A 110,182-nucleotide genomic window follows, 5' to 3' on the forward strand; every position below is an offset into this window, starting at 1 on the left:
GTTTTCTCGTCCACTCTCCAAGAACCTCTGGCTTGGCCGAATTCCGAGCTGGTAAGCGGGGATGCTGTGGAAGCTGTCAAGGAGCTGAAGCGGACCCGGACCGGCACCCTGACCACATTGGGAAGCCTCAGTCTTTGCCGCTCTTTGTTGAGTGCCGGACTCGTGGACCGGTACAGGATCGTGGTTTTTCCGGTGATTACAGGCCGCACCGGCAGGGAACGGATTTATGACGGCTATCCTGATGTCTCGCTTGAAATGGTGAACAGCAGGACATTCGATGGTCAACTGCAGCTGCTGGAGTACATACCCACGCTGATCAGCGGTCCGCCTGTCCGGCAGCCCTGAAAAGAGGCTCCAGCGAATCCGAATAGCTGGACAGTATTTCGGCAAACGTGAGCAGCTGAAATCCTTCAGCGCGGCAGAGGAGTGGTTCGCGGGTAGTTCCGTTCGCGGTGAGCGTCGCGATTCCCCATGGATGCGTTGGCTCGCCGACCGAGATGCCAGCGGCGTCGAAAGTGTCACGGAGCACGTAACGCGTGACGGTTCGCCACGACTGCAGGAACGGTGACCGCAACTGCTCAACAAGTTCGTCGTCGTTGGCTTGGTAGGCCGTCCACAGATTCTCGGACAGCTCGTCCCACTCCTTGGCGTCGCGGACCATGAGGTGGGCGGCGCGGAGGCGGGCAATCGTTTCGTTCAACGTCATGGTCAGTCCCCAAACTTCCTGTCGTTTTGCAAACCTGCTTTGATCTTCCGCCACCCACCTGCGCGATTGTTGGCGGCAATCTGTCGCAGCATTGCGATCAGGGGTGCGGTGGGTACTTCGTCACCGATGTAAAAGCTGATCATTCGGCCGGTCTTGTTGTCGTGCCCGGCCGTGATAATCCCGGCAGCGTCAGGGACGATGGCGCCATCGTAGAGGAAGAGGTTGACGTGGTTCTTGGCCGCGAGCAACGCACAGACGTTTCCATCCAGGACAAAGTAGGGCTGAACCCGTCTCTTGATTGTCTCCACGATGTCCGGTTCGGCCTCGTGGATCACGTCCCTCAGTTCCAAACAAAGTGCTTGTTGCCAGTCCGGAAGGGCGTTTATGTAACTATCGACTCCGGGATGGCGCGCGTACTTCCCCATGACGTTATTAGGGCACCACGCCCCACGGCTTGTCCAGACCAGGGTCTTGAACAGACAAGCGTCTTGAAGGCGATGAGTAGGCTTGCTCACATGAGCGACGTCGAGCGGTTCCGGGTTCTGCTGGAGGAGGAGCGCGAGCGGAAGCTTGCCCTGCTGAAGGCGCTGCGTAGCGACATCACATCGGTCAGCCTTGCCCGCCAGGACTCGAACGTCGACGACGAGCATGATCCTGAAGGCACCACCATCGCCTTCGAGCTCTCACAGGCCTCCGCACTGCTTGGCCAGAGCCGTGTAGGCCTGGAGCAGATTGAGGCCGCATTGCAGCGGATTTGGGATGGAACGTACGGTGTATGCGCGATTTGCGGTGTCGCCATTCCGGAAGGGCGGCTCGAAGCCAGGCCGTGGACGCCCTATTGCGTCAGTCACGCCTCAGGTAAACAGTAAAACCCCCGGCAAAAAGTAAAACCCGGGCGGATATGAAACCCGCCCAGGCGCACTTCACGCCATGTCAGGGCTGATGGGCACGAAATCGATGCCCTGCTGGACCTTCTTTTTTGGTCCCCGGTCGAAGCCCTTGGCGTCGAGGTTGTTTCCTGCGCGGAACGCGGCCAAAGCGTCGTCGAAGATTTCGTTGAGCCGCTGGCCCGGGAAAACCTTCTGGGTGCCGTCGGCAAAGGTGATGGACACGGAGGCGCTGGCGGGAAAATGCCTGCTCATTCGGATGAAGCCTTGGGAATCCTGCCGTAGGGAGATCATTGCTTGTCCACGCTTTCAGTATCTGGGTTCCACCACAATTCACGGTGAAGCCTCACTCTCTCATTCCGAGGGACCTGCCGCCTCATTTACATTCCCGTGACCGGGGACCAGAATAGCGCCCATGTCCATTCTCAAGGTGCAATCCGAGTCCGAGGCCACAGGTCTGACCGCCGAAATCTACCAAGCCGATTTGCAGTCGATGGGCTACGTTCCGAGCCATACGAAGGCCATGAGCATAAACCCTGAGGCGTACAAGGCGTGGCAGTCGCTTGTTAAGGCAATCGTCTCATCGCTGGGTCTGCGACGATACGAACTTGTGACACTCGCGGCCGCCCAGGCCATTGGGTCCTCCCATTGCAGATTGGCCCATGGGAAGAAAACATTGGCCATCATTGATGAGGAGCAGCTGCTCGCTGTTGCCCGGGACTACAGGGATGCCGGGCTGCCCCCGGAGGAAGTCGCGATGATGGACTACGCGGTCAAGCTCAGCACCAATGCGGCTGCAATGAACGACGACGACACGCAGCACCTTCGCGATATGGGCTTCAGCGACAGGGAGATTGCCGACATCACCCTGGCTGCCACCGCCAGGAACTACTTCAGCCGCGCGCTTCTTGCCCTGGCCGTGGACCTCGATGTGCCTCCGGGGGTGACCGCGGAGCTTCAGGACGCCTTGTTGACGCCGCTGCCGGCTCAAGGTGACTGAACGGCTTCGGTGTTGGCACGGTCTGCGGGTGCCCCCTGCCTACGGCTGGCCAGCAGGAACGGCACCGAAATGAGCTCAATAACGCCGGCGATGGCCAGCGAGGCCGGGTAGCCGTAGAGGTCAGCGCCACGGCCAAGAAGCGGCTGCACAACCACTCCGCCGCTGGATCCCATGAGCGAATCGAAGCTCAGGACCGTGGCGCGCTGCTTCGAGGGGATCATGTCATTGACGTACGCCTGCCGGACGGGAGTTGCCGCCGATCCCACCACGGCCCAGAATGCCAGCAGCACCAGGGCCACCCAAAAGACACGGGTGAAGCCGAGGACCACCAGGATCACGAATCCTGTCAGACCACCAAGGATAAGCACCGAGGTTCGTTTATGGAACAAACGCCGGGCATGTGGAGCGAGCCAGCCGCCGAGGATTTGCGAGCCCGCCACGATCGCGGCGGCGAGGCCCGCAATGGAATAGGCCCTCGGGTCGCCATACAGGTCAAGAAGGAATGGCTGCAGGGCGTAAAAGACATAGATCCCGACGCCGGCACTAAAGGGAGCGGCCAGCATTACGTACCGGACGGGCGGGTTTTTCAGGCCGTTCTCGATCGAGGCAGAGAGTACTGCACGGGTGGCCCGAAGGGGGTGGGAGGACCGCTCAGGTGAGAACCCGACGTCGTGCATTAACCCAAACGCAACGGCGAACATGGCCACCAGAACGAAAACCCGAATGAGGAACGGGACACCAAGGTTGGTGGCTTGGGCAATCACCCCACCTGCCACCGAACCCAGCAGCATCGCCACACCCTGCACCATCTGGCCGCGGCCCAGAACAGTTTCAAGGCCACCCTCATAGCCGGAGAAGCGCAAGGCATCCACCAGCCACGCTTCCACGGCTCCGGAGAAGAACGTGAAGCCGAGGCCAAGGAGCACCGACACAACTGCCCACATCCAAAACGGTGCGGAAATCTGCCACAGCACGTAGTACAAGTAGGTGGACGCAGCCAGCGTGATCGTACCAAGGAGGAATGACGCGCGGCGGCCCCAGCCGTCCGCGATGACGCCTGTGGGAACCTCGAAAAGGACCATCCCCGCTGTGAAGAAGGCGTTGGCCGCGAAGGCTTCAAGGTTGCTCAAGCCTGCATCAAGCAGGAAAAGCGTGTTGATACCCCAGATAAAGGAAGCCGCCACCGTGTTGCCCAGCGTCAGCGTGAGATAGACACGTTGAATCTTTCTGGCGGCGTCGTTCATCGTGTCGCCGCCAGCGCTGGCAGGGGTGACCACAAGCCCATTCTCGTCCCCTTGCCCGGCCTCCGCCAGAGCTACGGGACCAGGGCCAGCGGGAAGAGTTTGCTGCGTCCCGGTTTTCTATATTTCATGTGCGGTTGGAATATCCTGGGACGCTGCCCACTCGCTGACGTCCCGGCGCTCGATGGCCGCCGCCATCATGTCCGGAAACAGGTCCGGCGTGCAGGCAAAAGCAGGCACACCAATGCCGGCCAGGGCTGCGGCATGGCTGGAGTCAAAGGAAGGATGACCACTGTCGCTCAGGGCCAACAGGGCGATCATGGTGGTTCCCGCCCCAACGATCGAAGCGGCACGGCGCAGCATCTCCTCAGCTATCCCACCTTCGTAGAGGTCACTGATCAGCACCAGGATGGTCTCGGTCGGCTTGGCGATCTGGTCCTGGCAATAGGCGAGGGCACGGTTGATGTCGGTACCACCCCCGAGTTGCACCCCAAACAGCACATCCACGGGATCATCCAGGTCCTCGGTCAGATCGACCACTTCGGTATCGAAGACCACCAAACGGGTGCTCACGGACCGCAGTGAACTCAGCACTGCAGCGAAGACGCTTGAGTACACCACGGATTCCGCCATGGATCCTGATTGGTCGATGCACAAGATGATCTCCCGCTGGATCTCCGTGCTGCGCCGGGCGTGGCCATGGAGTTGTTCGGGCACAACGGTCCTGTACTCGGGCTGGTAATGCTTAAGGTTGGCCGCAATGGTCCGGTTCCAGTCAATATCCCTGTGCCGTGGACGCCTGATCCGGGCGGACCGGTTCAGCGCCCCGGAGACAGCCTGGATGGTCTTGGCGCGCAAACGGTCCTCAAGATCCTTCGTCACCTGGCGAACCACAGACCTTGCTGTCTCGCGCGACTGCTCGGGGATGACCCTGCCCAGGCCCACCAGCGTGCTGACCAGGCCGATATCCGCTTGGACGGTGCGCAACATTTCGGGTTCAAGGAGCAATTGCCTCAGCCCCAGCCGGTCCATGGCGTCAGCCTGCATCACCTGGACCACGGAAGAGGGAAAGTATCCGCGGATATCTCCAAGCCACCGTGCCACGCGTGGACTCGACGCCCCGAGCCCACCGCGGCGAGCAGATCCCTCTCCATATAGCTCCTCAAGAGCCTGGTCGCGCCGTGCATCATCGGCCGAGAGCTGGACGCGCTCGCCGTCAGCTTTTGACATGCCGTCTGCCTCGTTGCCGCCCAGCACCAGACGCCAGCGGCCCAACCGGTCGCGTCCCCGGCCCTCCTCGGAGTTGGCGTCTGTCATGCGTTCTCCTCCCATCCGAGGATTCTGGCCATCGTTCTGACGGCCGGACCTGCAACAGCCAAGTCAACTCTTGTACCTGCTGTGGTGTCCCGCGCGGCCGCACGGCTCAGCTGCTCACCGATCTCGCGCCGCTCGGGGCGGCTGAAGGCCGAGAACGTCCTGCGCAGGAGCGGCAGCACGTCCTCGAAAACCTCATCCTGGACGCCATCCACCCACTCATCCACAATCTGAAGGAGGCGGCGATCATGGACCAGGAGTGTGGCATCGCCGGACAGAAGTCCATCCAGCCACGCAGCGGCCTCGGGAGCCGGGGCGGCGACAGACAAACGGCGGCTTAGCTTGGCCGCAACGTCGTCTGCGTCCACAAGGCCGGCGTCCAGCAGGAGCCGAAGAGCGCGGCCGGCCACGGAGCCGTGGATCCGGTCCGAGTGTGCTGCTGCAGCCAGCGCCGCATGCCAATCGTCCAATGGCAAGTCCGGTAGCAAGGACAGCCCGTCCTGGGCTGAATTGATCGCCTGGCGCATGAGGGTGGCAGCGTCGTCGTCCAAACCTGCGCATGCTGTGGGCAGACCCACGCAGGCGCGCACAACAGTGGCTTCCAGGATCTTTCGGACATCGCTCACGTCCACTCCGCGCACGTTTCCGTACCGGCATGTGCGGGCAAGAGGGGCTATGGTTTCCAGGAGTGGCGGAACGTCCTGCTGCAGCGCGGTTCGCTCGGCAAGGGCAGCCACGACGCCGGCAATACCGTCCGGGAGGTCCGCGAGCAGACAGTTTGCCAGCAGTTCGCTGAGGACAGGAAGGCTATCGGCGGCCTGGGCTTCTTCCGTCACAAACGCCGCCGCGGCGGAGGCAACTGTTGTGCCGTAGCGGCTGGCTTCCACCAAGGATAAGGCGAGCTCAGGCTTCCAGAGAAGGGTCCACGCTTCCTTGAACGTGCCTGTGGTCCGGCCACTGTCAGCGGGCACGCCCCAGTCAACTCCCAGCAGTGCCAGGCGATGGAGCAGTACGGACCGCGCCAGCTGGTTGGGTTTGCGCAGGTCCAGGACCATAACCTCTTCCATGGCGCTGGCCCTCATCCTCAAGGTGCGTTGGGTAGCGGCGAGGTCGGCCGCCAGTGGAAGCGTGGGCACGGAGTCGGGCACGCTGCCCAAATCCCGCCCAACAGTCAGTTCGCGATGAATCAAGGCCAACGGCAGGGGAGAGCCATCGCAAAGTACGGACTGGGCAGCGTCATCCAATTCGGGCAATCCGGGGCTTGGCCTCCCGCGGATGGCGGCGAGGGCATTTGCCATCCGGCTCGCTTCCACCACTGAAGCGGTCGAGGCGTCCAGGTTTTCCTTGCGCAAAGCCCGGGCAACCCGAACCAGCCACGTAGTAGACACATCAATGCCCGGATCCTGGGCCATCCAGTGCGCGAACAAATGCTGATACCAGCCCGGTGCCGTAACACCGGCACCGTATCCGCTGCGCAGGCTGAGCCGGTCCGAGGTCCATGGAACCCACGTGGCGGCCACCTTGGCCTTGGGCAAGCCAGCGAGTACTTTGTTATCCGCAGAAACGGAGGGAAAGCCAGCGGGCACCAGTGCTGGTGCATGGTAGGCACCGCAAACCACAGCGATACTCTCATGTCCTTCACGAGTGGCCGCCCTCAGGATGCGCCGCATTGCCGCTTCCCGGCGGTGGTTCTCCACGACGTCCGGATGATCGGGGGATCGGTCGTCCAGTGCCCGGATTTCGGCAATGGCATCGATCAAGGCCTCGAAGCGCTCCACGGGGCTTGAGCTCCGGTGCTCCACGGCGTCCTCCCACCAGCGTTCGGCATCGCTGTACCCGGCAGCTTCTGCCAGGATACCGATTGCGTCCGGGCGGTACGGCTGATCAGACGGGGTGGAAATCGATTCAGCGGCTTCGGCAGCTACCTTGATTCCGAACGTGTTTGCCGCTGGCAGATCGATGGCCTGCACGGGGGTCCCCGTGGACAGCGCCCAGCGGATGGCTACCCATTCAGGAGAGAAGCTGGCCATGGGATAAAAAGAAGCCAGACGCGGCTCGTCCACTGCGTAGATCAGGCCAGCAACGGGAGGAACCATCCCTGGATCGGTGATGAGCGCAATGACCTGATCGAGCTCAGGCGGGCCCTCAACGAGCACCAGATCGGGGCGCAGGGTAGCCAAAGCCTCGGCCACCGAGTGCGCCGAGCCGGGTCCGTGGTGCCGGATCCCCAGGATGTGAACGTCAGTCATCGCCTAGTTCGTCGACTCAAGGTCACGGCAAGCCCGGTAGAGGTCCTTCCACTCCGGTCGATTACGCACCACTGTCTCCAGGTACTCCTGCCAAATCACCCGGTCCTGCACGGGGTCCTTAATCACCGCACCCACCAAGCTCGCCGCGACGTCGTCGGCCCGGACGGTTCCGTCGCCGAAGTGGGCTGCGAGGGACAGCCCATTGGTCATCACGGAAATGGCCTCGGCTGTGGAAAGAGTGGCTGACGGGGATTTGATGGTGGTGCGCTGATCCTGGGTAACCCCCGCGCGCAGTTCCCGCATGATGGTGACCACCCTGCGGATTTCGGAGAGGGCCGCCAAGTCCGCCGGAAGCTCCAGCGCCTCGCCCAGGCTTCGCACACGTGTTGTCACGATCTCCACCTCCTGATCGATGGTGTCCGGAAGCGGCAAGACCACCGTATTGAATCGGCGGCGGAGTGCAGAGGAGAGTTCGTTGACGCCTTTGTCGCGGTTGTTCGCAGTAGCGATCACGTTGAATCCTTTGCGGGCCTGCACTTCCTCGTTGAGTTCCGGAATGGGCAGGGTTTTCTCGCTGAGGATCGTGATGAGGGAATCCTGGACATCGGAAGGGATGCGCGTTAATTCTTCCACCCGCACCAGGCTTCCGGCCTCCATTGCACGCATCACGGGTCCCGGAACCATGGCCGCCCGTGAGGGACCTTCGGCGAGCAGCCGTGCGTAGTTCCACCCGTACCGCAATGCTTCTTCAGGTGTTCCCGCCGTGCCCTGGACCACCAGCGTGGATGCGCCCGAAATAGCCGCGGCCAAGTGCTCGCCAAGCCATGTCTTCGCAGTTCCCGGCACACCCAACAGCAGCAGGGCCCGATCCGTAGCAAGGGAAGCTACAGCGATTTCCACCAAGCGCTCCTGGCCCAGGTATTTCGGCGTGATCACGGCGCCATTGGGTAGGGTGCCGCCCAGGATGTAGGTGGTGACCGCCCATGGAGAGAGCCTCCAACTGGGTGGCCGGGGCCGGTCGTCAACCGCCGCCAACACACTGAGTTCATCGGCGTAGGCATTTTCGGCGTGGGCACGGAGAACATCGGTTCCGTTTGGGGCAGCTGTCATTGGAAGGCCTCCGTGAGGGATTGTCGGAATGCTTGGTATTGAACAGCGTCGCGGAGCACCCGACGCCGGGCAGCGTCCTCGTCTGAACGCTCCAGAAGGCGTCTGCACTGTTCGGCGGCCTCCGGCGGCAGCGCGGTTGGCAGTACCTGCGCCAGCATGGCTGACAAGGGGCCACCGTTCTTCCCGGCAATCAGCCCGAGCAGCGCATCAGCCAACCCCAACCCCCACGGCTGGGGCAGATCCCGCAACAGCGGAACCAGGGTCAGGGGCTGGCCAATGCCATCGCGGATGTACCGTTCAAGCCACCGCTCACGCTCACCGGGGGACAGGCAACCCAGCAGCCGCACGTCGGTCCGGACGGTCAGGAGCGCGCGGATCCACTCAAGGTCTTTCCGGCTCACCGCAGCTGTGATCAGGCCCTCGAGGGCCCGGGGCTCGGGTTCCAGGACTTCCACAGTCGCGGCCGGGCTGCGGCCGGACACAGACGTCCACACCTCCAGCGGTGCACCCCTGATGATGGTGTCCAATCGCGCCAGTCTGTCGGGTTCACCACCGCGTTGGTTGGACGGGATCCCGTCGCGTAAAGCTTGCTCATCCGGATCCGGGGGAAGGTCGATATCGATCCGCTTGTTCAACAGCCCCTTCAAGTGCAGCAGGGGAAGCAGCCGGGCAGCCATGCGCCCGGCACGGAGACTGCCAGGGAGTCGGTCCAACAATCCGATTGCTACCTCGCGCACACTCTTCGCTTTGTCGTCCAAGGCGCGTTCCAACAGCTCTTCGTCGTCGCTGCCCAGGTTCGTGGCCAACAGGGACAGATGATGTGCGCGTTCCCGAGCGCTGAGGGCATCCCACTGTGTCGCCAGCCTCTCGCGTGCAGCCGCAGGGTCACTCTTTCGGAGACGTTCGAGTTCCGCCGCAGCGAGTTCGCTTCTGAGCTCTGAGGACGCATCGGCCGGCTGCGGAACCGATGTTTTTGAGAGACTTAGAAGCCAGCGGCCGCGGGTTCCGATGGCTGGCTCCAAGCGCCTGAAGACAGCTGCTTTAGTCTCGGCCAACGCGAACAGCGCCGGAAGCAGGCGGTGCGGGACCCGGCGTCGTGATTCTTCTGCCAACAGCAGCCAGTCCACTACCAGTTGGTTCCTCAACTCCAGTCCGACGGGCGGTTGGGTGAGGAGGAGTTCCAGCAGCCGGGCAGCTTCACCGGCGGCCTGCGGCTCTGGATCAAGCGGCGCCGGCAGCGGCCGAGTAGCGGCAGGCGCCTGGGCGGGCGTGCGGGACGCGCGGATGACGACATCCGCCATGGCAGCCTGGTCCAGCACCTCTTCCTCACGGGACAAGCCTTCAGGAGGGGGCACGCCCAGATCAACCGGCGGAGACGGCGCGGCATGCCGCCCTGTGCCTACCAGCGCAGCAGTTCGTAGCTCGTCCAACCACGTCATGGAGTCACCACCGCATCATCGACGACGACGGTCAGCGGCCGCACGCGGCCATCCTCGAGTTCGCCGAAAACATCTACCGGACAGCCGCCTGTGAGGGCCAGCAGCGAATCGAGGGGAGCATCCATCAAGGGAAGTGCATTGCCGTTCTCCTCCACAAGCCAACCGTAGTCTTCAGACAGGATGGTGACACGGGCCAACAGCACAGGCTGCCGGTCGCGCCACGGTGAGCGGGCAACAGCGGCTGACTGCTGCCCGAGGGCCTGGGCGATGGTGCAGCCAGGACCGAGGCTGGTGGCCAGTCCCTGGGATTCAACGGGACTGGTGAACATGGCACGCTGCGGCGCCGATCCGGGGTAGCGGGCAACCGTGACCCCCAACAGGGCGCCAGCGAGTTGAGGCGTCGCGAGCCCTTGGCCCTGCCCGGCAAAATCCAGGATGACCACCACCGTGCCATCGGGACCCCGGAGCCAGGTCCGCTGCTGTTGGAGCCGACCGTCGTCGCTTCGATGGGCTCCCAGTACCAGCCATGGGCCCGGCAATGCCTCGGTATCCTTGACCTCGGCTGATGCGGTGGCCCAACCGACGGCCGCTTTGACATCTGCAAATTCCTCGGCGGACAACGTGTCCCGTGCGGCCCAGGCTTTGGTCAGCGCCCACCAGCGGCCTGCATGGAGCAACAGATGGTCCGCCCAGTCGGTCCTGCCGTGGACCTCCGAAGCCATGGTCCGCACTTGTTCGGCAAGGCCTGGCAACTGGGAATCGACCAATCGGGCCGCCACACCGTCCCACCAGGGGTAGGGCTGGTTGCGGGCGGCGGCAAGCCCGGTCCGGATCAAGTCGGTCAGCCAGCGGGCGAAGTCTGCGATTCCCGCATCCATGAGTGCTTGGCGCTCAGCGAGCCGCTTGGCCTGCGCTTCGGGATCCGATGCCGCCCCTGACTGCCGACGATCCTTGGCGGTGGCACGTTCTGCGCGCTGCCCTGCCCATTCCTGCGCGAAGTCCGCCGTCTCGGTCGAAGCCTCGGCTGCCTCGCCCCGGGCCCAGAGAAGAAGCAGTGCAAGGGCGTGTTTGCAGGGAAATTTTCGGCTGGGACATGAGCATCGGTAGGCAGGGGCGACGATGTCCACGCTTACTTGATAGGGCGTTTTTCCGCTGCCTTGGCATTTGCCCCAAACCAGGACGTCGTTGCTCCCCGCGTCCGACCACGGGCCGGGATGTGCCAGTTTCCGCGCCGCTGCCAAAGACGATGCGTCGGGGGCGGCGTTGATGACTCTCTCTTCGCTCCAACGCCCCATGAGGGATATTCTGCCTGACACCTGCGACGCTTTGGGAGAGCGTCGTGGCGGCGGGGCGAACTTGCTGCCGGGAGCCTGGTTCCGCTCCCGGCAGCTGCATCTACCCTTACGCCTGGTGGATGACCAGATCGGCGTCTGTGGTGATCGACTTTTCCCGCTGCCCGGAATGCACTGTGGCGAAGAACTCACCGAGTTCGGCGGTCGCGGTCAGGGCCAGGACGTTGGCCACGTACTGGTCCGGGCGGACGATCACCACTACGCCGTTCCGGCTGAGGCCGCGCAGTTCGAAGATGTCCGCGTTGGGGTCGGTGCCGAAGACCTTCTCGAGGTAGGTCAGCTTGAACGGTCCAACGGTGGGTTTGAACGCCGAAGGGACGGCGTTGATGTCGACGTTGGTGTGGTCCTGCTGGTAGATCACTTTCACGTCGAACCAGGCGTCGCGGTCAGCGTCCGACGGCGTCGCGGCCAGCGGCGAGTCAGGCGAGGTCGCGATCCACTCGGCCAAGTCCGCTACCGGGCCTTCGGCGCCTGCCGGTGCGGCGTCGGCGAAGACGTAGATCCGCCAGCGCCCGTCGGCCTTGGCGTGGTGGCCCAGGTGCATGGGGTTGGTGTCGCAGACCCGTTGGACGGGCGCGGATTTGAAGCGCTTGCCGATCGGGAAACCCGTGGCGAGTTCCTGGTGCTGCGCTTCGGCGACGAGCATGGACGGGGCGTACTGGGTCATGAAGCCTGCTGGGAACTCGGCGGTGCTGGTGTAGAAAGTCTCCAATTCTGCCGGGTCTTCGAACTCTTCGGGCTTCTTGGCCATCAGGGTGGACCATTGCTTGTCGAAGTCGATCAGGTTCTTCGCCACCACCTGCCGCTCGGCGGAGTAGGTGTCCAGCAGGGACTCGGGGCTGCGGCCTTCCAGGACGTGTCCGAGTTTCCAGCCGATGTTGAAACCGTCCTGCATGGAAACGTTCATGCCCTGACCGGCCTTCGCGCTGTGCGTGTGGCAGGCATCGCCGGTGATGAACACCCGTGGGCTGCGTGTGCCGCGTTCCTCCGGCAGGACGTCGTCAAACCTGTCCGTGAGCCGGTGGCCTACCTCGTAAACGCTGTGCCAGGCGACGTTGCGGACATCCAGCGTGAAGGGGTGGAGGATGTCGTTGGCTTTGCCGATGATCTGCTCGATGGTCGTTTTCCGCACGGCACCGTGATCCTCGGGCTTAACCTCACCCAGGTCCACATACATGCGGAACAGGTGCCCGCCCTCGCGGGGGATCAGCAGGATACTGCCGCCGGCACCGGACTGGATGGCGCATTTGGTGCGGATGTCCGGGAAGTCCGTGACGGCCAGGACGTCCATGACACCCCAGGCATGGTTGGCCTGATCCCCTGCGAGGTGGCACCCGATGGACTCGCGGACCTTGCTGCGCGCGCCATCGGCGCCGACGACGTATTTGGCACGAATGACCCTCTCCTGGCCTTCGTTGGGTCCGGAGGTGTGGGCAAGGGTGACAGTGACCGGGTAGTCACCAACACCAGTGACCTGGAGACTGCGGAATTCGTAGCCATAGTCCGGCGTCATGCGCGTCGGTGAGTTGGCCATGAATTCCGCGAAGTAGTCCAGCACGCGTGCCTGGTTCACGATCAAGTGCGGGAATTCGCTGATGCCCGTGGGGTCATCCACCGCCCGGGCCGCGCGCACGATGCGCGTGTGGTCAGCGGGGTCCGGCTTCCAGAACGCCATTTCGGTGATGCGGTAGGCCTCCGCGGTGATGCGTTCGGCGAACCCGAAAGCCTGGAAAGTCTCAACGCTGCGGGCCTGGATGCCATCGGCCTGACCGATCGCCAGACGCCCGGGGCGACGCTCAATAATACGCGTCGTGATATCCGGGAACTGGGACAGCTGCGCCGCCGTCAGCATCCCCGCAGGGCCGGTGCCCACGATCAGAACGTCAACTTCGTCGGGAAGCTCGGCCGGGCGGTTGATTCCGACGCCGGCGGCCGGCTCGACTCGAGGGTCACCGGATACGTAACCGTGGTGGTGGAACTGCACGGGCTTTCCTCACTTCTTTGTGGGTCTAAATTTTGTGATGTTCTATAGTTGAACACCTTGTTCTATTATCGCTCACATTATCGTAATGCGGCTCACAGTGCGGATCAAGTCTTTGCCCAGCCCGCCGACGAGGTTTGGCCCAAGTTCACGGTGATTCCGGGCAGGACGTGTCAGGATCAGATATGCCTCGACTCATGCTCCTGGACACTGCATCCTTGTATTTCCGCGCCTTCTACGGTGTTCCGGACTCCATCCGCCGCGCCGATGGCACACCCGTCAACGCCGTCCGTGGCCTGATGGACATGATTGCCCGGCTCACCACGGAGTATGAAGCGACCCACGTGGTCGCTTGCTGGGACAATGACTGGCGCCCGAAATGGCGGGTTGAGCTGATCCCCAGCTACAAGGCCCACAGGGTGGCCGAAATCGTGCCGGTGGGCCCCGACGTCGAAATCGTTCCCGATCCTCTCGAAGTGCAGATCCCGCTGATCCGCCACGTGCTGGACCTTGCAGGCATTGCTGTGGTGGGCGTCGATGAGCATGAAGCTGACGATGTTGTGGGCACGTATGCCAGCCAGGCGCAGCTGCCCACTGATGTGGTCACGGGTGACCGGGACCTTTTCCAACTCGTAGATGATGATCGGGACGTCCGCGTCATCTACACCGCCCGTGGCATGAAGAATCTCGAAATGGTCACCGACGTCGTCGTCGTTGGAAAGTACCGCGTGCTGCCGCAACAGTACGCCGACTATGCCACGCTGCGCGGCGATTCATCCGACGGCCTGCCGGGCGTTGCCGGCATCGGCGAGAAAACGGCCGCGTCTCTGCTCGCGGAATACGGCTCCCTTGAAGGCCTCCTGGAGGCAGCAGAGGATGCCGACGGCGGACTGTCCAGTTCCGTACGCGCCAAACTTTCCGCAGCGGCCGGCTACCTCAAGGTGGCGCCCGCCGTCGTCAATGTGGTTCGCGACTTGAAGGTGCCCACCCTTGAGGAGGCAGGCGCCCAGCTGCGCCCCGTGACAGGCGAGGCGCGCGCTGAGCTTGAGCGCTTGGCTAGTGAGTGGAACCTGGGCGGTTCAGTCAAGCGATTGCTTGCGGCCTTGGACACCCAACCGCACCTTCACAGCTGATTGACAGCTTCAGAACAGCGTGGGCTTGGGTGATCGACTCATTGTAGTAACAAGACGGTGTTACAGATCGTCTGGAAGTTACCAGCCGTTCGGACGGCTCAGCAGCCGTTACGGCGGCGGCAGATTGAGGAGAGGCACCATGTCAAAGACCAAGAGAATCACGCTGGGCATTACAGCCGGAGCGTTGGCGCTAGGCGCGGGGCTGGGTGTTACCAGCGTTGCTTCAGCCACCACGACGCCGACGCCGACGCCGAGCGCAACGTCGTCAGCCGATGCCACCACGCCCCCGCAGGGCCACGGAAGGCCTGGAGGCCACGGCCCCGATCGTGGTCAGCTCGCAGCGGACCTTGCCGCCAAGTTGGGAGTGGACGAAACCAAGGTCACCGACGCATTGAAGGCCTTCAGAGAAGCGAATAAGCCCACCACTCCACCAACTCAAGGCACCGAAGGAACCAAGCCGGACCGGACAGCGCAGGAAGCAGCCTTGGCCAAGTCCCTGGCCGCAGCACTGGGCATCGATGAATCCAAGGTCACTGCCGCCTTGGAAGAAATCCGCACTGCCGCCCAGGAGGAGCGAGCCGCTGCCCTTAAGACCAGGCTGGACAAGGCCGTGGCGGACGGCAAGCTCACACAAGCCGAAGCTGACGCCGTCACCAAAGCGGTTGAGGCCGGAGTCATCGGAGGAGGCGGCCGCTAAGGCCCTGCAACCGCAGAGAAGAAACCACGACGCCGATACTTGGCAGCGAAGGATCCCCCGGACAGTTCCGGGGGATCCTTCGTGTGGCCGCCCTTGTCACCAGTGGCGACCCTATCCGGGCCTGAACCTGTCCACGACAGGACACTCAAAGGGTTCGCCAGCGAAGAGTCCCACGTCGTTCAAATACCTGACGACAATTGCATAGGAGGCTGCCAGTGAGGTCTCTGTGTAAGGGATGTCCAGTTCCCGGCAACATTCTTTAACGATTCCGGAGGCACGTTGCAGGTATGGCCTGGGCATGTCCGGGAAGAGGTGGTGTTCTATCTGCCGGTTCAGTCCGCCCATAAGTGCGTCAAGGAATCGTCCCCCGGAGATGTTCCGGGCGGTGAGGACCTGACGCTTAAGGAAGTCCGTCCTGCTGGACGCCGGCAGGATGGGCATGCCTTTGTGGTTGGGAGCGAATGCAGCGCCCATATAAAAGCCGAAGACGCCCAATTGAACGCCGAGGAAGGCGAAGGCCATGCCCAGCGGCAGAAAGGAGAACACCAATACCGGCACCACGAGCAGACGCAGCAATATCACAGGGATTTCCACCCAGCGGTGATCCGCCTTTCGCTGGCGTAGCAAGTACTTCAACGAATCAACGTGCAGGCTCGCACCGAGGAAGAACAACAGGGGGAACAGCAGCCATCCCTGCTTCCGCGTAACACGCACCATTACTCCGCGCCGCGACGCCGCAGCCTCGGGATGGAACGCGATGGCGCCCGTGTGGATATCAGGGTCCTTATCGATGACATTGGGGAAGTTGTGGTGGCGAGTATGCTTTTGGGCCCACATCGCATAACTGATTCCCACCAAGCCTGTGCCAATGAGGCGTGCGGACCATTCATTCATGCTCTTGGATTTGAACACCTGGCGGTGGGCAGCCTCGTGTGCGAGAAACGCGAATTGAGTGAGGACAACGCCCATGCCGGCCGCGATCAGGAGCTGGAACCATGTGTCCCGCAAGAGAAGAAAGCCACTCCATGTTCCGGCCCACGCGAGCATCAGAATCACGAAAACTGTGATGTAGAAACCCCGGCGCCGCTTCAGCAAGCCCGCACTTCGGACGGATTTCAGGAGGGCTGCATAAGAATTGACCATCCGGGCGGCGGCACCGCGTTCCGGAAAAAAGTCATCGGAAGAGCGTGATGATGCCATGATGCCTCGAACCAGTTCCGGTGGGAAAACACATCGCTTTCCCACTGTCCCCTCAGGATACGCCCGGGGTCTCTGGAAGGCCCTGGAAAATTCTTTTGAATGGTTGTCGATTTCGCCTCGCACTGTTCGACCCATGGATGAGAAGGTCGAAGGGCGACCTTCCACAACACAGGAGATTGAGTGCAATGGCCAAGTACATGCTGATCATGCGGGCAACCGACGAATCGTTCGCCAAGTTCGAGAACATCGACTTCAACGAAATCCTCGAAGCGATGGGCAAGTTCAACGACGAACTGATCCGCGCTGGAGTGCTGCTGGCTGCTGAAGGACTGGACGATGCAAAGGAAAGCGTCGTGGTCGACTTCACCGGTGACACCCCGGTGGTCACTGATGGCCCGTACGGTGAAACGAAGGAACTGTTTGCCGGTTACTACATCCTGGATGTTGCATCCAAGCAGGAAGCAATCGAGTGGGCCAAGCGTGCTCCGATGACCGAGGGCACCAAGACCGAGATCCGACGGGTGACCAGCATCGACGAATTCCCCCAAGACAACGAATGGATCCAGAAGGAGCGGGCTTGGCGCGAGCAGACCGGACAGCTCTAGACCGGGCGCCACTGCTTTGGGGAGCACCTGCAGTGAGCAGCACCTGACGTGAGCAGCACCTGACGTGAGCAGCAACGAGGCAAGGGCCGCCGTCGAAGCGGTGTGGCGCAGCGAATCCGCCCGCATCGTCGGCGCCCTTGCCCGCTATACAGGAGACTTTCCACTGGCAGAGGACCTGGCACAGGAAGCACTCGCAGAGGCCCTCGTGTCGTGGTCCGTCAATGGCGCACCTGCCGAGCCCGTGGGATGGCTCCTCACAGCGGGTCGTCGTCGTGCCATCGATGCTTTCCGGCGGCGGGCAGCCTTGGACGACAAATACGCGCTTCTGGCACGTGATCTCACAGAGGAAGAAGCCGGTGTGGATGCGCTGTTCAGCCCCCAGGCCATAGATGACGACGTCCTCGCCCTGATGTTCATTTCCTGCCACCCAGTGGTGTCCAAGGAGGCTCGGATTGCCATGACACTGCGCGTTGTGGGCGGCATGACCACGGATGAGATCGCGAAGGCATTCCTGGTCCCGGTGCCAACCATCCAGGCCCGCATCACCAGGGCCAAGAAGACTCTCGCCGCTGCCCGCATCCCGTTCGCAGTGCCCGAGGCCGATCAGGTTCCTGAGCGGCTTGGTTCGGTGCTGAATGTCCTCTACCTGATCTTCACCGAGGGGGCCTACGCTTCCGGAGGAGAAAACTGGATGCGCACCGAGCTGGCCAGTGAAGCACGACGACTTGCCCGGGTGCTGGTCCGCGTCGCGCCCGAACCCGAAGCATTCGGGCTGCTGGCACTGATGGAACTCACAGCCGCGCGATTCCCGGCGAGGCTCGACGCAGATGGCCAGCCGGTCCTGTTGGAAGACCAGGATCGACGTCGATGGGATCAGTCAGCAATCCGGCGCGGACGCGCAGCACTTTCGACGGCGGTGGGTTCCGGCCGTGGGCTCGGCGCCTACGGTCTCCAGGCTTCCATAGCCGAATGCCACGCTGTGGCGCACTCGGTGGAGGACACAGGCTGGGATCGAATCGTGGTTCTGTACGAGGCGCTCGGGCGACTCACGCCGTCGCCCATCATTGATCTGAACCGTGCCGTCGCCGTGTCCATGGCCTCTGGCCCTGCCGCCGGACTGGACCTCGTTGACGAATTGGGTGCCCGTGGTGAACTCAGGGGCTCGCATCTCTTGCCGGCGGTCAAGGGCGAGCTGCTGTCGCGGCTTGCCCGCCATGAAGAAGCGAGCGAGGCATTTCACCAGGCTCTTGAACTGTGCTCAAACGGCGCGGAACGTTTGGCCCTTGAGCGAAAAATCAAGGACTTGCAACCCAGACAACGCCAGTAAGCGCGCAAACGCGGGCCTCAGCTGTACTGGCCCTCAATCTGCACCGGGGCACTCTTATGTTCGGAGGGGTGTGTGGTGGTGGTTGCGTCGTGGTGTTTGGTGGGGGTCGATGTGTGGTGGTGGGGTGAACCAGGGCACGCCGGTGGTCATGTCGTTCCGCCATTGTTCTTTGTGGATGAGGTGGTGGTGGTGGCTGCAGAGCAGGGTGCCGTTGTCGGTGGAGGTGGTGCCGCCGTGTGACCAGTAGGTGATGTGGTGGGCTTCGCACCAGGGGGCGGGCATGGTGCAGTCGGGGAAGGCGCAGCCGCCGTCGCGGGCGGTGATGGCTTTGCGGATGTGGGGTGGGAAGATCCGGGTGGTGCGGCCGATGTCCAGGACGCGGGAGTCGCTGCCGAGCAGGACGGGGAGGATGTCCGCGTCGCAGGCGATTTTGCGGATGGTGTTGGGGTGCATTGGCCCGACAAAGGTCGCGGTACCGGAACTGAGCCGGGGGTGGTGCGGGTCAGGCCCGGTGGTGGGGGTGGTTACTTCGCTTGACTGGGACTGGGACTGGTGCGGGTCAGGCCCGGTGGTGGGGGTGGTTACTTCGCTTGACTGGGACTGGGACTGGTGCGGGTCAGGCCCGGTGGTGAGGGTGGTGTCTCCGCCGGGGGTGGTGGCTGTGTCGCGTGCGGTGGTGGGTGTGCGGGTGTGTTGTTGGTAGAGGTCGCGTTCGTTGATGGTGACGGTGACTTGGGGGCGGAGTCCGCCGTTGGCTGGCAGTTTCCCGGTGGTCATGGCGACTGCGCAGGCTCCGACGAGTCCGTCGAGGAGTTTCATGGCCCGGGAACGCCGGTCCAGGTCCACGCCTGCTGGTTTGTTCCCGCCGCCGCTCCCGTCAACGCTCTCGTTCCCGCCACCGTTCCCGCCACCGTTCCCGTCGCCTTCGCCGGTGGCTTCGCTTGTCCCGGCGGCTGTGTTGTCCCCGGTGCCAATGCCGTGTCCGGGGGTGAGTCGGGGGTTGGTGGCGGTGTTCATGGCGGTGGTGAGTGTTTCGTATTGTTCGGTGGTGGCGAAGATTTCCAGGTGGTGCAGTCCGTGGCGGGGTTTGCGGATGAAGGTGCCTTGGAGCTGGCGGAGGATTTCTTCGCTGGGTTCGGGTCCGTCCTGGTCGATGAGGTCGTTCCAGCGTTTGGTCATTTTCAGGACGAAGTCGGGGTCGGACCCGGCGGCGGTGCGGGTGAGGGCGTGTTCCATCCGGGTGAGGGTGTCGTCGTCGGTGAGGTGCCGTACTTTGTCCAGGGCTGCGCTGATGATGCTCGCCGAGCGGGTGGGTATCTGGGTGGTTTCGAGGGCTTGGGCGAGGATTTCACGGCGGGCCGGGATGTGTTGCCCGGCGATTCCGGTCCGGGGGAGGACCTCGGAGGCCAGGGCGAGCCGGCGCCGGGCTTCGACGATGCCGATCCGCAGGCGGGCGCGCAGGAACTGCGCGGCGTCCCGGTAGCCATCGTCCGCCACCGCAGCGGCGTCTGCCGCAGTGACAGCACTAGCGGATCCACCGGCAGCATCGGACCCAGCAACCGTGGCCGTCGCGGGGTTTGGACCTCCTGCTGCTGCCGGGACCGGGACCGCAGGGTCGGTGGTTGCGGGGTCCGTGGTTGCGGGGTCGGTCCAGCCTGTCTGCCATCCTGTGCCCGCCGCTGATGAGGGCCGTGCGTGCTGGGCTTGCGTGCGGGTCCGCTCCACGGCGTGAGCCGCGATGACCTGCAGGTACTCCACGGTGCGGGAGATCTCCTCCACCCGACCGGCGAACCGCGCGGCTTCGGCAAAGCCGAACGTCAGGGCACCTGCCACGGTGACGGAACGCAAAGATTCCAACGCCTGGGCGCTGTCAGCCAGCGCCCCCTCAAGTCCCAACGCACCGTCAAGCCCGTGGGAAACGCTAAGCCCCTTGGAACCATCAAGCACAGGGGAAAGGCGCAGCCCCGGGGAAACAGGAACGACGTCAGGGCCAACTTTAGGCTCGACGTCGGCAGGGTCAGAGAAGGGCCGTGGCTCAATGCCGCGAAGCAGCGCCATGGCCCTGGCGTTCTCCGAATCGGTGACTGCCGCCGTCGGGCTTTCACGGCCGGCTTGGCCGTGGGCAGACATGGTGTGGCTTCCGAGGGGAAGGTGTCGGGGGCGCGCTCCGGCGCCAGACAGTGCTGCCCGTCGCGCCAGAATGTCCCCAATGCTTCCCATGAATAAACAGTCTCACCAGGGGCTGACATTTTTAGGCTCCAGTGCCGCTGCCCTGGATGCCGCAAGCTTCCCAACCGTTTCCAGGGATCAACCATGTGTGCGGAATCGGCGATTGATGGCCCACGGATTGGCGTGCGGCCCGGTTTCAGATTGCCAGGAGATGTCAATAGACTGACCCGGCCCGGACATGTGCAGTTCAGCACCGATCCGGGCGTTTTCTGAAGCCGAATTGGGGACCCACATTTTGACCACTACAGCGCCAAAAATCACCGTTGTCGTACCTACTTACAATGAACGGGAGAATCTTCCGCTGCTGACGTCGCAGCTTGATTCACTGGGCATTCCGAATCTGCACGTGCTCATTGTCGATGACAGTTCCCCGGATGGGACAGGGGAGGTCGCAGACAGGTTGGCAAAGAAATCGAATGGCGCCGTTTCCGTGCTGCATCGGGACGAGAAGGATGGCTTGGGCCGAGCATATGTGGCTGGGATGACCCGGGCGATGGCACAAGATGCAGAAATTGTCATCCAAATGGACGCTGATTTATCCCATCCGGTGGCAGCAATCCCCACAATGATCGACAAGATTCTGAACGAGAATGCCGATGTTGTTATCGGCTCGCGTTATGTTGCCGGCGGCTCCACGGCGTCGGAATGGCCATGGCATCGAAAGGCCCTCTCCGCTTGGGCCAACTTCTATGTGAGTGTGATCCTCGGGTTGAAAGTGAAGGACTGCACGGCCGGGTTTAAGGCTTGGAGTACTTTAGCCCTCGGCCTTATTGACGTCTCAACGATCAAGAGTGATGGCTATTCCTTCCAAGTCGAGATGAACTACAGGGCCGCTCAGCGGGGCCTCGAGATCACCGAGGTACCCATTCATTTTGAAGAACGCGTGGAGGGGGCTTCCAAAATGAATCTCCGGGAGCAGCTTGAATCTGCGCTCACACCCTGGAAGCTTCGCCTGAAACGGGATAGTCCCGTGCTAGTTCCCAAGAGCTAGCCAGCCAGCCCCGCCCTACCGACCTCCGTACAGCGCCGCCTCAAGCAGCCGGTCAAAGCTGGCAGTTCCACTGCTCACCGGAGCAACGCTGATGACCGCGAGGAGTTTCTCGGAGCCGTCTTCCTTGGCACTTGCGACCCCTTTCACGTGCAGCCGCAAACCGGGAACACCGTTGATCAGCAGTGGGAGCTGCTCACCGCTCTTGATCAATTTCCGTAGCTGCTTTGTGGAGATCTTGTCGTCGGAGCTGCCTGTTAACTCCGTGAGGGTGTCGTTGATCCGTTTTGCCAAGCCGCGCAGCAGGCTCCTCTGGGCGGCGACCGTTGGAATGGTAAGGATCGCTGCGAACACGGCCGTGAATATCGAGGCTGGGCCAACGCTTCTCAGGGCAGGCATGAAGATCATCAGGATCAGCCACAGGATCACAGCAAGGATGGTGAAAGTGACGAATTTGATGATGGGTTTGTCGCCTGGTTTCCTCACCCAGCGCACGATTTCAACAGCGTCGGACGCGTTTTCCATGGTCAGGATCCCTTCACTTCGAGGAGTGCCTCGGCCAGAATTACTGCCTCGCGTGCTTCCCTAAGATCGTTCCGCAATCCCAGATCGGGGATCTTCGAGGCGCCACCGCCGGTACCAGCAAGCTCGTAGAGGGCTCTGCTCAGGTTTTCGCGGTCCTGTGACAACCTCCGGGACGTATCCAGTTTGGCTCTGCTGACTTCAAGCTCCAGGAGCGATCGGCCGATGGCGTCGCGTCGCCCCTGCATGATTGACAGTTTCTCCGTGAGCCGCAGGACCTGTGCCCTGTGCATAGACCCCATCTGAACGGCAGTTCGTTGGAGCTCATGGAGGGCCTCCGACGTCTGCGGCTCGCCGGAGTGCCGGGCCAGTTCCTCATTGACGCGGACCAGTCTCCGTTCCCAGCCCCGAAGGGCCCGTTGATACCGTCCCAAGAGCAGCGAGATCGCCGACAGCGCCTTGTCAAGGGCCCTCGCCCGGGTGCTCAGGCTTGTGGTTGCCGCGTCCAACCTTGCGAGGAATGCGGCGTAATTGTCCGGGGAAGGAGCCTTGTTGCGGGGATCCATGCGTCACCTGCGCCCGATGCTGCTGCAACCAGGTTTGGTGCGGCACAACGCTCCCCAAACGCCCATGTCAAGAGAATAGAGGGTCCCCGCCCGTTGGCATAGGGCCCGTAGTCGCAGCCTGCGGTCAGTACTGGCCCTTGATCACGAAGTACGACCCCCGGATTACCCCTGCCAGCTTGGACTTCTGACGGGCGAACTTGAAGCGCGATTCCAGTTCTGCTGGAACGTCCATGCCCTCAGTGAGCTTAAAACCGACCGCCCGCTTGCCGCCGTCCTCGATGCTGTACATGACGTTGATGGAAAGCCCGGACTCGTAGAACACGTAATCCATCCGCAAACCGTCCACTTCGAAGGCCGTCGCCTCCAAGGGGCGGGAATCGATGACGATGTCGCGCTCTTCCTTCAGGATCCGGCTCACCCGATCCACGACTTCCGGCACCTCACTGGCGGGACTCACGGTGAAGTCATGGTCGTATTTGTTCTTGTAATAACGGGCCTCGTTGGCGCGCAACCCTGCGAGGGCCTCGGCAACCGGAGAGGACTCCAGACCCTCGGTAGAAACATTCTTGAAGTCAACGATGTACGGCAATTGCTCTCCTCGTCAGATGTCTTGGGACCAACCCTAACGTTCCACACCGACACCGCGGTGTTGAGGCGAGGAATTGGGTGAGGAAAACGCACGACGGCGGGAGGTCGCCGTCGTGCGTTAAGCGAAGCAGGTATCAGGAGGGACTCCCTCCTGATACCTGCTTCGCCTAGCGTGGAGCAATGGATAATCGAGCGGAGGTCCGCGAATTCCTGATCTCACGGCGTGCCCATGTTGCCCCTGAGCAGGTTGGACTGCCCACTGGGACCAATCGCCGGGTGAAAGGCTTGCGGCGTAGTGAAGTGGCTACGCTTGCCGGGTTGAGCGTGGAGTATTACACGCGCCTTGAGCGTGGCGCGATCAGCGGAGCTTCCCCGCAGGTTCTTGAGAGCATCGCCAGGGCGTTGTGCCTGTATGACGCCGAGCGGGCCCACTTATTCGACCTCGCCCATGCGGCCAGTCCCGTGGCCCGCCCGCCACGGCGGCGCAACTCCAAGTCCTACGTTCCGCATCAGAGCCTGCAATGGGCGCTGGATGCTGTGACCGCCGGTCCGGCGTTCGTTCGTAACGGCCGGATGGATCTGCTGGCGGTTAATCCCTTGGCGCGGGCGTTCTACAAGGACTGTTACGACATGCCTGGCGAACCGCCGAACATCGCGCGCTTCACGTTCTTGGATGAACGCGCCCACGTTTTTTATCCGGATTGGGATGCGTTCGCCGAGGTGACTGTGTCCATCCTGCGGACCGAAGCCGGTCGCGACCCGCACAACAAAGAACTTCATGACCTCATCGGTGAGTTGGGTACCCGCAGCGATGAATTCCGGAAACGCTGGGGCGCGCACAACGTACGCCACCATGGGACTGGTTTCAAGACGTTCAATCACCCGGTTGTGGGCGAGCTGACGCTCGCTTATGAAGGGTTGGAAATGGCTGCTGAGCCTGGCCTGACCCTGACGATCTACAGTGCGGAACCGGGGTCGCCTTCGGCGGAGCGCCTGCAGTTGCTCGCTTCGTGGGCTGCCAGCGAGTATGGCACCGCAGCTCAGGCTGAGCCCGAGAGGGCTGCCTCGGACGGCTGAGGTGACCGTTCTTTCCGCAACAGGATGGTGAGCGGGAGAAAATACAGTGCCGCTATGCACGTACCCACCAGCACCGGGCCCGTGGCACCGAGCGCGGACTCGAGTGCAAAGCCTGCGATCCACGAGCCCACTGCGGTGCCGAGGTTGAACGAGGATGTGCTGAGGGCGGAGGCGAGCGTGGGTGCGTGGCGGGCATACCCGACTGCTTTGCCTATGAGGATGGGGTTGGTTGCCATGCCGAACAGGCCCAGCAAGAAGATGAGGATCACCGTCAGCACGGGGTTGCCTGAGAGCAGGCAGAGAGCCCCGAGCACTGGAAACGTCATTGCTGCCGAGACGAACAGCGCCACAAATGGGCGGTGCGCGCCAAAATGGCCCCCGAGGTTGGAACCGATGAACGCTCCGACGCCATAGACCACGAGAACCAGCGGAACTGCTGCTGCTCCCATGCCCGTGTTCTGTGTCAGGAGCGGAGAGATGAAACTGTAGGCCGCAAGGGATGATCCACACACTATTGCGCAGCCTGCAAGAACAAGCCAAACCCTGGCGTCACGCATGCTCGCGATCTCGGCCCGAACTGAGGGGATGGGGCCAGAGGAAGGGTCGACGCCGACCAAACGGTAAACAACCAACGCCGCCACGAGTGCCAGGATTGTGAGGATCCAGAAAGGGCCTCGCCAACCGATCGACTGGCCGGCAAACGCTCCCAACGGAACACCGATCACGTTGGCGAGCATGCCACCACCCAGGACTACCCCCAACGCGCGGGAGGCGGAAGCGGCACCAGCCGCCTTCGCACCCACGACGGCGGCGACGGCCCAGAAGGCTCCGGTGGCCAGGGCCGTAAGGAACCGGGCCCCGAGTATCACTGCGAAGTCGGTGGTAAGGGCAACGATGACGTGTCCAACGGCGAAAACCACCAACGCGAGGCCAAGCGTGACGCGTCGCGGCATCTTGAGGGTGAGGATCGACATGGTGGGCGTTCCAACGATCATGCCAACCGCGAAGACGGTAATCATCAACCCGGCATTTCCTACCGTGATACCCAGGTCCTGGGCGATCTCTGGAAGGATCCCGGCCACCACGAATTCTGTGGTGCCCATGAGGAACACACCCGCGGCAAGCACGTAGGTAACAAGCGGCAGGCGACGGGTTGTTGGTGGGCGCCAAGTATCAGTGGTCATGGTTCCAGACCATCACAGGCATTCAGCCTGAGGGAGTCCCGGTTGATGGAGGTTCTCCGAGGGACTCTTTTCGGTCCGCTAAACATGCAGATGATGGCGTCCGAACTGCAGGACGCCGTTCGGATCGTCGGAGCGGATCAGGACATCTTACTGCGCAGGCGAATCTTCGATTGGGTCTTGCCAAAGAAATAGTAAGCATGCTTATGTATTGCTGTTCCGCCAAGTCAGCGGGTTGAATCCATTCCCCGTCATGATCCCGGAACCCACGCCCGGTGATGCAGGCCGCTGGGCACCAACTGCAACACAATCAGATTCCAAGGAGACATCATGCTCGCCAGGGAGAACATTGACCGTCTGATGGGCCTCAACGGAAACGTTCGGACCACGGAGGGGGACAAGGTTGGGTCAATCGGCACGTTCTACACCGATGACGACACGGGGGAGCCAACATGGGTAACAGTCAAAACCGGTCTTTTCGGCACTTCTGAATCGTTCATTCCCTTGGAGGGAGCCACTGTTGAGGGCGACGACGTCCTGGTTCCCTACAGCAAGGACCACATCAAGGACGCTCCCCGCGTGGCCGAAGATGGTCACCTCGACCCGGACGAGGAGGAACGGCTTTACAAGCACTACAGCATCCAGGACCGGGGCGCCTTCCAGGGTCAGCATGACTACGGGAACCGAAGCACCGGAGTGGACACAAGCGCCGGAGTGGGCACGAGGGCCGGAGTGGACAGCGTCGGCGGCATGGACGTTGACACCGCCGGAACGGCGCGCGCGGGCGGCGATGCCATGACCCGTTCTGAGGAGCGGCTCAACGTCGGGACGGAAAGGACTGCGGCCGGACGGGCGCGTCTTCGCAAGTACATCACCACCGAAAATGTGACTACCACCGTGCCTGTCGAGCGCGAGGAAGTCCGCCTTGAGCGTGAGCCGATCACGGATGCCAATAAGGGAGACGCCATGTCCGGCCCTGACCTCACAGAAAGCGAGCATGAGGTCACGCTTCACGAAGAGCGGCCGGTAGTGGATAAGGAAACCGTCCCTGTGGAGCGCGTGCGCTTGGAAAAGGACACCGTCACGGATGAAGTCCCCGTCAATGAGGAAGTCCGTAAGGAAAACATTGAAACTGAAGGCACGCGCGATACCCGCCGCTGAAGCGTGCGGCAGCTGCCGCACCACTGAGGGGTGAAACGCCCGACGGCGGGAGGCCGCCGTCGGGCCTTTATCCAGCCAGCTGGTCCTACCGCAGAAGCCCAGGCGATGGGACGATTTCCTTATGGGCGATGAAGAGAAGAAGGGCCCTGGCGTGCCCTCGGGCGCAGGGTCAGAGGAACGCGATCAGTGGCAGGATACCGATGCTGGATCTCCGACCACACAGCAGATGAGGACCATCGGCCAGCGTCGGCGGGAGGCCGAGCGCAAGCTCGATCAACACCTGGAGGAAGCCAAGCACAAGGCTGAAGCCGCGGATCCGGACGATCAAAAAACGGAATCGTGACTGCGCCGCTTTTCAGCGGCTGGTTTCGGGGTGCTTTCTGGGCGCCGGATGATCCGTCCCCGGGCCGCTTTCAGAGATGGCCTGTTGGGGGAGCTGGTCAGTACCTTGCTCCGGGTGTTTCGGTCTGCGCAGCGGCGTGTCACTGCCATGGGCTTCGCCGTGATGGAGCTGCAGGGCGCAGTGGATCAGGGGAAAGTGGCTGAACGCTTGCGGAGTGTTGCCGAGTTGTCGCTGGGTTCCGGGATCCCATTCCTCGCTGAGCAGCCCAACATCGTTTCGGAGCGTCAATAGCCGCTCGAACAGTGCGGTTGCCTGGCCGGCGTGGCCAATGCCCAGCAGCGCATCCACCAGCCAGAACGAGCACGCAAGGAAGACTCCCTCATCGCCAGGCAGGCCGTCATGGCCGGACTCGGTTCGATAGCGCAGCACCAGACCATCATCGGTCAGCCCTTCCTGGATGGCTTTCACAGTGCCCGCAACTCGTGGATGGCGGTGCCCCAAAAAGCCAACCCGGGGGATGAGGAGCAGGCTGGCGTCCAGTTCCTTACTGCCGTAGGACTGGACAAAGCTGTTGAGCTCTTCATCGAACCCCTGCGTCATGACCTCTGAGTGGATTTGCCTGCGAAGCGCCGCCCAGCGGTCCGCGGGGCCGGGCAATCCCGAAGTTCTTACGGCTTTGACCATGCGATCCGCAGCTACCCATGCCATGACTTTGGAATGCGTGAAATGCCGGCGGGGGCCGCGCATCTCCCACAGCCCGTTATCCGGTTGGTCCCAAGCCCCTTCCAGGTACTCCATCAACGCCACTTGAATGTCCCAGGACGTGTCCACGGTGCCCGGCGGGGAAGCTGCCCTTGTCAGCGAGAGTCCGTCCAACACTTCGCCCCAAACGTCTAATTGCAACTGGGGGGCTGCGGCGTTCCCGGTGCGGACTGGCCGGGAATTTTCGTAGCCCGAAAGCCACGGGATCTCTGCCTCCGGCAATCTTCGGGCGCCGTCCAGGCCGTAAACGATCTGCAGCTCGGAAGGATCGCCCGCCACAGCACGCAGCAGCCATTCCCGCCAGGCTGCTGCTTCTTCCGTGTATCCGGCGGCAAGCAACGACTGCAGGGTCAGTGTTGCATCGCGCAGCCAGCAATAGCGGTAGTCCCAATTGCGGGAACCGCCCAGTTGCTCGGGAAGGGACGTTGTCGCAGCCGCAACGATGCCGCCCGTGGGGGCGTAGGTCAGCGCCTTGAGGGTAATCAGGGATCGCTCCACCGGGTCCTTGTACTTGCCCTCCATTTCGCTTTGGTCAATCCACTCGCGCCAGAAGGATTCCGTGGCGTGAAATGCTTTGGCTGCATCGATACGCCGGGGCTCCGGCTCATGGCTTGGTGCCCAGCGAAGCACGAAGGGGATGCGTTCCCCGGCGCGGACGCTGAACTCACTAACCGTGCGCATGTCCTGGCCCTTTAGAGGAGCGGGCGTCGTGAGATAGGCGGAATCGGGCCCCGCCACGGCGCTGATTCCGTGCTTGGTGTGACGCACCCACGGCACCACGCGACCGTAGTCGAAACGGAGAATCAACTCGCCGCGCATGGCCACCTCGCCGGACAGGCCTTCCACGATCCGCACGAGGTCCACGGCGTCATCGCGGACGGGCATGAAGTCGGTGACACGTACCGCGCCGCCGTCCACTTCCCATTCCGTTTCCAGGATCAGGGTGTCTGGACGATAACGGCGCCGAGTGCAGTTTCCGCCGTTTCGGCCCGCTGCATCTGCGGGCGCCAGGAGCCATCGGCCAGCTTCAGGGTTATGCAATAAGGCGGCGAAGCACGCGGGAGAGTCGAAACGGGGCAGGCACATCCAATCGATGGATCCGTCGCGCGCCACCAGGGCGGCCGTGTTCAAGTCCCCGATGATCGCATAGTCCTCAATTCTGGCCATGGCATCAGATCCTTAAAATCAGGCGGCGTCGAGTATGCCCTGACCGTACCCTTTTGCCTCACGCACCTCAACGGATGCGGCGGTTATTCGGCTGGTGCACCGCCATCACCCATCAATCGGCTGAGGCCGTCAAGAATCAGGTTCAGTCCAAAGTCGAATTCGTCGCCGAAGTCGTAGCCGGGTTTGAGGACATGCTCGACGGCGATCTCCACCATGCGCGGGTATTCCCCGGTTGAGAATCGCTCCATGATGGGGGTGGTGATTTCGGCTGCTGTATCCCGGCCTTCAAACGGCAGGGCTGCTTCCTGGAGGGCGAAGCCGTAGATGTAGCTGTCCAGCGCTGCGTACGCGTGGGCGGTCAGTTGGATCGAAAATCCTGCTTCCCGCAAGGTGGCCAGCATCGCCTCGTGGTGTCGGAGTGTTGCGGGGCCAGGGGAGGAACGGCTTTCCAGCAGCCCCACCGCCCACGGATGCCGGGTGAGGGCTGCGCGCATGGCGTGTGCCCGACTGTGCATTTCGTCCCGCCAGTTCCCGGAAGGCGAGGGCAACTGAACTTCGCTGAACACCATGTCCACGATGCCGTCCAGGATCTCGTCCTTGTTGGCCACGTAGTAGTACAAGGACATGGGCTTGGTGCCCATGCTTTGCGCGAGGGAGCGGATGGTCAGCGCGGATATCCCCGATTCGTCTGCGAGTTCCACAGCGCATGTGAGAACCCTTTCGCGGCTAAGAGGAAGGCGCTCCGGGTTGACGGCTGACACTGGATCTCCTTTGGGTGTTCCGTTTTGGTACATTGTACGGTCGCGTCTTTAGTACAGCGTACGAAAAGTAGCTGAACTCCTGAAAGGAACGGCCATGACCACTGGTCAGCAAGCCAAGGAAACGTCTGCATCCAACGTGGCACCCACATCGGAAGACACCATGCGGGCCGTCGTGCAGGATGCCTACGGCTCCGCCGACGTCTTTCGTCTGGCGCGCATCCCCAGGCCCGAGGTGGCGGGCAACGAGGTGCTGGTCCGCGTCCACGCTGCAGGGCTGGACCGTGGGACCTGGCACATCATGGCCGGGAAGCCTTACGCCCTGCGTTTGGCCTTTGGGTTCCGGGGCCCCAAGAATCCAGTACCTGGGCTCGACGTCGCCGGGACCGTCGAAGCGGTTGGGCCGGAAGTAACCCGCTTCGCGGACGGTGACCACGTTTTCGGCGTGGGAAAGGGTTCCTTCGCCGAGTATGCACTAGCCGGGGAAGACCACCTCGCCCTCAAACCTGCAAGCATCAGCTTCGAGCAAGCCGGAGTGGTTCCCGTTTCAGCCTGCACCGCCCTTCAGGCGCTCCGTGCAGGTGGGATAGAAGTCGGGACACCGGCAGGGCAAACCGCGAAAGGCCTCAAGGTGCTGATCACTGGCGCCTCCGGCGGGGTTGGCGGCTACGCAGTGCAATTCGCTAAGGCCGCAGGAGCTGAAGTTACCGGGGCTTGCAGCAGCGGCAAAGTGGACCATGTGAAGTCCCTCGGCGCCGACCACGTGATCGATTACGCCAAGCAGGACTTCGCGGACGGGTCTGAGCACTATGACGTGATCATCGATCTCGCGGGAAACCCCAGCCTGAAGCGCCTTCGCCGGGCGCTCACCCACAGCGGAACGGCAGTCCTTACGGGCGGGGAAGAGGGCGGACCGCTAACTGGTGGCATGGACAGGCAGTTCCGGGCACTGGCACTGTCCCCGTTCATTAGTCAAAAGCTGACCATGATTGTTGGCACGGAGCGTGCGGAGGACCTCGAGTACCTCGCCGGGCTCCTCCAAGCCGGAAGCATCGTCCCGGCTATCGACCGAAGCTACCCCCTTGACCGCGTTCCAGAAGCCATGCGTTACTTCGACGCCGGCAAAACACGCGGGAAGATCGCCATCACCATCTGACCGGGTGGTCACCAAGGGGCATGGTCGGTGAGGGGTCAACGCACGACGGCGGCAGGTCGCCGTCGTGCGTTTGCGTGAAGTCTAGAATCAACGCAGCGGGGCATGCTACGACTGTTCTTGGGAGCGAACCCGGCGAGTCCAAGGAGCAAATCATGGCTGAAGAGAAGCCCGTCCTCGTGGTCGGTGGCACCGGCTACCTTGGCAGTCAGGTGGTTGATGCACTTCTCAAGCGTGGCAAGAGCGTCAGGGCGCTTGTCCGGGCAAAATCCAACGCGGGCAAACTCGAAGCCAAAGGTGTCGAGATTGTTCGAGGCGACATGCTTGATGTGGCGTCCTTGATCCATGCGATGACAGGCGTAGCAGGGGTAATTTCGACTGCGGCCGGATACACGCGGAACGACAAGAACGCCAACGCTATCGACACGTTTGGCAACAGCAACCTGGCCGTCGCCGCCAAACAAACAGGCGTTCCCAGGTTTGTTCTCATCAGCATCCTCACATGTGATCTGACACCCCAAGTTCCGCACTTTTGGCACAAGAAGCAGGCCGAGGATACGTTCGAGCAGCTGGGCGTCCCTTTCGTTGCGCTTCGTCCGGGTGCGTTCTTTGACCAGACTGCTGGGATGGGTGGCGATCCTTTGGCGAAGGGGCGCGTCATGTGGATCGGCTCCAAGGACACCCCGCTGACTTTCGTCCTCACCAGCGACCTCGCGGGTTATCTTGCGGATGCCGTGGAGGCGGACGTTGTTGATGGCGAACGAATCGACATCGGCTGGACCCGACCCGTCAGCATGTCAGAAGCGGCGGGCCTCCTGTCCAAACATGGCGAGGCGGACGGCAAGGACATCAAGATCATGGCCGTTCCAACGCCGGTACTCAAGGGTTTGGGCAAAGTCACCTCGCGCTTCGTCCCACTGGTAAGTGACATGGCAAGCATGTCGGCTTGGTTCGAGACGGGTCGATACGTTGCCAACACGAGCCGGCAAGCTGAAGTTTTTGGTCCGCCACCCACTCCCGAGGAGGCCATCGCGCGGTTCGCGACGAGTTTCGGGCACTGATCGGTGGCCAGTCCGGCCCGCATGGTAAGCAAACAATGACGGGCACAATCTTTCGTGTGTCGCGAATTGAGAAGTATGCTTACGATATCGACGCAGTTCCGTGATCACCCGTTCGCGGGCCGGTCGGAAGTGAGAGGAGCACGACATGAGAATAGGTTCTTCCATAGCACTGATCGCCATTGGAGCGATTCTGGCCTTTGCGCTTGCCCCCGGACTCATCCCCTTCGTGGACCAAGTCCTGATCGGCTACATCCTGATGGCTGTAGGCGTATTGGGCCTGATCATTTCCATCATCATGGCAAGCCGCACCCGCCGTACGGACCATGTCGTGGAGCGGCGTGATGCTCCAGAGACCATCATCGACCGGCGTCCGCGTCCCGAGGTTTAGCTCTCTCTGAAGCAAGGCAAAAACGCACGACGGCGGAGGTCGCCGTCGTGCGTTTTCTTGCGTGCGGTCCGGGCGCAAAAGCTCTGACGGAAGGTCGCCGTCGTGAGTTTCAGCCCAGCGGTGCTTCCCAGGCGAATCCGTCAGGGTCGGTGAAGGTGCCTGCATCGCCGCTGATGAGGAGCCGGTGCGACCCGGTTCCCTCGGGTGATACGCCGGCGGTCTTGGCCAGCGCGCCACGTTTGTTGAGCGTCAGCTTGATGGGGCCGGTATCAAACTCGACGTACCGGCTTCCGAAACTCTTGGCCAAGATGAGGCCTCGGTCGAGATAGAACTGCTTGCTGGCAGCCACATTCGCGACTCCCAGTTGGAGCACCATCGCATCAATCTGCGGATCGGCCGGGCCGCTGTCCTTCTTGGACGAGGAGGCGACTGTCCAGATGGTGCCGTCTGGAGCCTGGAGGACTCCGCCGTACCCCCACAGGGATTTGGCGGCCTGCTTGATGACTGTCGCGCCGGCGTCGCGGGCGTTATCCATAAGGCTGTTTACGGTGGCTGGCTGGGAGACGACAAGCGACATCGCAAATCCGCGAAAGCCGGTGGCCGGCGCCTCGGATGAACGTACCTGAACCCTGCCGCCCATGCTGAAAACGTCAGTGTAGAAGGCCTCCGCCACCTGAGTAGTGGGAGGGACCTCGAGAATTACAGATTCGATGGCTGCCATGTCAGTCATCCTAGTGAAGAACCAGTGGTCACGGCTGAACACCACGTAGGCTGCTGGCATGGAGAAGTCATTCGATGTAGAACTCGTAAACCAGGATGAGTACTTGGTCCGCTGGGCATCCGAAGGGCAGACCGGGGAATCCGTCTTTCGGATCACTCCGGAATTCCTGACTGATGCCAGGCTGGACGGCCAGGATGGGCAGCTTATTACTGAAGAAGCGGCCAACTTTCTTGCCGAGCACCAACCCGTGATCGACTTCCCTCAGACGGTTGATCTGGAAGAGATTGCGGCAGCTTACCCCGACTTCGCACAGCAACTGCGGAGCCGGATCGAGGCCCGCTGACCCAACCCACCGACCTAACCCACCGACTCGTCCACGGGGAGGTCGTACTGCAGGTGCCCCCGGTGCGCCCTCACTCCGGCCGTAGGGACGTGGGGGACCAGCTTGGCTCCTGGCATGAGATGACTGACGGGCTGTAAGTCCAGCAGGACGCAATGATCTGCGATGAGACGGCGATGGCAACGCCACCAGAGCGTTTCGCTGCACATGATCGCGGTCTTTTCGGCAGCCGCATCCGCCAAAAGCTGACTCAGGGCCGCGGTGAACTCAACTGTACGCATGTACGCCGCGTAGGCCCTGAATGAGTCGTTGCGCAGGGATGTATCGGGGGAGCTGGGTGGAAGCTTCCGGAACCCACCCAGTCGCTGTTCCCAGCGATAAGCAATTCCGGCAGCGGGCAGCCATTCCTCCATGTGGTTTCTTCCGAAGTGAGGGTATTTCCGGCTTCCCGGGCCAATCCGAACGTCCACCAACGACTCCACGCCGGCGGCGTGCAAAAGGTCCTCAAAGTCGGCCTGGGGTGTGGCGCCATGCCCAACAGTCAGCAGTTTCTGCTCGTTCGGCATCGGCTTGCTCAGCATTGGAACTGGACGTCAAACTCTTCCTGCTTCCGTCCGCTCGAGGTGGTTGCGGCGTCGAGCACGGCCTGTGCCGCCTCTTCCAGCCGGGAAACGTGGAGCACCAGCCCTGGTATTTGAATGACGCGAAGTTCAAACCAGCCGTCGGTGGCCAGCGTTACTCTCGCAGTCAGTGTAATTGCGTTGACCCGGCAGGCTTCGGTGGTCACGAGTCTGGAGCCAACAAGTGTGAGAGCCAAGCTGACCTCCAGGGCAGCGGAGCGAAAGGCGCCTGCTGCTTGACTCACTTGAGCATACAGAAACTTGCATGCACGATGTCAATAAGATTCGCTGAGTTTCGCGGTTGTGTCAGCTGTCCACGTTGGCTGTCAGAAGCTCACCGTTGAAGTACTCCAGCTTCCAGCCGTCGGAGGCGTGGTGATGGGCGAGGTTCAGCACGGCATTGTGGACGCTGTCCAGCGTGCGTCCAATCGCGCGGCTCAGCGACAGCCGGATCAACGTACCGTGGGTTACCACCAGGACGTGCTGTCCCGAAAATTCCTGTGCCAACTGTTCCAGGGCATTCATGCCGCGGCTGGCTGCGCCATCATCGCTCTCGCCGCCGCGGAAACCGCCCGGAATGCGAAGTGCTTCGAGTTCCGGGCCGGCTTGCAGGCCTTCTGCAGGTCCGAAGCTTCGCTCGATAAGCTCGGGAACCCGCCGGGCCACCGTGAGGCCCAGGCCTTCTGCGATCAAGTCCGCGGTTTCTGCCGCACGACTCAACGGCGAGGAAACAATGGCGTCCCACTGGTAATTGGCCAAAGTGCCAACGGCTTCACGCGCCTGTTCGCGGCCGACGTCGTTCAGCGGAATGTCAGTGGCACCCTGCAACCGGCGCTCCGCGTTCCAGTCGGTCTGGCCATGGCGGACGAGGGCGAAGGTAGTAAGGGTCATGCCTTCCATTGTGCCTTCCGGCCGTCCGGGCCGCAGTTCCGTGCGTCACGTAAGGAAAACGTCCGACGGCGGGAGGTCGCCGTCGGACGCTTGGTGCGGTTGGTGTCAGGCGGCGTCGTGGATGGTGATCCGGTAGCCGTCCGGATCTGCGAAGGTGAACGTGCGCCCGAAGGGCCCGTCGATGGGTGCTGCCGTGATCTGCGTGCCGTGGGCGGAGAGCGTGTCATGGAGTTCCTGGGCGTCGGTGGCCCGCAGCCACAAGGCAATTCCTTCGCCGGGTTGCGGGAGCGAATCCAGCTCGGTTTCCGGCAGTCGCTCCCGCACCGCAAAGGCCACCGGTTTGGTGTCAAAAACGACGGCGTGCGGCGGACCGGCCACCGAGCGCGTCAGCCCGAGTTGCTGCTCGTAGAACAGTGCCGAACGTTCAAGATCGCGGACCTGCAGGGAAATGAAATCTGGACCGATTGTAGCCATGCTTGCTCTCCTCGTTATGTCAGTATGTTGACATCGACAAGCTATGTCAGAATGTTGACATGAGTCAAGGCGGCAGTGGCGTGGATCTGGACACCTCCCTGGGTTATCTCCTGAAGCAAGTGCACAGTGCTTTGCGGAGCGCAATGGACGCCGCCCTCCGACCCCTCGGAATGACGGTGTCGCAGTACGCGTGCCTTGAGCTCCTGGCGCAACGTCCCGGCCTTTCCAATTCCGAGCTTGCCCGTGGAGCCTTCGTGTCCCGGCAGTCAATGAACGTGCTTTTGCAGGCCCTGGAACGGGACGGGCTGGTTTCCAGGCCGGAGCAGCCTGTAACCGGGCGGGCGCTCCCCGTGAAGCTGACTCCACTCGGTAGTAAGAGATTGAAGGCAGCGAGTGAGGCTGCCAACGAGGTGGAAGGCCGGTTGCGACAGGGGTTGACTGCCAGCGAGCGGCAGCATTTGCAAGCCCTGCTCGTGTCGCGACTTACGGCGCTCGCGGAGGACTGATCGGCCTCCTCATTGATGACGCGTTTCCCTTCCGGGCCAATACTAAGTATCCTGATGACTTGTCTGGTGAATCCGGATGATGCTGTTTGACGCAGGACTGCTCAAGCCGTAGCGGTTTCGCCGAACAGGGCGGCCGCGCGGCTCTCGTGAAAGTTTGATCGGCGGCGTTGCCTGGTAGCAGCGGACCCTGTCGGGGTCCGAGGCACGCAGGTGGGCCTGAAGGGCGTGACAATTCGTGGGCAACAATGACGAGGCCGTGGAGTTCCACGTGACCGATGCCAGTGTGGCTGCCACCATCGATGGCCGCTATCAGCTGGGACCCGTTTTGGGCCGAGGAGCTATGTCCACGGTGTACCGGGCTACGGACTTGCTCCTTGGCCGGGACGTAGCCATCAAGATCTTTCTGCCTGGCTCTGGCGACGACTCGTTCAGGGCCCGCCAGGAAACCGAGATGAGGTTGCTCGCCGCCTTTGACCATCCAGGCCTGGTGGCGGCCTTCGATGCGGGCGTGGATACCCGCAATGGCGAAGAACGGGCCTACCTCGTCATGGAACTCGCAGAGGGTCGTGACCTGAAGGCCGTACTATCCGACGGGCCACTGACGCATCCCGAAACCACCCGCATCGGCGTGCGACTCGCTGGCGCCCTTGCCCAGGTGCATGCCCAGGGCGTCATTCACCGCGACATCAAGCCGGCGAATATCCTGGTTTCCGAGGGGGCAGATGGCACCGAATCTGTGAAACTGGCGGACTTCGGAGTCGCCCTGGTCATGGACGATAGCCGCCTCACCGCAACGGGCTTCACCGTCGGCACAGCCCAGTACCTCAGCCCGGAGCAGGCACAAGGGCTGCACCTGACGCCTGCCAGCGACATCTACTCTTTGGGTTTGGTGCTCCTGGAGTGCCTCACCGGCAAGCCCGAATACCCAGGAACCCCGGTAGAGACGGCCTCGGCACGACTTCATCGGGCACCCGAGATCCCGGAAGAACTCCCCAACGGGCTGCGCGGACTCCTCCAAGCGATGACGGACATGGATCCGGAACGACGTCCTACGGCGGGCGACGTTGAAGAAGTCCTGGCAGGCCGACGTCGGAAGCTGCCGCCTATGGCAACGGAAATCCTGCCGGTAGTTTCAGCGGCGCCCGCAGTCCCATCGAAGCCGGCTTTGCCGTCGCGGCCGCCGCATGTGGTGACCTCAAGCCCAAGGCCGGCTGCTTCAGCGGCGGGAAGGCGCGCTTCCGCTACGGGTCCAAGGGCTTTTGCGAAGAAGCCCAAGGTGCTCGCCGGGCTGGTTGCGGCTGCCCTTGCTGTCCCGGTCGGGCTGGCGTTGCTCACTAATGGCGTCTTTTCCGCGGAAACCTCCGCCGAACCTACGCGGCAGGTGGATCCCGGTGTCTCCGTCATTGAGTCCCAACCCAGCGGGCCGACAGCTCCCGTGGGGACGGCGCCGCCAGCGGTGGCGCCAGCGGTCGAAGTTGTGGATGTGCAAGATCAGCAGCCCGTTCCGGCGCCAGCCGTTCAAGCCACCTTGCCTGCCCAAGATGGTGCAGGCACGGATCCCCAAGATCTCGCGGATGCCAAGAGCGGGGGCAAGAGCGAGACTAAGCCTGAAAAAGGCAAGGGGAATGGCCGCGGGTAACGCCTGAGGCGGCCAACGCTCGACGGCGGAGGTCGCCGTCGTGCGTTTTCTTGCCTAGCGTGCTGCCCCGGACGTCGAGCCCTGGTCCTCACGGTGTATCTGCAGGACAAAGTACACGGAAGGGGCCGTATTCGCGCACGCGACACCTCTGGATCTGCCGTCCATATTCGAGTTAATATGGTTAACATGAATGTGGGCGGGAGTACAACCCGACGCTATGACAACCGGAAACGGGCATCCACGGCCGCTGATACGGGGCGCCGGATCCTTGAGGTGACACGAGACCTCTTCACGGAAAGACCGCTCTCGGAGATCACCCTGATCGCGGTGGCTGACCGCGCCGGAGTTACGGTGCAGACCGTCATCCGTCGCTTCGGCGACCGCAGTGGGCTTATCGATGCGACGGTCGAACACACCGCTGCGCAGGTGATGGCCCATCGCGATGCCGCGCCTGCCGGCAACGTCCCCGCCGCCATCGACAACCTGCTCGAACACTATGAGACCACCGGCGCTCTTGCCTTGAAGATGCTGGCCGAGGAGGAAACCTCACCGGCCGTAGCGGAAATGGCTGAAGCGGGCAGACGCCTGCACCGCCGGTGGTGCGAGCGGGTTTTCGCCCCGTTCCTTGAGTGTGAATTCTTGCCGGACGGGGCGGACCGGGGCCGCCGTCTTGCCCAGTTCGTCGCTCTTTGTGACGTCTACACCTGGAAACTGCTCCGCCTGGACGCGGGCCTTAACCGTGACCAGGTGGCACTTTCCTTAACCGAAATGCTTGAGCCCTTCACCCGGAGGCCGTAATGTCCACCGTTCTCGCCTACACCTCGCCCGCCATCGGCCATCTCTTTCCCATGGTCCCGCTGTTACTGGAACTGAAGGTGCGGGGACATGAGGTCCACGTGCGGACAATTCCCCAACAGCTCCCGGCCCTGCGCAGCGCCGGCCTCCAGGCCGAATCCGTCGACCCGCGCCTCCTGGAGATCAGGCACCGGGACTATCTGGCCAAATCGATCAAGGACGGGCTGGCCGCGAGCACTGAGACCTTCACGGCGCGTGCCCGCTTCGACGCCCCCGACCTTCGCCGGGCCATCGGTGAGACCAGCCCGGACCTCCTGCTCGTGGACATTAATGCGTGGGGCGCCCGTATCGTGGCTGAGGATATCGGGCTCCCGTGGGCCAGCTTCTGCCCCTACACGCCGCCACTGACGTCCCGGGGAACCCCGCCGTTCGGACCCGGGCTGGATCCGATGCCAGGTCCCCTGGGAAGGCTCCGGGACGCGCTCATCCGCCCCCTGGTGACTGGCGCCGTCGAAAAGCTGATGATGCCCGGGATCAACAGGGCCCGGGCCGAAATCTCCGGCGGTAAACTTCCGCCGTCCCGGAACGTGGATGACTTCTTCCTCACCGCGCCGCTCCTCCTCGTCAGCAGCGCCGAGCCGTTTGAATACCCGCACCCGGACTGGGGACCAGACGTCCGGATGATCGGGGCGCTGTCATGGGACCCGCCGTTCCCGCCGCCGGCTTGGCTTGGGAGCGTCCAGGATCCGGTCGTACTTGTGACCACGTCTTCTGAATACCAGGCTGACGAGGATTTGGTACGCGCAGCGCTCCAGGGCCTGGCCAACGAACCCTTCACTGTCGTCGCCACGCTGCCAGCAGTGGTGACCGGATCGGAACAGGACCAGCGGCCCGCCGCCGGACCGGTGGATTTTGGGCCCCTTCCCGCCAATGCCCGGCTGGAACGCTTCGTGCCCCACGGAGACGTGCTGGGGCGCGCCGCGGTTGCCATCACCCATGGCGGTATGGGAGCCACCCAAAAGGCACTGTCCAAGGGTGTGCCGGTGGTGGTGGTTCCCTTCGGCCGTGACCAGCATGAAGTTGCGGCGCGGGTGGTGGCCGCAGACGCGGGTGTGCGGCTCAGCCGGAAAAAGCTCACCCCGGAGAAGCTTCGCGCCGCAGTTCACGACGCCCTCACAAAGAAGGAAGGAGCCCGGCGGGTCGCTGCCGGCTACGCCGCCGCCGGGGGTGCGGCGGCGGGCGCTGATGCCCTCGAAGAGCTGCTCCGGATTGCCCACGCCTAAGGCCGGCGGCAGGGGTGAAACGTTTGAACCGCTAGGGCTCGGACGGGAAGCTCACCGCCACCGTGGTTCCGCCGCCGGCAGTTTCCGAGAGGGTGAGTTCCCCGCCGTGGGCCTTGGCGATGCTGCTGCAGGTGGCGAGTCCCAGGCCGGAGCCCGGTCCGTCGCCTTGGCGGCGCAGGCGCACCAACGGTTCCAGGACCTTGGCCCGGTCCTCCGGGTTGATGCCTTTGCCGTTATCAGCCACGAAGATGGTGGCGCCATGGTAATTGGAGACGCCGCTGATCCGGACATGCAGATCCCTTTCGGGGCTGCGGTAGTTCATGGCGTTGGACAGCAGGTTCTGTAGCAACGTGCGCAGTTGGCCCTTGTCTGCCTGGAGGTTCAGGTCCTGCACTTCAAGGATGTCGTCCTCGATGCCGAGGTCCCGGGCCACCTCGCCCGCCGCCTCTTTAAGTGAGACCTGCTGTGGCTGGATGCCGCCGCCCACCCTCGAGTAGCTCAGGACATCTTCCAGCATTCCCAGCATTCGGCGGCCACTCGCCCCGATGCGGCTCAGGTATTTGGCTGCCGTGCTGTCTGTCTGGACGTCTGGATCGTCCTCCACCAACTCCACATAACCCAGGATGGTGGTGAGCGGAATCCGGAGATCGTGGCTGACGCGGCCCGCGAAACCAGCCAACTTGGCGTTGCTCTCCCGCAGCTCTGCATAGGTGCGGTCCAGTTGGATGGTGCGGTGCTGCAGCTCCAACAGCTCCACCACCTGCTTGGCCAGGACTTCCAGCATGCTGACTTGCTCGGGCCGTATCTCTTTGGGTTTGTCAGAGAAAACGCACAAAGTGCCGGGAACGAATCCTGATTCTGTTTGCAGTGGAACCGAAGCGTAGAACCGGACCCGGCCCAATTCACCGGTGACGAACGGGTTGTCAGCGGACCGCGGATCCAGCGAAGCGTCGGGGATAACGGTGATCTCGCGGGAGAGGAACACCTTGGCACACATGGAATCTTCGCGCGAGCACATCCCCGGTTCCACACCCCAGGCGCCAATTTGGTATTGGTATTCGGCGCTGATGATGTTGACTACCCCGAAAGGGGCGCCGCAAAGCTCAGTGGCAAGGCGAACGAGGTTCTGCAGCGCGCTCATGACGGAGGCGTTGGGAAGGAGGGTGGAATCCTCGCCGGGGTCCAGGCCGTACTCCCGCAACTCCAGATCCCGGCTAAGGTCGCCGGTGAAGGCCAGTTGGCCTTTTGCACCTTTCATCAAGAATTTCCCCCAGGCTTCTTTAGGATTCCCTGCCGATCCTACCGGGAGGTTGGTGCGGTTGGATTGTCACACGGTTTGGGTTGGAGCTGGCCCTTATCTGAGGCAATTGGCGTCAGTACACTGGAACGCATGACCGAGCAGGAACCGGCTGGGGATACTGAAGTTATCGACCTCTCCCTGCGCACTCCGGCAGAGCGATCCCGTACCTTCATGGGGATCCTGGTGAATACCGCCCTGGCAAATATCACCACAAGCTATCTCTGGTTCGCCCTGACGTTCTGGGTTTATCTGGAAACGCGCAACGTTATTGCCACGGGCGTGGTGGGGGGTGCCTACATGCTCCTGATTGCACTCTCCAGCATCAGCTTCGGCACGTTCGTGGACAGGTATCGCAAGCTTGCCATTATGCGCTTCGCCGCTGGGTTCACCCTGGTGATGTTCGTGCTGTCAGGAGTGCTGTTTCTCCTCACCCCTACAAGCCTTCTGCTGGATCTGACACAGCCATGGTTCTGGATTTTCACCCTGATCATCCTCGTGGGTGCGGTGGTGGAGAATTTGCGCAACATTGCCCTCTCCACCACCGTCACCATCCTCATTGAGCCTGATCGCCGGGCCAATGCCAACGGAATGGTGGGGATGGTGCAGGGACTCATGTTCATTGTTACTTCGGTTCTGTCCGGACTGTCAGTGGGCCTGCTGGGCATGGGCTGGACCATTGTGGCTTCACTGGTTTTCACCGCGCTGGCGTTCGCACACCTACTCACCTTGCGAATGCCCGAAGAGGTGCAAGCGGCAGCCACTGACGCAAAGGGCGGTTTCGACTTCCGTGGTTCCCTTGCTGCTGTGCTGGCCATCTCCGGGCTGTTTGCATTGATCATATTTTCCACGTTCAACAACTTCGTGGGCGGTGTGTACATGGCTTTGATGGATCCCTACGGATTGGAAATGTTCTCCGTTGAGATGTGGGGAATGGTCTTCGCCGTGGGCTCCACCGGATTCCTGGTAGGCGGTGCACTGGTAGGAAAGTTTGGGCTCGGCTCCAATCCCTTGCGGACCATGCTGATCGTTGTCGCCGTCATGGGGTTCCTGGGTGCAGTGTTCACCCTGCGTGAATGGGCATGGCTGTACGTAGCTGGCATCTGGCTGTATCTGACCTTGGTTCCCATTGTGGAAGCTGCCGAGCAGACGGTCATCCAACAGGTGGTTCCCCTGAACCGGCAGGGCAGGGTGTTCGGATTCGCCATGGCCTTCGAGTCCGCCGCAGCGCCCATCACCGCGTTCCTCATCGCCCCGCTCGCCCAGTTCTGGATCATCCCGTACGCCCGGTCCACCGAGGGCGCCGCCCAACTGGAGCCGCTGTTGGGTCACGGCACGTCCCGCGGGATCGCCCTCGTGTTCCTGATTGCCGGCATCATTCTCATTGTCGCGGCACTGATCGCGTTCCTGACTCCTGTTTACCGCAGGGTCTCGGCGTCGTACATGAAGAGGGCAGCGACCGGAGGCGCTGATGCGAGTGTGGGCGCTGGCGGGAGCGTTGCTACCGGGGGTGCTGACGCAGCGTCTTCCGGGTAAGTGACGTGGTCATCTGTCGGCAGACTCGGGAACAGCATCCCAGTCGATGTGATGGCCGTAGAGCCAGTCGAAGTTGTCCGCCGCCTTCCGGGCAAGTCCCCGGAAAATGGCACGCATAGCCAGGTCCTGGAGCACGCGGGTGAACTGGTTCCTGACCTTGGGTTGAGAGTTCCGACGGCCCCAGGCGACCACCGTCTCTGCACGGGGGCGGCGCTCCGCTTCGTAGGCCGAAAACCGGGTGGTGAGGCTTCGTGGTTCCATGTCGTCGCTCGTGGCTCCCCGAAGGGCGCGGCCCAGCGTGACGGCGTCCTCGATTGCCATCGACGCGCCCTGCCCGGAGGACGGGGAGGCGGCATGGGCGGCATCGCCCACCAGGACCATCCTGCCTCGGTGCCAGCGGGGGACGCTGGGGAAATCGAACGTGGAATACGGCTTGATGATGTCTTCCGTGGCGCGAATCAGGGCCGCCATCGGTGTCCGGTCTCCCTTTACCAAGCTTGTTAACCAAGCCCGGAGTTCCTCCTGTCCCAGCAAAGACGGATCAGCACTGGAGCGCTGCAAGGGATTTGCGAACCACCAAATCCTGCCGTCGGGGCCGGGCATGTAGCAGTAGAAGCAGCGCTTGCCGAACACCATCTTCATGCGCCCCGGGGACACTCCCAGATCCACATCCTGGAGCGCCAAGGCGGCGGTGTTGGCAGGAATGATGCCGCCCGTGTTGAGCAGCGGGATGGTGCGCGGTGCGGGCGAGGCGGGGTCGATCAGCGGCCGCACCGCCGAGCGCAGCCCGTCGGCGCCCACCAGCAGGTCGCCGCGGGTGGAGGTGCCGTCGTCGAAAACTGCTGTGACGCCGTCGGGCAGTTCCTCCACCGCTGTCAGTCGCTTGCCGTGCTCGATCCGGATCCCACGGCGGAGTGCCTCCTCCCGCAAGTGGGCGTAAAGCTCCGAGCGGGTCATGGTCCGGGCAGTGGTGCCATCCGGGAGCGTGCCGCCGAAATCGAAATCGATCAGGTGTCGACCCGTGCTGCCCAAGTACATGGACATGAGCGGGGTGCTGAAGCCCAGTTGCGCGGCTTGCTCCTTGAGGCCCAGCGTGTCCAGGGCGTCGAAACCGTTGACGGCGAGGGTGAGGAAGGCGCCGACTCCGTCAGAAGGTCCATTGTGCGCCTCAAAAACGGTGGCGGAGTGGCCGGCTTTCTGGAGTGAGAGGGCCGTGGACAGGCCGGCTACGCCGGATCCGATAACAAGACAGTTCAGCACGGGAGCTCCTTTTGTGGATTTATTTCGTTCGGTTAAAAGAAATATAATCCTGAGCACTGCGCCGGTCAATCGTTTCGGTCAAGCGAAAGACTTTGCTAGCCTCGGAGCATGACGAATCAGGGGCAACGCGAAGCTCTGCTGGAAGCTGTTTATGCGTCGGGCCGGGAACTGTCCACTGCGGCGATCATGTTTCACACCGCACTGTCTGAACTGCGGGGCTTGTCGGCGACGGAGGGTAAGGCCATCGATATCCTGCTCCGCCACGGCCCCATGACGGCGGGCGAATTCGGTGAACACTCCGGGCTGGCCCCCGCATCGGTCACCGGGCTCATGCAGCGACTCGAAAGCAAAGGCGTGGCCCGGCGGGTCAAGCACGACGAGGACAAGCGGAAGGTCCTGATCGAGCTCGTGGGTGACCAGGTTGCCGCAGCGGCGCCCTATTTCACCGATTTCATGGCCGGGATGGCCGGGCTGCTGGAGGGTTATAGCGACGACGAGCTCCGGATCATCGCCGACTACTCAAGCAAGGCTGCGCGCGTCCAGCAGGAGGCGGCCGCTCGGCTGAGTCGGTGAGTTGGCTGATGGTGGCTGCGTGGAGGGCTGGCAACGTTCGATGGCGGGTACGTTCGCAGTCGGGCGACTTTTTGCTGGATCATCGGTGAGGCCAAGGGTTTGCTGTCTGCACCTACATGGGCCTCAGCGAGTGGAGCCCGCGAATGATCCAGCAAAATCGTGTCGCTCGGGTTCGGTCAGGAAACTTTCCGCCGCCAGTTCCATCCGACAGCCGCCAAGACCGCTACTCGTCCCGCCATGTGAGCCGGAGGATTTCGAAGGCTTCCTGGATGGCCGCAGAACTCCGGATGGAAGCCAATGCGCCACACTGTTCCTGCTGCAGAGACCAGGGTCAGTTCGTCCTAGGTCACCCGTCAGCCCGCTGTCGCGAATGCCCGGGCAGCGGCAAGGACCGCTTGTGCAGCCTCGTCCACGTGGCCTTCACGAAGCAGCCGTGCAGGAGGAACGTCATCGAGTTTGGGGGTTCATGCCTTGGAACCAGGCCTGCACCACAGCCCTGGAATCCCGTTCGGTCAACAGTGCCGCCACATGGTAGGCATGCCGCAGCCGGGTCATGACCTCGGCGGATGGCTTCCGGTCGCCGTCGGCCCACTGGCGCACGGCGCGGGTTTCCTTCACTGATCCCATGTAGGCAACGAGTTTTGCGCCGAGGATGTCCCTGAGGTCACGGACCAGCTCGGCCTCGGGCAGCCTGATGGAATCTTGATGCGCTTTCAGCCCTCCACGGGCTCCTGCGACTCCTGTCACGGACCCGGACTTTCATGGATCGCAGACCTGATCAACGGGTGAATCACACCCGGGATCACATGTGCTCACGCTGTCTTGGCGGACGCTCAAGCCTTAGCCGGCCCCTACCCCCGCCAAGGCGTCAGCCGCGGCCACCACCCCGGAACGTTATCCCGGTACTCGAGGTACTGCTCGCCGTACGTGTCGGTGAGGGTGGGTTCCTCGTACGCCTTCACGAAAGTGACGACGGCGATGAGGGCTACCCCGGCGTAGATGACGAGCCACCAACTGCCGAAGAGCAGCGCTTGGCCGAGGATAATCGTGAGCACAGCAAGGTACATGGGATTGCGCACGAATCGATAAACCCCGGTGACAACCAGCGTCTGGGTCGGCGCAACCGGCGCAGGCGTTCCCCGGTGAAGGGCGAACAGCGCGAAGGCGTGAAGCAGGAAAGCTACCCCTAGGGTGATCGCGATCCAGGCGACGGGCGCCACCAGCCACGCCGCGCCGTCCCAGTCGTAAAGCCGCCATCCCGAGATGAGCCACGGGATGAGACCTGCCACGATGCCGGGCGCGAGGAAGAGGAAGACAATGGTCCCGATCCACGCGCGCGCTGACTGAGTCATGTCGGTCAGGTTAGTCCTCGGCTTGAGGGCCGGCGCAACTCACCCCGCCGGCGCAACTCACGCCGCCAGCCCAGCCCCCGCCATTTTCGATCCTGCCAGGGCCGGCAGGGAAGGCAGGGACACCAGATCCGGATCCGCTGGGCCGGGATCAACCCGAACCGGCAACTCGTGGAGCATCGCGTAGCCCTGCAGTTGTTCAAGCGCATCCGGCTCGATCAAGGCACCCGTAAGGTCCATCTCGACGTCCCTGCCGTCGGCCAGGCTGTTGGTGCGTTGGACGATTGGATACAGCGCGTGGAGATTGGAGGTGGTCACGTGACCGGTTGCTGCGATCTGGATCTGTGCTCCGTCAAGGTCGACTCGAACAACTACAGAGAGCTTCTCGCTGGTCAATATGCTGCCTTTCATCCGTTCGCTGCCACGCTGCAGCCACCCCAGCGTAGGCAGCAAATGTGATCTGCGCAACATTACTTCGGTGCGGCGCGGCACCACGACAGCCCAGCGAGAATGCGCTACGCCATGAACGCCAGGTCTTCCGCCGCCACTGGAAATTGCAGTGCTTTCCCCCTGGACAGCCGCAAAGCTTCGCCCACCGCGCTTGCAGCCATCCGCTCCAGCTCGTTGCCCAGTGACCCCGCAACGTGGGGTGTCAGAAGGATGTTGGGATGGGTGTAGAACCGGGAATCGGAAGGCAGCACCCACGGCGTCGTCACATCCAACACAGCGTATAAATCGCCGCGCTCAAGCCGGGCCAACAGGGCGTCCTGGTCCACCAACTCGCCGCGCGAGGTGTTGATAAACGTAGCCCCGGGCAGCATCCGTTCGATACGACCGGCGTCGATGAGGTTCTTTGTGGACGGTAACGACGGCGCGTGGAGGCTGACGATGTCGCAGCCCGCCACCAGTTCGTCCAGAGTTAATAGCTCGACGCCGAGAGCGCTCGCCTCAGCTGCCGACAGGTACGGGTCGGCCACCACGATGTCCAGCTCGTAAGCGGCAAGCAGCCGGATGACGTGACGGCCGATCTTTGACGCCCCGATAATCCCGACACGCTTGCGGTAGTTGCCCATGTCAGGAAACAGCTGTTCCGGCAGGACCTCCATCCGGGTGCTGTGCAGGGCGCGGGCTATCTGCAGGATCCGTTTGTTGGCCAGGACGATCATGGCCACGGTGTATTCGGCCACGGGAATGGCGTTGGCGTCCGCAGCGGAACTCACTAACAGGCCCCGCTCCCAGCACGCGTCACTGATGTGGTGTTTGACGCTTCCAGCGGCGTGCAGGACGTAGCGTAACCGTGGGGCAGCATCCAGGACGTCGTCGTCGATCATTGGACAACCCCAACCAGTGATGAGGATGTCCGCTTCCGCCAAGAGCGCACGGCTGGATGTTGAAGCAAAGTCCTCGATCGGCTCCCGGCTGAGCAGGTTCAAAGCAGGCTCCAGCGGATCGAGGCTTCGGGGCGGGAACACGGCACGTGCAGTGTGGACAGGCATGGCCAAGGCAACGTTCAGGCTCATTTCACGCTCCCTGCCGTCAGGCCGGATTTCCAGAAGCGCTGGAGCATGATGAACGCGAGCAGCAACGGAATGATGGACAAAAGTGATCCGGTGATAACCATCGGGGTGAACTCAGGCTGGGGCAGTGAGTATCCCTGCCAGATCGAAATTCCGACGCTGACAGGCAGCAGTTGCTGGTCCTGGAGCATTACCAACGGGAGCATGAAGTTGTTCCATACGCCAACAAACTGGAACAGCGCAATGGTGATGTACCCCGGCATCATCATGGGCAGCCCCAGGGAAAAGAAGGAGCGGATCGGTCCGGCTCCGTCCACGCGAGCTGCCTCCAAGGTTTCGGCCGGAACGTATGCCGCCGAGTACACCCGCGCCAAATACACGCCGAACGGGTTGCAGAGGACGGGGATGAGGATGGCCCAGATCGTGTTGGTGATGCCAAACACGGAGGCCAATAAATACATCGGAAGGACCGTGGCTGTGTTGGGAATCAGCACGCCCACAAGGACCAGGCCGAAGAATGAGTCCTTGCCGCGGAACTGGAATTTATCGAACGCGTAGCCGGCCATGACAGAGATCAGTCCACCAAAGATGGCCCCAAACCCCGCATAGAACATGGAGTTGGCCATCCAGCGGAAGAACACGCCACCATCCTGGCCAAGAACTGCGCCAACGTTCTCCACAAAGGAAGGCTGCCCGAAAGCATACGCACCAGTGGAATAGAGGTCGGCGGCGTTCTTGGTGGAGGCAAAGAACAACCACAGGACAGGCAGCACCATGTAGGCACAACCCAGTATCAGCAGTGCGTTCACTGTGAACGCACTCGCGAAGCCGCCCCGGGAGCCGCGATTCCGGCCCCGCTTCCCAGATGCCGCAACCGGACTGGTAACCCCCGGGCGGGACAATGTTGACGTGCTCATGCTTTGTTCATCCTTGAGCTGAAGCGGGTGACGGCCCAGGACAGCACCGCTGCCATGAGCGCGATGATGATGGAGGCAGCCGCGGCCTGGTTGAGGTTGTGCCGGTTGAAGGCGGCATCGTAGGCCCACATGTTGGGAACCCAGGTGCTGGTAACGGATGCCGTGGCTTTGGAAATGATGGACGGCTCGGTGAACAACTGCAGGGTTCCGATCACGGTGAACAGCATGATGACGCTGAGTGCCGGCAGGATCAGGGGCAGCTTGATGCTGATGGCGGCACGGATTTCGCCGGCGCCGTCCACGCGGGCGGCTTCCAGGGTTTCCCGCGGAACCGCCTGAAGCGCGGTGAACAGCACAATGACGTTGTACCCCGTCCACTCCCACACCGCGATGTTCACAATGGACGGCAGGATCATGTGGTTGTCCAGGAAATTCAGTGAAATCCCGCCGGTTTCCAGGACCGACACGATCGGGCTGACACCGGGTGTGTAGAGATAGGCCCAGATCAGTGCGGCGATGACCCCAGGCACCGCGTGGGGGAGGAAGACGAGGAGCTGGAACAGCTTCCGGGCACGCGCTGCGGCAGCATCGAGCAGAAGTGCGAATGCCAAGGCGCCGCCCACCATGCACGGGATGTACAGCAGGCAGTACATGATGAGGCGGCCGATGCCGCCCACAAAACTCTCCGATTGCAGGACCTGCAGGTAGTTCTCAAGTCCAACGAACGAGGTCTTGGCTTGGCCGAAGCCGAGTCCCGACTTCTGCTGGGCGAAGAAGCTGAGCACGATCGAGTAGATGACGGGTGCCACCATCGCCAGGGTAAACACCGCGAAGAACGGGGTCAGGAAGAGCGCCGCTGTGCGGCCGCCGGTTCCGGACATCGTTCGCGGTTTGCTCCGGGAGGTGGCAGGTGCCTGGTTGGCCATGATGATTCTCCTCGCTGGTGGGGCGCCCCTGTGAAGGGACCACCCCACCCTGCGGGCCCTACTCCTTGACGGAGAGGCCGTTCTGCTTGAGTCCGGCTACGGTTGCCTTCTGGGCCGTTTCAACGGCTTCCAGGACCTTGCCGCCGGTGGTCAACTTTCCGTAGGCGTCCTTGAGGGCGCTGTTGGTGACGTCCCAGTTGGGACCCCATTGCCAGCCCGGGGTGATGCTGGAGTAGGACTTGTCGAAGACCTCGTAGATGTCGTTGCCGAAGTAGCTGGCGTCGAATGCCTGCTGTGCAACGGGTGTCAGTCCCGGGAAAGCGAGGAAAGCCGAACCGGTGTTGCCGCGGGCCTTGATGGCGTCCGGGTTGGTTGCGAGGAACTCGATGAACTTGGCCGCAGCGGCCGGATTCTTGCTGCTCTTGGTGATGTTGAAGCTGGAGCCGCCATAGAACGCATCTGCCGGAGTTCCCCAGTTGGGCACCTCCGCAGCGATCCACTGTCCCTTCTGCCCGCTGGCTTCCGTACGCTTCTGGATGCCGGTGGCACTCCAGTTGGCGCCCAGAACACCGACGACGGCGCCACTCGCCAAATCTGCCGACCATTCGTCGCTGAAGGACTGCTGGACCTTGACGATCTTTTGGTCGATCAGCTTCTGCCAAAAAGCAGCGACTTTTTGGGTGGGCTCATCGTTCACGCCAACCTTCCAGCTGTCGCCCTCGGTGCCGAACCATTTGGCTCCGGCCTGCCAGGACAGGGCGGCAGTGAGTGCAGCTTCGTTGGGGTTGAAGCTGGCCAGGTGTGCTTCCGGGGCTACTGCCTTCAGCTTCCTGCCGGCCTCTTCGAAATCGTCCCAGGTTTTGGGGACGCCGACGCCGGCCTTGTCCAGCATGTCCTTCCGGTACCACATGATCATCGGCGCGGCATCGTAGGGGAGGGCGTACGTCTCCTCGCCGAATTGAACCAGGGCTTTGGTCTCGTCCGTGAGTTTGTCCACTGTTTCGGCCTTGTTGATCAGCCCGTCCAGAGGTTGGAGCTGACCGTTGCTGACGAACTGGGGAAGCTGTGGGTACTCGATCGTGGCGACGTCCGGGCCGTTGCCTGCGGTGATCGCTGTGGAGAGCTTGGCGTAGCCGCCGCTCGCTCCGTTGGGGACGGTTTCGAAGTTGACCTTGATTTTGCCCTGGCTCGCGTTGAAGGCCGCGGCCACCTTGTCCATCCCCGCCATCGACGACCAGAACGTGATGGTCCCTGAGGGGTCTTCAGCGGGCGTTGGCGTGGCTGCCGGGGTGCTGCCACAGCCGGTGATGAGGGCAGCACTTGCCATGATGCTGGCTGCTCCTAGCAGAAGCTGGCGACGCTTCATTCTGTTCTCCTTTGAAGTTCACGATGCGAAGTCGTGGTGTGCACTGACGGCACCTTGGACTAGGCACAATGAAAGCCACAAAAGTGAACATGAGCAACGAAGTGAACAGAAGTAAACAAGCGATGTAGCGGGCTCTACACCTGTGTTGAGTCCCGAACCACCAACTCCGGCGAGAGGTTCACGCGCTGCAGGGCTGACGGGCTTCCACGTCGTGCGCCGATCCGGTTCAGGCACATCACCAGGGCTTGGTGCCCGACGTCGTACTTCGGAGGCGCCACCGCGGTCAGGGGAACGGCCCCCAGGGCTGCGATTTCGTCGTCGTACGCAATGATCGCAAAGTCCTCCGGGACGCGAAGCTGCCGTTCCTGGCAGGCGCTGGCGAACTGGAGTGCGTCCTCATCGGTGTGGATAATCGCCGCCGTGACATCGGTTTTGGCACACCAATCGAGGATGCCGTCCACCACCAGGCGATGGGCCTCGGGATCGTTCCGGGCCCGGGACATCGAACGAACCATCGAGTCCTCGTGGGGATGCCCGGCACGCTGCATGGCCAGATGGTAGCCATCGATCAGCTGCGGCGCCGTCGGACTGTTCTCGCGAAGGCACATGGCGATCTTGCGGTGGCCGAGGCCCAGGAGATGGTTGACGGCGATCTCCGCGCCCCGCACGTGATCACTTCGCACGGCTTCGAGCCGGCCATGGCCCAGCGCGTTGTCAATGGAACGCTCGACGACGACTACCGGCACCTCCGCTTCGGCCAACAGGTCCAGCGTCTCTGTACCAGCCAAGGATTGCTCGCTCGGCGTGATCAGTATCCCGTCCACCCCGTGTTCATAAAGGCGGCGGAGTTGTCGGCGTTCCTCCTCGCTTGAGTAGTTGGTCACGCCCAGTACCAACCGCACACCCGCTTCGTGGGCGGCGGCTTCGGCGCCGCGGATGACTCCAGGGAAGTAGTACGACGCCGAGGGAACGATCATCCCGATCGTCGCCAAGGGTCGCCTCCCGCCCGGCCGCCAGGACGTTGATTGCTGTGCTGTTGCGCTACTTCCGGCAGTGCGGCCGCCAAGGGGTACAGCTCCGCCATGGACCCGTTCGAGCAAGCCCTGCTCAGCAAGTACCGCGAGGTCCCGCCGAACGGTCATGCCGGACGTTCCCAGCTTGGCTGCGAACTCGGCAGCGTTCAGGGATCCGTGGAGGGCCAATTCCCTCAGGATGAGCTGTTGACGATCCTCGGACAGCATGCAGGTTTCCGCCTTCACGTTCACTTGTGTTCAGTTTGTTCATTATGAACTACTGCGCACTCTGTCCGAGACGCCAGGGGCACGTTCAATTTTGTTCAACTCGCGCCATCTCGCCGCTGGGGAGCCTACGGTTAGGGCTCACCGTGTCAGCACGCCCCGCAGGAGACCCATGGCCACCGGCTTCATCATGCCCGCCCCGGATTACGAGCTCAGTCCCATCACCGGATGGACGCGGGAGCACTGGGTCGCGTTCGCGGATCAGCAGCTGCTCGCGGTGCGCCCCTGCTTCTCCGCGCAGAAGGCGCTGATCCGGCTGAGCGGCCGCCCGTCGTCGTCGGGTGTTTTGTCTGACGGCATGGAGGGGTTCGCGCGCACCTTTATGCTGGCCGCCTTCCGGGTGGCTGGGGAGCAGGGCGACGACCCGCACGGCCACCTTGACCTGTACAAGATGGGCCTCCTTGAGGGTACGCGGCCGGGTAGTCATGAAGCGTGGCTGCCCATTTGTGACCGCTCGCAGCCGATGGTGGAAGCCGCGTCCATTGTGCTGGGCCTGCAACTGACCAAACCATGGCTTTGGGACACACTGTCCGGGGGCGAGCAAGCCCAGGTGGCCGAGTGGCTGCAGGGTTCCTCGCGAAGCACCTGCGTGGACAACAATTGGGTGCTCTTCCAAGTCCTGATCGCCGAGTTCCTGGCTGGCACCGGGTTTGAGCACAACGCGACGCAGATCGAACATGGGCTGAAGCGGCTTGAGGACTGGTACGTCGGCGATGGCTGGTATCGGGACGGGGATAACGACGGCACGGGCGACTTCTTCGACTATTACTGCGGCTGGGCCCTCCATCTTTATCCGGTGTTGTGGTCTGGGTTTGCGGCAACCCGGCATCCGGAAGCCCAAGCCAGGTCCGAGGTCTACCGCGCCCGTCTCGCCGAGTTCCTGGCCGATCATGTGAGCTTCTTTGGCGGGAACGGCGCCCCGGTTTTCCAGGGTCGTTCACTGATTTACCGCTACGCCGCTGTGGCTCCGGTGTTCCTCGGGGAGGCCATCGGCGCGACGCCCCTCAACCCCGGACAGAGCCGCCGCATCGCCAGCGGCGCCGCAAAGTTCTTCCTCGACGGCGGCGCTTACGACGACGGATTGCCGTCACTCGGGTGGCTCGGCGCCTTTGAGCCGATGACCCAGGAATATTCCGGACCGGCCTCGCCGTACTGGACCTCCAAGGCGTTCGTGGGACTTCTCCTCCCCGACGACCACCCGGTGTGGACCGCCGTCGAAGAGCCCTCGCCACTGGAGTCCATGGACGCCGTGAGGCATGCAGAAGGCCCCAATTACCTGCTCCACTCCACGGCTGTGGACGGTATCGCCCGCGTGCTCAACCACGGCAGCGACAAGTACTACGCGCCCGGACCGGACGACCCCCACTACCGCCGCCTGGCCTATTCGAGCCACACCGCCCCGCTCTTCACCGAGGACCCCGTGGACAACCACTTCGCCGTCCTGGATGCCAATGGAACACCCAGCCGCCGCGCCCGGATCCACCGGCTCAAAGCGGGGAATCTCAAAACCGTGTATCTCAAAGCCGGGCAAGCCCAGGCCGCAAGCTGGCATGCGCCAGTCTGGAACGACGTGGAGGATCCCGCCAATTCCCGCTGGCGGGTGGCAACAGCGACAGCTGCTGCCAGCGGATATGAGCTCCGGGTCCATGTGGTTGAGGCGCCTAACGTGGGCGCGGCCAACCCAGGGCTGGCGCCGTCCAGGCTGCGCGTCCGCGACGGCGGATATGCGCTCGCAGCCACCCGGCCGCCTGAGCTGCGTGACCACGTTCTTGGAGTCGACGGACTTCACGCAGGCATATGGCCGCTGTACGGATACTTCGACAACGGCGCCTTCCGCGCCGAGGGCATGTCGCCCTTGGGTGTGCACGCCGCGTGTGGATACCTGGAAGGCCGTTTGGCAGGAGGGCGCAGCATCTTCGCATCACTGGTGTACCTGGGAGGCGAGGCACCTGCAGCGGTTCCTGCCGCCGTCGTGATTGACGACGACGGAGCGCGCGTAAGGGGGCATGTTACCCTGTCGACGGGGCAGCAACTGGAGGTCCTTTTCGCCTTCTGAACCTGCCTTCCCAGCAAGCTTTTCCAGCCGCGCGGATTCTTGAGTGAATCTTGAGATGACCCGGCGTCCTTCTTGAGGGCCCCGTCCCATGGTTGAACTATCAGCCAATGGAGTTGATGGGAACTCTCAGGAAGGACCACCGAAATGCCTGACCAGATCGCAGCCACGTCCCTGAATACCGGAGCTGCCCACGTAAAGTCTGACTCCCTCGCGGGTACCGCGGAGGACGGCGGTCATGGAGGCGAACTCCCTGGCCAGGCCCGTGCGGTGACCTCCGTCCGCGAGCAGTTCAACCCTTTGGGTGTGGGGCTTCGGAGCATCTGGCCGCAGTCGGTGTGTGGCTTCTAGCAAGCCACCTGCGCCCCGTGGTCTTGTACTCGTTCGAGTGGCACCATGGTGACAAGTCACAAAATAATAAGGAGGCTTGTCATCAAAAAGGAGATGAAGAAGGCCGCTGATGTGGCCGAGGAAGCCTCAAACTCACGCGCCCTGACTATTTTTGCGAGGGCCGGATACGCCGTCAGCGGACTCCTGCACTTACTCATCGGGGCTATTGCGTTTCAGCTCGCCTTTGGGCGCGGCGGTGAAGCCGACGTCAGTGGCGCTGTTGCCCAACTGGCCGCACAACCGGTGGGCCCCATCCTGCTGTGGGCGTGCTTCGGTGCCTGCGCTGCCTTGGCTCTGTGGCAATTGGGCAACGCAACCCTCGGCTACCGCAAGGCGTCAGACAACAAGCCATCCAAACGGCTTTCCGCTGTGGCCCAGGCAATCGTGTTTGCCGGGCTGGCGGCAACCATCCTGTCCTTCACCATGGGCAGGGGAAAAAACAGCCGGGAGTCTGCCAGCGACGTGACTGTGACGCTCATGAAAGCGCCATTCGGGATAGTCCTGCTCGTCGCAATTGGCGCCGGCATCATGATCACCGGCGTCGTCTTCGCGGTGCGCGGCTTTATGAGGACCTTCGAAAAGGACCTCGCGCTGTCCGTCAATGAGCCGGCCCGCAAGTTCCAATCGGGTGTTGGCGTCGTGGGCTACATCGCCAAAGGCATAGCCCTGTTGCTCGTAGGCCTGCTGGTGGTCATTGCCGCGGTTCGCGTTCAGCCCGAGCAATCCACAGGACTTGATGGAAGCCTGCGGGCTTTGAGGGAGCAACCCTATGGACCGTACCTTTTGGCAGCCGTTGCCGTGGGCCTGATCGCCTACGGACTGTTCCTCATGGTGAAGGCCAAAACGCTCCGGACCTAGCCCTTGGTGTGCGTTTAGAGTCCAATGTGCCTGGGTACAGCCAACGGTAGCGTCGCAAGCCGGGAATCAGACATCTGAGAAAGGCCAGAACCATGACTCAAGCCGACCCAAACCACAGCGGACAGCAAGCAAGCGGGGATCACCGCCTCACCTCGGCACCCAAGGATCCACGCAGCGGATATCACTCCGACGAATTTCCCCAGCAGGAACAAGAACAGCCTGGCCTGACCAAGCCCTTGAACCCCCAGCCCGATCATGGCGAGTCCAGCTATGTTGGGCACGGCCGCCTGCAGGGCAAGAAGGCCCTGATCACCGGCGGTGACTCGGGCATCGGTGCAGCCGTAGCGATCGCCTATGCGCGCGAAGGTGCCGACGTCGCCATCAGCTACCTTCCAGAGGAAGAAGAAGACGCGAAGTCGACGGCGGAATGGATCCGTGAGTGCGGGGCGCAGGCACTGTTGCTGCCCGGCGACGCGCGCGACGAAAAGTTTGCGGCTGAGATTGTGGAGCGAACGGTGCAGGAGCTCGGCGGCCTCAACGTTGTGGTCCTGAACGCCGCGTACCAAAAGAACCGCGAGGGTTTGGAGACCATTCCTACCGAGGAATTCGACCGGGTGTTCAAAACCAACCTGTACTCCTTGATCTGGACAGCACAGGCTGCGATTCCGCACCTTCGCCCAGGGGCGTCCATCATCGTCACGGCGTCTATCCAGGCTTTTAATCCTTCCGCCCAGCTGGTGGACTACGCCATGACCAAGGCCGCCCAAGTGGCATTCACTAAAGCCATGGCAGAGGAACTCGGGCCCAAGGGAATCCGTGTCAACGCCGTGGCCCCGGGCCCGATCTGGACGCCGTTGATCCCCGCCACCGAGTGGCCGGACAAGCTTCCCACATTCGGCCAGGACACGCCGCTGGGCCGTGCCGGGCAACCTGCTGAGCTGGCACCTGCCTATGTGCTCCTCGCATCTGACGAAGGCTCCTATATTTCAGGCGCTGTGCTTCCGGTGACCGGCGGCAAGGGTCTCTGACCCAGGACAGGGAAGGATATGCGCGCATGATTGCTGTGCTGGTAATCGACATGCAGAACGCCTTTTTTGAGGAACCGGCCCTGAAGCGGCGTCAGGAAGAAGTTGTTGCTGCTTGCAACTCGTTGACCAGCGCAGCGCGCGAGGCAGGGGCAAACGTACTCCTGGTTGGTACCCAGCACGAGCGGGACAAATCCACGTGGAGCCTGAACATGCTGGACGATGACCAAGGCTTCATCTTCAGGGGAAGCGAGCAGGCCAGTTTCGTTCCTGGCCTGGTGACGGCCGATTTCCCGCAGATGGTCAAAACGCGCGACAGCTCGTTCGTTGGTACCGACTTGGGGATGCGCCTCAGGAACTGGGGTGTGGAAACCGTGATCCTGGCCGGAGTCTCGGCCCACAACTGCATTGCCCAGACTGCTGCTGATGCTTTCGCCCATAACATCCGGGTGATTTATGCGGCTGAGGCCGTGGCAACAGAGAACCCGGAGGCTGCGGAGGCAGTCCTCCGGGTTCTTACCCGTGAATATCGTCAGAGGGTCTTGCCGCTTGACGAGGTGCTGAAACTCTTGAAGGGCTCCTGACTGGACTCAATGGGAATCCACAGTTGCCCGCTCCCGCGGGTTGCATCGGCGTCCGGGCTGACGCTGAGCAGTTCGGGGCCGCGTGCCCAAAAGTACGGGTTGGCCGGGAACCATTCAGTAGCAGCGTCCGCCCACATGCGCTGCAGGGCTTCGGGGAATTTTCCTTCGGTTTCGAACACCACCCATTGGCCGGCGGGGATGTCCAGGCTCTCGAAACCTTCGGGAGCCGGCTGGGTAGAAGCCACCGGAGGTGGAACCTCAACTGAGGCTGGGAATGGAGGACTGCGCCAGGTTGCCGCGCTTCTGAGGAAGTCAGCCCATGCATCGCCTTAAAAGCACGCGCGAATGCCTCGGGCGATCCATATCCGTAGCGGAGGGCAACATCCAGCACCGTTCCGCCGGCGATGACGCCCGGGTCCATTGCTGCACTGCCCCTCCATTCCTGCACTGTCCCTCCATTCCTGGCCATCACGCTACGGTGCCGGCTCAGCCGCCGCCCCGACTATCCATGCCCGAAAATATCAGGCCCGCGAATCAGCCCCGAGGCGATGCGTTTCGCAGTGCCAGAACACGGGCAAAGCAAGAACCCGGAGGCTGCAACTGCAGTCTCCGGGTTCTTGTGGTTTTCAGGACCCTTGCGGATGCCTGAGGGTTAAGGGTGTCCCGCGCCGGAAGCTTCGTCATCCGGCTCGGACGAGAACGGCCTGTCCGCGGGCGTGTCCTCCGTATTACGCTCGTCGAGCTCCGCGTCCGCAGACGGGACGGTCTTCTCGGCGTAGTCGCCTGCGGTATAGTCCCCGCCAGCGTCTTCTTTCAGGGCCTCAGGAGATGCTCCGGCAGCGCCGTAATCACCTTCTGCGTACTGACCCTCAAGGTCGTCCTGGTTGGTGTTGGGCGTGGTTTCGTCAGCCATGGTGGGCCCGGCGTCCTCCTGTGGCCAGGCCGTAAATCAGCAGAACGATAATGGATCCGCCAATGGCCAGGAGCCACGTCCGAATGGCGAAGAATTCTGTCAAGCCTTCGCCGAAGATCAGGCCACCGATCCAGCCGCCCAACAGGGCGCCAACGACGCCCAGCAGCAAGGTGACCAACCAGCCGCCTCCTTGGCGTCCCGGAAGAATAAGCTTTGCGATAGCCCCAGCCAAAAGGCCGAGCAAAAGAAAACCAAAGAAACCCATTTTTGCTCCTACTTTCTTGTTGATGGAAATTCCATGAACTCGGTGAAGCGGTTCCGTTCATCGCTTGTCAGTTCCAGCGGCTAAGCGCTGTAACAGGGCCACATGAGACCCGTGGAATATGGGGCAGGACGTTATTTTGCAAACGTCGATGAGTTATTAAATGCAGCCAAAAGCACTCCTGTCCAAGGGGCCGGACCGTAGTACTACAACAGCAACGCTAGCTGGTCCCGGGAACAACAGCAAGTAACCTTGCTATTTTGCCGGTTAGGGTCCGTGCCCCTCGAACGGGGGTCGTATGGCCTTGAAATCCGGCTACTTGTCGCCGAAGGCGTCCTTCGCGGCGTCCTTGACGTGCTCGCCAGCCTGCTTCACATTGGCAGACGCTTGCTCGCCCGCGCCCTCGGCCTGGAGGTCCCGGTCGCCTGTGGCTTCGCCGGTCTTTTCCTTGAGCTTGCCCGTTGCTTCTTCCGTGGCATTCTTGATCTTGTCATCCAGTCCCATGGTTTTCACTCCTCGGGTTGCCATGTGGTTGTGGCCTGCGGGTTTTCCGCTGGTTGGCATTAAAGTTTAGTCCTCTTTCTCAATTCAGCAAATGACCATTAACCGTCCAGCCTTGAAAGCACACGTGACAGTGGGTGAAGGCCGGACTAGTGTCGTAGGAATAGCACCTCGAAAGGAGTTGGTCCTGTGAAAGGGAAAGCATTGTTCGCCGCCGGCATCGCTGTTGGCTATGTGTGGGGGTCCAAGTCTTGGCCGGAGGTGTATCGGCGCGTTCGCGGAGGCGCCCAAAAGGTCTGGAAGAACCCGGAGGTTCAAGAGAACGTCCATCAGGCCACTGAAACCGTCCAGGAATCAGTCCCGGACATCCTGGACAATCTGTACGCCGCGGGCAAGAAGCTCCTGGAGAAGGCAGAGACGATGTTTCCGGGCATCCTGGAGGCAAAGTCCGGGCACCAAGGCAACTCCAGCACCGGTTCCTCTGCTTCTGCTTCCGCTCCGGCTTCTACCTCAACGCCTCCAGTCAGATCGGACGTAGTATCCGATCCCGCACTCGATGATCAGACGGGAAGCGATTGGACGGACGAAGGCGGTGCAGCGCCGGAAGGGCCCGCGACCAACACGCCCGCCAAGCCCTGACCCTTTACGGGCAAGCCTCAAAATTCCCGCGTTCCCGGGGGTTCCCCTTGCCCGAAAGGCCCGTCCCGCCGTCGAGCGTTACTTGGTGCGCGTCGAGCGTTACTTGGTGTGCTCGACGGCCGACAGGATGGCTTCGCCCAGTTCACGTGGCTTGGTGAACTGTGGCCAGTGTCCGGTGGGCAGGTCGATGTAGTCGACGTCCCGGATCCGCGCGAGTTCCGCTGTGAACGGGTGCCCGGCGTCCATCCATTCCTGAAGCAGTGATGATGGGAACTGGCAGGCGATGATGGTGGCGGGGACGTCATAGCGCCGGACGTCGTGGAGGTGTTGTTGGTCGAAGGCGACGCCCTTCGGTTCCGGGATGGCCCGTGCGCGGAAAGCTTCCTTGAGGTCATCGGTCAGGTCGATGAGGTCCGCGTCTTCAAAGCCTTCCCAGGGTGGGAGCGGAATTTCGTCGCCGTCCTCGGGCAGTTCGTCATTGATCACGCCGCTCTCGCCCAGTGGCCCGCTGTCCACATAGATGGCCCGGTCCACGCGATCCGGACGGGCGTCAACAACGCCGTGGATGATGGCGCCGCCGCCTGAATGGCCCACCAGCACCACATTGCCGCCAAGGGAATCCACCTTGTCCACCACGGCGTCGATGTGTGTGCGAAGGCCAATCCCGGCGCGTGGGGCGTCAACGGACTCCAGCCCGGGAAGTGTGAGGGGGTGAACCGAGTGCCCAGCTGCCACAAGCGGCGGCGTCACCTCCGCCCATGATGACGCGTCCAACCAGAAACCGGGTACCAGGATGATGTCCATGCGGGTACCCTACGGGAGTCCAGGCGGAGGATGCACTCATTTTTTGCTGGATCATTCGGCAGACCACCTCGTCATGTCCGCGCCGGGCCGGTCCTGGGGCCACTGATGGGCCTGATGATCCAGCAGAAATTACGCCTTCCCCGTCAGCTTCCCGAGGGAACGTGTCATCGCCCTGGCGCGCGAGTCCGGAGTGCGGGCCTTGAGCAACTGCAGGATGATGAGGTACCGCTCGGTCTTCCCGAGACGCTCGAAGGCTTCGCCAGCCGCTGGATTGCTGGCCAAAGCTGCTGCCAGGTCTTCCGGGACCTCCGCGTTGGCCTGCGAAACGTAGGCGGCTTCCCAGCGGCCATCATTCTTTGCGGTGTCGATCTCAGCCAACCCCGCGGGATGCATGCGCCCCGATTCGATCAACGCCTCCGCCTTGCCAACGTTCACCTGAGACCAAGAGCTCCGCGGCCGGCGTCGGGAGTAGCGCTGCAGGAAGGTCGCTTCGTCATTGCCTTTGCGCTGCCCGTCGATCCAGCCGAAACACAGGGCGCCGTCCAGGGCCTCCCCAATGCTGAGTAGTTGGGCACCGGCGTTCTTCTTGCCGATCACGAGCCAGGCTTCGGCGCTCTCTTCGTGGTTCGCGGCGAGCCATGACTCCCATTCGGAACCGTTGGCAAACCGCAGCAGCTGGAGCTCATTCTTTTCCGGCACGTACTTCCTTCCACTGCTTTGGAGCTCAGAACAACCACTATGGCCGGACGAATGTGTTTGGGAAAGGGGGTTGACGACATGCGCTTCAGGGGCAATAGTTATCGTATACGATTTCGTACTCGATAGATGTTCGATCAGGAGGAGGCGCCGTGACATTGGAGTTCCGGACCGAGGAAGTCAGCCAAGACATGCTGGCCCGTACGCGCAAAGTCATTGCCGTCCATATCAATTACCCTAGCCGTGCGGCCCAGCGAGGACGCACCCCAGGGCAACCGTCCTACTTCTTGAAGCCGCCGTCTTCCCTGGCGCTCGGTTCCGCCGACGCTCCTGGCATCGTTGAGCGCCCTGCCGGCTGCGAACTGCTCGGCTATGAAGGCGAAATTGCCCTCGTCATCGGGAAGTCGGGCCGCCGCGTTGGCCTCGAGGATGCCTGGAGCCACGTCGAGTGGGTGACCGCTTCCAACGATCTGGGCGTGTACGATCTGCGCTACGCAGACAAGGGCTCCAACGTCCGGTCCAAGGGGGGCGACGGGTTCACGCCGGTGGGTCCCTCGTTGATACCAGCCGACGCCGTTGATCCAGCCCAGTTACGGATCCGTACCTGGCATAACGGCGACCTCGTCCAGGACGACACCACAGAGGACCTGCTCTTCCCGTTCACGCAACTCGTCGCGGACCTCTCACAGCTGCTCACGCTCGAAGAGGGCGACATTATCCTGACCGGCACCCCAGCCGGTGCATCGGTCGCCAAACCGGGTGACGTCGTCGAGGTTGAGGTCAGTGGCGGTAGCTTCAGCAGCGGCCGCCTGACCACCAAAGTAGCGGAAGGTACGACGCCGTTCGCGGACTTTGGTGCCAAGCCCAAGACTGATGACACCCAGCGGGAAGAGGCATACGGATCGCGTGAAGCGGCGGGCCTGCCTGCTGTTGTCTCTGTCCTGACGCCCGAGCTGAAGGCGAAGCTGGAAAGCGTCGCAACGGCCACGCTTTCTTCGCAGCTCCGCAAGCGCGGACTGAACAACGTAAGCATCGACGGCCTGCAGGCCACGCGCCCCGACCGCAAGGTAGTTGGCCTTGCCCGGACCCTGCGCTATGTGCCCAACCGCGAGGATCTGTTCAAGACCCACGGCGGGGGATTCAATGCACAGAAGCGCGCGATCGATTCCGTGAATGAAGGCGAAATCCTCGTGATGGAAGCCCGCGGTGAGAAGGGCACCGGCACTGTTGGAGACATTCTTGCCCTGCGCGCCCAGGTCCGTGGAGCTGCTGCGATCATCACCGACGGTGGCGTCCGTGACTACTCCGCCGTGGCTGATCTCGAAATGCCAACCTACTTCGCGAATCCGCACCCGGCAGTCCTTGGTCGCCGGCACATTCCGTGGGATACGGACATCACCATCGCGTGCGGTGGTGCAACAATTCAGCCGGGAGACATCATCGTGGCCGATTCGGACGGCATCCTGGTGATCCCGCCAGCCATCGCCGAGGAACTTGTGGATGACAGCATCCAGCAGGAAAAAGAAGAGGCGTTCATCTTCCAGATGGTCAAGGAAGGCAACAGCGTGGATGGGCTTTACCCGATGAACAAGGAATGGCAGACGCGGTACGCAGAGTGGGTCACAGCTGACTGGCAGAGCCGGCAAGGGAGCCAACAGTGACTGGAACCGCCGTCGAAAGCGCCGCTGCACAAAGCAAGTCCCAACAGGCGTATACCGCCGTCAAGGCCAGGATCGTGGAAGGCATCTACACGCCGGGTTACCGGCTGGTGCTCGCAAAGATTGCCGAGGACCTGGGATTCAGCGTGGTCCCCGTCCGGGAAGCAATCCGCCGCTTGGAAGCCGAAGGTCTGGTGAAGTTCGAGCGGAACGTTGGTGCCACGGTCTCCGGGATTGATCCCACGGAGTACCTGTACACAATGCAGACTTTGAGCATCGTGGAGGGGGCGGCCACCGCGTTGTCCGCACCGTTGATCGACTCCGTTGCGATTGCAAGGGCCCGCGCAGTGAACGAGGAAATGCGGGAATGCCTGGAGCACTTCGACCCGGTTCGTTTCACCGCGCTGAACCAGGACTTCCACAGTGTCTTGTTTGAGCACTGCCCCAATCCGCACATTCTTGACCTGGTACATCGTGGATGGAACCGGCTGGCATCGCTCCGCTCGTCTACGTTCCGCTTCGTTCCCGGCCGCGCGCAGGAATCGGTGCAAGAACACGAGGCGCTGCTGCAGCTCATCGAGTCTGGAGCAGACGCCGACACGATCGAACACGCCGCCCGCCGGCACCGCGCCGCGACCCTGGACGCGTACCTCGCCACCACCAACTAAAGCAACCCGGGGTCACTTATGGCCCCCAAACGCACCCCACATGGGCCATAAGTGACCCCGCGTTGGATGAAAAAGGAAGACAACGATGACGACCCCTGTAGAAACATCAGCAAAGCATCATGTGCCCGAGAACCTGCCGACTCACATCCAGCACTTCATCAACGGTGAGTTCGTAGACTCCATTTCCGGGAAGACTTTTGACGTCCTGGATCCGGTATCCAACGGAAATTACGCCACGGCAGCGGCCGGCCAGAAGGAAGACATCGACCTCGCTGTGGCCGCCGCCCGTGAAGCGTTCGTCAATGGTCCGTGGCCGAAGATGAAGCCGCGCGAACGTGCCCGTGTGCTGAACAGGATCGCCGACGCCGTGGAGGCCCAGGAAGAGCGCCTGGCCGAGCTGGAGACCTTTGATACCGGCTTGCCGATCACCCAGTCCAAGGGCCAGGCGTTGCGCTCAGCCGAGAACTTCCGCTTCTTCGCGGACCTGATCGTGGCACAGTTCGATGACGCCATGAAGGTCCCCGGCTCACAGATCAACTACGTGAACCGCAAGCCAATCGGCGTCGCGGGCTTGATCACGCCGTGGAACACTCCGTTCATGCTTGAGTCCTGGAAGCTCGCTCCGGCGCTGGCTACCGGCAACACCGTGGTCCTCAAGCCTGCCGAGTTCACACCCTTGTCCGCGTCACTGTGGGCGCAGATCTTCAAGGATGCTGGCCTTCCCGACGGCGTGTTCAACCTGGTAAACGGCCTGGGCGAAGAAGCCGGCGACGCACTGGTGAAGCACCCGGACGTGCCGCTGATCTCCTTCACCGGTGAGACCACCACGGGCCAGACGATTTTCCGCAACGCTGCAGCCAACCTCAAGGGCCTGTCCATGGAGCTCGGCGGGAAGTCCCCGTGCGTCGTGTTCGCTGATGCCGACCTCGATGCCGCAATCGACTCCGCCTTGTTCGGTGTCTTCTCCCTCAATGGCGAACGGTGCACCGCCGGCTCCCGCATCCTGGTGGAGCGGGCCATCTACGACGAATTCTGCGAAAAGTACGCCGCCCGCGCCAAGAACATCGTGGTGGGCGATCCCCATGATCCCAAGACCCAGGTGGGTGCGCTGGTCCACCCGGAGCACTACGAGAAAGTGGCGTCCTACGTGGAGATCGGCAAGTCCGAGGGCCGGCTGCTTGCCGGTGGCGGCCGACCCGCCCACCTGCCCGAAGGCAACTACATCGCACCTACGGTGTTTGCCGACGTCGCACCTGACGCGCGGATCTTCCAGGAGGAAATCTTCGGGCCGGTTGTGGCCATCACGCCGTTCGAGAACGACGACGAAGCCCTCGCCTTGGCGAACAACACCAAGTACGGCCTGGCGGCCTACATCTGGACGCAGAACCTGACCCGGGCCCACAACTTCTCCCAGAATGTGGAAGCCGGAATGGTGTGGCTCAACAGCCACAACGTCCGCGACCTCCGCACCCCGTTTGGTGGCGTCAAAGCTTCCGGTCTGGGCCACGAGGGCGGCTACCGTTCCATCGATTTCTACACAGACCAGCAGGCCGTGCACATCACCCTCGGCTCCGTGCACACACCCAAGTTCGGCAGCATTGACGACTCCGCTTCTGCGGGCGACAGCTAACAACTCCCCTTTCAACGAAGAGAGAATCCCATGAGCAACCCCTTTACCGGCCCCATCCCCACACCCACGGTGCCCGCGCCGGACATCGTCCGCTGCGCCTACCTGGAACTCGTGGTCACGGACCTCGCGAAGTCCCGCGCGTTCTACGTTGACCTGCTCGGCCTGCACGTCACCGAGGAGGACGAGAACACCATCTACCTGCGCTCCTTCGAGGAGTTCATCCACCACAACCTGGTCCTGCGCAAGGGACCGGTCGCCGCCGCCGCTGCCTTCGCGTACCGGGTGAAGTCCCCGGCCGAGGTGGACGCAGCCGAGGCCTACTACCGCGAACTGGGCTGCCGGGTGGAGCGCCGCAAGGAAGGCTTCACCAAGGGCGTGGGCGACTCCGTCCGCGTGGAAGACCCGCTGGGCTTCCCGTATGAATTCTTCTACGACGTGGAGCACGTCGAACGCCTCACCCAACGCTACGACCTCTACTCCGCCGGCGAACTGGTCCGCCTGGACCACTTCAACCAGGTCACCCCGGACGTGCCCCGCGGCCGCAAATACCTCGAGGACTTGGGTTTCCGCGTCTCCGAGGACATCAAGGACTCCGACGGCGTCACCTACGCCGCGTGGATGCACCGCAAGCAAACCGTGCACGATACCGCGTTGACGGGCGGCAACGGACCGCGCCTGCACCACATCGCGTTCTCCACCCACGAGAAGCACAACATCATCCAGATCTGCGACAAGATGGGCGCCCTGCGCATCTCCGACCGGATCGAACGCGGCCCCGGACGCCACGGCGTGTCCAACGCGTTCTACCTCTACATCCTTGACCCGGACGGCCACCGCGTAGAGATCTACACCCAGGACTACTACACCGGCGACCCGGACAACCCCACCGTCACCTGGGACGTCCACGACAACCAGCGCCGCGACTGGTGGGGCAACCCCGTCGTCCCGTCCTGGTACACCGAAGCCTCCCTGGTCCTGGACCTCGACGGCAACCCCCAGCCCGTCATCGAGCGCACGGACGCTTCAGAAATGGCCGTCACCGTCGGCGCCGACGGCTTCTCCTACACCCGTCCCTCAGGCGCCTCAGATGACGCCGCCGAGGGCTTCAAGCTGGGGGCGCAGGTCTAAACCATGATGGATGCGAAGACGATCGAAGCAATTGCCGACGAACTGCTCGAAGCCGGCCGGAACCGCAAGCCAGTCCCGCGCCTCACCGCCCGCTACCCTGACATGACGGTGGAGGATTCCTATGCCGTCCAGCAGTTGTGGCGGCGACGGAACGAGGAAGCCGGGCGCACGTTGGTGGGGCGGAAGATCGGCCTCACGTCCAAGGCCATGCAGGCCGCAACCGGCATCACCGAACCGGACTACGGGGCGATCTTCGATGACATGGTCCTGGAAACCGGCTGCTCCGTGCAATGGGACCAGTACACGCACCCGCGTGTTGAAGTGGAGCTCGCGTTCGTGCTGAAGTCCGGCCTCAAAGGCCCCGGCTGCACCATCTTCGATGTCCTCAACGCCACCGACTACGTGGTTCCGGCCCTTGAAATCCTGGACTCCAGGATCGAAATGGAGGGCCGGACCATCGTGGACACCATCTCCGACAACGCCGCGATGGGGGCCATGGTGATAGGCGGCCGACCAGTGCGTCCCGACGCGGTCGACCTCCGCTGGGTCTCCGCGATTTTGTACAAAAACCAGACCGTGGAAGAGACCGGAGTGGCGGCCGGAGTGCTTGATCACCCGGCGAACGGCGTGCACTGGCTGGCCAATAAAATCGCGGCGCACGGGGACTCAATGAAGGCCGGAGATATTATCCTTGCGGGCTCGTTTACCCGGCCCTTGTGGGTGTACAAAGGTGATACCGTACACGCGGACTACGGACCTTTGGGAGTCGTGACATGCAATTTCGACTGAACCCCACCTTCTATTCGGCCCTCTCAGAGGCTGGCCGTCCGTTGGCTGGCATGTGGGTTTGTTCCGGTAGCCCGTTGGTGGCTGAGGTCTGTGCGGGATCCGGGCTGGACTGGCTGTTGATCGACGCGGAGCACAGTCCCAATGGCCTCGAATCGATCCTTGCGCAACTCCATGCCGTGAGTGGTTACCCCGTTCAGGCCGTGGTCCGCCCGCCGGTCAACGACACCGTGGTCATCAAGCAATACCTTGACCTCGGAGTGCAGAACCTCCTGATTCCCATGGTGAATTCTGCGTTCGAAGCAGCGTCTGCGGTGGCCGCCGTCCGGTATCCGCCGCTGGGTGTTCGCGGTGTGGGTTCTGCTTTGGCCAGGGCGTCACGCTGGAACCGCGTTCCTGACTACCTTGCTGCTGCTTCAGAATCGATCAGCCTCACCGTCCAGATTGAATCCGAAGCAGCGGCTTCGGCTGTGGAGGAAATCCTGGCCGTCGATGGCGTGGACGGCATTTTCCTTGGCCCTTCGGACCTCGCAGCTTCCATGGGTTTGCTGGGACAGCAGGAAAATCCCTTGGTGAGGGCCGTCGTCGAGCATTGCCTTGAAGCTGCCAAAGCGGCCGGCAAGCCAGCCGGCGTGAATGCCTTCAATGAGTCCACCGCCCGCGCGTATCTCGACGCCGGTGCCTCCTTTGTCCTGGTGGGCGCCGATGTTGCTGTCCTGGCGCGGGCCTCGGAAGGGTTTGCCTCGACGTTCATTCCCGTGTCCGAAACGGCGGAGCGCGACAGCTACTGACGTACCCGGATGGGTTAGGCTCGACGAACCAGAGCCTGAGGGGGCAGCGCTATGACTCGTCGTGCGATAGCTTTGTTTTCCGTAGTCGCCGCGCTGGGGCTTACTGGCTGCTCGGCTCCAGCCGGGTTGAAAGCCCTGGAGCGGGAAGCGTCGGCGGAGGACAAGCTTCCGGAGTCCGTGAGCCTTACCGGCGTGGATCTGAACGTCGAGGCCGGGACAGCCCGGTTGCTGGCAACCTACGACGACGTGAAGTACTTCGGCGCTAAAAGTTCCACTTCCGGGGCCGCCTGCCTGATTACGGTACCTGTGGGACTTCCTGAGCGGTGGAGGGCGGGTTGCGCAGCCGTCGCGACAAGCGAGCAGATCGTCACCATCACTGGCGGGGACGGCACAGAGGCGAAGCTCATCAACGACGGCGTCGACGCCAACCGACCGGAATATCAGGGCTGGACCCTGATCCACGAGAATGTCCTGATCAGCAAGCCATCCCGAAACTGACCCAAGTATCAGGTGAGCGGCGCTGCCGCACCTGACCCGCCCTACTTTCGTATTAGTTGGGTTCGGCGGGGGTGTCTTTCCGCGCCATGTACCACTCGGTGAATTCGCGCGCACGGCCGTCCTCGGCGAAGCGGATGACCCAAAGGTTGTCGTAGGTGGGCTCACCGTTGAGGTATGTGGTCACGGCCTGGACGAAAGCCGTGTCACCATCCTGGCCCAGGAGCGTCCACTCGAAGGTCCAATCATCGGGCTTGTCGCCAGCGTCCGACCATGCTTTCACGATTTCTTCATGCCCGTTCCACGGTGATTCAGTGTTCGGCCTGTCGCAGTAGATGGCGTTTTCAGTGAACAATGCCCGGATGTCATCGGGCTCGTTCGAGGTCCACGCGCGTATGTATTGGCTCATCCAGGAGTTCACGTCGGTCATGCCTCCGTTCTACCCTCCGGGACCCGCGGGTTCAACGGTGTTAGCGCCCGACGGCGCCCGGTTCAGTCCTCGTGCAGGGTTTCTGTCAGGTGATGGGTGGGGATGCGGTCCCGGTCATACGTGATTTCCGTATAGCCGTGGGGCTGCGGGCGGCCATCAGCGCCCATGTTTACGAACACGATTTCCTCGATGGTCAGGATGCTCTGCCGGGTGATCATGTTCCTGACCTCGGCGCGCATGGTCAAGGACGTGCGGCCGAAGCGTTTGGCCGTCAAACCCATCTCGATGAGGTCGCCCTGAACGGCTGAGCTCACGAAGTTGATCTCGGAGATGTACTTGGTGACCGCACGGCCATTGCCCAACTGGAGGATGGCGTAGATCGCTGCCTCTTCATCGATCCACTTCAGCAGGCTTCCACCGAAGAGTGTGCCGTTGGCATTGAGGTCCTCGGGCCGCACCCATTTGCGCGTGCGGAAGGTGATGTCTGCTTTTTCCATTTTCCGAGATTATCTGACTACCGCAGCGTGTGCTTGATGTTGCGCGACGCTTGGTTGCTGCTGAGTCTCAGGCGTTTACGCCATCGCCGTGTGGGACGCGCTATGGGAGTCGATCCGCTTGGAGTAGCAGTAAGACCCATTTACGCCGATGTACGGTCCAAAATTGGGAACTTCGGCGAATCCAGCACTTACGTAGAAGCTCCGTCCGTCAGACTGCGCTGATCCTGCCTCAGCTGCGATGACGCTGAAGCCGTGGGAGTGGGCCTGGGCTTCGAGTGCAGCCAGGATGGAGCTCGCGACTCCTGATCCCCGCGCGTAGGGAACCACGTACAGTCGCTTGATCTCAGCTGTGTTCTCGTCCAACATCCTCAGGCCGCCGCATCCGAGCGGTTGTCCGGAGGATTTCTCGTAAGCCACAACGAAAACCGCAGTGTCAGCTTCGGTGGGCGGGGGACCGGGCTCGTGATCCGTGGTTCCGAACCGGGCGTCCAGTTCAGCCTGTTGCGCGGCGCGGAGGTCAGCGCCTACCGGGTTCGCCCAGGTGACCTGCCGGATGTTGAGCCGGGGGTTGGTCTGCATCGATGCCTCATTTCGCTTTGGTTTCGCTGAGGTGTTTATGCGTCTTAAGCCTAGGAAGCTGTGGTTACCGCCGTGTTTCCTGCGCGTAAGCTTCGGGAGAATTGCTGAATTTCCTGCGTTGCGGGGTCTGCTCGGCGCCTTGTCGCGGGAATTTGGCGCGCAGAGCAGGCCTCACAACGCTTCGCCTGTAGGGTCCTCGGCCGTCTGGTCTGCCAAGGCGAGCCCACCCACGGGAATCTGGTCCCAGTGGAGCACGCGCCATCCTGATTCGGGATCACCTTCGAGCGCCACGATTCCGGTATTGGGCAATTGATGGGTCTCAGCGAAGAGCGTGTCGATATCCTCTGCCCTGCGGCCTGCCCAGCAGCGGATTGCGGCACCGTGGCTGACGATGGCCGCCGTCGAATGTCCTGCCGCCGCAACCTTTTCCACAGAGGCATCGAAGCGGGCAAAGAAGTCATGGCCGTTGAAGGCGCCCGGCATGCGAACGTCGAGGTCGCCGTCAGACCAAGCGAACACCGTGCTCATGTACCGCATGTGCGACTCGTGATCCGTCTTCTTCTCCAACGCACCCGCCTCGATCTCGTGGACGCCGTCCAGGATTTCCGGTTCCAGTCCCGTGGCGGCGGCGAGCGGTATCACCGTCCGCTGAGTGCGGAGAAGCGTGGATGTGTAGAGCGCCTGAATGGACTCGTCTGCAAGAGCCTCTGGCAGGGCAGCTGCTTGCCGTTCGCCGAGTTCCGTTAACCCCGGGCCAGGAAAGGCAGTATCCAGTTGGCCCGCCACGTTGCCGGGGGTCTGTCCGTGCCTGATCAGTAGGAGCTTCATGGGTGCTCCGCTCCTCACGTTGTAGCTGTTCTGATTCCGCTGGGTCGGTCTCATCAGCTTAAAGGCCGTGTTGACTACCTGTGCCGATTTAGTCGACGTCGGCGGGTTAGGACGGCCGCGGGGTGAATGACGGCGGTGGGTTGAATGACGGCGGCGGTTTAATCGGCGACAGCCCGTTAAACGCCGACGGCGGGCCGAGGCACCAAGCCCCGGCCCGCCGTCGTCCGCGTTTGTTGCTACTTCAGGTGGTCCACCAATTTGTCGGCGATACCGGTGTACTTGCCCGGGGTGAGGGCGAGCAGGCGGGCTTCGGCGTCGGCGGAGAGGCCGAGCCCCTGCACGAACTCCTGCATCCGGGCACCATCGACGCGCTGGCCCCGGGTGAGGTCCTTCAGCCGCTCGTAGGGGTTTTCCATGCCTTCCACGCCGGCAATGGCTTCAGCTCGCATGACCATCTGGATGGCTTCGCCCAGGACTTCCCAGTTGGTGTCGAGGTCGCCAGCAAGGACTTCCTCGGCGACGTCGAGGGCCTTAAGGCCCTTGGCGACATTGGAGATTGCCAGCAGGGAGTGACCAAAGGCGACGCCGATGTTGCGCTGTGAGGAGGAGTCCGTGAGGTCGCGCTGCCAGCGGGAAGTAACCAGCGTTGCGCCCAGGGTGTCCAGCAGGCCGTTGGAGATTTCCAGGTTGGCCTCGGCGTTTTCGAAGCGGATCGGGTTGACCTTGTGGGGCATGGTGGAGGACCCGGTGGCACCAGCAACGGGAATCTGGCGGAAGTAGCCGATGGAGATGTAGCTCCAGATGTCCGTGCAGACGTTGTGCAGGATGCGGTTGAAGCGGGCAATATCGGCGTAGAGCTCCGCCTGCCAATCATGGCTTTCGATCTGCGTGGTGAGCGGGTTCCAGGTGAGGCCCAGTCCTTCGACGAAGGTCTTGGCAACAGCTTCCCAGTCGGCACTCGGGACGGAAGCAACGTGTGCCGCGTATGTGCCCGTGGCGCCGTTGATCTTGCCGAGGTATTCAGTCTTGGCGATCCGTGCCAGCTGGCGGTTCAGGCGGTGCGCGATGACCGCCAGCTCCTTGCCGAGTGTGGTGGGCGTGGCGGGCTGGCCATGTGTCCGGGACAGCATGGGCACGGAGCGGTTGGCTTCGGCCATGGCCTCGATCTGCTGGACCAGTGCGGTGGCGTTGGGGAGCCACACATCCTCTACGGCGCCCTTGATACCAACGGCGTAGGAGAGGTTGTTGATGTCCTCTGACGTGCAGCCGAAGTGGACCATGGCTGTCAGGTTTTCGATGCCAATCGCGGGAAGGCGGCGGCCGATGTAGTACTCCACCGCCTTGACGTCGTGGACGGTGACGGCCTCGATCTCCGCGAGTTCGTTGACCGATGCGGCATTGAATTCGGTGACGATGGCACGGAGCTGCGAAATCTGCTCGTCCGTCAGGGGACCCGCTCCAGGCAGCACCGACTGGCTGGTCAGGTGGATCAGCCACTCAACCTCAACGTGAACGCGATCGCGGTTCAATGCGGCCTCGGACAAGTAATCAACGAGGGGCGCGACGGCGGCACGGTACCGGCCATCGAGGGCGCCAAGGGCGAGGGGTTCGGAAGCGAGGGACACGCGAGGGGATTCAGCCATGGTGCCTATTCTTTCATGTTCCGCGGAGGCGCCCGAGTTGGTGACTTGGCTATGTGGACAGCCGCCCGCGTTATCCACATAGCCGACGGCGGCGCTTCCGCCCGGTTCCCCGGGTCCGTAGCGTCATGCCTACCGATCAGCAGAACAATCAATGGAGTACACGGACATGAGCGTCGGCTTGATGCCTGCAGCCAACCCACCCACCTTCGATCCACTGGAATGTGCCTCGCGCAGCCACGAAGTCCAGAGGCTCGCTTGGCGAATTAAGGCCTCCGTGGATCAGACGGATGCTGTGCTGGCATCCTTGCGGCGGACCCAGTTGGAAGAGTGGCAGTCTCCGGCCGGAAGTGCTTACAGGACAACTATTGCTCTTCACGCCTCAGCACTCATGCGGGCACGGGAATCACTGGAAGATGCAGCCGCCTCGGTTCTCCGTCATTCACAGAACGTCGCCGTCTCCGATGGGAGGGCGCACTGATGGCTGATGTTGCTCCTGTGGGTGCGGGTTCAGCCCCTCAACCTCTGGCCCCAGCCCCGGATGGGATCCTCAGCATCCGTGGGGGAGTGGGCGGAATGTCCTGCCAGTTGGAAGAGCTCCTGCGTGGAGCCGCACTCCTTGATGACTTGGTCCAGCAGCTGATTGGTGTGGAAGAAGAAACCCGTCGGGTGCAGGCTGAATTGGGGCCCTACCTCTTCGACTCGTACGCCTCGGGGTGCGCCGCGATCGACGCCGTGGCTGAAAGCGGTCAGGAGGTAGGCAGGGTGCGTCAGGAATTGGTTGGTGTCAGTGCGAGTGTACGTTCAAGTCATCACGATTACGTCCAAACAGAGATCAAGAACCTGTTCCCGCGGATGTTGAGGCTTGATGAGATGAAGATGTCAGGTGCACCCTGGGTACCCGGCCGCGACATCACGCACAACGTGGTCACAAGCATCATTCCACCAGGGATGGGGGCGCGGGGCATCATGCGTGGACTTCTGCAGTCACCCCTCGTTCCCGGACTGAGGCCCCGCCCGGTGAACATCGAGAAAATAGACGAGTCGATCGAGCAAGTGGATCCATCCATGGCGCAAAGCATCCGGCGACTCGAGCAACTCCATGCCCGGGGCGATGGAGAAATTGAGATCATCCAGCTGGACCGCGGTGGTTCGTCCTCCTGGATGGTGTTGATTCCGGGAACACAACCCCAAGCGCCGGATACCAATCCCCTCGACATACCGGGTGTAGGTGAAGCACTCGGATACGACTCTGAAGAAGTGGTTCCGGCTATTGGTCAGGCGTTGAGGGAAGCGGGCGCTGAAGCCGGAGACCAGATTGTGGCAGTCGGGCACAGCCAGGGAGGCGCACATGCCATGAACCTCGGCCAGGACAAGGCATTCCTGAGCGAATTCGACCTCAAATATGTACTGACGGCCGGAGCCCCTGCTGGCGGTATTAGCGCGGAACCCGGAATTGCTTCATTGCACCTGGAGCACGTCCAGGACTGGGTGCCTGGTTCGGACGGCCGGGTGAACCCTGATACCAAGGACAGGGTGACGGTAACGCTGAACAATGAAGTCAAAACGCCAGAGGGGGAAGACCATGGCCTGGGGCCCGGTCACCGCCTGGAGAACTACGCAGCAGGCGCCGAATTGGTCACGGCGAGTCAGGACGCCTCGCTTGCAGCTTCTACCGCGGCGTTCGCGGGTGTTGTTGGCGTGGGAGGCGTGGCAAAGGTGACGCACTTCAAGCTGGAACGGTCACCCTTGCCGGACAAAAGGCCGAGCCTGCGGAACCCCAATCTTCCAGAGACGCGATCCGGGGCCGGAGCGCGGTAAGTACAGCGCAATGGTGACTGCAGCGCCAATGGTTAGTGCAGCGCAAACGGTGCCTGCGGCGCCAACAGTGAGAACAGCTCTGGCGGCGGGAACTGCATCTAGCGTTTGCGGGCCCCTGGGATGAGGCCGGCAACCAGGCTGATGATGCTGATGATGATCGAGGCGAGGATCGCTGTCCAGAAGAACGAGTCAATGGTGAGGTGCACAGGCGTAAAGCTGCTCAGCCACGCTGTCAGGTACAGCATTGCCGCATTGATGATGATCGTAAACAGCCCCAGGGTCAGGATCGTCACGGGGAGGGACAGAATCTTCACCAGTGGGCGCACGAACGCGTTGACCACTCCAAAAATCAGGCCGATGAAGAGGTAGGCCAAGACGATGCCTGCTGCATCCGCGCCTTCAGTGATCCCTGCGTTGGCTGCCGCCTTTTCGGTGGCAGAGGAGGAGATCTCCAGTCCCTCCAACAGCCAGCTGGCGATCCACAGAGCTAGACCATTGATCAGGACGCGAACTATGAATGAACCCATGCGCCCATGCTTTCATACTCGTCTGTGGCTCGGCTGAGACATCACTATAGGAGGTAGCTTGATGAGGATGAACGTTGGCGGCCGAACACCCAAACGCCGCAGGGGTGCAAGTAGGCTTGAATCCATGACTACTACTGACAACGCACCGGAGGGCGTACTCCCTCGACCGGTCGTGGACAGGCTCCCCAAGTACGCGGCTGGTAAACCCCCCGCTGCGATCAAGGGCCTCACCAGCTACAAATTGTCGTCCAATGAAAACCCGCTGCCTCCGATCCCTGCAGTGTTGCAGGCCATCGCAGACCAGACTGACATCAACCGCTACCCAGACCCCCTGGCAACCAAATTGCGCAATGCTTTGGCTGACTTCCTGGATGTTCCTGCTGACGACGTCGTCACCGGTGCAGGAAGCCTCGGCGCACTCAACCAGATTCTTGCCACCTTTGCGGGCCAGAATGATGACGGCAAGTCGGATGAGGTGATCTACGCCTGGCGCTCCTTCGAGGCTTACCCCATTTGTGTGGGCCTCGCCGGGGCGGCCAGCGTGCAGATCCCGTTGCTTTCGGATGGCCGTCACGATCTCGAAACGATGGCCGCAGCGGTTACGGTGCGCACCAAGGTGATCTTGCTCTGCACCCCGAACAACCCCACCGGGCCCATCCTCACGGCTGAGGAAACGGAGCGCTTCATCAAGTCGGTGCCGCCCAACGTGGTGGTGGTCATTGATGAGGCCTACCAGGAATTCGTCCGCGACCAGGCTGCCGTAGACGGGATCAAGCTTTACCGGAAATACCCCAATGTTGTGGTGCTGAGGACTTTCTCCAAAGCCCACGGGTTGGCAGGACTGCGCGTTGGCTACAGTGTTTCCGGCCCGCAGCTCACCCAGCACCTTCGCGTCACGGCTACACCCTTCGCCGTTTCGCAAATTGCAGAACGCGCCGCGATTACATCCCTGGAGAATTTCGACCAGGTTGTCGAAAGGGTACAAAGCCTGGTGGATGAGAGAGACCGCGTCACTTCGGGTCTCCGCGATCTCGGATGGTTCGTGCCGGAGGCCCAGGGCAACTTCGTTTGGTTGAACCTGGGCGAGAACAGCGGCGAGTTTGCGGCGTTGGCAGCCGAGCAGGCCTTGTCTGTCCGGGCCTTCGGTAATGAGGGAGTCCGGGTCAGCATTGGCGAAGTGGAAGCCAATACGAGGTTCCTGAAACTCTGTGCAGGTTATACAAAGGCTCCGCACAGTTCCTAGCGGTTAACAAATGCGCCTACGCTACTTACTGCCGATAAAGTAAGGACGAAAGCCAAAATATATGCCCGTTCCGGAATGCATTCCGGAACAGGCATATATCCCAGCGACAGACATTGCCCGGCACTAGCTGCGGCAAGCAAGGAGACGGAATGGGCTCGACACAACTGCCCCCCGGGACCGATGAAACTCTGGCGGCAACCTCAGCGGCTGTAGCTGCCTCGGGTGAACCCGTAGAGATGGTCCAGTTGCTCGGCCCTGACGGAAAGCTAGGCACCGATCCCGTCTTCTCTGACTATGCCAAGCGGATAGACCCCGAAAAGCTCCGCGTCTTTTATGCCGACATGGCCAGGATCCGCCGTTTTGACCAGGAAGCCACCGCGCTGCAGCGGCAAGGCGAGCTCGCTTTGTGGGTGCCGCTGACTGGTCAAGAGGCCGCCCAGATCGGCTCGGCCCACGCCAGCCAGCCCCAGGACTACATTTTCCCCACTTACCGTGAACACGGTGTCGCACTGGTGCGCAACGTGGACCTTGCTGAACTGTTGAAGCAGTTCCGCGGTGTCTCCAACGGAGGCTGGGACCCGCGCGGGAACAACTTCCACCTCTACACCTTGGTCCTCGCCGCGCAGACGCTTCACGCCGTGGGCTATGCCATGGGCATCCAGCGGGACCAGAAGCTCGCGGTTGCCGGTGATTCCAATGATCCCAAAGCTGCGGTGATTGCCTACTTCGGTGACGGCGCCAGCTCTGAAGGCGACGTCCACGAATCAATGGTTTTCGCTGCCTCGTACGATGCCCCGGTTGTCTTCTTCTGCCAGAACAATCACTGGGCCATCTCCGTGCCTACCGAAGTCCAGACCAAGGTTCCGTTGGCCAACCGCGCCAAGGGCTACGGTTTCCCGGGAATCCGCGTGGATGGTAACGACGTCATTGCCGTACACGCTGTCACTGAATGGGCCCTGGAGCATGCCCGTGAAGGCCGGGGCCCTGTGCTCATCGAGGCTTACACCTACCGAGTTGGTGCGCACACCACAGCTGACGACCCCACCAAGTACCGCGAATTGGCCGAAGAGGCTGCGTGGCGTGAGAAGGATCCGCTGGATCGTTTGGAGAAATACCTGCGGACTGAAGGGCTCGCCGATGAAGCCTTCTTCGAGCAGGTGCAGGCCGACGGCGATGAGCTGGCCAAGTATGTCCGCAGCACCACGCATGGCCTTGAGGTGCCGGACATCCGCGATTCCTTCGCCAACGTCTACGCCGAAGCGCACCCGCTGATTGCAGAGGAACAGGCGTGGTTCGAGGAATACTCGGCAGGCTTCGAAACCGACCAGGAGGCAGCTAACTGATGGCAACCATGACCATTGCAAAGGCCATCAACGAAGGTCTCCGCGCATCGCTGAAGAGCAACCCCAAGTCCCTCTTGATGGGCGAGGATATCGGGCACCTAGGTGGCGTTTACCGGGTGACGGATGGCCTGATCAAGGAATTCGGGGCGGACCGCGTAGTCGATAGCCCTCTGGCAGAGTCCGGCATTGTTGGTACCGCGATTGGGCTCGCTTTGCGTGGCTACTTGCCGGTGTGCGAAATCCAGTTCGATGGCTTCGTCTATCCGGCCTTCAACCAGATCACCACGCAGTTGGCCAAGATCCATGCCCGCAGCCATGGCCGCCTGACTGTTCCTGTTGTTATTCGGATCCCTTACGGCGGCGGCATTGGTTCCATCGAGCACCACTCCGAATCCCCGGAAGCGTTGTTCGCCCACACCGCCGGCCTCCGTATCATTTCGCCGTCCAACGCCCACGACGCTTACTGGATGATCCAGAAGGCCGTTGAGTGCCAGGACCCTGTGATCTTCTTCGAGCCCAAGCGCCGTTACTGGCTCAAGGGCGAGGTGGATGTTGAGAATGCCGGTCTGTCAGAAGACCCGTTCAAAGCACACGTGGTCCGTGAAGGTACGGACGCCACGATTGTGGCTTACGGGCCGTTGGTTCCGGTTGCCCTCGCTGCAGCAAACGCTGCCATTGAGGATGGACGCAGCATTGAGGTCATCGACCTCCGCTCCATCTCGCCTGTGGACTTCGACACCGTTGAGGCGTCGGTCAAGAAGACCGGCCGGCTGATCGTCGCCCACGAAGCCCCCACGTTCGGTGGCATCGGCGGAGAAATTGCCGCCCGCATCAGCGAAAGGGCGTTCCTGCACCTTGAAGCCCCTGTGATCCGCGTTGGCGGTTTCCACATGCCGTATCCCGTGGCCAAGGTTGAAGAGGACTACTTGCCGGACATCGACAAAATCCTCGAAGCGCTCGACCGCTCCCTGGCTTACTAAACCGCCCTGATCCAGTCCGGCTTCACAGCCGGGCAGACGGAAATCGAGGACCACCGTGACTGTAAAGAAATTCAACCTGCCGGACGTCGGCGAAGGCCTGACCGAGGCTGAGGTAGTGGCTTGGAAAGTTAAGCCCGGCGACACCGTTGCCATCAACGATGTCCTGTGCGAGATCGAGACAGCGAAGTCGCTCGTTGAGCTCCCTTCGCCTTTCGCCGGAACGGTCACCGAGTTGTTGGTCGAAGAAGGCATAACGGTGGAGGTCGGCACGGCAATCATCGCGGTTTCGGACAACCAGCCCGGGGATGCGCCGCCGGTGACCCAGGCTCCGGCGGCGGCTCCCGCCGTCGATGCCCCTCTCTACGGCAAGCTTCCCGCTGATACCGACAATGGCGAAAACGGCCCGGCAGGCGGACCGCTGGTGGGTTCCGGCCCCAAGGCCGACTCCGTGAAGCGCCGTGCGCGCAAGCGTCCAGCGGGTACTGGCGAAGCAACTACGGTCGCCGAAAATGCCGAAGGTACAGTCCAGGACCACCAAGCGGTTCTGGCTGCCCAAGCAGCCCGGACGCCGGTGCCTCAACGCCCGACGTCGGCACGCGCCGCCGTCGCGCCTGTCACCCAATCGCCCGTTACCCAGACGCCCGTTACCCAGACGCCGGAAGGCACAGCGCCGGAAATCCCAGGCTTGGGAGTTTCAACGCCCCAGACCGCCGCGTCACGCGGCGCCGCCATCAGCGGTACCATCAGCGGGCTCGTCAACAAGGTCCTGGCAAAGCCGCCGGTGCGCAAGTTCGCCCGCGATCTCGGCATTGATCTTGCAGACGTCGTGGCCACGGGACAGCGCGGAGAGGTGACCCGCGAGGACTTGGTCAGCTATCAGGCGCAGCGCGATGCTGAGCTTGATCAAGCAGAGTCGTTCTGGGGTGCGTCAAAGAAGCCCCAGGACCAGAGAATCGAGCGCGTTCCCGTGAAGGGTGTGCGTAAGGCAACTGCCAAGGCCATGGTGGAGTCCGCGTTCACGGCACCGCACGTGAGTATCTTTGTTGACGTCGACGCGAGCCGGACCATGGAGTTCGTCAAGCGGCTCAAGGTTTCACGGGACTTCGAGGGCATCAAGGTATCCCCGCTGCTTATTTTGGCCAAGGCCGTCATTTGGGCCGCCGCGCGGAACCCCAGTGTCAACGCCACGTGGGTAGATAACGCTGATGGCAACGGCGGTGCGGAGATCCAGGTCAAGCACTTCATGAACTTGGGTATCGCAGCTGCGACACCGCGTGGCTTGATGGTGCCGAATATCAAGGACGCCCAGGATCTCTCCCTTAAGGAGTTGGCCCTCGCCCTCAACGATCTCGCTACGAAGGCCCGGGCAGGCAAGACGCAGCCCGCCGAGATGCAGGGCGGCAGCCTGACCATCACTAACATCGGCGCGCTTGGCATCGATACGGGAACGCCCATCATCAACCCGGGCGAGGTTGCCATCATTGCGTTTGGAACCATCAAGCAGAAGCCGTGGGTCCTGGACGGGGAAGTGATTCCGCGGTGGATCACCACGCTGGGTGGGTCCTTTGACCACCGGGTGGTGGACGGCGACCTCTCGGCCCGCTTCATGGCCGATGTAGCTGCCATTCTTGAAGAACCGGCATTGTTGCTTGACTGATCGCCCGGCCGCCACCAACGCGGCTGCAGGGCCGAACACCGCCGTGGCCGCTGGCAAGCCTGGTTATGTGCCTGCCCAGTTGCTGTCAGGACCCTGGCGCACAGTCGCCCGGGTTCTGACGGAAGTCTTCCAGCCGCCCATTGTAGTGACGGCACTACTGTTGATCAGTCCGGCTATCGAACCCGGGTTTCCCGGGACCATGGGTCTTGGGCTGCTCGGGGCCCTGTTCGTCTGTATCCTGCCGCTGGCGTACGTGCTGGTGCTGATCAAGCTGGGCAGGGTCACGGACCATCATGTCAGCGACCGTCGGCAACGGCCCGCATTGCTGCTGCTTGCCTTGATCTCCGTGCTTGCGGGCCTTGTGGTGCTGCAGGTGATTAAGGGTCCGGTGAGTGTTTCACTGATGATCATCGCCCTGATCGGAGGCATCGCCGTTCTGGCGGTGGTGAGCGCTTTTTGGAAAATGAGCGGACACGCTTCGGCCATCGCCGCCGCTGCCGTCATTGTGGTTTTGATGTTTGGGCCCGCCTGGCTGCCCCTGCTGGTCATTGTGCCGGCCGTGGGGTGGTCGCGGGTGGTGCTGCGCGCCCATACGCTCGCTCAAGTCGTTGCCGGTTCTTTGTTCGGCGGTACCGTCATCGCAGGTTTGTGGTGGCTGCTGCGGGAGTGGATGCTCTGAGGGCAGGCCGCGCGCGGGGCAGGCCTCCGGAGACCTGCTGTAAGGGCGGCCCCGCTTTAGAACGCGGGGTAGTTGACCAGCAACGCTTGAAGTTCCGTGGTGGACATGTGGTTTGCCATCTCCACGCTGATGCCCATGGCCATGGCTGCGACGGTGATCATTGCGACGCAGGCAAGGGAGAGGAACCGCCAGTCCTTGCGCATGATGCTGCCGAAAGTTTCCGGCATGTTCAGGCTGGGGGAAATCATGTTGGGGGCGCTGTCCCAGGAGCCGTCGTCGAGCATCGCGATGATGCGGTCATTCGCGCGGTCAAAACGCATCGTGCTGATGCTGTTGCCGTGGCGGGCAAGCAGGATGTCGTGTCCAACGCGCTGGCGCGGCTGCAAAGTAAGCAAGTGAAGTCCCCTGAAGTCAGATGATGGAGGATGGCTCACGCCATTGGGGGCATCTCAATTTTATAACGATGACTTCTGGGGGCCGGCCAAAATCACGCCAAAAGCCGGGTGAGGCTCCCCACCCGGCGGCGTGATTCAGGTCGCTTACGGTTGGTCGGTCTTGGCGATGTAGACATCGCAAGGAGCATTGTGGGCCACGGTGTTGGCTACGCTGCCAAGGACACGACCAAGGCCTTGCATGCGGCGGTTGCCCACCACGATCAACCGCGCTTCGAGCATTTCTGCTTCTTTGACCAAGGCTTCACCGGGCTTGCCGCGGGCTGCCGAGTACGTGACCTCAAGGCGGTCGTCAGACAGGCGCTCCGCCACGGTGCGGGCGACGGCTTCGGCTTCGGCAGCGTCTGACACGATCCATTTGTCGGTCCCGATCTCAACTACCTCGGTCTTGTTGCTGTCAAAAGCGCTCACCACGCGAAGACTGGCGCCAATCCCGATGGCCAGTTGCTGGGCAGCCTTGGCCGCCCTCATCGCCGTCTCGCTACCGTCTACTCCTACAATGACAACCCCGGTCATAGTCCTGCTCCTTCAGTGGTGGCTTTGATGGCCTCTGCGAGAACAGGGGCCAGACGACGTACGCCTTCGGCAATCGTATCCGGCGGTACAGCGCTGAACGCCAGGCGGAGCTTGTTGGAGGGGCCATCTGCCGGCGAGAAAGCTGCGCCGGGAATGAAGACAACCCCCGCATCGATGGCCTTCTTCAACAAAGGGTAGGTGTCCACGCCTTGAGGCAACGTAACCCAGACGAAGAATCCACCGTCGGGGCGTGTCCACGAGAGTCCGGCCGGCATGTATTCGTCCAGGGCGCTAAGAAGGGCTTTGCAGCGTTCCGCGTACAGGCCGCGGTAGGTTTCGATTTGCCCCCACCAGTCGTAATCACGCAAATATGCGGATACAAGCATTTGGTTCAGGGGCGGCGGGCAAAGCGTGACTGCTTCGGAGGCCAGGTAGAAGCGACGCTGCAGGTGGGCGGGCACCAAGGCCCAGCCAATGCGAAGACCCGGAGCGAAGATCTTGGAGAAGGACCCCAAGTAGATGACGTCGTCTGGATTTGCAGCCCGCATCGGTGCGATCGGGTGACCGTCAAACCGGAGCAGGCCGTAGGGGTTGTCCTCCAGAACGATGATATTCGCCTTGCGGCATATATCTACGATCCGCTGCCTGCGCGCCTCCGCCAAGGTGATGCCCGAGGGATTGTTGAAGTTGGGGATTGTATAGAGGAACTTGATGCTCTTGCCCTCTGACTGGAGCGCGGCGATCCTGGCCTCAAGCAGTTCAGGTACCAACCCGTCGTCGTCCATTTCGATTGGCTCCACCTGCACTTGGTAAGCCTCGAAAGTATTCAGGGCCCCAACGTAAGTGGGGTTTTCGACGAGGACCACGTCGGCGGGGTTGCAGAAGACCTTGGTGGCCACATCCTGCGCTGACTGGGAACCTGCAGTAATCACGATGTTCTCAGGCTGTGCGTCCATGATGCCTTCTGCGGCCATGATCGCGCAGACTTGTTGGCGCAGTTCCGCGGTTCCTTGGCCTCCGCCGTATTGCAGGGCGGTCATCCCGTCTTCGGCAATGATCCTGGCGGCGGTCTGGCCAAGCTTTTCCAGCGGCAGCGACTGCAGGTATGGGTTGCCGCCTGCGAGCGAGACAAGGCCGGGCCGCATGGAGATATCGAAGACGTCGCGGACAGCGGACTGCTTGATGTTGGCGGCCCGCGCGGAGAACAGTTCCTCGTGCGGGTGGGCGGCGGCCGTAGCGGCCCGCTCAATGGCGTCGATGGCTTCAGCGGGCAGCTTGGTGCCGGCATCCAATGTTTCGTGGGTCACAGACACAGGATACTCCTGAAGGTTGCTAATTAGGCAACATATGTTTTCAAGAACGCGCTGGTTTGCGGCGTTTCCTTTACGCCGGGAACGGTAGGGGCTGGAATGTAGCTATGACACTGCACCGGGGATCCGTGACCAAAGCCGAACTCTTCCACAAGCTTCACGACGCCGGGCCCACGCCATTGGTCCTGGTGAATGTTTGGGATGCGGCTTCCGCCCGCGTGGTGCAGGAGGCCGGCGCGACGGCGATAGCCACCTCAAGTTCGGCGGTTTCCTGGAGCCTGGGCTTCCGGGACGGCGACCACGTGCCGTGGGGGCTGGCGATGGCGGCGCTGGGGCGGGTGGTAGGGGCAACCAAACTGCCGGTTACTGCCGACATCGAAACTGGATACGGGCGCACAGACGACGAACTGCGGGCCACCGTGCACGGAGTGCTGGATGCGGGCGCCGTGGGCATCAACATTGAGGACTCGGCTGCGGAGCCACTGACGGACATCAACGAACAATCGCGGCGTATCGCTTTGATCCGTGCCGTAGCGGACGAGCGCGGAGTCCCGTTGTTCATCAATGCCCGAACGGACACATACCTCTCGGGACAGTATCCGGACAACGCTTACGACGAGACCTTGCGCCGCGCTGAGTCCTACCTTACGGCTGGCGCGGACGGCATCTTCGTTCCCGGAGTCGTGGACCTTCACGTCCTGCACGAACTCTCCAGCAAGATCCCCGCACCCCTCAATGCACTTGCGGGAGTAGGCGCGCCATCGCCGCTGGAACTTCACGATGCCGGCATACGGCGGGTCAGCATCGGCGGAAATACAGCTAAAGCTGCCTACGCAAAAGTCGCACGGGTGGCGAAGGAAATTCTGGGCGACGGTAACTGGGCAGGGTTGGCAGGCACCCGCAGCCACGACGAAATGGATGCGCTCTTCGCCCAGGGGCCCAAGTACAGGCCATAAGTAGCGTACAGGCCGAAAGTGGGGCGGTTTGCGGCAGAGGAAAGCGCACGACGGCGGAACCTGGCTTTAATGTCGGACCCCGCCATTAGCTTGGAATCAGCAGCAAAGACCGCAGGCAGGGGAGGGCGGATGGCAAGACGCAGTGTGCAGTTCTGGCGCATTGACCAACTGAATGGCGATGATCTGCGCGCACCGTTTCCGGCACGCCGCGTGGCCGAGGCACTGAAGAAGGCTCAAGACGCTGGTACCAACCGGCATTTCATCGGCATGGACGGCACGGTGTTGGTCGCTCAAACGGCATCCTTCTCACCACATCCGGTGATACTCCTGGATCGGGTCCGCGAGACCAACCTGCCCAGCGTGGGGGATGCACTTGGACGCCGCAAGCCCCTCCCCTTGGCGCCGGGCGACCATCTCCTGGAAACCACTTACTTTGCCTTCCTGAAGCGGAACGTCATGGCCGTGTTGACCAGCGGCAATGGCCCGAGGGCTTCCAGGATGGGTGAGTACCTCGAAGGCATGTTGGGGCTTGAGCCCGGGTTGGTTCCGGTGGTCCGCGAGGATATCGAGGAGATCCTCACCAGGCTCGAGGTGAGTCGCTTCGAGTTCGCACTTCCTGCTGAACGCCTCTCCGGAAAACTGATGGAGGGTGAATGGGCTGACGTTCTGGACAGTGCCTCGCGCCTGATGACTGAAGGAACCTTCCGCATTTCACTGAGCGTGGGCCGTTCGGGAAGGGCTGAGGACAAGCAGCGGATCCGGGACCGCATCCAGCAACTGATTGATCTCTTCCGCAGGGCAGGATCGGTAGAGCACTTCGACTACGTCGTAGCCGAGGGCAAGGACTCCCTGACCGGCGACCGCGAGGTGGTCGATCTCCTGAAGGAGCGTTTCATCTCCCACATCGAAGTGGACCCCGATGTGTTCAATGATCCCCGAAAGTCCGCTGCTGAGGCAGTCGCAATTCTCAACAAACAGGCCAGGGATAACGAGGCTTTCTTCGCTCTCACACTGCCGGAAATCAGAGGCGCCGCAGATTCATTCCCTGTGCCGGACATCGTCGCCGGTGGAATGGCGGCAGTGCGGGAAGCTCTGGCTGCAGTCACAAAGGAGGAACCCTCCAAGGCGAAACCTGGGGACGGGAAACCGGCGGAGGGATCAGAAGGCAGCGCGGACCATGAGCTTGTACGAGGTTGACGTCGAGCACGCCGGGCGCCGCCGGACGGTCTGGAGGTGGTTCCTGCTACACCCGCCAGCAGACTATGGGTGGGCCGTTTTGACTGTGCTGATGTGGCTTGGCTTGGCGTGGCTCTTGAAGCAGCCGTTGATGCTGGAGGGCGTCGATTCGGGTGCCCGTCGAACCCTGTTCCAGACTCTCGCTACGTTGGCTGGCGCTACCGCTGGCCTCACGCTCACCAGTGTCTCCATGCTGATCAACGTGCTCGGCAAAAAGGCGGCGCCCGGGCAGCGCGAGCTTCCCTTGGAGAAGCTCAGCGCCGTGCATCGTCGCCAAATCGGAGAAGTGTTCCTGTTCGCCATCCCGGGGCTCGGCCTGCTGGTGGTGGCCGCCCTTGTTGCCGTGGTACTGGAGGGCGATGGTCCCAGGGGCCTCTGGATTCCGGAGGCAGTTGTCTTCGTTCTCACCTTCGCGTCCGTGTTGGCGCTGCTCCGTGTGGCGTGGGCACTGCGACGGGTGCTGGCCATCGCAACGGCTTGAGAAATTGCGGCTTGCGCGCTAACGCAGGCTCAGCGCCTCAGCCAAAGTCTTGCCATTGATGTAGATTTCGGCTCGGGATGCCCCGCTGGCGGAGACGATGGTGTGGGTCAACTGGGCTTCAATGCGCGGGATGTCGCAGACTCCACCGGGGAGCAGCGTTCCACTCAAATTCACCACAACTGTTGCTCCGCTGACGTAGCCGGACACGAAGTGCAACGAGGAATTGGCCAGCGAATCGTAGAGGCCCGCGCCGGTGTCCAAGGGCATGCCAGCTTCCAGCAGGCGGCTCAGCGCCAGCGTCAACGGGTCACCGGGCGCCAAGGCCCCGCGGACAGGCACCAGGCTGTCGTTGCATCCGAAGCGAACACCTCTGGCGCCCCCGTCGTCAACGGCAACGTAGTACACAGCCGGCCCCAAATTCAGGTCCTGGGGCACGGTGGCAGCCCGCGCAACGGGAGCAACAGCCGTCGGTGAAGAGCTTGGCGTAGCGACGGGTAAAGGCTCGGCGGCGGCACTCGGCCCAGGCGTTGGGGCCACTGCCGTGCCACCGTCACCAGAGCCAGAATCAGCCCCAGCACCACCGGAGCCCGGAATGGTTGAGGGAGTGGCGAACGCATCAGGACGATCCGCAGTGCCGCTTCCCGTTGCCGTGGATGTCGAAGACGGAGTGTTGGGAGCCCCATCCGACGCAACATCACGAACCGAACTGGACGGGCCCACCACAGGAGCAGATGAAGTATCCCCGGCGGAAGGCAGGGTCCCTGGGGCCGAAGTACAGCCAGCCAGCAGCAGACCCAGCATGAGGCAGGCAGCCGGGATCGCCGTCGTACTTGTTGGTCTCCGCCCGGCACGCATGACAGCCCCACGCTCCTGTCCGTCCACCTGTAGTTCAACGTTAGGCCCGTGTGGCTTGCAGCAAAATGCCGCTACGGTGACGGTTCGGACAAGAGTTGATCACGCTTCATCGGGAAGACGCCGGAAACGCAAATGCCCCCGCTCCGTCCTGTGGATTCGCAGGGACGGAGCGGGGGCGTTGAAAGCGAAAAGACTAGGCTGCGGCTTCTTCTTCCTGAACGGCAGTCAGGGGCTCGAAGATAGCCTTGATCTGCTCAACAACCTCGGCGTCGTCCTTCGGGTGGAGCTCAGCGAAGCGGACCATGGAACCCGGGACGGCCAGCTTGACCTCGTCAAGGACCTTGGCACCGGCGATGCCAACAGCCTTGCGGGCCTCGTCCTGTGCCCAGACTCCGCCGAACTGGCCGAAGGCGGTTCCGACGACGGCGGTCGGCTTGCCGCTAAGGGCGCCGGCGCCGTACGGGCGGGACAGCCAATCGATGGCGTTCTTCAGCGATGCGGGCATGGTGCCGTTGTGCTCGGGGGTGACGAGGAGAAGGGTGTCGGCGTTGGCTGCAGCAGCGCGCAGGGCTGCCGCTTCGGCGGGAACCTGGCCTTCAACGTCGATGTCCTCGTTGTAGAACGGAATGCTGCCCAGGGAATCGTGGATCTGGACGTCCACGTTCTCCGGTGCGTTCAGCTGGATGGCTTCGGCGAGCTTCTTGTTGTGGGAATCAGCGCGGAGGCTGCCGACGAGGGTAAGAACGGTGCTCTTTGACATGGTGTCTCCTTTTTAAGCGTTTGGACCTTCACTGATACTAAACGGACTGCGGTCCGGTTTCTATTCCCGGGTCTAGAATGTTTTTTGTGAGCTCGATCCCAATCCAGCCGGACGTGCCCTTCGGTCCGCCGCATGAGCGCAGCGATGCAGCCCGGAATCGCGAGCGGCTCCTGTGCGCTGCCCGCGAGTTGGTTGACGAGTTTGGCGTGGAAGCACTCACCATGGACGCGCTCGCCTGCAAGGCCCACGTTGGCAAGGGAACCGTGTTCCGTCGCTTCGGTAGCCGGGCCGGCCTGATGATGACCCTTCTGAGTGACTCTGAATCTGAATTCCAGCGCGGCTTCATGTTTGGTCCGCCACCCTTGGGCCCGGGCGCGACGCCCAGCGAACGGCTGATGGCCTACGGCGAGGGCCGCATCTACTTCGTCCTGGAAAACGGTGAGCTCCTGAAGGCGGCCGCAACCAATGCCCGCAATCGCTTTGACGTGCCGGCCACGGTACTTGCCCACCGGCATATAGAGGTCCTGCTGCGGGAGGCCGGCATCGCGGATCCGTGGGTCATGGCGATGTCGCTGCTTTCCGCGCTGGACCCCGAACGAATCGTCAATGACGTGCGAGTCCACGGCATCTCGCCGAAACGGCTCACGGACTCCTGGCGCGAACTCGTCACGCGCCTCATGGGATCTTCCTAGCTCAGGTTCGTCTTCGTAAGCGCTTTTGTTGGCGCCCGCTCAGGTTAAACGCGTTGTGAGGCCCGCTGTGCGCCCCAAAATACCAATCTAGGGCGAGAGCGGACCTCACAACGAGAGTCGGGCTGCAAGCGCCACAGTGCCGCCGCTGTCGAAATCGTGACGCGAATCCAGATAACAATCTGGCTGCAGGCAAGAAACCGGGCCTGATTGAGCGAAACGTGAAGCAGTTATTGTGGTAGTTTCCTCTTGAATGTGACCCATGCCATACAAGGGCGGTGTTCACGTGGAGGGGTCTGGGGGGCCATCACCCCTCATGCCAATTCGTAGCTGACGCCGGCCACAGCCGGGAACCGCGGAAGGACGAGCATTGAGCTTTGCCACGATCCAGGGCAGCCGCCCGACATGCTGAAATATCTGACGAAGCGGTCGGGCATCTACCTGATCATGATCTTCCTGACCACGAGCGCGGGCTATTTCCTGGCAGTATCAACGCTCAAACCGGCGGTCCTGGAACAGGAGAAGATCCCGCGGCCAACCCCGGAACAGGTAGCAGCCTCCTTCCGTGGACTCGGCCTGGACCCCGACGCCAACCCATGGGAACGCTATGTCGGCTGGCTCGGCGGCATCATCACCCGCTGGGACTGGGGCCGCAGCCCAAACGGGGCATTCGTCAACGCCGAATTCGCTGACCGGGTACTTGTTTCCACCCGCCTGTTTATCGCCTCCATCATCCTCACGCTGATCATCGGCGTCGCGCTCGGCGTTTATTCAGCAGCGCGGCAATACAAATACCAGGACCGCGTCATCACGTCCTACAGCTACCTGGTGCATATCCTTCCCGCGCCGATCGCCTACTTCCTGGTCCAGTTGGGCGCCATCAGCGTCAACGAGACCGTAGGCCAGCGCATCTTTTTCGTCACCGGCATCTCGACGCCGGGGATCGAGCCGGGTTGGCCGGCTTTCGTTGACCTTGTGGCCCACTACGCCGTGCCCACCTTCGCGATGACCATCTTCGGTTGGGCTGGTTACCAGATCGCCCAGCGGCAGTATCTCCTGGACAACGTGAATGCCGACTTCGTCCGCACCGCCAGGGCAAAAGGGCTTACCCGCAACCAAGCCATCCGCAGGCATGCCCTGCGGGTGTCCTTCATTCCCGTGGCGCAGAGCATTGCCTTCACCATCCCCGCGATCTTCACCGGCGGCTTCTTTGCCGAGGCGATCTTTGCCTGGCCCGGCATCGGCCTGTGGAGCATCCAGGCGATCGGGCTTCAGGACGTTAACGTCGCCACGGCTACGCTGGCGTACGGCTCGGTGATCTTCGCGATCGGCGCCATCCTTGCCGACTTCGCGACGACGCTGGTGGATCCACGAGTGAGGGTCCAGTAATGACGAACATCATTGATCCCATTGCGGAAATCGACGAGTCAAGGGTTGCCGACCAGGACGTCGTGATTGGGAAGTCCCGCATTATCTTCCGTCGCTTCATGCGGAACCGTACCGCCGTCGCCGGCTTGTTGATCTTCCTGGCGCTGTTCCTCTTCTCCCTGTTCGGTGGTTTCCTGACGCCGTGGGACAAAGACACGATTGATCCCCTCAACATCGGCATGGGACCATCACCGGATCACTTCCTGGGCACGTCGCAGGCCGGTATTGACCTCTTGGCGCTCATCGTTGAAGGCACGCGGATCTCGATCTTCATCGGCCTGATCGTGGGCGGCGTATCTGTCCTGATTTCCGCCGTCTACGGCTGCACCATGGCGTTCTTCGGGGGCAAAGTGGACGCCGTCATGTTGTTCATCCTTGAAGCCCTCATCATGATGCCGGCCATTCTGGTGGTCGCAGTGGCCACCAGTGGGGGCGGCGGACTCAAGGACCTCCCCAGCTGGCTCCTGCTGATCATCGTGCTGCTGTTCTTCAGCTGGATGGGCACCGCCCGCCTGGTGCGCTCATTGTCGATGTCCCTCATGCAGCGGGACTACGTCAAAGCCGCCAAGTACATGGGTGTTCCCTCCCGCAAGATCGTATGGCGTCACCTCGTGCCGAACATCGGCTCACTGTTGGTCCTCGATTTCACCCGCGGTATTACCGGTGCCGTCCTCGCCGAAGTGGCGTTCTCCTTCATCGGCATCGGCATCAAGCTCCCCGATGTCAGCCTGGGCGTCCTCATCGGCCAAGCCACCGGCCAGGTGTCCTCGTTCCCGTGGATGTTCTGGGTACCTCTGACCGTCATGTTCCTCCTGACCGGTTCGCTGGCCATGATGAACGACGGCCTCCGCGACGCCTTCGACCCCAGCTCCAGTTCCATCGGCCGCGCGAAGACCAAGACCGTAAAGAAGACCAGCAAATGAGCACCAACATCTCCCACACGCCCGCAGAGCGACTTCGGGACGCCGGGCTCTACGCCCCTGGCGATGCCGTCCTGAGCGTCCGGGACCTCAACGTCCGCTTCAATTCTGAAAACGGCGTTGTCCACGCCGTGCGCGGTGTGGACTTCGACCTCATGCCCGGAAAAACCCTGGGCATCGTGGGCGAATCGGGCTCCGGAAAATCCGTGACGTCCATGGCCATCATGGGACTCCTCCCCGAGACCGCGGACATCTCCGGTTCCGTGCGCTACAAGGGCAAGGAACTCCTCGGCCTGAGCGACAAAGCGATGTGCAAGCACCGCGGCAGCGATATCGCCATGGTGTTCCAGGACCCGCTTTCCTCGCTGACCCCCGTTTACACCGTGGGGAACCAGATCATCGAGGCCCTGACCGTCCACAACCCCACGATGAGCAAACAGGCTAAAGAAGCCCGCGCCGTCGAGCTTTTGCGGATGGTGGGCATCCCGAGCCCCAAGGACCGGCTGAAGGCATTCCCGCACGAATTTTCCGGCGGCATGCGCCAGCGCGTAATGATCGCCATCGCGATTGCCAACGATCCGCGGGTACTCATCGCGGATGAACCCACGACGGCGTTGGACGTCACCATCCAGGCGCAGGTGCTGGAAGTCCTGCACACAGCGCAAGAGGAGACCGGCGCCGCCGTCGTCATGATCACCCACGACCTCGGCGTCGTAGCGGGCATGGCCGACGACATCATGGTCATGTACGCAGGTAAGCCGGTGGAAACCGGGACTGTGGAGGATATCTACTACAACCCCCGCATGCCGTACACCATGGGTCTCCTCGGCGCCGTCCCCCGCGTTGACACCGCCAACAAGCAGTCGTTGGTTCCGATCGAAGGCACGCCGCCCAACCTGACACTGCCCGTAACCGGCTGCTCGTTCGCGCCGCGCTGCCCGCTCGCCAGCGATGCCTGCCTGCACGGCGAGCCCGAGCTCTTTTCGGTACCCGGTTCCGAAGGTCACAGGGCAGCCTGCATCAAGACGGACCAGCTATCCGGCGAGGCGGACGCCCACGAGATTTTCCAGGCGCCGCCCAAGCCCGTGTCAAAGTTCGACGGCGTTGCCCGCCTTGAGCGCGACAAGGTCCTTGAGCTCAAGGACGTGAAGAAACACTTCCCACTGCTCAAGGGTGCGCTGATCAAGCGCCGGATCGGCACGGTCAAGGCGGTCGACGGACTGAGCTTCGACATCCGCGAAGGCGAGTGCCTCTCAATCGTGGGCGAGTCCGGTTGCGGCAAAACCACCACGTTGCTGGAGATCATGGAGTTCCACCCGGACCAAGTGGGCGAAGTGGTCATCGGCGGCGTGAGCAACAAGGTTGCCACCGACTCCAAGACCAAGATGGCCATGCGCAAGGAAATGCAGATGGTGTTCCAGGACCCCACCGGGGCACTGGATCCGCGCTTCACGGTGTACGAAGTCCTGGCCGAACCGCTGGAGAACCTGGGCATGCCCAAGGCGGCCGTCCGGAAGCGGATCATGGAACTCATGCGGCTCGTGGGCCTGCAGGCGGACCACGTCAACCGTTTCCCCAACCAGTTCTCCGGAGGCCAGCGCCAGCGCATCGGCATCGCCCGGGCGCTGGCAGTGAATCCAAAGCTCGTGGTGCTGGATGAACCCGTCTCTGCCTTGGACGTCTCCGTCCAAGCCGGCGTTATCAACCTGCTGGACCAGCTACGCGCCGAACTGGGCTTGAGCTACCTGATGGTTGCCCACGATCTCTCCGTGGTCCGCCACATCTCGGATCGCGTGGCCGTGATGTACTTGGGCAAGATCGTGGAAACCGGCGATGTGGACGAAGTGTTCGACAATCCGCGGCATCCCTACACGAGGGCCCTGCTATCGGCGATCCCCGTACCCGATCCCCATCTGGAACGCACACGTGAACGCATCATCCTGCAGGGCGATCTACCCAGCCCGCTTGATGCGCCAAAGGGTTGCAATTTCGCAACGCGTTGCCCGGTATTCGCCGCACTACCTGCCGCCAAGCAGGAGAAGTGCCTTACTCTGGAGCCGCCACTTGCTTCAGAAGGTCAACAGGAGTTTGCATGCTTCTTCCCGGACGGGGAAATAGATGCCGACATGCTGGTGGTGCATGCCTGACGACAAATGACTCATTGATTGAACCCTGTATTCAATTCGTAAAGATTTCCAGTCGTAAACATGAAGGGCAAACCATGAAGAAGTACACGACGATCGGCGGCGTAGCAGTTGCAGCTGCACTGATGCTGACCGCTTGCGGCGGGGGAACGCCGTCGGGTCCGGCCTCCCAGAAGGCCGAAGAAGCTGGCGGCGACATCAGCAAGCTCATTAGCGTTAATGCCAAGGAAGCCAAAGACCTGGAGCAGGGCGGCACTGTCACCCTTGCTGTGGGCAGCATTGGCCCCGACTTTAACGGCTTCTCCAATGTGGGCAACAGCGCAGACAACTCGGCGCTGATGACCCCGGTAAACACGGCTTCCATCAACAGCGGCGGCATTGGCGGCTGCTGGAAGTTGGACTTCAACGGCAAAGCTGAGCCGAACAAGGACTTCTGCGAAGACGTCAAGAGCGAAGTCAAGGATGGCAAGCAGACCATCACCATCAAGGTCAACGACAAGGCGACCTGGAACGATGGAACGCCGATTGACGTCAAGACCTTCGAGAACACGTGGAAGATGCTGAAGGGCGAGGACAAGTCAATCGACATCGTTTCCGCCGGCGCCTACGCTTTCGTGGACTCGGTCAAGGCCGGCGCCAACGACAAAGAAGTCATTGTTACCACCACCCAGCCGGTCTTCCCGCTGGAGGGTCTCTTCTTCGGACTGATCCATCCCGCGATCAACACACCGGAAATCTTCAACACGGGCTTCGCCGGCAACATGCACCCCGAATGGATGGCTGGCCCGTTCAAGGTTGAAAACTACGACACCACCGCAAAAACGGTCACCATGGTTCCCAACGACAAGTGGTGGGGACAGAAGCCCGTCCTCGACAAGGTCGTCTGGCGCCAAATGGAGCCCAGCGCTACGATTGCCGCCTTCAAGAATGGTGAAATCGACGCCGCCAATGGCCGTACGCTCGGCCGTTACAAGCAGCTCGAAGGTACCAAGGACGCCGATATCCGTCGCGGCCAGCGCCTGTTCGCAGGTGGCCTCAACCTGAACGCCAAGCGCCCGGCCCTAACTGACGTTGCCGTACGCAAGGCGATCTTCACCGCAGTTGACCGCAAGGCCATCCGCGATGTCCGCTTCAACGGCTTGAACTGGTCCGAGGAAAGCTCGGGCTCCATGATGCTCATGCCGTTCTCCGAGTACTACCAGGACAACTACCCCGTGAAGGACACCGGCGCTGAGCAGGCCAAGAAGGTCCTCACCGACGCTGGTTATGCCCCGAACGACAAGGGCATCATGGCGAAGGACGGGGTCCCCGTGGCCTTCAAGATCACCAACTTCGGCGACGACCCCACCACGGCCGCAACCTCGCAGACGCTGCAGAATCAACTCAAGGCTGCCGGCATGGACGTTACCATCGACCAGCGCGGTGACGCCGACTTTGGCAAGGTCATCGGTGGCCGCGAGTTCGACGTCACCATCTCCGGTTACACCGTGGGTGCGGATGCCACCGACGCCGTGAAGCAGTTCTACGACTCCGAGACCAACGAGAACGGCCTGGGCGATGCCGAGCTTGACGCCGAAATCAAGCGCCTGGCAACCATCGCCGATGACACCGAGCGCAACAAGGCGGCCATGGACGTAGAAAAGAAGCACATGGAGAAGTACTTCTCCATGGGCACCGTCCTCAACGGCCCGGAGATCCAGTTTGTGCGCACGGGCCTGGCCAACTACGGCCCGTCCCTGTTCAAGAGCCTGTCCAACGTTCCGGACTGGACCACTCTCGGCTGGGAAAAGGGCGCCAAGAAGTAACGCTCTGCTCCGGGTCTAAAGAACATCCGCAGGGCTTGGACACAACGAGGCCGGGAGCTTCCCTGAACCTGTTCATCGGTTCGGGAAGGTCCCGGCCTTTCCCTTGCCATCCCTCTCTCACATCCTGCGGCCCTTTCGCCAAACGCTCTCTCACGTCCTGATCTTCACCAGCGCGCACCGGTGGGAGGTTTACTGAATTAGCCTTGGGGCATGACTTCCAGGCCGATTCGCACCGCCATCGCAGGTTTTGGGTTATCGGGCAGCGTGTTCCATGCGCCCTTCATTGCGAGCAACACTGCTTATGAGCTTGCCGTCATTGCCACATCGGACGCCCAAAGGCAGGCAAAAGCGGCTGAACGATACCCGCAGGCAAAGATAGTCAACACGCCGCAGGACATCCTGGCGCTAGCCGATGAACTGGATCTCGTCGTCCTTGGCACACCGCCCGCCACCCACTATCCGCTGGCGAAAGCCGCGCTGGAAGCCGGGCTCGACGTCGTCGTCGATAAGCCGTTTGTTGTCCACAGCGCGCAAGGCGAGGAACTGATCCAACTCGCCGCGCAAGCGGGCCGTGTCCTCACTGTTTACCAAAACCGCCGCTGGGACGGAGACGCGCTCACGCTCAAGAAACTGCTCGACGCCGGGACGCTGGGTACCGTGACCAGGTTTGAAGCGGGGATGGAGCGCTGGGCACCGGAGATTGCCAAGGCCTGGAAGGCAAGCGCTACTGCCGCGGACGGCGGTGGGGTCTTGTTCGACCTTGGTGCACACGTGCTGGACCTGGCTGTCCAGTTCTTCGGAGCAGCGTACGTCACGTATGCCGAGATCATTGCACGACGTCCGCAGGAGAGAGCCGACGACGACGTCTTCATCGCGCTCCAGCACCAATCCGGCATCGTCAGCCACGTGACCCTGAACCTCAACAGCCACCTTCACGGACCGCGTTTCCGCGTGCTGGGCACGAAGGGTGGTTTTGTAAAGTTCGGCACCGATCCGCAGGAGCCCTTTGTTCTGGGCGGTGGACTGCCGACGGATGCTGAGTACGGCGTCGAACCTGCCGAGAATTACGGGACTCTTGAGTCGGCCGGCCAGCGCCGAACCATCCCCACCGAGCGCGGAGCCTACCCTGAGTTCTATCGACTCCTGGCCGAAAAGATCGACGACGGCGGTGCGGCATCCGCGCGTCCTGTACCGGTGGATCCGGCTGACTCCGTGGCGGTGCTGAAGCTGATCGAACAGGCGCGTGCCCTGTGCTCCTAAGTGCGGATCTGTTTAGGCAGGTCCAGCACTGACGTCTGCACTCGCCACCACGGAATAGATCGCCTTCAGATCCTGGTTTCCCTCGAGCGGCTGGCAGCTACCGGTTAACTGCACGACGTCGGCAGCTACTTCGTGGTGGAACACCGTCACGGCCGTGAATTGGGCCAGCGAGCCCGCCTGAGGGTGTGTATACCGCGCCTCCCGCACATGCCATTGCCGGCCATTGATGACCACAGGCTCGGTGCCTAGAAGCACGGCGTCGGGCAGGTCAGCCAAGAAGGCGTCCACGGAAGCAGCGATGTCCTGCAGCTGATAGCCCGGCACGCGACGGGATACGGAAATGACCACATTCGGCCTGTAGCTGCCCTCGGAAGCGGGACCCATCAGTGCACCCACCGCGTCAGGGACCACCTGCTCCGTCCAACCTGCGGGCGGGTTGACGCTGATAGTGGGGTAGGCGGGGAACGCCTTTGACGGGAAGATTTGCTGTGAGGTCATCGTGAGAGCCCTTCCGGCGCTGTTTGAGGGAAGTTCAGGAAATGGGAATGCTTATTTGTTGAGGAAGTCGACAAAGCCGGTGACGGAATCCATAAATCCGGATGGGCTGAGCGTGACCTGCACGCCAGCGCCAAGTCCCAACTCTGCGGTGATCTTGGCACCAACGCCCAAGGTGAGTCCGTCCTCATCCAGGGACGCGTTGAAAAAGTGTCCCTCGCCCGCACCGGCGGCAACTGTCTCCGACGTCGAGAGTTTTTGGCCGAGGACCTCAACGTATTGGGATGCCGTCAGTTCGGCACCAACTCCTGCGCTGGCGGCTGCACCCGTCACATCACCGGTTTTATTGACGTTGATTTCGCCTTCTCCGGCGCTTGCCCATGCGCCGCCACGGATTTCCGTGCCCTGCCCAAATCCGAACAGGCCGCCCGCGATTTCTGTCTCGTTGCCGACGGTCATTTTCTGGCCTGCAAACGCTTCGCCGCCGGGGGAGAAGAGGAACGGGCTTTGTCCGGTGATGTGTGCGCTTGCTTCCGCACCAGTCATGACCCTGGCAGTGACGGTGTTGTTGATCCAGCCATCGAAGAAGTCGCTCTTCGTGGTGGTGGTGTTTTCCACGCCGACGAATGCTTCACCGTCTGCCTCAAGTTTTATCGGGCCGAAGCCAAAAGGAATTTTTCCGTCAAGCTTGCCGTCTGCCCGCCAACCAGCGAACGTCTCGTTGGTTACGGTGGTCTTGACGGGCCCCCGTTCCCCTTCGGCAGTGAACGTGACTTTAGCTCCGGACGATACCTCTCCCGAAGCGTCAACGCTGATTCCGCCGGGACCCACCGATGCATGGGCCTCTGCTGTGCCTTCAGTACCGACGGTGCCGCTGCCCTCGACAGTTATGGGCCCATAGGTTCTTGGGCTCATGGTGAAACCGGGTAAGCCAGAGGGGTCTTTGCCCTCTGAAACACCTGAAACGCCTGAAACACCGCCGCCCCCGGGGAGACCAAGGGACGCCTGTTCCTGCTGCTCCGCGTTGAGGCGAAGGGCGCGGGCGTTGGTCTTCAAGCACAGTGCTGCTGCTGCGAGCCGTCCATGGAGGTCGCTGTTCCATTGGCTACGGAACTGCTCAGCATCGTTTCCGCGCCAGTAGTGGCCGTTCTGAATCATCGTGCTGAGTTGCCGCTGAAGATTGGTGATCTTCTCTGCTTCGGAGTCCATTACGGCCGATAGCCGCCGGAGGTCCTCGACGTCGGCGCCGACCAGTCCCTGTCCCATAACGCTCCCCCTGTACGCCGTGGCGTGTCGATCGCCGACGGGCATGAAGTGCTGCGCCGGGCATCTCATGAGCATAATCGCCTGCCGATGAAGGTGCGATGGGGAGAACTATCGGCCGTGGAAACGTGCGGCCCGGAAAAAAGATTGAGGACGGCGTAACCTCAACCGTGCCCGGAACGATGTAGAGGGTGTGCGGGCCACGTCCGCACGCTGATCATCCGGCAGCGACCCAAACGCTGCCGGGGCAATCCCCACATCGTTTGTCGGAGGCTTTTATGTCCTTGTTCACTGTCCTTGCCACTAGCAAAGTCGCCGCCGGCGTCCTGGCTGCCGGAGCTGTAGCCGCCGGCGGAACCGGTGTCGCTGCCTTCAATGGCGCGCTTCCCACCGAAATCCAGCAGAGCGCCCACGACCTCGTCGGCGCACCCGCTCCCCTGGCCACGAAGGCAGCTGACGCGGCCGAAGCCGGCCAGGCCAAGGCGACTGACGCCGTCGAGACCGCACAGGCAAAGGCAACTGACGCTGCCAAGGCTGGCGAAGACAAGGCAGCGGACGCTGTTGACGCTGCGAAGTCCAAGGCTGAAGACACCCTCGCTGCAACGCCTGAAGCATTCGGTCTCTGCACCGCCTTCATCCATGGTGGACTCAAGGCTGACACCAAGGTGCCGGGTTTCCAGTCCATCGTGGTGGCCGCAGGCGGCGAAGCCAACGTTGAATCGCACTGCCAGGCCGTAGTCGACGCCGGCAAGGCTGCCGGTCTGAAGGCTGACGGTTCCGCAAACGCTGACGCTGACGCTTCCGTTGCAGCCAAGGTTCCGGCCGTTCCTGCTGTCCCGGCTGTTCCGGGAACGGAAAGTGCCCCGGCTGTCCCCGCTGTCCCTGCAACACCGGCCGCCCCCGCTCTGCCGACGCAGGTGCCCACCGATGTTCCTGCCGCTCCCGGTACAGGCCTCGATTCGGTCCGCTAAGCACCCAGCGGTTACGGTTTAAGGGTGGGGCTCCTTCGTTTAGAACGGGGAGCCCCACCACTTTACGGACGGTGGCGTACGTAACAGAAGGCAGTGGCAACGGAGGTCCTGAGCCCGGGAAACAACCGGGGAGGGCGCTCCAGAGAGGCCGCTGCGCTGCGCGGGATGGAGGCATCCACGGGTGCTAAACCCATTAGCTGATGAATATGTGCAGACGGACGAGGACGATCCCGCTCTGCTCTTCACCGATGCCTACAACCAGTTCTCCGGGCCGGTTTTCGGCTACCTCCGCGCCCGCGGTGTGGACGATCCCGAAGCCGTGACGCAGGACGTCTTCCTTGCGCTGTATCCGAAGTTGCCGGACCTGCAGGGTGGCCTTCAGGGCGCCAGGACCCTGCTGTTCTCGATCGCCCACGCGCGCATGGTGGACCATTATCGCAAGCGTGAACGGACCCCGGATTCAGCTCCGTACGAGGCTGAGTTGGACGCGCGGCGGGTGCCCTCGGCAGAGGACCAGGCCTTTGGCCGCGGCAGTCTGGGTGTCACGGAACTTCTGGAGGACCTCGCCACGGATTATCGCGAGGTCCTGGCATTGAGGGTGGTGGCTGACCTCTCCGTAGAAGAAACGGCGGCCATCATGGGCAAATCCCAAGGGGCAATAAAACAACTGCAGCGCAGGGCATTGAGTGCACTGAGGAAAAGTGCACTACGAAGGAATGGCACACCATGAGTGAAAGCATCACCCCGGCCGGACGGCGGAGCAGTCGCACTGACGGTTATACAGGCGAGCAGGCCGTTGACCGCCTGTTGGCCGATTCCGGACTCGACGACGCCCGCCACATCCGTGCCGAACTTCTTGAACTGCGCTCCCTCGCCAGCACCGCTCCGCCGCCCTCTGCGGCCGTCCGTGCGTTGATGATCAGTGACCGGGCTGCCGGCAGCAGAAGCACGACGGCGGGGGTCGCCTCCGCCATGGCAGGTGCACCGACGGCGGTACTCACGTCGGTCCAAGGATCCACTGACGCGGCCGCTGACCCAACCCCGGCTGACTCAACCCCTGCAGGCTCAACCTCTACTGACGAACTCGCGGCCCGCCGTCGTCGTAAGCGCCGCACTGCGATCGCCGGGCTCGCTGTGGCAGTGTCATTGGCAGGCGGTGCTACGGCCGCGGCTGCCTCCGAGGGTGGCATCCCGGGCGCTTTCCAACATCTGGGCTCCACAATCGGTTCAGTAGTTTCGCAGCTCACGCCGGGATCAGGCAATGGATCGCGGCAGAATCCTGGTTCCCCTTCCGAGCAGGAGCGCGGCCGCACTGTGACTCCGGCGACCCCATACCCGTCCGGCCGCAACCCGGCCGGCAGTGCCACCACGGGAAATGGCGCCAACCCAGGCCAGGAGCTTCAAGGAGGCACCAATGGCGCGTCAGGACATTCCAATTCGCCGAAGGCTCCCAATGGGGGAACGCCCGAAACACCCAGGATCCCCGGGAATGGTCAGCCTGGCAATATCAGCATCCCGACTCCCGCGGCACCCATCACGCCGCCGGGCATCGAGGCGCCCAACGTAACCCCGCCCACCCTTCGGCAATCGGATATGCCCGTGCCGGTTCCCACTCACGTTGTCCCTGAGGAACCGGCCGCCCCCGGCAACGGCTAGAGCACGGGCTTGACGCCCAGCACGTGCAAAGCCCGCTGTTCCGTTGCTGGGCAGCAACGGAACAGCGGGCCAGCGACTTGTCACCGCCGCAAGGGCAAAGCCTACGCGGTAACCAAGCTGTGCCAGTCGGCGACGAGGGGCAGGTTGTGCGCCTCCGAAACCGAGTGGTGTGCCACGTGGCCTGCAGCGATATTCAGGCCTGCGGCCAGGGCAGGGTCGCGGTCGAATGCGGCCTTGACGCCCAGGTTGGCCAATGCCACGGCGTAGCGCAGGGTGACGTTGGTCAGTGCGTACGTGGACGTGTTCGGAACAGCGCCAGGCATGTTGGCAACGCAGTAGAAGATCGAGTTGTGGACCTTGTACGTCGGTTCCTGATGGGTGGTGGGGTGCGTGTCCTCGAAGCAGCCGCCCTGGTCCACGGCGATGTCCACCAGGACAGAGCCTGGCTTCATCCGGGACACAAGTTCGTTGGTGACGAGCTTGGGCGCCTTGGCACCGGGGATCAGGACGGAGCCGATCACGAGATCTGCGTCGACAACTGACTTCTCGATCTCGTAGGCGTTGGACGCCACGGTCTTCAAGCGGCCCTGGTAGAGGGCGTCGAGTTCCCGCAGGCGGTTGATGTTGATGTCCATGATGGTGACATCAGCACCAAGGCCCAGTGCCATGGCGGCGGCGTTGGTTCCGGCAACACCGGCACCAAGGACAACGACTTTGGCGGGACGGACACCCGGTACACCGCCAAGGAGGATGCCCTTGCCGCCAGCCGGAGCCATCAGCGAGGAAGCGCCGACCACAACGGACAGGCGTCCTGCAACTTCGGACATCGGGGCGAGCAGCGGGAGCGTGCGTCCTTCCTGGACCGTTTCGTAGGCGATGGCCGTGACGCCGGAGTTGATGAGCTCGGCGGTGAGTTCGGGCTCGGCTGCCAGGTGCAGGTAGGTGAAGAGGATGAGGCCCTTGCGGAAGCGGTGGTACTCGGCTTTGATGGGTTCCTTGACCTTCATGACCATGTCGGCACGGCCCCAGACGTCATCGGCGTCGGCAACGATTTCGGCGCCTGCGATCGAGTATTCCTCGTCCGTGATGCCAGAACCCAGGCCCGCACCCCGCTCAACCAGAACGGTGTGTCCGTGAGTGCGGAACTCGTGGACACCGGCGGCCGTGATGGCTACGCGGAACTCGTTGTTCTTGATTTCTTTGGGGACGCCGATGATCATTTGCTGGCTCCATCGTTAGCGGCTTTTCGGCCGGATATTTGCTGCGGGCTGTGATTCCAGAATAAATCCGGCTGTGAGGCAGGCGACATGATCCTCCAGGCCTGCGGAAGCGAAAACCCCGTAAATTCAAGGATCTTCTTCAAGCGAGCTCGACATTTGTCGAGCGTCGGGGCGTCAGGTGTCGCCTGATGTTGGTACGCTTTCTGGATGCAGCAGGACGTCGAGGAGATCGTTGAACGCGTGGCGCTCAAGCTTGGCAGGGGGCTGTCCCTGGAAGACCTCGACGGCGTCCTCCTCGCCTACAGTTCCAACCAATCCCACGCCGACCGCGTCCGGGTGAACTTCCTCCTGAGCAAACGCGTGCCGAGCGATGTCAGTGCTTGGCAGCTCTCCCACGGAATCTCGACGGCAGTGCGCCCAGTTGTTGTTCCGGCGAACGACGAACTAGGAATGCTCGGCCGCGTTTGCGTCCCGCTGCTGGTGCGCGGATTCCGGGTGGGCTACTTGTGGGTGCAGCAGGATCTTGAGGAGCAAACCGCGACGGCGATACTCGCCGAATTGCCCGGCGTGCGTGACGAACTGGACCTGTTGGCTGGTTTGTTGCTCGATTCCAACACAGCCGAATCAGAGTTCCGAAGGAGACGGGAGCAGGAGTTCCTGGCCGCCTGTGGCGGCGAGTCCAACGCCGTGGCAGCGGTGGCCGGTTGGAAGGAGATCCAGGGCCGCGGTCCGTGGCAACTGGTGACCATCCTGGACGCCGACGGAGGCGGAACCGACGTCGACCCCATTGCCGCAACGTTAACCCACCGAACAGCAGCGCTGCAGTCCACCATTGGTGTCAACGCCGCGTTATTCAGCGCCGGTACGGAGACGCATTCCGTTGTCCTGTTCCGGGAATCCGGTGGCCGGGCGGACCACGCCCAAGTTCTGGTGCACTATCAATTGGAGCTCGCCAAGCGAGCGGGCCGCACGGTGGAGCGGGTGATCCTGGGCATTAGCGAGCCGTTCCAGGTCATACGGCAATTGGCGGGCGCCTACAGGCAATCGAAAGTGGCAGCACAGGCTGCAGCCGTGGATCCACCCCTCGGCGAGTTGGTAGATAGCCGGGCGGTGGGCGTTTATCAACTCTTCGATCGTCTTCAGGCGCCGGGCGGCTGGGATGATACGGGCTCCGTTCATTTCAGGACTTTGGAGGACCAGGATAAGAACGGCGAACTCCTGCCCGTGCTGGAACTGCTCTATGACAACGACAGCTCAGTGCAGGATGTGGCGGCGAAACTTCACCTGCACAGAAGCAGCATCTACAACCGACTCGCCCGGATCCGCCAACTCATCGGAGCTGATCCGTTGAGCGGTGGGATCCGGCTTGAGCTGCATGCTGCACTGAAGGCCCAGCGGTGGGCCTCGCGGCCCCGGATCTAGCGCGTGCCGTGCCGCTGACTCGCCTGGTGCCATGGAATGCGTGTTGTGGAACGCAGGTTGCGGAACGGCAGCGCTGAAGTGGACAGTCACTCAGGCGTCCCCTACGCTGAGAAAGCGGTTTCTCAACAATTCTTAGGAGCAAGGTGGGCGGCGTTGTCTCGGGAATCCTCATCGTCGCTTCGGTCATCGCGGTGGGTTATTTCGCCACCCGCTACAAAGTGCTGGCCCCTGATGTCCAAAGCGCGCTGACTCGGACGGCCTTCTACATCACCAATCCTGCGCTGCTGTTCACGGTGGTAGGTGAAAGCGATATCCGCGCAGCACTTGGGGTCGACGCCCCTCTTGCGCTCCTGTCAGCAGCCGTCATAGGCCTTCTCTATTGCTTGCTGAGCTTCGTGTTCTTCCGGCGGCCAGTCGCGGAAACGGCGGTTGGTGCCATGGCCAGCAGTTATGCCAACGCAAACAACATTGGCATTCCTGTCTCGTTGTATGCAGTGGGCACGGCGCAGCACGTTGCTCCAGTCCTGCTGGTTCAACTCCTGATCATGGCGCCCTTCTACCTCAGCGTCCTGGGCGTCGCAGGTGGCACAAAAATCTCGTGGAAACGGATGCTGTTGCAGCCCTTCTCCAATCCCATGATTATCGCCTCGGGGCTGGGGGCGGTGATGGCTCTGACGGCGTGGGATGCGCCGGAGCTCGTCCAGAAACCCATTGATATGCTGGCCGGCGCGGCCGTCCCCATGGTTCTGCTGGCTTTTGGCATGTCGCTGGCAGGCAAGGCCCCTCTTCAAAAGGGCGATGGCCGCGTGGAGACCGTGGTGGCAACCACTTTGAAGGTGGCGGGCATGCCCGCGGTGGTCTGGGTGCTGGGGCGCTTTGTGTTCGGGTTGGAGGGTCAACACCTCTTGGCCAGCGTCATCATGGCCGCACTTCCGACCGCCCAGAATGTCTTCCTTTTCGCTTCTCCCTACGGACGCGGAATGACAATGGCCAGGGACGTCATCCTCTGCACAACCGTGCTTTGCGTCGGGGCGTTGGTTATGGTGGCGTGGCTGCTTGGGTAGAACCGATCGATACCAGGAACAAGCGACACACGGAACAAAAGAGGCAGGCACCCGGGTAGGTGCCTGCCTCATCTCGTTGCAGTGATTTCTTGTTGCCGTGATTCCTTAGGCTCGACGCAACCGCTGGCAGCTCCAGCGGCCCATCCGATGACGGAAGGTGGCAGGGCGGCTGCTGCTGCAGTACCGGCCGTGCCATCCGACGTGCTTGCTGGTCCTGGGAAGTTGCGTGCTCACTTCAAGATCCCTGTCGCGCCGTCGAGTATGCCGTCCAGGTCCAGTGCTGAACCATTGGACGGCGTGGTGCTGGGGCTCCCGGTCGGCTTTGGCTTTGGCGCCGGAGTCTGTGTTGGACTAGGCGCCGGAGTGACGGTGGGCGTCGGCGTCGTCGTGGCAGGTGGGGTGGTAACCGTGTCCGACGGAACCGGGCTCGGGGCAGGCTGGGTCGGTACAGGAGTTGTCACGCCCGGCACAGGAACAACAGCCGACGGGACTGCTGAAGGGACCCAAACAGGATCCGCGAGTGAAACCTGCGGAGTAGGAATGGACGACGCCGATCCCTGAGCGGGTGCCTCTTCTGACGACTGCGTTGCAACAGTTGCCGGCCGTCCGGCCTCGCTGGTGGCCGACGAAGCAGAGGCAGTGGAGTAGGACGAGCTGGGCGCAGGAGCGGCCGAAGTTGACTGCCTGCTGTCGCCACCTGTCTTTGCGTCACTGGCTTCCTGGGTCGGTGTTTCCTTCCCGAAGAAGGGAAGCTCGAAGGCCTGGCTCATGGTGCCAACGGTCAATACCAAGCCCAATGCTCCAGCGACAACTGCCATGCGCTGGCTCATTGTTTTGACCGAGGCGGCCTTGGTGAGGACGGAGTGTGGTTCGTGGCTGAAGGACGACCCACCCAGTGACGACCCACCCAAGGATGAAGCTCCGAAGGTAGTGGCGCCGCTCGCTGAGGTTTCGGCAGCCGCCTTATCGGCTGTGCCGCTCTCGGATTCTTGGGCGCGAAGGGCTTTCCGGCTTGCGAGACCAGCGGCGGCGGTCGCGGCCGCTGCGAGCTGGGCATGGCTCTTCGCCTGAACGATCGGGATCGCAGCAGTGGCGGGTTCCGGTTCGTGCGCGGCGGGCGTGGGTGCCTGAACGATCGGCATAGCAGCGGTAGCGGGCTCTGGATTCGTAGCCGGTTCGGGAGCGACCGGTTCGCGCCCCGGAACAGTTGGAATCGCAGCAGTTGCCGGCTCCAGGGGAGCAGAATATACCGCAGCAGAATCCGCCGGAGCAGAGTCCGCCGGTTCTGTTTTTGCTGGAGCAGTTTCGGCGGGAGCTGTCTCAGCAGAAATAACTGCCTGGGCTGCCCGTTCACGCTCTGCCGCGCGAGCGGCTGCGCGCGTGGTGGGTGCCGCAGGGGCGGGAGCAGGAGCGGTGGTGGTTTCCGGCGTCGTGCCTGTTAAACCTGCTTCCGCTTCTGGCGTGCTGTTGGAGGATCCGCTGGGTTGGGCCCGACGGCGTCCGGTTGGCTGGGTACGCTCGCGCGCAATTTGGGCGCGGCGCGGCTGATCCATGGGTGGGGGTTCATGGTGGTTGCCTCTCAACGCCTGCGAGGTTAGCTGTCGGGTTCGGACGAGGCCGTCCGGCCGCACATGGCGGCTTCACCCCAAGGGCCTAAGAAAAATCAGGCCCGGGAACTCTGGGTCCCCCGTCTCTGCCGCGAGTCTGGCGGATCCCGGTTTGCGGCAGAGCTCGGCGTCAACCCGGAAGCGGCCCAGCGGAGATACGGGTCGCTCTTAGACCGTACATGAGCGCCATAGTAAAGTCACATTAATGTAACGGGCGGGACGCCTTCCAGCGCGAAGGTCCGTTAGGACTTAGGCTCCGGGGCCGGAGCCGGGGCTGGCAGCTCGTGCTGGATCCTTTGGACTTGGTGTGCGTAATGGGTCTCGGGTCGAAAAATTTCGTCCGCCACACCCAGCATCCCACCCGTGGCGCCGCGCCGGACTTTCCCCTTGCTGTTCTGGCGGGAGACCCAGAACCAAAGGGCAGCAATGAGGGCAGGTGCTGCCAGTACCGCCACCAGAACGGCCAAGATATCCATGGCCCAAGACTAGCTTCCGCCGCATGCGGCAGGTAGAACATAGTCGTATGGACCTCCCAGTGATGCCGCCCATTTCGCCCATGCTTGCCAAGTCCGTTCCTTCAATCCCTGATGTGGGCCACTTTGAGCCCAAGTGGGACGGGTTCAGGACCATCGTTTTCAAAGACGGGGATGAGATCATCCTGGGCAGCCGCAACGAACGTCCCATGACACGGTATTTCCCTGAACTGGTGGAAGCACTCCAGAAGAATCTTCCGGACAAATGCGTGATCGACGGCGAGATCGTCCTCATAGCTGACAACAGGCTCGACTTCGAGGGCCTTCAGCAGCGCATCCATCCTGCCGATAGCCGTGTGCGGATGCTTGCCGAGAGCACCCCGTCCTCCTTCATCGGATTCGACATCCTCGCGCTGGGAGACGAGAACCTCATGGACAAGCCGTTTTCCGAGCGTCGAGCCGCCTTGGAGAAGGCGCTGGCCAAGGCTGAGGCGCCCGTCTACGTAACGCCGGCGGTGACGGAACTCGATCAAGCACAGGAGTGGTTCGTGCAGCTGGAAGGTGCCGGGCTCGACGGCGTACTTTCCAAACCGCTCGGGGGGACGTACCAGCCGAATAAGCGGGTCATGTTCAAGACCAAGCATGAACGGACCGCGGACTGCGTGGTGGCTGGATTCCGCTGGCACAAAACGGGAAAGGTTGTCGGGTCGATGCTACTTGGGCTGTATAACGACGCCGGTCAGCTGCAGCACGTGGGGGTGGTGGCTTCATTTCCCATGGCCAAGCGCGAAAGCCTGGTGGCCGAACTTGAGCCGTACCAGACGGAATTCAGCGAACATCCTTGGGGCCAGTGGGCCGATCAAGGAGATGCGGCAGTTAGCGGTTCCCGAATGCCGGGCGCGCAGAGCAGGTGGAGCGCCGGCAAGGATTTCTCCTTTGTTCCCCTCCGGCCGGAGCTCGTCATCGAGGTTGCCTATGACTACATGGAAGGCGACCGGTTCCGGCACACCACCCAGTTTCGTCGGTGGCGGCCGGACCGGACTCCGGGGAGCTGCACCTACTCGCAACTGGAGGAGCCGGCTGATTACGACCTCGGGGAGATCCTGAAGCTGCCGTAGCCTTGGTTGCTCCTCACGTGTGGTTCTACGTTGTTGAGCCGCTGTTACGTTGTTGGACCGCTGTTACGTTGTTGCCCAACAACGTAACAGCGGCTTGGCGACGAGCTACTCTTCGTGCCCCTGGTCGCTGCTCATGCTGCCCTCCGCCGGTGGGGTTTCGCCTGGGGGTACGCCGCCCCCGGGTTCGAGTCCCGTGACGTTGCCGTCCAGGGGATCGGGGTTGGCGGACGCTGCAGGATCGTCGTCTTCGTCCTGGCGCATGTCCGGATCTGTGTGGATATCGTCCGGGTCGCCAGCGGTGTCGCCGGCCGTGTCGTCCCGCTCGGCTGCGCCAGAGGCGCCGAAGGTCCGGGGATCGTCCTCAGGGTCATAGCTGGTCATGGTCGCCCTTCCTAAGCAAACTTACTATTGTGCTTGCCCGGCCAGCCTAGTCTCCAGATCGTAAACCCAACAAGGGGCACCCACGCCGGGATCCGCCGTCGTGCGTTGGCGCCTGACTCTGTCGGGACGCTTAACTCTGGCGGGATGCTTAACTCTGCCGGGACGTCGCCGCGACAAAGCTCCTGATAGCGTCCGCCACGGCTTTGGGGCGCATGTGCTGTGCAACGTGGCCCACGCCCGGAATTTCCACCAGCCGCCCTTGCGGGATTGCCCGCGAGAGGCGAAGCGCCCATACCGGCCCGGCCACATGATCACGGCTCCCTCGGAGCACCAGCACGGGAGTCCGGACTTTGGCCAACTGCTTCTCGGTCGGGTACTTCATCATCACGGGCAGCTCCGTGAGATACCAGCGCGGCCCACATTGCAGGTAGTCAGTGAGCACAATCCAGTTGGACGATGGGCTTTCGCGGAGGAGACCATCCAGGAACAGGGCCAGCGACTGCCGCGCCACATTCTTGTGCCGGGAGTCCACCACAGGGCCCATGAGGACCAGGTGCATCGCGCGCTCAGGCTCGTGGAGCGCCGCTTCGATGGCGAATTGCACGCCCATCGAATGCCCCACCAGGATGTACGAATCAATGCCGCATGCCTTAAGTGCCTCGGCAATGAACGCGCCATACTCCTCCACGGAAAGTTGCCGGCCGGGTTTTGGCGTCCCGGCAAAACCCGGAAGGTCCAGTGAATAGGTGGGGGCGCTCGCGGCCAGGACGGCATGAAGCCTGGCGAGGTAGCGGTGCGAAACGCCAATACCGTGGATGAGGATGTAAGCGGGCTCCCTCTGATCCCCGGATTCGGCAGGCTCGGGGTTGGCATGGCTGCCCGGCCGCGGCGGTGCCGTTCCATCCGTCCAAAGAATCCGGCCGGTCAGCCCGCAGGCCTCGACGTCGGCAGATAGTAGCGTCGTCAGCTCCCTAACCTCCGGTTCTCAATTGTGCCTGAACTGGGGAAGCTAGTCCCGGGCGGCGTCGTCCGATTCGGCGGGGTCGCCGGCCACGCGCGAAGCGTCAGGGGCGGCGGCAGCATCGGCTGCGTCCCGGCGTCGGGCGATCTTGGATTCTGTCCACATGGCCACCGCGACGAACACGACGCACGCGAACATGAAGGTGGCTACGAAGTTCAAACCCATGGCCGATCCCAAGGGTGCGGCAAGGGCCATTGCGGCCACCCCGGCCACGATATGCCACCCTTTGAAATTGCCCACCAAACAAGCGTAACCCCGGGCTAATCAGGTGCTGGCCCGTTGGCTGGGATCGTTGCTTGATCCTTATCACTCCGACGCTTTTAGCCGTTGCTCGCGTCATTTCCGGCGTCATCCCGGCCATCATCTTCGCCTTTATCTCCCACGGAGGTCTCGGCCTGCTTGCGCTTCTGGGTTTCCAGCCACTCCATGATCGCCGCCTGGCGGATTCGCCGATGCGTGCCGCGGTATTCCACGGGGATTTCTCCTCGGTCGGTCATATTGCGCAGGTACGTGTGTGAGATGCCTGCGAGCTCCGCGGCCTGGGACGTCGTGAGCATTTCCTCCACGCTGCTGACCGTGACGGTTTCGCCGCGGCTCAACCTTTCGAGAAGATCGACGACGGCGTCCCTCGCCTGATCGGGGAGGCGGTGGACGGTGCCATCGACGAACACGGTGATGTCGTCGCTGTCCTGGAGGGAGCGTGCCAGATTCCGGGCGTCGTTGGCGGGGAGGCCGGCTGTAACGCGGGGAGCTATCAATGCCATGGCAGAAGCCTAGCGCGGTGCCGCTGTTGGCTGCGCTGGACAAGGGGAGATGGCCCGGTTCGATGGTTCGCTGCGCACAAAACGGTAGGAGTCATCTTGTGCGCAGCGCGTCGTCGAGTTGGGCGGGGTCGGCCGGGGCCGGGCGAAAACAAGACGTTGACAGGAATCAGGTAACGCGCGTAACCTAAATCACACGTTCCAAGTAACGCGCGTTACCAATCCAGTGTTACCAACCAGCATCACCAACCCGAACCAACACCCGGAGCATTCAATGGCGAAAAGCACCACCCCCAACAAAGCTGCGGCTGTGCGGCAGCGGGGAGTCACCATGAATGACGTCGCCAAGCACGCCGGCGTCTCCCGGACCGCAGTCTCGTTCGTGCTGAGCAACCGCGAAAATGCCAGCATCTCCGAGGAAACCCGCACCCGTATCAACGATGCCGTGCAGGCACTGGGCTACCGCCCGAACGCCGGAGCACGGGCCCTGGCATCCCAGCGCAGTGATTGGTACGGGCTTGTCACCGAGATCGTGACGGCACCGTTCGCCGTCGACATCATCAAAGGAGCCCAGGACCAAGCCTGGCTTGATCGTCGGTTCCTGCTCATCGCGCCCTCCGACCAGGCCGATGCCGTAGGACCCAACAAGGGCTTGGAAGATGCTGCCATCGAAAAGCTGCTGGAACAACGAGTGGAAGGACTTCTCTACGCAGCCACCTTTCACCGGGGCGTGCACGTTCCGCAGAGCGCCAACGAAGTACCAACCGTCTTGATCAACTGCTTCGACGCGGACGGAAAGCTGCCCTCGATCGTCCCTGACGAGCGTGCGGGTGGCAGGGTCGCCGTCGAGCGTTTGCTTCAAGCCGGCCACACCCGGATCGGAATCATCAACCTTGACCCGGTCATTCCTGCAGCAGTCGGACGGTTGGAGGGTGCCCGCGAAGCACTGGCCGTCGCAGGACTGGAGTTGGACCCGGAACTGGTGGTGTCCGGATACGCAACGGCCGACGGCGGCTACGAGGCCGCCTGCGAAATCCTGGACCGTTATCCGGAAAAGGACAGGCCAACCGCGCTGTTCTGCCTCAATGACCGCATGGCGATGGGCGCGTACGACGCCATCAAAGAACGGGGCCTGACCATCCCCGGAGACATCGCTGTGATCGGCTTCGACAACCAAGAGTTGATTGCGGCCTATCTGAGGCCAAAGCTGACCACCGTTGCCTTGCCGTTCCAAAAAATGGGAGCCCTGGGAGTCCAGACGCTCGCCGCTCTTACAGCAGGACAGCCGATCATTGCCGACCAGCAATTGGTCGACTGTCCGCTGCTAGAACGCTCTTCGGTCTGACCGCGAAATCAACCTCGAAGAGCAAACCCCTTACCCACCCCTTCACCTTGGACGATGAAGATAGGAAAGAGATAACCATCATGACACAACCCCGATTCCTGAGGTCTGCCCGCATCACGGCGGCCGGACTGGCGGTGGGCGCGATGCTGCTGACCGGCTGTGCCGCAACCGTCAACAAGACTTCCGGCTCCGACGCCGCGGCAAACGCGAGCGCATTCCTCACCATCCCGCGTGAGGACATGGGCACGTTCGTGCAGAACTTCAACCCGTTCGCGCCCACCGTCAACCCGATGGTTCAGCAGTCCATTTACGAGTCTTTGCTGATCTTCAACCCGGCAAAGGGAGACACGGTGCCGTGGCTGGCAACTGAGTGGAAGGCAGCCGACGACGGCAAATCGATCACTTTCACATTGCGTGACGGCGTGAAGTGGTCCGACGGCCAGCCCTTCGTGGCTGACGACGTGGCTTACACGTTCGAGCTTCAGAAGAAGATCAAGGGTGGCTATGAGTACCTGGACACCGTGACCGCCGAGGGAACCAACAAGGTCACGTTCAACTTCAACAAGCCATGGTCGCCGGCCCTTTACGACGTCGGACAGCTCAGCATCCTGCCCAAGCACATCTGGTCCGCGTTGGCGGACCCGGAGAAGGACGCCAACGCCAAGCCCGTGGGGACCGGCCCCTACACGGAAGTGGACAGCTTCCAGGCCCAGTCCTTCGTACTGAAGAAGAACCCCAACTACTGGCAGCCGGAAAAGCAGAAGATCGCCGGCATCAAGATGCTCGCTTTTGCAGGGAACGACGGCGCCAACCTCGCCGCTGCGAACGGGGACGTCGACTGGGCCCCGCAGTACATCCCGAACATCGAAAAGACGTTCGTTTCCAAGGACAAGGAGCACCGCCAGTACTGGTTCCCGGCAACGGGCGCCATGATCAACTGGCAGCTGAACACCGCCAAGGCTCCCTTCAACGATG

The 110,182-nt window shown here is 62.3% G+C and carries 117 protein-coding genes and 1 riboswitch (2 of these 118 only partly in view); of the genes, 58 read left to right on the forward strand and 59 right to left on the reverse strand.

The genetic code is table 11. From position 1 onward, the window contains the following. A protein-coding gene (locus tag ABIE18_RS11240; protein WP_431120224.1) for a dihydrofolate reductase family protein crosses the window boundary here: on the forward strand, positions 1-345 show its 3' portion. 249 nt of this gene lie to the left of the window's left edge; 345 of the gene's 594 nt are visible here — the last part of the coding sequence; the start codon falls outside the window, past its left edge; it ends in the stop codon at positions 343-345. Here ABIE18_RS11240 and ABIE18_RS11245 read toward each other — a convergent pair. Both ABIE18_RS11245 and ABIE18_RS11250 read right to left on the reverse strand, forming a co-directional pair. After that, positions 317-706, reverse strand: coding sequence for a hypothetical protein (locus ABIE18_RS11245; RefSeq protein WP_499722847.1), 390 nt, complete (start codon positions 704-706; stop codon positions 317-319). The two genes, ABIE18_RS11240 and ABIE18_RS11245, sit on opposite strands and share 29 nt — an antisense overlap. A gap of 2 nt (positions 707-708) precedes the next feature. Then, positions 709-1,131, reverse strand: a complete 423-nt coding sequence (locus ABIE18_RS11250) for a DUF1801 domain-containing protein (protein ID WP_499722848.1) — start codon at positions 1,129-1,131, stop codon at positions 709-711. A 90-nt stretch (positions 1,132-1,221) separates the two neighbouring features. On the opposite strand from ABIE18_RS11250, the gene ABIE18_RS11255 reads away from it, so the two are divergent. Further along, positions 1,222-1,575 carry a TraR/DksA family transcriptional regulator gene (locus ABIE18_RS11255; protein ID WP_499722849.1) on the forward strand — a complete coding sequence of 118 codons (354 nt, stop codon included), beginning with the start codon at positions 1,222-1,224 and terminating at the stop codon, positions 1,573-1,575. A 54-nt stretch (positions 1,576-1,629) separates the two neighbouring features. Here ABIE18_RS11255 and ABIE18_RS11260 read toward each other — a convergent pair whose 3' ends face one another. After that, entirely contained in the window at positions 1,630-1,887 is a 258-nt protein-coding gene (locus tag ABIE18_RS11260) for a hypothetical protein (RefSeq protein WP_431115143.1), read from the reverse strand. 121 nt (positions 1,888-2,008) lie between these two features. Here ABIE18_RS11260 and ABIE18_RS11265 point away from each other — a divergent pair, with 121 nt between their 5' ends. Then, on the forward strand, positions 2,009-2,593 hold the full coding sequence (locus ABIE18_RS11265; protein WP_499722850.1) for a carboxymuconolactone decarboxylase family protein: 585 nt from the start codon (positions 2,009-2,011) through the stop codon (positions 2,591-2,593). Here ABIE18_RS11265 and ABIE18_RS11270 read toward each other — a convergent pair. From ABIE18_RS11270 to ABIE18_RS11300, 7 genes are all read right to left on the reverse strand, one after another. Then, positions 2,581-3,837: an MFS transporter gene (locus ABIE18_RS11270; RefSeq protein ID WP_499723071.1), complete on the reverse strand. Its 1,257-nt coding sequence runs from the start codon at positions 3,835-3,837 to the stop codon at positions 2,581-2,583. The genes ABIE18_RS11265 and ABIE18_RS11270 overlap by 13 nt on opposite strands. A gap of 117 nt (positions 3,838-3,954) precedes the next feature. Further along, positions 3,955-5,151 (reverse strand): VWA domain-containing protein, encoded by a 1,197-nt coding sequence (locus ABIE18_RS11275; protein WP_499722851.1) that lies wholly within the window; start codon positions 5,149-5,151, stop codon positions 3,955-3,957. Beyond that, positions 5,148-7,397, reverse strand: a complete 2,250-nt coding sequence (locus ABIE18_RS11280) for a DUF5682 family protein (protein ID WP_499722852.1) — start codon at positions 7,395-7,397, stop codon at positions 5,148-5,150. Before ABIE18_RS11280 ends, ABIE18_RS11275 begins: the two co-directional genes overlap by 4 nt. Positions 7,398-7,400: 3 nt before the next feature. Continuing rightward, positions 7,401-8,507: an ATP-binding protein gene (locus tag ABIE18_RS11285; RefSeq protein ID WP_499722853.1), complete on the reverse strand. Its 1,107-nt coding sequence runs from the start codon at positions 8,505-8,507 to the stop codon at positions 7,401-7,403. After that, positions 8,504-9,946: a DUF5691 domain-containing protein gene (locus ABIE18_RS11290; RefSeq protein ID WP_499722855.1), complete on the reverse strand. Its 1,443-nt coding sequence runs from the start codon at positions 9,944-9,946 to the stop codon at positions 8,504-8,506. The genes ABIE18_RS11285 and ABIE18_RS11290 overlap by 4 nt, the downstream gene beginning before the upstream one ends. After that, a complete protein-coding gene (locus ABIE18_RS11295) occupies positions 9,943-11,241 on the reverse strand; it encodes an SWIM zinc finger family protein (RefSeq protein ID WP_499722857.1) in 1,299 nt (432 codons plus the stop codon). Before ABIE18_RS11295 ends, ABIE18_RS11290 begins: the two co-directional genes overlap by 4 nt. 106 nt (positions 11,242-11,347) lie before the next feature. After that, positions 11,348-13,282, reverse strand: a complete 1,935-nt coding sequence (locus ABIE18_RS11300; protein WP_499722859.1) for an FAD-binding monooxygenase — start codon at positions 13,280-13,282, stop codon at positions 11,348-11,350. Positions 13,283-13,464: 182 nt separating this feature from the next. Between ABIE18_RS11300 and ABIE18_RS11305 the strand changes: the two genes are divergently transcribed. After that, entirely contained in the window at positions 13,465-14,412 is a 948-nt protein-coding gene (locus ABIE18_RS11305; protein WP_499722860.1) for a 5'-3' exonuclease, read from the forward strand. 139 nt (positions 14,413-14,551) lie between these two features. After that, entirely contained in the window at positions 14,552-15,109 is a 558-nt protein-coding gene (locus tag ABIE18_RS11310; protein WP_499722861.1) for a hypothetical protein, read from the forward strand. A 111-nt stretch (positions 15,110-15,220) separates the two neighbouring features. Here the strand turns inward: ABIE18_RS11310 and ABIE18_RS11315 are convergent, their stop codons facing one another. Beyond that, a complete protein-coding gene (locus tag ABIE18_RS11315) occupies positions 15,221-16,309 on the reverse strand; it encodes a fatty acid desaturase family protein (RefSeq protein ID WP_499722862.1) in 1,089 nt (362 codons plus the stop codon). Between the two features lie 185 nt (positions 16,310-16,494). Between ABIE18_RS11315 and ABIE18_RS11320 the strand changes: the two genes are divergently transcribed. Both ABIE18_RS11320 and ABIE18_RS11325 read left to right on the forward strand, forming a co-directional pair. Then, positions 16,495-16,914 (forward strand): YciI family protein, encoded by a 420-nt coding sequence (locus tag ABIE18_RS11320; protein ID WP_477513246.1) that lies wholly within the window; start codon positions 16,495-16,497, stop codon positions 16,912-16,914. A gap of 64 nt (positions 16,915-16,978) precedes the next feature. Beyond that, positions 16,979-18,241, forward strand: coding sequence for an RNA polymerase sigma factor (locus tag ABIE18_RS11325; RefSeq protein WP_499722863.1), 1,263 nt, complete (start codon positions 16,979-16,981; stop codon positions 18,239-18,241). Positions 18,242-18,295: 54 nt separating this feature from the next. On the opposite strand, the gene ABIE18_RS11330 is transcribed toward ABIE18_RS11325, so the two are convergent. After that, a complete protein-coding gene (locus ABIE18_RS11330) occupies positions 18,296-20,371 on the reverse strand; it encodes an HNH endonuclease signature motif containing protein (protein WP_499722865.1) in 2,076 nt (691 codons plus the stop codon). Positions 20,372-20,648: 277 nt separating this feature from the next. Here ABIE18_RS11330 and ABIE18_RS11335 point away from each other — a divergent pair, with 277 nt between their 5' ends. Next, positions 20,649-21,461: a polyprenol monophosphomannose synthase gene (locus ABIE18_RS11335; protein WP_499722866.1), complete on the forward strand. Its 813-nt coding sequence runs from the start codon at positions 20,649-20,651 to the stop codon at positions 21,459-21,461. Between the two features lie 15 nt (positions 21,462-21,476). Here the strand turns inward: ABIE18_RS11335 and ABIE18_RS11340 are convergent, their stop codons facing one another. The 3 genes from ABIE18_RS11340 to ABIE18_RS11350 form a co-directional block, all read right to left on the reverse strand. Continuing rightward, the gene (locus tag ABIE18_RS11340) at positions 21,477-21,983 is read right to left on the reverse strand and encodes a hypothetical protein (RefSeq protein WP_499722867.1); all 507 of its coding nucleotides are present in this window, start codon (positions 21,981-21,983) and stop codon (positions 21,477-21,479) included. A gap of 2 nt (positions 21,984-21,985) precedes the next feature. Beyond that, positions 21,986-22,546 (reverse strand): hypothetical protein, encoded by a 561-nt coding sequence (locus ABIE18_RS11345; protein WP_499722868.1) that lies wholly within the window; start codon positions 22,544-22,546, stop codon positions 21,986-21,988. Between the two features lie 124 nt (positions 22,547-22,670). Beyond that, positions 22,671-23,135, reverse strand: coding sequence for a DUF8821 family protein (locus ABIE18_RS11350; RefSeq protein ID WP_499722870.1), 465 nt, complete (start codon positions 23,133-23,135; stop codon positions 22,671-22,673). A 179-nt stretch (positions 23,136-23,314) separates the two neighbouring features. Between ABIE18_RS11350 and ABIE18_RS11355 the strand changes: the two genes are divergently transcribed. Next, positions 23,315-24,211 carry a helix-turn-helix transcriptional regulator gene (locus ABIE18_RS11355; RefSeq protein ID WP_499722872.1) on the forward strand — a complete coding sequence of 299 codons (897 nt, stop codon included), beginning with the start codon at positions 23,315-23,317 and terminating at the stop codon, positions 24,209-24,211. Here the strand turns inward: ABIE18_RS11355 and ABIE18_RS11360 are convergent. After that, positions 24,175-25,395, reverse strand: a complete 1,221-nt coding sequence (locus tag ABIE18_RS11360; RefSeq protein WP_499722873.1) for an MFS transporter — start codon at positions 25,393-25,395, stop codon at positions 24,175-24,177. The two genes, ABIE18_RS11355 and ABIE18_RS11360, sit on opposite strands and share 37 nt — an antisense overlap. 327 nt (positions 25,396-25,722) lie before the next feature. Here ABIE18_RS11360 and ABIE18_RS11365 point away from each other — a divergent pair, with 327 nt between their 5' ends. Then, complete coding sequence (locus ABIE18_RS11365; RefSeq protein WP_499722875.1) at positions 25,723-26,553, forward strand: DUF2382 domain-containing protein; 831 nt, start codon at positions 25,723-25,725, stop codon at positions 26,551-26,553. Positions 26,554-26,674: 121 nt separating this feature from the next. Beyond that, a complete protein-coding gene (locus ABIE18_RS11370) occupies positions 26,675-26,896 on the forward strand; it encodes a hypothetical protein (RefSeq protein ID WP_431117145.1) in 222 nt (73 codons plus the stop codon). A gap of 12 nt (positions 26,897-26,908) precedes the next feature. On the opposite strand, the gene ABIE18_RS11375 is transcribed toward ABIE18_RS11370, so the two are convergent. Next, a complete protein-coding gene (locus tag ABIE18_RS11375; RefSeq protein ID WP_499722877.1) occupies positions 26,909-28,825 on the reverse strand; it encodes a glycoside hydrolase family 15 protein in 1,917 nt (638 codons plus the stop codon). Between the two features lie 83 nt (positions 28,826-28,908). Next, on the reverse strand, positions 28,909-29,586 hold the full coding sequence (locus ABIE18_RS11380; RefSeq protein ID WP_499722878.1) for a TetR/AcrR family transcriptional regulator C-terminal domain-containing protein: 678 nt from the start codon (positions 29,584-29,586) through the stop codon (positions 28,909-28,911). 94 nt (positions 29,587-29,680) lie between these two features. Here ABIE18_RS11380 and ABIE18_RS11385 point away from each other — a divergent pair, with 94 nt between their 5' ends. The 3 genes from ABIE18_RS11385 to ABIE18_RS11395 all read left to right on the forward strand — a co-directional run bounded on the left by ABIE18_RS11385 (position 29,681) and on the right by ABIE18_RS11395 (position 32,185). Beyond that, positions 29,681-30,739, forward strand: a complete 1,059-nt coding sequence (locus tag ABIE18_RS11385; RefSeq protein WP_499722879.1) for an NAD(P)-dependent alcohol dehydrogenase — start codon at positions 29,681-29,683, stop codon at positions 30,737-30,739. 152 nt (positions 30,740-30,891) lie between these two features. Beyond that, positions 30,892-31,797 (forward strand): SDR family oxidoreductase, encoded by a 906-nt coding sequence (locus tag ABIE18_RS11390; RefSeq protein ID WP_499722881.1) that lies wholly within the window; start codon positions 30,892-30,894, stop codon positions 31,795-31,797. A gap of 145 nt (positions 31,798-31,942) precedes the next feature. After that, positions 31,943-32,185, forward strand: a complete 243-nt coding sequence (locus ABIE18_RS11395; RefSeq protein ID WP_223934973.1) for a DUF6458 family protein — start codon at positions 31,943-31,945, stop codon at positions 32,183-32,185. Between the two features lie 109 nt (positions 32,186-32,294). Here the strand turns inward: ABIE18_RS11395 and ABIE18_RS11400 are convergent, their stop codons facing one another. Next, positions 32,295-32,906 (reverse strand): glyoxalase, encoded by a 612-nt coding sequence (locus ABIE18_RS11400; protein WP_499722882.1) that lies wholly within the window; start codon positions 32,904-32,906, stop codon positions 32,295-32,297. Between the two features lie 58 nt (positions 32,907-32,964). Between ABIE18_RS11400 and ABIE18_RS11405 the strand changes: the two genes are divergently transcribed. Next, entirely contained in the window at positions 32,965-33,249 is a 285-nt protein-coding gene (locus ABIE18_RS11405; RefSeq protein WP_499722883.1) for a hypothetical protein, read from the forward strand. A 14-nt stretch (positions 33,250-33,263) separates the two neighbouring features. Here the strand turns inward: ABIE18_RS11405 and ABIE18_RS11410 are convergent, their stop codons facing one another. From ABIE18_RS11410 to ABIE18_RS11425, 4 genes are all read right to left on the reverse strand, one after another. Beyond that, positions 33,264-33,812: a DUF488 domain-containing protein gene (locus ABIE18_RS11410; RefSeq protein WP_499722884.1), complete on the reverse strand. Its 549-nt coding sequence runs from the start codon at positions 33,810-33,812 to the stop codon at positions 33,264-33,266. Positions 33,813-33,820: 8 nt separating this feature from the next. Then, on the reverse strand, positions 33,821-34,063 hold the full coding sequence (locus tag ABIE18_RS11415; RefSeq protein ID WP_499722886.1) for a hypothetical protein: 243 nt from the start codon (positions 34,061-34,063) through the stop codon (positions 33,821-33,823). Between the two features lie 109 nt (positions 34,064-34,172). After that, positions 34,173-34,766, reverse strand: a complete 594-nt coding sequence (locus tag ABIE18_RS11420; protein ID WP_499722887.1) for a histidine phosphatase family protein — start codon at positions 34,764-34,766, stop codon at positions 34,173-34,175. 96 nt (positions 34,767-34,862) lie between these two features. Beyond that, positions 34,863-35,231, reverse strand: a complete 369-nt coding sequence (locus ABIE18_RS11425) for a VOC family protein (RefSeq protein ID WP_499722888.1) — start codon at positions 35,229-35,231, stop codon at positions 34,863-34,865. Positions 35,232-35,290: 59 nt separating this feature from the next. Here ABIE18_RS11425 and ABIE18_RS11430 point away from each other — a divergent pair, with 59 nt between their 5' ends. The 4 genes from ABIE18_RS11430 to ABIE18_RS11445 all read left to right on the forward strand — a co-directional run bounded on the left by ABIE18_RS11430 (position 35,291) and on the right by ABIE18_RS11445 (position 39,454). After that, positions 35,291-35,737 carry a MarR family winged helix-turn-helix transcriptional regulator gene (locus tag ABIE18_RS11430; protein WP_499722890.1) on the forward strand — a complete coding sequence of 149 codons (447 nt, stop codon included), beginning with the start codon at positions 35,291-35,293 and terminating at the stop codon, positions 35,735-35,737. Positions 35,738-35,972: 235 nt separating this feature from the next. Beyond that, positions 35,973-37,376, forward strand: coding sequence for a serine/threonine-protein kinase (locus ABIE18_RS11435; protein ID WP_499722891.1), 1,404 nt, complete (start codon positions 35,973-35,975; stop codon positions 37,374-37,376). A 177-nt stretch (positions 37,377-37,553) separates the two neighbouring features. After that, the gene (locus ABIE18_RS11440) at positions 37,554-38,174 is read left to right on the forward strand and encodes a TetR/AcrR family transcriptional regulator (protein ID WP_499722892.1); all 621 of its coding nucleotides are present in this window, start codon (positions 37,554-37,556) and stop codon (positions 38,172-38,174) included. Beyond that, positions 38,174-39,454: a glycosyltransferase gene (locus ABIE18_RS11445; RefSeq protein WP_499722893.1), complete on the forward strand. Its 1,281-nt coding sequence runs from the start codon at positions 38,174-38,176 to the stop codon at positions 39,452-39,454. The genes ABIE18_RS11440 and ABIE18_RS11445 overlap by 1 nt, the downstream gene beginning before the upstream one ends. Before the next feature lie 31 nt (positions 39,455-39,485). On the opposite strand, the gene ABIE18_RS11450 is transcribed toward ABIE18_RS11445, so the two are convergent. Then, on the reverse strand, positions 39,486-40,712 hold the full coding sequence (locus ABIE18_RS11450) for a GAF domain-containing sensor histidine kinase (RefSeq protein ID WP_499722894.1): 1,227 nt from the start codon (positions 40,710-40,712) through the stop codon (positions 39,486-39,488). A gap of 132 nt (positions 40,713-40,844) precedes the next feature. Between ABIE18_RS11450 and ABIE18_RS11455 the strand changes: the two genes are divergently transcribed. Beyond that, positions 40,845-42,287: an MFS transporter gene (locus ABIE18_RS11455; RefSeq protein ID WP_499722896.1), complete on the forward strand. Its 1,443-nt coding sequence runs from the start codon at positions 40,845-40,847 to the stop codon at positions 42,285-42,287. Between the two features lie 9 nt (positions 42,288-42,296). Here ABIE18_RS11455 and ABIE18_RS11460 read toward each other — a convergent pair whose 3' ends face one another. Next, the gene (locus tag ABIE18_RS11460) at positions 42,297-43,547 is read right to left on the reverse strand and encodes an FAD-dependent oxidoreductase (protein ID WP_499722897.1); all 1,251 of its coding nucleotides are present in this window, start codon (positions 43,545-43,547) and stop codon (positions 42,297-42,299) included. 108 nt (positions 43,548-43,655) lie between these two features. On the opposite strand from ABIE18_RS11460, the gene ABIE18_RS11465 reads away from it, so the two are divergent. Next, a complete protein-coding gene (locus ABIE18_RS11465) occupies positions 43,656-44,120 on the forward strand; it encodes a MarR family transcriptional regulator (protein WP_499722898.1) in 465 nt (154 codons plus the stop codon). 447 nt (positions 44,121-44,567) lie between these two features. Here the strand turns inward: ABIE18_RS11465 and ABIE18_RS11470 are convergent, their stop codons facing one another. From ABIE18_RS11470 to ABIE18_RS11505, 8 genes are all read right to left on the reverse strand, one after another. Beyond that, positions 44,568-44,867 (reverse strand): hypothetical protein, encoded by a 300-nt coding sequence (locus ABIE18_RS11470; protein WP_499722899.1) that lies wholly within the window; start codon positions 44,865-44,867, stop codon positions 44,568-44,570. A gap of 104 nt (positions 44,868-44,971) precedes the next feature. Next, positions 44,972-45,472, reverse strand: a complete 501-nt coding sequence (locus ABIE18_RS11475; RefSeq protein ID WP_499722900.1) for a methyltransferase family protein — start codon at positions 45,470-45,472, stop codon at positions 44,972-44,974. A gap of 57 nt (positions 45,473-45,529) precedes the next feature. Further along, positions 45,530-45,865, reverse strand: coding sequence for a hypothetical protein (locus ABIE18_RS11480; protein WP_499722901.1), 336 nt, complete (start codon positions 45,863-45,865; stop codon positions 45,530-45,532). Positions 45,866-45,984: 119 nt separating this feature from the next. Next, on the reverse strand, positions 45,985-46,989 hold the full coding sequence (locus tag ABIE18_RS11485; protein WP_499722902.1) for a hydroxyacid dehydrogenase: 1,005 nt from the start codon (positions 46,987-46,989) through the stop codon (positions 45,985-45,987). Continuing rightward, complete coding sequence (locus ABIE18_RS11490; RefSeq protein ID WP_499722903.1) at positions 46,986-47,903, reverse strand: carbohydrate ABC transporter permease; 918 nt, start codon at positions 47,901-47,903, stop codon at positions 46,986-46,988. The genes ABIE18_RS11485 and ABIE18_RS11490 overlap by 4 nt, the downstream gene beginning before the upstream one ends. Continuing rightward, positions 47,900-48,829 (reverse strand): carbohydrate ABC transporter permease, encoded by a 930-nt coding sequence (locus ABIE18_RS11495; RefSeq protein WP_477515405.1) that lies wholly within the window; start codon positions 48,827-48,829, stop codon positions 47,900-47,902. Before ABIE18_RS11495 ends, ABIE18_RS11490 begins: the two co-directional genes overlap by 4 nt. A gap of 58 nt (positions 48,830-48,887) precedes the next feature. Continuing rightward, the gene (locus tag ABIE18_RS11500; RefSeq protein ID WP_499722905.1) at positions 48,888-50,195 is read right to left on the reverse strand and encodes an ABC transporter substrate-binding protein; all 1,308 of its coding nucleotides are present in this window, start codon (positions 50,193-50,195) and stop codon (positions 48,888-48,890) included. A 134-nt stretch (positions 50,196-50,329) separates the two neighbouring features. Beyond that, positions 50,330-51,436 (reverse strand): substrate-binding domain-containing protein, encoded by a 1,107-nt coding sequence (locus tag ABIE18_RS11505; protein ID WP_499722906.1) that lies wholly within the window; start codon positions 51,434-51,436, stop codon positions 50,330-50,332. A gap of 169 nt (positions 51,437-51,605) precedes the next feature. Between ABIE18_RS11505 and ABIE18_RS11510 the strand changes: the two genes are divergently transcribed. The 5 genes from ABIE18_RS11510 (at position 51,606) to ABIE18_RS11530 (ending at position 56,403) form a co-directional block, all read left to right on the forward strand. Beyond that, positions 51,606-53,549, forward strand: coding sequence for a DUF2264 domain-containing protein (locus tag ABIE18_RS11510; RefSeq protein ID WP_499722907.1), 1,944 nt, complete (start codon positions 51,606-51,608; stop codon positions 53,547-53,549). Between the two features lie 144 nt (positions 53,550-53,693). After that, positions 53,694-53,897, forward strand: a complete 204-nt coding sequence (locus tag ABIE18_RS11515) for a hypothetical protein (RefSeq protein WP_499722908.1) — start codon at positions 53,694-53,696, stop codon at positions 53,895-53,897. A 93-nt stretch (positions 53,898-53,990) separates the two neighbouring features. After that, positions 53,991-54,794, forward strand: coding sequence for a DUF1206 domain-containing protein (locus ABIE18_RS11520; protein WP_477515410.1), 804 nt, complete (start codon positions 53,991-53,993; stop codon positions 54,792-54,794). Between the two features lie 92 nt (positions 54,795-54,886). Then, entirely contained in the window at positions 54,887-55,822 is a 936-nt protein-coding gene (locus tag ABIE18_RS11525; protein WP_477515411.1) for an SDR family oxidoreductase, read from the forward strand. Between the two features lie 26 nt (positions 55,823-55,848). Beyond that, positions 55,849-56,403: a cysteine hydrolase family protein gene (locus ABIE18_RS11530; RefSeq protein WP_499722910.1), complete on the forward strand. Its 555-nt coding sequence runs from the start codon at positions 55,849-55,851 to the stop codon at positions 56,401-56,403. On the opposite strand, the gene ABIE18_RS11535 is transcribed toward ABIE18_RS11530, so the two are convergent. The 4 genes from ABIE18_RS11535 to ABIE18_RS11550 form a co-directional block, all read right to left on the reverse strand. Further along, positions 56,352-56,648, reverse strand: a complete 297-nt coding sequence (locus tag ABIE18_RS11535) for a GyrI-like domain-containing protein (protein WP_499722912.1) — start codon at positions 56,646-56,648, stop codon at positions 56,352-56,354. The genes ABIE18_RS11530 and ABIE18_RS11535 overlap by 52 nt on opposite strands. 407 nt (positions 56,649-57,055) lie before the next feature. Further along, positions 57,056-57,316 (reverse strand): hypothetical protein, encoded by a 261-nt coding sequence (locus ABIE18_RS11540; RefSeq protein WP_499722914.1) that lies wholly within the window; start codon positions 57,314-57,316, stop codon positions 57,056-57,058. Further along, positions 57,309-57,581 (reverse strand): GlsB/YeaQ/YmgE family stress response membrane protein, encoded by a 273-nt coding sequence (locus tag ABIE18_RS11545; protein ID WP_224093148.1) that lies wholly within the window; start codon positions 57,579-57,581, stop codon positions 57,309-57,311. The genes ABIE18_RS11540 and ABIE18_RS11545 overlap by 8 nt, the downstream gene beginning before the upstream one ends. Positions 57,582-57,893: 312 nt before the next feature. Further along, positions 57,894-58,082: a CsbD family protein gene (locus tag ABIE18_RS11550; protein WP_499722915.1), complete on the reverse strand. Its 189-nt coding sequence runs from the start codon at positions 58,080-58,082 to the stop codon at positions 57,894-57,896. 186 nt (positions 58,083-58,268) lie between these two features. Between ABIE18_RS11550 and ABIE18_RS11555 the strand changes: the two genes are divergently transcribed. After that, positions 58,269-58,718 carry a hypothetical protein gene (locus ABIE18_RS11555; RefSeq protein ID WP_499722916.1) on the forward strand — a complete coding sequence of 150 codons (450 nt, stop codon included), beginning with the start codon at positions 58,269-58,271 and terminating at the stop codon, positions 58,716-58,718. Positions 58,719-58,817: 99 nt separating this feature from the next. Here the strand turns inward: ABIE18_RS11555 and ABIE18_RS11560 are convergent, their stop codons facing one another. Together ABIE18_RS11560 and ABIE18_RS11565 are read right to left on the reverse strand one after the other, a co-directional pair. Beyond that, positions 58,818-59,522, reverse strand: a complete 705-nt coding sequence (locus ABIE18_RS11560; protein ID WP_499722917.1) for an alpha/beta fold hydrolase — start codon at positions 59,520-59,522, stop codon at positions 58,818-58,820. Positions 59,523-59,651: 129 nt separating this feature from the next. After that, positions 59,652-60,221 carry a YdeI/OmpD-associated family protein gene (locus ABIE18_RS11565; RefSeq protein ID WP_499722919.1) on the reverse strand — a complete coding sequence of 190 codons (570 nt, stop codon included), beginning with the start codon at positions 60,219-60,221 and terminating at the stop codon, positions 59,652-59,654. 149 nt (positions 60,222-60,370) lie between these two features. On the opposite strand from ABIE18_RS11565, the gene ABIE18_RS11570 reads away from it, so the two are divergent. From ABIE18_RS11570 to ABIE18_RS11600, 7 genes are all read left to right on the forward strand, one after another. Further along, positions 60,371-61,879 carry a fumarylacetoacetate hydrolase family protein gene (locus ABIE18_RS11570; protein WP_499722920.1) on the forward strand — a complete coding sequence of 503 codons (1,509 nt, stop codon included), beginning with the start codon at positions 60,371-60,373 and terminating at the stop codon, positions 61,877-61,879. Next, positions 61,876-62,544 carry a GntR family transcriptional regulator gene (locus ABIE18_RS11575; protein ID WP_499722921.1) on the forward strand — a complete coding sequence of 223 codons (669 nt, stop codon included), beginning with the start codon at positions 61,876-61,878 and terminating at the stop codon, positions 62,542-62,544. The genes ABIE18_RS11570 and ABIE18_RS11575 overlap by 4 nt, the downstream gene beginning before the upstream one ends. Positions 62,545-62,629: 85 nt before the next feature. Continuing rightward, positions 62,630-64,174, forward strand: coding sequence for a 5-carboxymethyl-2-hydroxymuconate semialdehyde dehydrogenase (gene hpaE, locus ABIE18_RS11580; RefSeq protein ID WP_499722922.1), 1,545 nt, complete (start codon positions 62,630-62,632; stop codon positions 64,172-64,174). Between the two features lie 30 nt (positions 64,175-64,204). Then, entirely contained in the window at positions 64,205-65,302 is a 1,098-nt protein-coding gene (gene hpaD, locus ABIE18_RS11585) for a 3,4-dihydroxyphenylacetate 2,3-dioxygenase (RefSeq protein ID WP_499722924.1), read from the forward strand. Positions 65,303-65,305: 3 nt separating this feature from the next. Further along, positions 65,306-66,091 carry a 2-oxo-hept-4-ene-1,7-dioate hydratase gene (gene hpaH, locus ABIE18_RS11590; protein WP_499722925.1) on the forward strand — a complete coding sequence of 262 codons (786 nt, stop codon included), beginning with the start codon at positions 65,306-65,308 and terminating at the stop codon, positions 66,089-66,091. Beyond that, positions 66,076-66,879, forward strand: coding sequence for an aldolase/citrate lyase family protein (locus ABIE18_RS11595; protein ID WP_499722926.1), 804 nt, complete (start codon positions 66,076-66,078; stop codon positions 66,877-66,879). Before hpaH ends, ABIE18_RS11595 begins: the two co-directional genes overlap by 16 nt. A 51-nt stretch (positions 66,880-66,930) precedes the next feature. Continuing rightward, entirely contained in the window at positions 66,931-67,377 is a 447-nt protein-coding gene (locus tag ABIE18_RS11600) for a hypothetical protein (RefSeq protein ID WP_499722927.1), read from the forward strand. 52 nt (positions 67,378-67,429) lie between these two features. On the opposite strand, the gene ABIE18_RS11605 is transcribed toward ABIE18_RS11600, so the two are convergent. The 5 genes from ABIE18_RS11605 to purB all read right to left on the reverse strand — a co-directional run bounded on the left by ABIE18_RS11605 (position 67,430) and on the right by purB (position 71,351). After that, positions 67,430-67,804 carry a nuclear transport factor 2 family protein gene (locus ABIE18_RS11605; protein WP_499722928.1) on the reverse strand — a complete coding sequence of 125 codons (375 nt, stop codon included), beginning with the start codon at positions 67,802-67,804 and terminating at the stop codon, positions 67,430-67,432. A 62-nt stretch (positions 67,805-67,866) separates the two neighbouring features. Then, the gene (locus tag ABIE18_RS11610; RefSeq protein WP_224093181.1) at positions 67,867-68,301 is read right to left on the reverse strand and encodes an acyl-CoA thioesterase; all 435 of its coding nucleotides are present in this window, start codon (positions 68,299-68,301) and stop codon (positions 67,867-67,869) included. 75 nt (positions 68,302-68,376) lie between these two features. Next, on the reverse strand, positions 68,377-68,880 hold the full coding sequence (locus ABIE18_RS11615) for a GNAT family N-acetyltransferase (protein ID WP_499722929.1): 504 nt from the start codon (positions 68,878-68,880) through the stop codon (positions 68,377-68,379). A 171-nt stretch (positions 68,881-69,051) separates the two neighbouring features. Next, complete coding sequence (locus ABIE18_RS11620) at positions 69,052-69,708, reverse strand: histidine phosphatase family protein (protein WP_497944111.1); 657 nt, start codon at positions 69,706-69,708, stop codon at positions 69,052-69,054. Between the two features lie 236 nt (positions 69,709-69,944). Then, positions 69,945-71,351: an adenylosuccinate lyase gene (gene purB, locus ABIE18_RS11625; protein WP_499722930.1), complete on the reverse strand. Its 1,407-nt coding sequence runs from the start codon at positions 71,349-71,351 to the stop codon at positions 69,945-69,947. A gap of 166 nt (positions 71,352-71,517) precedes the next feature. On the opposite strand from purB, the gene ABIE18_RS11630 reads away from it, so the two are divergent. Then, on the forward strand, positions 71,518-71,829 hold the full coding sequence (locus tag ABIE18_RS11630) for a hypothetical protein (protein ID WP_499722932.1): 312 nt from the start codon (positions 71,518-71,520) through the stop codon (positions 71,827-71,829). Continuing rightward, entirely contained in the window at positions 71,829-73,169 is a 1,341-nt protein-coding gene (locus tag ABIE18_RS11635) for a hypothetical protein (RefSeq protein ID WP_499722933.1), read from the forward strand. The genes ABIE18_RS11630 and ABIE18_RS11635 overlap by 1 nt, the downstream gene beginning before the upstream one ends. 98 nt (positions 73,170-73,267) lie before the next feature. On the opposite strand, the gene ABIE18_RS11640 is transcribed toward ABIE18_RS11635, so the two are convergent. Continuing rightward, complete coding sequence (locus ABIE18_RS11640) at positions 73,268-73,696, reverse strand: phage holin family protein (RefSeq protein WP_216926244.1); 429 nt, start codon at positions 73,694-73,696, stop codon at positions 73,268-73,270. Positions 73,697-73,820: 124 nt separating this feature from the next. On the opposite strand from ABIE18_RS11640, the gene ABIE18_RS11645 reads away from it, so the two are divergent. From ABIE18_RS11645 to ABIE18_RS11665, 5 genes are all read left to right on the forward strand, one after another. Then, complete coding sequence (locus tag ABIE18_RS11645) at positions 73,821-74,939, forward strand: histidinol-phosphate transaminase (RefSeq protein ID WP_499722934.1); 1,119 nt, start codon at positions 73,821-73,823, stop codon at positions 74,937-74,939. Positions 74,940-75,088: 149 nt separating this feature from the next. After that, positions 75,089-76,282 carry a pyruvate dehydrogenase (acetyl-transferring) E1 component subunit alpha gene (gene pdhA, locus ABIE18_RS11650; RefSeq protein ID WP_499722935.1) on the forward strand — a complete coding sequence of 398 codons (1,194 nt, stop codon included), beginning with the start codon at positions 75,089-75,091 and terminating at the stop codon, positions 76,280-76,282. After that, entirely contained in the window at positions 76,282-77,262 is a 981-nt protein-coding gene (locus ABIE18_RS11655; protein WP_499722936.1) for an alpha-ketoacid dehydrogenase subunit beta, read from the forward strand. The genes pdhA and ABIE18_RS11655 overlap by 1 nt, the downstream gene beginning before the upstream one ends. A gap of 55 nt (positions 77,263-77,317) precedes the next feature. Beyond that, positions 77,318-78,919: a dihydrolipoamide acetyltransferase family protein gene (locus tag ABIE18_RS11660; protein ID WP_499722938.1), complete on the forward strand. Its 1,602-nt coding sequence runs from the start codon at positions 77,318-77,320 to the stop codon at positions 78,917-78,919. Positions 78,920-79,001: 82 nt separating this feature from the next. Further along, positions 79,002-79,598 carry a phosphatase PAP2 family protein gene (locus ABIE18_RS11665; protein WP_499723072.1) on the forward strand — a complete coding sequence of 199 codons (597 nt, stop codon included), beginning with the start codon at positions 79,002-79,004 and terminating at the stop codon, positions 79,596-79,598. Positions 79,599-79,654: 56 nt separating this feature from the next. Here the strand turns inward: ABIE18_RS11665 and ABIE18_RS11670 are convergent, their stop codons facing one another. From ABIE18_RS11670 to ABIE18_RS11680, 3 genes are all read right to left on the reverse strand, one after another. Continuing rightward, positions 79,655-79,993: a hypothetical protein gene (locus tag ABIE18_RS11670; protein WP_431117087.1), complete on the reverse strand. Its 339-nt coding sequence runs from the start codon at positions 79,991-79,993 to the stop codon at positions 79,655-79,657. Between the two features lie 144 nt (positions 79,994-80,137). Then, positions 80,138-80,566 carry a universal stress protein gene (locus tag ABIE18_RS11675; RefSeq protein ID WP_431117086.1) on the reverse strand — a complete coding sequence of 143 codons (429 nt, stop codon included), beginning with the start codon at positions 80,564-80,566 and terminating at the stop codon, positions 80,138-80,140. Continuing rightward, entirely contained in the window at positions 80,563-81,873 is a 1,311-nt protein-coding gene (locus tag ABIE18_RS11680; protein WP_499722939.1) for an aminotransferase-like domain-containing protein, read from the reverse strand. The genes ABIE18_RS11675 and ABIE18_RS11680 overlap by 4 nt, the downstream gene beginning before the upstream one ends. Before the next feature lie 110 nt (positions 81,874-81,983). On the opposite strand from ABIE18_RS11680, the gene ABIE18_RS11685 reads away from it, so the two are divergent. From ABIE18_RS11685 to ABIE18_RS11695, 3 genes are all read left to right on the forward strand, one after another. Then, complete coding sequence (locus ABIE18_RS11685; protein ID WP_499722940.1) at positions 81,984-82,832, forward strand: isocitrate lyase/PEP mutase family protein; 849 nt, start codon at positions 81,984-81,986, stop codon at positions 82,830-82,832. A 129-nt stretch (positions 82,833-82,961) separates the two neighbouring features. Then, a complete protein-coding gene (locus ABIE18_RS11690; protein WP_499722942.1) occupies positions 82,962-84,029 on the forward strand; it encodes a hypothetical protein in 1,068 nt (355 codons plus the stop codon). Then, a complete protein-coding gene (locus ABIE18_RS11695) occupies positions 84,010-84,549 on the forward strand; it encodes a hypothetical protein (protein ID WP_499722943.1) in 540 nt (179 codons plus the stop codon). Before ABIE18_RS11690 ends, ABIE18_RS11695 begins: the two co-directional genes overlap by 20 nt. An 18-nt stretch (positions 84,550-84,567) precedes the next feature. On the opposite strand, the gene ABIE18_RS11700 is transcribed toward ABIE18_RS11695, so the two are convergent. Continuing rightward, on the reverse strand, positions 84,568-85,431 hold the full coding sequence (locus tag ABIE18_RS11700; protein WP_499722944.1) for a GerMN domain-containing protein: 864 nt from the start codon (positions 85,429-85,431) through the stop codon (positions 84,568-84,570). Positions 85,432-85,597: 166 nt separating this feature from the next. After that, positions 85,598-86,164, reverse strand: coding sequence for an NAD(P)H-dependent oxidoreductase (locus ABIE18_RS11705; protein ID WP_499722945.1), 567 nt, complete (start codon positions 86,162-86,164; stop codon positions 85,598-85,600). 86 nt (positions 86,165-86,250) lie between these two features. On the opposite strand from ABIE18_RS11705, the gene ABIE18_RS11710 reads away from it, so the two are divergent. From ABIE18_RS11710 to ABIE18_RS11735, 6 genes are all read left to right on the forward strand, one after another. Beyond that, on the forward strand, positions 86,251-86,856 hold the full coding sequence (locus ABIE18_RS11710; RefSeq protein ID WP_499722946.1) for a TetR/AcrR family transcriptional regulator: 606 nt from the start codon (positions 86,251-86,253) through the stop codon (positions 86,854-86,856). A 402-nt stretch (positions 86,857-87,258) separates the two neighbouring features. Further along, positions 87,259-88,242, forward strand: a complete 984-nt coding sequence (locus ABIE18_RS11715; RefSeq protein ID WP_499722947.1) for an ABC transporter permease — start codon at positions 87,259-87,261, stop codon at positions 88,240-88,242. Next, entirely contained in the window at positions 88,242-89,204 is a 963-nt protein-coding gene (locus ABIE18_RS11720) for an ABC transporter permease (RefSeq protein WP_499722948.1), read from the forward strand. Before ABIE18_RS11715 ends, ABIE18_RS11720 begins: the two co-directional genes overlap by 1 nt. Next, complete coding sequence (locus ABIE18_RS11725) at positions 89,201-91,348, forward strand: ABC transporter ATP-binding protein (protein ID WP_499722949.1); 2,148 nt, start codon at positions 89,201-89,203, stop codon at positions 91,346-91,348. Before ABIE18_RS11720 ends, ABIE18_RS11725 begins: the two co-directional genes overlap by 4 nt. A gap of 74 nt (positions 91,349-91,422) precedes the next feature. After that, positions 91,423-93,150 (forward strand): ABC transporter family substrate-binding protein, encoded by a 1,728-nt coding sequence (locus ABIE18_RS11730; RefSeq protein WP_499722951.1) that lies wholly within the window; start codon positions 91,423-91,425, stop codon positions 93,148-93,150. 210 nt (positions 93,151-93,360) lie between these two features. Continuing rightward, complete coding sequence (locus ABIE18_RS11735; RefSeq protein WP_499722952.1) at positions 93,361-94,410, forward strand: Gfo/Idh/MocA family protein; 1,050 nt, start codon at positions 93,361-93,363, stop codon at positions 94,408-94,410. Positions 94,411-94,422: 12 nt separating this feature from the next. Here ABIE18_RS11735 and ABIE18_RS11740 read toward each other — a convergent pair whose 3' ends face one another. Continuing rightward, positions 94,423-94,908 carry a hypothetical protein gene (locus ABIE18_RS11740; protein WP_499722953.1) on the reverse strand — a complete coding sequence of 162 codons (486 nt, stop codon included), beginning with the start codon at positions 94,906-94,908 and terminating at the stop codon, positions 94,423-94,425. Between the two features lie 51 nt (positions 94,909-94,959). Continuing rightward, positions 94,960-96,171 (reverse strand): WXG100 family type VII secretion target, encoded by a 1,212-nt coding sequence (locus ABIE18_RS11745; RefSeq protein WP_499722954.1) that lies wholly within the window; start codon positions 96,169-96,171, stop codon positions 94,960-94,962. A 275-nt stretch (positions 96,172-96,446) separates the two neighbouring features. Between ABIE18_RS11745 and ABIE18_RS11750 the strand changes: the two genes are divergently transcribed. The 3 genes from ABIE18_RS11750 (at position 96,447) to ABIE18_RS11760 (ending at position 98,795) form a co-directional block, all read left to right on the forward strand. Next, positions 96,447-97,139 (forward strand): hypothetical protein, encoded by a 693-nt coding sequence (locus tag ABIE18_RS11750; RefSeq protein ID WP_499722956.1) that lies wholly within the window; start codon positions 96,447-96,449, stop codon positions 97,137-97,139. Positions 97,140-97,320: 181 nt separating this feature from the next. Then, positions 97,321-97,869 (forward strand): RNA polymerase sigma factor, encoded by a 549-nt coding sequence (locus ABIE18_RS11755; RefSeq protein ID WP_499722957.1) that lies wholly within the window; start codon positions 97,321-97,323, stop codon positions 97,867-97,869. After that, positions 97,866-98,795, forward strand: coding sequence for a hypothetical protein (locus tag ABIE18_RS11760; protein WP_499722959.1), 930 nt, complete (start codon positions 97,866-97,868; stop codon positions 98,793-98,795). The genes ABIE18_RS11755 and ABIE18_RS11760 overlap by 4 nt, the downstream gene beginning before the upstream one ends. A 101-nt stretch (positions 98,796-98,896) precedes the next feature. On the opposite strand, the gene ald is transcribed toward ABIE18_RS11760, so the two are convergent. Continuing rightward, a complete protein-coding gene (gene ald, locus ABIE18_RS11765; protein ID WP_431117067.1) occupies positions 98,897-100,015 on the reverse strand; it encodes an alanine dehydrogenase in 1,119 nt (372 codons plus the stop codon). A 207-nt stretch (positions 100,016-100,222) separates the two neighbouring features. On the opposite strand from ald, the gene ABIE18_RS11770 reads away from it, so the two are divergent. Further along, on the forward strand, positions 100,223-101,437 hold the full coding sequence (locus ABIE18_RS11770; RefSeq protein WP_499722960.1) for a PucR family transcriptional regulator: 1,215 nt from the start codon (positions 100,223-100,225) through the stop codon (positions 101,435-101,437). A 143-nt stretch (positions 101,438-101,580) separates the two neighbouring features. Then, a complete protein-coding gene (locus ABIE18_RS11775) occupies positions 101,581-102,501 on the forward strand; it encodes an AEC family transporter (RefSeq protein ID WP_499722961.1) in 921 nt (306 codons plus the stop codon). 230 nt (positions 102,502-102,731) lie between these two features. On the opposite strand, the gene ABIE18_RS11780 is transcribed toward ABIE18_RS11775, so the two are convergent. Continuing rightward, complete coding sequence (locus ABIE18_RS11780) at positions 102,732-104,054, reverse strand: hypothetical protein (RefSeq protein ID WP_499722962.1); 1,323 nt, start codon at positions 104,052-104,054, stop codon at positions 102,732-102,734. Between the two features lie 16 nt (positions 104,055-104,070). Beyond that, positions 104,071-104,221, reverse strand: a riboswitch (cyclic di-AMP (ydaO/yuaA leader). Positions 104,222-104,350: 129 nt separating this feature from the next. Further along, a complete protein-coding gene (locus tag ABIE18_RS11785; protein ID WP_223934903.1) occupies positions 104,351-104,584 on the reverse strand; it encodes a hypothetical protein in 234 nt (77 codons plus the stop codon). A gap of 47 nt (positions 104,585-104,631) precedes the next feature. Between ABIE18_RS11785 and ABIE18_RS11790 the strand changes: the two genes are divergently transcribed. Further along, positions 104,632-105,699, forward strand: coding sequence for an ATP-dependent DNA ligase (locus tag ABIE18_RS11790; RefSeq protein ID WP_499722963.1), 1,068 nt, complete (start codon positions 104,632-104,634; stop codon positions 105,697-105,699). A 105-nt stretch (positions 105,700-105,804) separates the two neighbouring features. Here the strand turns inward: ABIE18_RS11790 and ABIE18_RS11795 are convergent, their stop codons facing one another. The 4 genes from ABIE18_RS11795 to ABIE18_RS11810 form a co-directional block, all read right to left on the reverse strand. Next, complete coding sequence (locus tag ABIE18_RS11795; protein ID WP_499722964.1) at positions 105,805-106,080, reverse strand: DUF6480 family protein; 276 nt, start codon at positions 106,078-106,080, stop codon at positions 105,805-105,807. Between the two features lie 148 nt (positions 106,081-106,228). Then, positions 106,229-107,047, reverse strand: coding sequence for an alpha/beta fold hydrolase (locus ABIE18_RS11800; RefSeq protein ID WP_499723073.1), 819 nt, complete (start codon positions 107,045-107,047; stop codon positions 106,229-106,231). Positions 107,048-107,089: 42 nt separating this feature from the next. Further along, a complete protein-coding gene (locus ABIE18_RS11805; protein WP_499722965.1) occupies positions 107,090-107,341 on the reverse strand; it encodes a hypothetical protein in 252 nt (83 codons plus the stop codon). An 80-nt stretch (positions 107,342-107,421) separates the two neighbouring features. Beyond that, positions 107,422-107,865 carry a helix-turn-helix domain-containing protein gene (locus tag ABIE18_RS11810; protein ID WP_499722966.1) on the reverse strand — a complete coding sequence of 148 codons (444 nt, stop codon included), beginning with the start codon at positions 107,863-107,865 and terminating at the stop codon, positions 107,422-107,424. Positions 107,866-108,136: 271 nt separating this feature from the next. On the opposite strand from ABIE18_RS11810, the gene ABIE18_RS11815 reads away from it, so the two are divergent. Both ABIE18_RS11815 and ABIE18_RS11820 read left to right on the forward strand, forming a co-directional pair. Then, positions 108,137-109,207 (forward strand): LacI family DNA-binding transcriptional regulator, encoded by a 1,071-nt coding sequence (locus ABIE18_RS11815; protein ID WP_499722967.1) that lies wholly within the window; start codon positions 108,137-108,139, stop codon positions 109,205-109,207. Positions 109,208-109,287: 80 nt separating this feature from the next. Further along, positions 109,288-110,182 carry the 5' portion of an ABC transporter substrate-binding protein gene (locus ABIE18_RS11820; RefSeq protein WP_499722968.1) on the forward strand. The gene runs 782 nt beyond the window's last position, so 895 of the gene's 1,677 nt are visible here — the first part of the coding sequence; it begins with the start codon at positions 109,288-109,290; its stop codon lies beyond the right edge, outside the window.

It is taken from the genome of Arthrobacter sp. 2762, from assembly GCF_040548745.1.
GTDB lineage: Bacteria > Actinomycetota > Actinomycetes > Actinomycetales > Micrococcaceae > Arthrobacter.

What these genes read in the sequence shown, in the direction of transcription:
- ABIE18_RS11245 (WP_499722847.1), bottom strand. Translation starts at nt 706, where the DNA reads ATGACGTTGAACGAAACGATTGCCCGCCTCCGCGCCGCCCACCTCATG.
- ABIE18_RS11250 (WP_499722848.1), bottom strand. Translation starts at nt 1,131, where the DNA reads ATGGGGAAGTACGCGCGCCATCCCGGAGTCGATAGTTACATAAACGCC.
- ABIE18_RS11255 (WP_499722849.1), top strand. Translation starts at nt 1,222, where the DNA reads ATGAGCGACGTCGAGCGGTTCCGGGTTCTGCTGGAGGAGGAGCGCGAG.
- ABIE18_RS11260 (WP_431115143.1), bottom strand. Translation starts at nt 1,887, where the DNA reads ATGATCTCCCTACGGCAGGATTCCCAAGGCTTCATCCGAATGAGCAGG.
- ABIE18_RS11265 (WP_499722850.1), top strand. Translation starts at nt 2,009, where the DNA reads ATGTCCATTCTCAAGGTGCAATCCGAGTCCGAGGCCACAGGTCTGACC.
- ABIE18_RS11270 (WP_499723071.1), bottom strand. Translation starts at nt 3,837, where the DNA reads ATGAACGACGCCGCCAGAAAGATTCAACGTGTCTATCTCACGCTGACG.
- ABIE18_RS11275 (WP_499722851.1), bottom strand. Translation starts at nt 5,151, where the DNA reads ATGACAGACGCCAACTCCGAGGAGGGCCGGGGACGCGACCGGTTGGGC.
- ABIE18_RS11280 (WP_499722852.1), bottom strand. Translation starts at nt 7,397, where the DNA reads ATGACTGACGTTCACATCCTGGGGATCCGGCACCACGGACCCGGCTCG.
- ABIE18_RS11285 (WP_499722853.1), bottom strand. Translation starts at nt 8,507, where the DNA reads ATGACAGCTGCCCCAAACGGAACCGATGTTCTCCGTGCCCACGCCGAA.
- ABIE18_RS11290 (WP_499722855.1), bottom strand. Translation starts at nt 9,946, where the DNA reads ATGACGTGGTTGGACGAGCTACGAACTGCTGCGCTGGTAGGCACAGGG.
- ABIE18_RS11295 (WP_499722857.1), bottom strand. Translation starts at nt 11,241, where the DNA reads ATGGGGCGTTGGAGCGAAGAGAGAGTCATCAACGCCGCCCCCGACGCA.
- ABIE18_RS11305 (WP_499722860.1), top strand. Translation starts at nt 13,465, where the DNA reads ATGCCTCGACTCATGCTCCTGGACACTGCATCCTTGTATTTCCGCGCC.
- ABIE18_RS11310 (WP_499722861.1), top strand. Translation starts at nt 14,552, where the DNA reads ATGTCAAAGACCAAGAGAATCACGCTGGGCATTACAGCCGGAGCGTTG.
- ABIE18_RS11315 (WP_499722862.1), bottom strand. Translation starts at nt 16,309, where the DNA reads ATGGCATCATCACGCTCTTCCGATGACTTTTTTCCGGAACGCGGTGCC.
- ABIE18_RS11320 (WP_477513246.1), top strand. Translation starts at nt 16,495, where the DNA reads ATGGCCAAGTACATGCTGATCATGCGGGCAACCGACGAATCGTTCGCC.
- ABIE18_RS11330 (WP_499722865.1), bottom strand. Translation starts at nt 20,371, where the DNA reads ATGTCTGCCCACGGCCAAGCCGGCCGTGAAAGCCCGACGGCGGCAGTC.
- ABIE18_RS11335 (WP_499722866.1), top strand. Translation starts at nt 20,649, where the DNA reads ATGTGCAGTTCAGCACCGATCCGGGCGTTTTCTGAAGCCGAATTGGGG.
- ABIE18_RS11340 (WP_499722867.1), bottom strand. Translation starts at nt 21,983, where the DNA reads ATGGAAAACGCGTCCGACGCTGTTGAAATCGTGCGCTGGGTGAGGAAA.
- ABIE18_RS11345 (WP_499722868.1), bottom strand. Translation starts at nt 22,546, where the DNA reads ATGGATCCCCGCAACAAGGCTCCTTCCCCGGACAATTACGCCGCATTC.
- ABIE18_RS11355 (WP_499722872.1), top strand. Translation starts at nt 23,315, where the DNA reads ATGGATAATCGAGCGGAGGTCCGCGAATTCCTGATCTCACGGCGTGCC.
- ABIE18_RS11360 (WP_499722873.1), bottom strand. Translation starts at nt 25,395, where the DNA reads ATGACCACTGATACTTGGCGCCCACCAACAACCCGTCGCCTGCCGCTT.
- ABIE18_RS11365 (WP_499722875.1), top strand. Translation starts at nt 25,723, where the DNA reads ATGCTCGCCAGGGAGAACATTGACCGTCTGATGGGCCTCAACGGAAAC.
- ABIE18_RS11370 (WP_431117145.1), top strand. Translation starts at nt 26,675, where the DNA reads ATGGGCGATGAAGAGAAGAAGGGCCCTGGCGTGCCCTCGGGCGCAGGG.
- ABIE18_RS11375 (WP_499722877.1), bottom strand. Translation starts at nt 28,825, where the DNA reads ATGGCCAGAATTGAGGACTATGCGATCATCGGGGACTTGAACACGGCC.
- ABIE18_RS11385 (WP_499722879.1), top strand. Translation starts at nt 29,681, where the DNA reads ATGACCACTGGTCAGCAAGCCAAGGAAACGTCTGCATCCAACGTGGCA.
- ABIE18_RS11390 (WP_499722881.1), top strand. Translation starts at nt 30,892, where the DNA reads ATGGCTGAAGAGAAGCCCGTCCTCGTGGTCGGTGGCACCGGCTACCTT.
- ABIE18_RS11395 (WP_223934973.1), top strand. Translation starts at nt 31,943, where the DNA reads ATGAGAATAGGTTCTTCCATAGCACTGATCGCCATTGGAGCGATTCTG.
- ABIE18_RS11400 (WP_499722882.1), bottom strand. Translation starts at nt 32,906, where the DNA reads ATGGCAGCCATCGAATCTGTAATTCTCGAGGTCCCTCCCACTACTCAG.
- ABIE18_RS11405 (WP_499722883.1), top strand. Translation starts at nt 32,965, where the DNA reads ATGGAGAAGTCATTCGATGTAGAACTCGTAAACCAGGATGAGTACTTG.
- ABIE18_RS11410 (WP_499722884.1), bottom strand. Translation starts at nt 33,812, where the DNA reads ATGCCGAACGAGCAGAAACTGCTGACTGTTGGGCATGGCGCCACACCC.
- ABIE18_RS11420 (WP_499722887.1), bottom strand. Translation starts at nt 34,766, where the DNA reads ATGGAAGGCATGACCCTTACTACCTTCGCCCTCGTCCGCCATGGCCAG.
- ABIE18_RS11425 (WP_499722888.1), bottom strand. Translation starts at nt 35,231, where the DNA reads ATGGCTACAATCGGTCCAGATTTCATTTCCCTGCAGGTCCGCGATCTT.
- ABIE18_RS11430 (WP_499722890.1), top strand. Translation starts at nt 35,291, where the DNA reads ATGAGTCAAGGCGGCAGTGGCGTGGATCTGGACACCTCCCTGGGTTAT.
- ABIE18_RS11440 (WP_499722892.1), top strand. Translation starts at nt 37,554, where the DNA reads ATGGTTAACATGAATGTGGGCGGGAGTACAACCCGACGCTATGACAAC.
- ABIE18_RS11445 (WP_499722893.1), top strand. Translation starts at nt 38,174, where the DNA reads ATGTCCACCGTTCTCGCCTACACCTCGCCCGCCATCGGCCATCTCTTT.
- ABIE18_RS11450 (WP_499722894.1), bottom strand. Translation starts at nt 40,712, where the DNA reads ATGAAAGGTGCAAAAGGCCAACTGGCCTTCACCGGCGACCTTAGCCGG.
- ABIE18_RS11455 (WP_499722896.1), top strand. Translation starts at nt 40,845, where the DNA reads ATGACCGAGCAGGAACCGGCTGGGGATACTGAAGTTATCGACCTCTCC.
- ABIE18_RS11465 (WP_499722898.1), top strand. Translation starts at nt 43,656, where the DNA reads ATGACGAATCAGGGGCAACGCGAAGCTCTGCTGGAAGCTGTTTATGCG.
- ABIE18_RS11475 (WP_499722900.1), bottom strand. Translation starts at nt 45,472, where the DNA reads ATGACTCAGTCAGCGCGCGCGTGGATCGGGACCATTGTCTTCCTCTTC.
- ABIE18_RS11485 (WP_499722902.1), bottom strand. Translation starts at nt 46,989, where the DNA reads ATGAGCCTGAACGTTGCCTTGGCCATGCCTGTCCACACTGCACGTGCC.
- ABIE18_RS11490 (WP_499722903.1), bottom strand. Translation starts at nt 47,903, where the DNA reads ATGAGCACGTCAACATTGTCCCGCCCGGGGGTTACCAGTCCGGTTGCG.
- ABIE18_RS11495 (WP_477515405.1), bottom strand. Translation starts at nt 48,829, where the DNA reads ATGGCCAACCAGGCACCTGCCACCTCCCGGAGCAAACCGCGAACGATG.
- ABIE18_RS11500 (WP_499722905.1), bottom strand. Translation starts at nt 50,195, where the DNA reads ATGAAGCGTCGCCAGCTTCTGCTAGGAGCAGCCAGCATCATGGCAAGT.
- ABIE18_RS11505 (WP_499722906.1), bottom strand. Translation starts at nt 51,436, where the DNA reads ATGCTGTCCGAGGATCGTCAACAGCTCATCCTGAGGGAATTGGCCCTC.
- ABIE18_RS11510 (WP_499722907.1), top strand. Translation starts at nt 51,606, where the DNA reads ATGGCCACCGGCTTCATCATGCCCGCCCCGGATTACGAGCTCAGTCCC.
- ABIE18_RS11515 (WP_499722908.1), top strand. Translation starts at nt 53,694, where the DNA reads ATGCCTGACCAGATCGCAGCCACGTCCCTGAATACCGGAGCTGCCCAC.
- ABIE18_RS11520 (WP_477515410.1), top strand. Translation starts at nt 53,991, where the DNA reads ATGAAGAAGGCCGCTGATGTGGCCGAGGAAGCCTCAAACTCACGCGCC.
- ABIE18_RS11525 (WP_477515411.1), top strand. Translation starts at nt 54,887, where the DNA reads ATGACTCAAGCCGACCCAAACCACAGCGGACAGCAAGCAAGCGGGGAT.
- ABIE18_RS11530 (WP_499722910.1), top strand. Translation starts at nt 55,849, where the DNA reads ATGATTGCTGTGCTGGTAATCGACATGCAGAACGCCTTTTTTGAGGAA.
- ABIE18_RS11540 (WP_499722914.1), bottom strand. Translation starts at nt 57,316, where the DNA reads ATGGCTGACGAAACCACGCCCAACACCAACCAGGACGACCTTGAGGGT.
- ABIE18_RS11545 (WP_224093148.1), bottom strand. Translation starts at nt 57,581, where the DNA reads ATGGGTTTCTTTGGTTTTCTTTTGCTCGGCCTTTTGGCTGGGGCTATC.
- ABIE18_RS11550 (WP_499722915.1), bottom strand. Translation starts at nt 58,082, where the DNA reads ATGGGACTGGATGACAAGATCAAGAATGCCACGGAAGAAGCAACGGGC.
- ABIE18_RS11560 (WP_499722917.1), bottom strand. Translation starts at nt 59,522, where the DNA reads ATGGACATCATCCTGGTACCCGGTTTCTGGTTGGACGCGTCATCATGG.
- hpaE (WP_499722922.1), top strand. Translation starts at nt 62,630, where the DNA reads ATGACGACCCCTGTAGAAACATCAGCAAAGCATCATGTGCCCGAGAAC.
- hpaD (WP_499722924.1), top strand. Translation starts at nt 64,205, where the DNA reads ATGAGCAACCCCTTTACCGGCCCCATCCCCACACCCACGGTGCCCGCG.
- hpaH (WP_499722925.1), top strand. Translation starts at nt 65,306, where the DNA reads ATGATGGATGCGAAGACGATCGAAGCAATTGCCGACGAACTGCTCGAA.
- ABIE18_RS11595 (WP_499722926.1), top strand. Translation starts at nt 66,076, where the DNA reads ATGCAATTTCGACTGAACCCCACCTTCTATTCGGCCCTCTCAGAGGCT.
- ABIE18_RS11600 (WP_499722927.1), top strand. Translation starts at nt 66,931, where the DNA reads ATGACTCGTCGTGCGATAGCTTTGTTTTCCGTAGTCGCCGCGCTGGGG.
- ABIE18_RS11605 (WP_499722928.1), bottom strand. Translation starts at nt 67,804, where the DNA reads ATGACCGACGTGAACTCCTGGATGAGCCAATACATACGCGCGTGGACC.
- ABIE18_RS11610 (WP_224093181.1), bottom strand. Translation starts at nt 68,301, where the DNA reads ATGGAAAAAGCAGACATCACCTTCCGCACGCGCAAATGGGTGCGGCCC.
- ABIE18_RS11615 (WP_499722929.1), bottom strand. Translation starts at nt 68,880, where the DNA reads ATGCAGACCAACCCCCGGCTCAACATCCGGCAGGTCACCTGGGCGAAC.
- ABIE18_RS11620 (WP_497944111.1), bottom strand. Translation starts at nt 69,708, where the DNA reads ATGAAGCTCCTACTGATCAGGCACGGACAGACCCCCGGCAACGTGGCG.
- purB (WP_499722930.1), bottom strand. Translation starts at nt 71,351, where the DNA reads ATGGCTGAATCCCCTCGCGTGTCCCTCGCTTCCGAACCCCTCGCCCTT.
- ABIE18_RS11630 (WP_499722932.1), top strand. Translation starts at nt 71,518, where the DNA reads ATGAGCGTCGGCTTGATGCCTGCAGCCAACCCACCCACCTTCGATCCA.
- ABIE18_RS11635 (WP_499722933.1), top strand. Translation starts at nt 71,829, where the DNA reads ATGGCTGATGTTGCTCCTGTGGGTGCGGGTTCAGCCCCTCAACCTCTG.
- ABIE18_RS11640 (WP_216926244.1), bottom strand. Translation starts at nt 73,696, where the DNA reads ATGGGTTCATTCATAGTTCGCGTCCTGATCAATGGTCTAGCTCTGTGG.
- ABIE18_RS11645 (WP_499722934.1), top strand. Translation starts at nt 73,821, where the DNA reads ATGACTACTACTGACAACGCACCGGAGGGCGTACTCCCTCGACCGGTC.
- pdhA (WP_499722935.1), top strand. Translation starts at nt 75,089, where the DNA reads ATGGGCTCGACACAACTGCCCCCCGGGACCGATGAAACTCTGGCGGCA.
- ABIE18_RS11655 (WP_499722936.1), top strand. Translation starts at nt 76,282, where the DNA reads ATGGCAACCATGACCATTGCAAAGGCCATCAACGAAGGTCTCCGCGCA.
- ABIE18_RS11675 (WP_431117086.1), bottom strand. Translation starts at nt 80,566, where the DNA reads ATGACCGGGGTTGTCATTGTAGGAGTAGACGGTAGCGAGACGGCGATG.
- ABIE18_RS11685 (WP_499722940.1), top strand. Translation starts at nt 81,984, where the DNA reads ATGACACTGCACCGGGGATCCGTGACCAAAGCCGAACTCTTCCACAAG.
- ABIE18_RS11690 (WP_499722942.1), top strand. Translation starts at nt 82,962, where the DNA reads ATGGCAAGACGCAGTGTGCAGTTCTGGCGCATTGACCAACTGAATGGC.
- ABIE18_RS11695 (WP_499722943.1), top strand. Translation starts at nt 84,010, where the DNA reads ATGAGCTTGTACGAGGTTGACGTCGAGCACGCCGGGCGCCGCCGGACG.
- ABIE18_RS11705 (WP_499722945.1), bottom strand. Translation starts at nt 86,164, where the DNA reads ATGTCAAAGAGCACCGTTCTTACCCTCGTCGGCAGCCTCCGCGCTGAT.
- ABIE18_RS11715 (WP_499722947.1), top strand. Translation starts at nt 87,259, where the DNA reads ATGCTGAAATATCTGACGAAGCGGTCGGGCATCTACCTGATCATGATC.
- ABIE18_RS11720 (WP_499722948.1), top strand. Translation starts at nt 88,242, where the DNA reads ATGACGAACATCATTGATCCCATTGCGGAAATCGACGAGTCAAGGGTT.
- ABIE18_RS11725 (WP_499722949.1), top strand. Translation starts at nt 89,201, where the DNA reads ATGAGCACCAACATCTCCCACACGCCCGCAGAGCGACTTCGGGACGCC.
- ABIE18_RS11730 (WP_499722951.1), top strand. Translation starts at nt 91,423, where the DNA reads ATGAAGAAGTACACGACGATCGGCGGCGTAGCAGTTGCAGCTGCACTG.
- ABIE18_RS11735 (WP_499722952.1), top strand. Translation starts at nt 93,361, where the DNA reads ATGACTTCCAGGCCGATTCGCACCGCCATCGCAGGTTTTGGGTTATCG.
- ABIE18_RS11740 (WP_499722953.1), bottom strand. Translation starts at nt 94,908, where the DNA reads ATGACCTCACAGCAAATCTTCCCGTCAAAGGCGTTCCCCGCCTACCCC.
- ABIE18_RS11745 (WP_499722954.1), bottom strand. Translation starts at nt 96,171, where the DNA reads ATGGGACAGGGACTGGTCGGCGCCGACGTCGAGGACCTCCGGCGGCTA.
- ABIE18_RS11750 (WP_499722956.1), top strand. Translation starts at nt 96,447, where the DNA reads ATGTCCTTGTTCACTGTCCTTGCCACTAGCAAAGTCGCCGCCGGCGTC.
- ABIE18_RS11760 (WP_499722959.1), top strand. Translation starts at nt 97,866, where the DNA reads ATGAGTGAAAGCATCACCCCGGCCGGACGGCGGAGCAGTCGCACTGAC.
- ald (WP_431117067.1), bottom strand. Translation starts at nt 100,015, where the DNA reads ATGATCATCGGCGTCCCCAAAGAAATCAAGAACAACGAGTTCCGCGTA.
- ABIE18_RS11770 (WP_499722960.1), top strand. Translation starts at nt 100,223, where the DNA reads ATGCAGCAGGACGTCGAGGAGATCGTTGAACGCGTGGCGCTCAAGCTT.
- ABIE18_RS11780 (WP_499722962.1), bottom strand. Translation starts at nt 104,054, where the DNA reads ATGGATCAGCCGCGCCGCGCCCAAATTGCGCGCGAGCGTACCCAGCCA.
- ABIE18_RS11785 (WP_223934903.1), bottom strand. Translation starts at nt 104,584, where the DNA reads ATGGATATCTTGGCCGTTCTGGTGGCGGTACTGGCAGCACCTGCCCTC.
- ABIE18_RS11790 (WP_499722963.1), top strand. Translation starts at nt 104,632, where the DNA reads ATGGACCTCCCAGTGATGCCGCCCATTTCGCCCATGCTTGCCAAGTCC.
- ABIE18_RS11795 (WP_499722964.1), bottom strand. Translation starts at nt 106,080, where the DNA reads ATGACCAGCTATGACCCTGAGGACGATCCCCGGACCTTCGGCGCCTCT.
- ABIE18_RS11810 (WP_499722966.1), bottom strand. Translation starts at nt 107,865, where the DNA reads ATGGCATTGATAGCTCCCCGCGTTACAGCCGGCCTCCCCGCCAACGAC.
- ABIE18_RS11815 (WP_499722967.1), top strand. Translation starts at nt 108,137, where the DNA reads ATGGCGAAAAGCACCACCCCCAACAAAGCTGCGGCTGTGCGGCAGCGG.